The sequence below is a fragment of the Bifidobacterium sp. M0353 genome, assembly GCF_016100645.1.
GTDB lineage: Bacteria > Actinomycetota > Actinomycetes > Actinomycetales > Bifidobacteriaceae > Bombiscardovia > Bombiscardovia choladohabitans.
Window position 1 is genome coordinate 460,437 of the sequence record NZ_JACFSB010000002.1, and the last position, 115,343, is coordinate 575,779.

The 115,343-nt window shown below is 60.5% G+C and carries 85 protein-coding genes, 2 tRNA genes, 1 other RNA gene and 2 pseudogenes (2 of these 90 cut by a window edge); 68 read left to right on the forward strand and 22 right to left on the reverse strand.

The genetic code is table 11. The features are described 5' to 3' along the window. The 3 genes in view from H3V04_RS07430 to H3V04_RS07440 are tightly spaced (at most 14 nt apart) and all read left to right on the forward strand, a layout consistent with a single transcriptional unit that may run on beyond the window. Positions 1-350: the final stretch of an aspartate kinase gene (locus tag H3V04_RS07430; RefSeq protein WP_198177181.1), read on the forward strand. The gene continues 484 nt to the left of window position 1, outside the view; only the last 350 of its 834 coding nucleotides appear in the window; its start codon lies off the left edge, out of view; it ends in the stop codon at positions 348-350. After that, positions 347-910: an ACT domain-containing protein gene (locus H3V04_RS07435; protein WP_029678247.1), complete on the forward strand. Its 564-nt coding sequence runs from the start codon at positions 347-349 to the stop codon at positions 908-910. The genes H3V04_RS07430 and H3V04_RS07435 overlap by 4 nt, the downstream gene beginning before the upstream one ends. Before the next feature lie 14 nt (positions 911-924). Further along, positions 925-2,013, forward strand: coding sequence for an aspartate-semialdehyde dehydrogenase (locus tag H3V04_RS07440; protein WP_198183158.1), 1,089 nt, complete (start codon positions 925-927; stop codon positions 2,011-2,013). A 101-nt stretch (positions 2,014-2,114) separates the two neighbouring features. Here H3V04_RS07440 and H3V04_RS07445 read toward each other — a convergent pair whose 3' ends face one another. Continuing rightward, positions 2,115-3,164, reverse strand: a complete 1,050-nt coding sequence (locus tag H3V04_RS07445) for a sugar-binding transcriptional regulator (RefSeq protein WP_232342625.1) — start codon at positions 3,162-3,164, stop codon at positions 2,115-2,117. Positions 3,165-3,408: 244 nt separating this feature from the next. Between H3V04_RS07445 and H3V04_RS07450 the strand changes: the two genes are divergently transcribed. The 8 genes from H3V04_RS07450 (at position 3,409) to leuA (ending at position 12,273) form a co-directional block, all read left to right on the forward strand. Continuing rightward, entirely contained in the window at positions 3,409-4,398 is a 990-nt protein-coding gene (locus tag H3V04_RS07450) for a phosphotriesterase (protein ID WP_045935859.1), read from the forward strand. A gap of 5 nt (positions 4,399-4,403) precedes the next feature. Further along, the gene (locus H3V04_RS07455) at positions 4,404-5,078 is read left to right on the forward strand and encodes a 3-keto-L-gulonate-6-phosphate decarboxylase UlaD (protein WP_198187835.1); all 675 of its coding nucleotides are present in this window, start codon (positions 4,404-4,406) and stop codon (positions 5,076-5,078) included. Continuing rightward, positions 5,075-5,944: an L-ribulose-5-phosphate 3-epimerase gene (locus tag H3V04_RS07460; protein ID WP_198187837.1), complete on the forward strand. Its 870-nt coding sequence runs from the start codon at positions 5,075-5,077 to the stop codon at positions 5,942-5,944. Before H3V04_RS07455 ends, H3V04_RS07460 begins: the two co-directional genes overlap by 4 nt. A gap of 212 nt (positions 5,945-6,156) precedes the next feature. After that, complete coding sequence (locus H3V04_RS07465; protein ID WP_198177185.1) at positions 6,157-7,113, forward strand: sugar kinase; 957 nt, start codon at positions 6,157-6,159, stop codon at positions 7,111-7,113. 132 nt (positions 7,114-7,245) lie between these two features. After that, on the forward strand, positions 7,246-8,607 hold the full coding sequence (locus tag H3V04_RS07470) for an MFS transporter (protein WP_198187839.1): 1,362 nt from the start codon (positions 7,246-7,248) through the stop codon (positions 8,605-8,607). Between the two features lie 94 nt (positions 8,608-8,701). After that, positions 8,702-9,394, forward strand: coding sequence for an L-ribulose-5-phosphate 4-epimerase (locus H3V04_RS07475; RefSeq protein WP_198187840.1), 693 nt, complete (start codon positions 8,702-8,704; stop codon positions 9,392-9,394). A gap of 84 nt (positions 9,395-9,478) precedes the next feature. Continuing rightward, a complete protein-coding gene (locus H3V04_RS07480) occupies positions 9,479-10,099 on the forward strand; it encodes a DUF5701 family protein (RefSeq protein ID WP_198177187.1) in 621 nt (206 codons plus the stop codon). 263 nt (positions 10,100-10,362) lie between these two features. Next, on the forward strand, positions 10,363-12,273 hold the full coding sequence (gene leuA, locus H3V04_RS07485; protein WP_198187841.1) for a 2-isopropylmalate synthase: 1,911 nt from the start codon (positions 10,363-10,365) through the stop codon (positions 12,271-12,273). A 99-nt stretch (positions 12,274-12,372) separates the two neighbouring features. Here the strand turns inward: leuA and H3V04_RS07490 are convergent, their stop codons facing one another. After that, positions 12,373-14,619: a transglycosylase domain-containing protein gene (locus H3V04_RS07490; protein ID WP_198187842.1), complete on the reverse strand. Its 2,247-nt coding sequence runs from the start codon at positions 14,617-14,619 to the stop codon at positions 12,373-12,375. 171 nt (positions 14,620-14,790) lie between these two features. On the opposite strand from H3V04_RS07490, the gene H3V04_RS07495 reads away from it, so the two are divergent. Continuing rightward, positions 14,791-15,933 carry an inositol-3-phosphate synthase gene (locus H3V04_RS07495; protein ID WP_029678243.1) on the forward strand — a complete coding sequence of 381 codons (1,143 nt, stop codon included), beginning with the start codon at positions 14,791-14,793 and terminating at the stop codon, positions 15,931-15,933. 176 nt (positions 15,934-16,109) lie between these two features. On the opposite strand, the gene H3V04_RS07500 is transcribed toward H3V04_RS07495, so the two are convergent. Both H3V04_RS07500 and H3V04_RS07505 read right to left on the reverse strand, forming a co-directional pair. Beyond that, on the reverse strand, positions 16,110-17,633 hold the full coding sequence (locus H3V04_RS07500) for an alpha-L-arabinofuranosidase C-terminal domain-containing protein (protein WP_198187843.1): 1,524 nt from the start codon (positions 17,631-17,633) through the stop codon (positions 16,110-16,112). 12 nt (positions 17,634-17,645) lie between these two features. Then, the gene (locus tag H3V04_RS07505; RefSeq protein WP_198187844.1) at positions 17,646-18,896 is read right to left on the reverse strand and encodes an MFS transporter; all 1,251 of its coding nucleotides are present in this window, start codon (positions 18,894-18,896) and stop codon (positions 17,646-17,648) included. Positions 18,897-19,092: 196 nt separating this feature from the next. Here H3V04_RS07505 and H3V04_RS07510 point away from each other — a divergent pair, with 196 nt between their 5' ends. Next, the gene (locus H3V04_RS07510; RefSeq protein ID WP_155804977.1) at positions 19,093-19,803 is read left to right on the forward strand and encodes a TetR/AcrR family transcriptional regulator; all 711 of its coding nucleotides are present in this window, start codon (positions 19,093-19,095) and stop codon (positions 19,801-19,803) included. A 26-nt stretch (positions 19,804-19,829) separates the two neighbouring features. Here H3V04_RS07510 and glf read toward each other — a convergent pair whose 3' ends face one another. After that, positions 19,830-21,008: a UDP-galactopyranose mutase gene (gene glf, locus H3V04_RS07515; protein ID WP_198187845.1), complete on the reverse strand. Its 1,179-nt coding sequence runs from the start codon at positions 21,006-21,008 to the stop codon at positions 19,830-19,832. 236 nt (positions 21,009-21,244) lie between these two features. Between glf and ffs the strand changes: the two genes are divergently transcribed. From ffs to clpB, 22 genes and pseudogenes are all read left to right on the forward strand, one after another. Beyond that, positions 21,245-21,335, forward strand: an RNA gene (gene ffs, locus H3V04_RS07520) — signal recognition particle sRNA small type. Positions 21,336-21,433: 98 nt separating this feature from the next. Continuing rightward, a complete protein-coding gene (locus tag H3V04_RS07525; RefSeq protein ID WP_198187846.1) occupies positions 21,434-22,453 on the forward strand; it encodes a phosphatase PAP2 family protein in 1,020 nt (339 codons plus the stop codon). A 147-nt stretch (positions 22,454-22,600) separates the two neighbouring features. Next, positions 22,601-25,477, forward strand: a complete 2,877-nt coding sequence (gene topA / locus H3V04_RS07530; protein WP_198187848.1) for a type I DNA topoisomerase — start codon at positions 22,601-22,603, stop codon at positions 25,475-25,477. Then, positions 25,474-26,127 (forward strand): annotated as a pseudogene (gene tmk, locus H3V04_RS07535) (dTMP kinase); the annotation flags it as partial. The gene topA and the pseudogene tmk, both read left to right, overlap by 4 nt. A gap of 302 nt (positions 26,128-26,429) precedes the next feature. Beyond that, the gene (locus H3V04_RS07540) at positions 26,430-27,590 is read left to right on the forward strand and encodes a DNA polymerase III subunit delta' (RefSeq protein WP_198187850.1); all 1,161 of its coding nucleotides are present in this window, start codon (positions 26,430-26,432) and stop codon (positions 27,588-27,590) included. Positions 27,591-27,633: 43 nt separating this feature from the next. Then, the gene (locus H3V04_RS07545; RefSeq protein ID WP_198177195.1) at positions 27,634-28,206 is read left to right on the forward strand and encodes a YbhB/YbcL family Raf kinase inhibitor-like protein; all 573 of its coding nucleotides are present in this window, start codon (positions 27,634-27,636) and stop codon (positions 28,204-28,206) included. Between the two features lie 193 nt (positions 28,207-28,399). Beyond that, positions 28,400-29,926, forward strand: coding sequence for a C69 family dipeptidase (locus tag H3V04_RS07550; RefSeq protein ID WP_198187852.1), 1,527 nt, complete (start codon positions 28,400-28,402; stop codon positions 29,924-29,926). 39 nt (positions 29,927-29,965) lie between these two features. Beyond that, positions 29,966-31,486 carry a formate--tetrahydrofolate ligase gene (locus H3V04_RS07555; protein WP_198187854.1) on the forward strand — a complete coding sequence of 507 codons (1,521 nt, stop codon included), beginning with the start codon at positions 29,966-29,968 and terminating at the stop codon, positions 31,484-31,486. Positions 31,487-31,581: 95 nt separating this feature from the next. Further along, positions 31,582-31,655, forward strand: a tRNA-Lys gene (locus tag H3V04_RS07560). A gap of 233 nt (positions 31,656-31,888) precedes the next feature. Next, positions 31,889-33,022 carry a LacI family DNA-binding transcriptional regulator gene (locus H3V04_RS07565; RefSeq protein ID WP_373564707.1) on the forward strand — a complete coding sequence of 378 codons (1,134 nt, stop codon included), beginning with the start codon at positions 31,889-31,891 and terminating at the stop codon, positions 33,020-33,022. A 327-nt stretch (positions 33,023-33,349) separates the two neighbouring features. After that, positions 33,350-34,294 carry a nucleoside hydrolase gene (locus H3V04_RS07570; RefSeq protein ID WP_198187858.1) on the forward strand — a complete coding sequence of 315 codons (945 nt, stop codon included), beginning with the start codon at positions 33,350-33,352 and terminating at the stop codon, positions 34,292-34,294. 18 nt (positions 34,295-34,312) lie between these two features. Next, entirely contained in the window at positions 34,313-35,719 is a 1,407-nt protein-coding gene (locus H3V04_RS07575; protein ID WP_198187860.1) for an MFS transporter, read from the forward strand. Between the two features lie 120 nt (positions 35,720-35,839). Further along, positions 35,840-36,448 carry an ECF transporter S component gene (locus H3V04_RS07580; protein WP_232342626.1) on the forward strand — a complete coding sequence of 203 codons (609 nt, stop codon included), beginning with the start codon at positions 35,840-35,842 and terminating at the stop codon, positions 36,446-36,448. Then, positions 36,445-37,185 (forward strand): energy-coupling factor transporter transmembrane component T, encoded by a 741-nt coding sequence (locus H3V04_RS07585; protein WP_198178357.1) that lies wholly within the window; start codon positions 36,445-36,447, stop codon positions 37,183-37,185. The genes H3V04_RS07580 and H3V04_RS07585 overlap by 4 nt, the downstream gene beginning before the upstream one ends. Continuing rightward, positions 37,182-38,027: an energy-coupling factor ABC transporter ATP-binding protein gene (locus H3V04_RS07590; protein WP_198187864.1), complete on the forward strand. Its 846-nt coding sequence runs from the start codon at positions 37,182-37,184 to the stop codon at positions 38,025-38,027. Before H3V04_RS07585 ends, H3V04_RS07590 begins: the two co-directional genes overlap by 4 nt. Before the next feature lie 2 nt (positions 38,028-38,029). Continuing rightward, entirely contained in the window at positions 38,030-38,848 is an 819-nt protein-coding gene (locus H3V04_RS07595) for an energy-coupling factor ABC transporter ATP-binding protein (protein WP_198187865.1), read from the forward strand. A gap of 197 nt (positions 38,849-39,045) precedes the next feature. Then, positions 39,046-39,749, forward strand: a pseudogene (locus H3V04_RS07600) (MIP/aquaporin family protein). 178 nt (positions 39,750-39,927) lie between these two features. Continuing rightward, the gene (locus H3V04_RS07605; protein ID WP_198187866.1) at positions 39,928-41,274 is read left to right on the forward strand and encodes an amidohydrolase family protein; all 1,347 of its coding nucleotides are present in this window, start codon (positions 39,928-39,930) and stop codon (positions 41,272-41,274) included. An 87-nt stretch (positions 41,275-41,361) separates the two neighbouring features. Beyond that, on the forward strand, positions 41,362-42,405 hold the full coding sequence (gene gluQRS / locus H3V04_RS07610) for a tRNA glutamyl-Q(34) synthetase GluQRS (protein ID WP_198187867.1): 1,044 nt from the start codon (positions 41,362-41,364) through the stop codon (positions 42,403-42,405). 130 nt (positions 42,406-42,535) lie between these two features. Beyond that, entirely contained in the window at positions 42,536-43,354 is an 819-nt protein-coding gene (locus H3V04_RS07615; protein WP_198187868.1) for a YggS family pyridoxal phosphate-dependent enzyme, read from the forward strand. Between the two features lie 66 nt (positions 43,355-43,420). Further along, entirely contained in the window at positions 43,421-44,236 is an 816-nt protein-coding gene (locus tag H3V04_RS07620; RefSeq protein ID WP_198187869.1) for a fumarylacetoacetate hydrolase family protein, read from the forward strand. A 156-nt stretch (positions 44,237-44,392) separates the two neighbouring features. Continuing rightward, on the forward strand, positions 44,393-47,164 hold the full coding sequence (gene clpB, locus H3V04_RS07625; RefSeq protein ID WP_198187870.1) for an ATP-dependent chaperone ClpB: 2,772 nt from the start codon (positions 44,393-44,395) through the stop codon (positions 47,162-47,164). Positions 47,165-47,238: 74 nt separating this feature from the next. On the opposite strand, the gene H3V04_RS07630 is transcribed toward clpB, so the two are convergent. Next, on the reverse strand, positions 47,239-49,314 hold the full coding sequence (locus tag H3V04_RS07630; RefSeq protein ID WP_198187872.1) for a hypothetical protein: 2,076 nt from the start codon (positions 49,312-49,314) through the stop codon (positions 47,239-47,241). 176 nt (positions 49,315-49,490) lie between these two features. Between H3V04_RS07630 and rmuC the strand changes: the two genes are divergently transcribed. The 11 genes from rmuC to H3V04_RS07685 all read left to right on the forward strand — a co-directional run bounded on the left by rmuC (position 49,491) and on the right by H3V04_RS07685 (position 60,950). Next, entirely contained in the window at positions 49,491-50,843 is a 1,353-nt protein-coding gene (gene rmuC / locus H3V04_RS07635) for a DNA recombination protein RmuC (RefSeq protein ID WP_198187874.1), read from the forward strand. A gap of 37 nt (positions 50,844-50,880) precedes the next feature. Further along, positions 50,881-51,558: an orotate phosphoribosyltransferase gene (locus tag H3V04_RS07640; protein ID WP_198177211.1), complete on the forward strand. Its 678-nt coding sequence runs from the start codon at positions 50,881-50,883 to the stop codon at positions 51,556-51,558. Continuing rightward, positions 51,555-52,280: a TrmH family RNA methyltransferase gene (locus tag H3V04_RS07645; RefSeq protein ID WP_198177212.1), complete on the forward strand. Its 726-nt coding sequence runs from the start codon at positions 51,555-51,557 to the stop codon at positions 52,278-52,280. The genes H3V04_RS07640 and H3V04_RS07645 overlap by 4 nt, the downstream gene beginning before the upstream one ends. Beyond that, positions 52,277-53,203 (forward strand): ATP-binding cassette domain-containing protein, encoded by a 927-nt coding sequence (locus H3V04_RS07650; RefSeq protein WP_198177213.1) that lies wholly within the window; start codon positions 52,277-52,279, stop codon positions 53,201-53,203. The genes H3V04_RS07645 and H3V04_RS07650 overlap by 4 nt, the downstream gene beginning before the upstream one ends. Beyond that, entirely contained in the window at positions 53,200-54,189 is a 990-nt protein-coding gene (locus tag H3V04_RS07655; RefSeq protein ID WP_198187876.1) for an ABC transporter permease subunit, read from the forward strand. Before H3V04_RS07650 ends, H3V04_RS07655 begins: the two co-directional genes overlap by 4 nt. Positions 54,190-54,232: 43 nt before the next feature. After that, a complete protein-coding gene (gene gatC, locus H3V04_RS07660) occupies positions 54,233-54,529 on the forward strand; it encodes an Asp-tRNA(Asn)/Glu-tRNA(Gln) amidotransferase subunit GatC (protein ID WP_198178342.1) in 297 nt (98 codons plus the stop codon). A 4-nt stretch (positions 54,530-54,533) separates the two neighbouring features. Continuing rightward, complete coding sequence (gene gatA, locus H3V04_RS07665; RefSeq protein ID WP_198187879.1) at positions 54,534-56,087, forward strand: Asp-tRNA(Asn)/Glu-tRNA(Gln) amidotransferase subunit GatA; 1,554 nt, start codon at positions 54,534-54,536, stop codon at positions 56,085-56,087. 24 nt (positions 56,088-56,111) lie between these two features. Continuing rightward, the gene (gene gatB, locus H3V04_RS07670; protein WP_154312871.1) at positions 56,112-57,614 is read left to right on the forward strand and encodes an Asp-tRNA(Asn)/Glu-tRNA(Gln) amidotransferase subunit GatB; all 1,503 of its coding nucleotides are present in this window, start codon (positions 56,112-56,114) and stop codon (positions 57,612-57,614) included. Positions 57,615-57,858: 244 nt separating this feature from the next. Further along, on the forward strand, positions 57,859-58,911 hold the full coding sequence (locus H3V04_RS07675; RefSeq protein ID WP_232342651.1) for a GNAT family N-acetyltransferase: 1,053 nt from the start codon (positions 57,859-57,861) through the stop codon (positions 58,909-58,911). Beyond that, positions 58,908-59,222, forward strand: a complete 315-nt coding sequence (locus tag H3V04_RS07680; protein WP_015022511.1) for a DUF2469 domain-containing protein — start codon at positions 58,908-58,910, stop codon at positions 59,220-59,222. Before H3V04_RS07675 ends, H3V04_RS07680 begins: the two co-directional genes overlap by 4 nt. 138 nt (positions 59,223-59,360) lie before the next feature. Then, positions 59,361-60,950, forward strand: a complete 1,590-nt coding sequence (locus tag H3V04_RS07685; protein ID WP_198187881.1) for an NAD(P)/FAD-dependent oxidoreductase — start codon at positions 59,361-59,363, stop codon at positions 60,948-60,950. A 60-nt stretch (positions 60,951-61,010) separates the two neighbouring features. On the opposite strand, the gene H3V04_RS07690 is transcribed toward H3V04_RS07685, so the two are convergent. Continuing rightward, positions 61,011-61,673, reverse strand: a complete 663-nt coding sequence (locus tag H3V04_RS07690; RefSeq protein ID WP_198178339.1) for a TetR/AcrR family transcriptional regulator — start codon at positions 61,671-61,673, stop codon at positions 61,011-61,013. 222 nt (positions 61,674-61,895) lie between these two features. On the opposite strand from H3V04_RS07690, the gene rho reads away from it, so the two are divergent. After that, positions 61,896-63,770: a transcription termination factor Rho gene (gene rho / locus H3V04_RS07695; protein WP_232342627.1), complete on the forward strand. Its 1,875-nt coding sequence runs from the start codon at positions 61,896-61,898 to the stop codon at positions 63,768-63,770. A gap of 160 nt (positions 63,771-63,930) precedes the next feature. Here the strand turns inward: rho and H3V04_RS07700 are convergent, their stop codons facing one another. Continuing rightward, complete coding sequence (locus H3V04_RS07700) at positions 63,931-67,686, reverse strand: InlB B-repeat-containing protein (protein ID WP_198187885.1); 3,756 nt, start codon at positions 67,684-67,686, stop codon at positions 63,931-63,933. A 163-nt stretch (positions 67,687-67,849) separates the two neighbouring features. Here H3V04_RS07700 and H3V04_RS07705 point away from each other — a divergent pair, with 163 nt between their 5' ends. Further along, positions 67,850-68,206 (forward strand): chorismate mutase, encoded by a 357-nt coding sequence (locus tag H3V04_RS07705; RefSeq protein WP_198187887.1) that lies wholly within the window; start codon positions 67,850-67,852, stop codon positions 68,204-68,206. Between the two features lie 280 nt (positions 68,207-68,486). Here H3V04_RS07705 and H3V04_RS07710 read toward each other — a convergent pair whose 3' ends face one another. The 6 genes from H3V04_RS07710 to H3V04_RS07735 form a co-directional block, all read right to left on the reverse strand. Continuing rightward, the gene (locus H3V04_RS07710; RefSeq protein WP_198187889.1) at positions 68,487-72,515 is read right to left on the reverse strand and encodes an InlB B-repeat-containing protein; all 4,029 of its coding nucleotides are present in this window, start codon (positions 72,513-72,515) and stop codon (positions 68,487-68,489) included. A gap of 284 nt (positions 72,516-72,799) precedes the next feature. Beyond that, positions 72,800-78,283, reverse strand: coding sequence for an InlB B-repeat-containing protein (locus H3V04_RS07715; RefSeq protein ID WP_198187890.1), 5,484 nt, complete (start codon positions 78,281-78,283; stop codon positions 72,800-72,802). Between the two features lie 341 nt (positions 78,284-78,624). Further along, complete coding sequence (valS, locus tag H3V04_RS07720; protein ID WP_198177223.1) at positions 78,625-81,366, reverse strand: valine--tRNA ligase; 2,742 nt, start codon at positions 81,364-81,366, stop codon at positions 78,625-78,627. 44 nt (positions 81,367-81,410) lie between these two features. Beyond that, complete coding sequence (locus H3V04_RS07725; RefSeq protein ID WP_198177224.1) at positions 81,411-82,943, reverse strand: ABC transporter substrate-binding protein; 1,533 nt, start codon at positions 82,941-82,943, stop codon at positions 81,411-81,413. 10 nt (positions 82,944-82,953) lie between these two features. After that, positions 82,954-83,601, reverse strand: a complete 648-nt coding sequence (gene nth / locus H3V04_RS07730; protein ID WP_198177225.1) for an endonuclease III — start codon at positions 83,599-83,601, stop codon at positions 82,954-82,956. 61 nt (positions 83,602-83,662) lie between these two features. Continuing rightward, the gene (locus tag H3V04_RS07735; protein WP_198187891.1) at positions 83,663-84,493 is read right to left on the reverse strand and encodes a response regulator transcription factor; all 831 of its coding nucleotides are present in this window, start codon (positions 84,491-84,493) and stop codon (positions 83,663-83,665) included. 163 nt (positions 84,494-84,656) lie between these two features. Here H3V04_RS07735 and H3V04_RS07740 point away from each other — a divergent pair, with 163 nt between their 5' ends. Continuing rightward, positions 84,657-85,319 (forward strand): hypothetical protein, encoded by a 663-nt coding sequence (locus H3V04_RS07740; RefSeq protein WP_198187892.1) that lies wholly within the window; start codon positions 84,657-84,659, stop codon positions 85,317-85,319. A gap of 1 nt (position 85,320) precedes the next feature. On the opposite strand, the gene H3V04_RS07745 is transcribed toward H3V04_RS07740, so the two are convergent. The 4 genes from H3V04_RS07745 to H3V04_RS07760 form a co-directional block, all read right to left on the reverse strand. After that, complete coding sequence (locus H3V04_RS07745; protein ID WP_045924898.1) at positions 85,321-85,884, reverse strand: manganese efflux pump MntP family protein; 564 nt, start codon at positions 85,882-85,884, stop codon at positions 85,321-85,323. A gap of 267 nt (positions 85,885-86,151) precedes the next feature. Then, complete coding sequence (locus tag H3V04_RS07750; protein ID WP_198187893.1) at positions 86,152-86,796, reverse strand: DUF421 domain-containing protein; 645 nt, start codon at positions 86,794-86,796, stop codon at positions 86,152-86,154. 3 nt (positions 86,797-86,799) lie between these two features. Continuing rightward, on the reverse strand, positions 86,800-87,246 hold the full coding sequence (locus H3V04_RS07755) for a DUF3290 family protein (RefSeq protein ID WP_198183078.1): 447 nt from the start codon (positions 87,244-87,246) through the stop codon (positions 86,800-86,802). A gap of 150 nt (positions 87,247-87,396) precedes the next feature. Continuing rightward, positions 87,397-87,888, reverse strand: a complete 492-nt coding sequence (locus H3V04_RS07760; protein WP_015022497.1) for an inorganic diphosphatase — start codon at positions 87,886-87,888, stop codon at positions 87,397-87,399. Positions 87,889-88,044: 156 nt separating this feature from the next. On the opposite strand from H3V04_RS07760, the gene H3V04_RS07765 reads away from it, so the two are divergent. Further along, positions 88,045-91,950, forward strand: coding sequence for an LPXTG cell wall anchor domain-containing protein (locus H3V04_RS07765; protein WP_198187894.1), 3,906 nt, complete (start codon positions 88,045-88,047; stop codon positions 91,948-91,950). 51 nt (positions 91,951-92,001) lie between these two features. Here the strand turns inward: H3V04_RS07765 and H3V04_RS07770 are convergent, their stop codons facing one another. After that, a complete protein-coding gene (locus H3V04_RS07770; protein ID WP_198187896.1) occupies positions 92,002-95,727 on the reverse strand; it encodes a glycosyl hydrolase 115 family protein in 3,726 nt (1,241 codons plus the stop codon). Between the two features lie 187 nt (positions 95,728-95,914). Between H3V04_RS07770 and H3V04_RS07775 the strand changes: the two genes are divergently transcribed. Further along, positions 95,915-96,919 (forward strand): LacI family DNA-binding transcriptional regulator, encoded by a 1,005-nt coding sequence (locus H3V04_RS07775; RefSeq protein WP_198187898.1) that lies wholly within the window; start codon positions 95,915-95,917, stop codon positions 96,917-96,919. 444 nt (positions 96,920-97,363) lie between these two features. Here H3V04_RS07775 and H3V04_RS07780 read toward each other — a convergent pair whose 3' ends face one another. Further along, on the reverse strand, positions 97,364-98,371 hold the full coding sequence (locus H3V04_RS07780; protein WP_198187900.1) for an aldo/keto reductase: 1,008 nt from the start codon (positions 98,369-98,371) through the stop codon (positions 97,364-97,366). Positions 98,372-98,691: 320 nt separating this feature from the next. Beyond that, positions 98,692-99,219 (reverse strand): hypothetical protein, encoded by a 528-nt coding sequence (locus tag H3V04_RS07785; protein ID WP_198187902.1) that lies wholly within the window; start codon positions 99,217-99,219, stop codon positions 98,692-98,694. Between the two features lie 749 nt (positions 99,220-99,968). Between H3V04_RS07785 and H3V04_RS07790 the strand changes: the two genes are divergently transcribed. Together H3V04_RS07790 and H3V04_RS07795 are read left to right on the forward strand one after the other, a co-directional pair. After that, the gene (locus H3V04_RS07790; RefSeq protein WP_198187904.1) at positions 99,969-100,382 is read left to right on the forward strand and encodes a hypothetical protein; all 414 of its coding nucleotides are present in this window, start codon (positions 99,969-99,971) and stop codon (positions 100,380-100,382) included. Between the two features lie 125 nt (positions 100,383-100,507). Beyond that, on the forward strand, positions 100,508-102,034 hold the full coding sequence (locus H3V04_RS07795) for a DUF2130 domain-containing protein (protein ID WP_198187906.1): 1,527 nt from the start codon (positions 100,508-100,510) through the stop codon (positions 102,032-102,034). Positions 102,035-102,207: 173 nt separating this feature from the next. On the opposite strand, the gene H3V04_RS07800 is transcribed toward H3V04_RS07795, so the two are convergent. Continuing rightward, positions 102,208-102,284 (reverse strand) — tRNA-Met (locus H3V04_RS07800). Between the two features lie 95 nt (positions 102,285-102,379). On the opposite strand from H3V04_RS07800, the gene metA reads away from it, so the two are divergent. The 15 genes from metA to H3V04_RS07875 all read left to right on the forward strand — a co-directional run. Further along, positions 102,380-103,429, forward strand: a complete 1,050-nt coding sequence (metA, locus tag H3V04_RS07805) for a homoserine O-succinyltransferase (protein WP_198187908.1) — start codon at positions 102,380-102,382, stop codon at positions 103,427-103,429. 188 nt (positions 103,430-103,617) lie between these two features. After that, positions 103,618-104,433 carry a F0F1 ATP synthase subunit A gene (gene atpB / locus H3V04_RS07810; protein WP_154312856.1) on the forward strand — a complete coding sequence of 272 codons (816 nt, stop codon included), beginning with the start codon at positions 103,618-103,620 and terminating at the stop codon, positions 104,431-104,433. Positions 104,434-104,564: 131 nt separating this feature from the next. Then, entirely contained in the window at positions 104,565-104,792 is a 228-nt protein-coding gene (gene atpE, locus H3V04_RS07815) for an ATP synthase F0 subunit C (protein WP_015022486.1), read from the forward strand. 50 nt (positions 104,793-104,842) lie between these two features. Further along, a complete protein-coding gene (locus H3V04_RS07820; RefSeq protein ID WP_045935802.1) occupies positions 104,843-105,379 on the forward strand; it encodes a F0F1 ATP synthase subunit B in 537 nt (178 codons plus the stop codon). A gap of 48 nt (positions 105,380-105,427) precedes the next feature. After that, positions 105,428-106,255, forward strand: coding sequence for a F0F1 ATP synthase subunit delta (locus H3V04_RS07825; protein ID WP_198187910.1), 828 nt, complete (start codon positions 105,428-105,430; stop codon positions 106,253-106,255). A gap of 46 nt (positions 106,256-106,301) precedes the next feature. Beyond that, positions 106,302-107,960, forward strand: coding sequence for a F0F1 ATP synthase subunit alpha (atpA, locus tag H3V04_RS07830; protein ID WP_198183064.1), 1,659 nt, complete (start codon positions 106,302-106,304; stop codon positions 107,958-107,960). Positions 107,961-107,963: 3 nt separating this feature from the next. Then, the gene (locus tag H3V04_RS07835) at positions 107,964-108,914 is read left to right on the forward strand and encodes a F0F1 ATP synthase subunit gamma (RefSeq protein WP_198187912.1); all 951 of its coding nucleotides are present in this window, start codon (positions 107,964-107,966) and stop codon (positions 108,912-108,914) included. A gap of 8 nt (positions 108,915-108,922) precedes the next feature. Beyond that, positions 108,923-110,407, forward strand: coding sequence for a F0F1 ATP synthase subunit beta (gene atpD, locus H3V04_RS07840; protein WP_198187914.1), 1,485 nt, complete (start codon positions 108,923-108,925; stop codon positions 110,405-110,407). 2 nt (positions 110,408-110,409) lie between these two features. Then, the gene (locus H3V04_RS07845; protein ID WP_198187916.1) at positions 110,410-110,706 is read left to right on the forward strand and encodes a F0F1 ATP synthase subunit epsilon; all 297 of its coding nucleotides are present in this window, start codon (positions 110,410-110,412) and stop codon (positions 110,704-110,706) included. Between the two features lie 89 nt (positions 110,707-110,795). Beyond that, positions 110,796-111,599, forward strand: a complete 804-nt coding sequence (nucS, locus tag H3V04_RS07850; protein ID WP_198187918.1) for an endonuclease NucS — start codon at positions 110,796-110,798, stop codon at positions 111,597-111,599. Between the two features lie 235 nt (positions 111,600-111,834). Then, positions 111,835-112,077, forward strand: coding sequence for a glutaredoxin-like protein NrdH (gene nrdH, locus H3V04_RS07855; RefSeq protein WP_198183060.1), 243 nt, complete (start codon positions 111,835-111,837; stop codon positions 112,075-112,077). A 407-nt stretch (positions 112,078-112,484) separates the two neighbouring features. Then, complete coding sequence (locus H3V04_RS07860; RefSeq protein ID WP_198177242.1) at positions 112,485-113,138, forward strand: amino acid ABC transporter permease; 654 nt, start codon at positions 112,485-112,487, stop codon at positions 113,136-113,138. Next, positions 113,125-113,799, forward strand: a complete 675-nt coding sequence (locus H3V04_RS07865; protein ID WP_198183056.1) for an amino acid ABC transporter permease — start codon at positions 113,125-113,127, stop codon at positions 113,797-113,799. The genes H3V04_RS07860 and H3V04_RS07865 overlap by 14 nt, the downstream gene beginning before the upstream one ends. 10 nt (positions 113,800-113,809) lie before the next feature. Continuing rightward, positions 113,810-114,667, forward strand: a complete 858-nt coding sequence (locus H3V04_RS07870) for an amino acid ABC transporter ATP-binding protein (RefSeq protein ID WP_232342630.1) — start codon at positions 113,810-113,812, stop codon at positions 114,665-114,667. 83 nt (positions 114,668-114,750) lie between these two features. Further along, positions 114,751-115,343, forward strand: the 5' portion of a protein-coding gene (locus H3V04_RS07875; protein WP_198187927.1) for a cysteine ABC transporter substrate-binding protein. 319 nt of this gene lie beyond the right edge of the window; 593 of the gene's 912 nt are visible here — the first part of the coding sequence; the start codon lies at positions 114,751-114,753; the stop codon falls past the right edge of the window.

Sequence of the window (115,343 nt, forward strand, 5' to 3'; positions counted from 1 at the left end):
TGGCACTCAAGGCGGATGTCTGCGAGATCTATACTGATGTGGACGGCGTCTTTACCGCCGATCCGCGTATTGTGCCCACCGCCCGCAGAATCGCTCGTATCTCATACGAGGAGATGCTTGAGATGGCGGCCGGCGGATCCAAGGTGCTGGCCCTGCGCTGCGTGGAGTATGCCCAGCGCTTCCGTATGCCCATCCATGTGCGCAGTTCCTTTTCCCATCGTCCGGGTACGCTGATCATGCCCGACGATGTCGATGTCGACAAGATTCCCAATCTGGAGACCGGCCAGTTGCCGGATCGCCCCGCTGCACACACCGACAGGCAACGGGATATGACGGAAGGAAGGTCATGACCAACGGCGAATCCATGGGTGACTTGTTCCCGGACCTGAACGGCCCCGAGTCACCTATCATCTCAGGGGTTGCCCACGACCGCAGCGAGACCCAGGTCAGCCTGCGGGCTGTGCCCGACCGACCCGGCGTGGCCGCGAGGCTCTTCACCATCCTTGCCGAGGGCGGCATCAACATTGACATGATCGTCCAGGCCGGGGCGGCCACCGGAACCGTGGACATCTCCTTCACCCTGCCGTCCGCTCAGGCTGATCAGGTGGTCCCCATGCTGGACGACTCCCGTGAGCAACTGGGGTTCCGCTCGGTCGACATCAATCCTGAAGTGGGCAAGGTGACCCTGGTAGGGGTGGGCATGAAGACCCACTCAGGCATCACCGCCACCTTCTTCCGGGCCTTGAGCGACCGGCATATCAACGTGCTCATGATCTCGACCTCCGAGATCCGCATCTCCGCCCTGGTGCCCATCCAGGACCTGGACGAGGCGGTACGGGCCATCCATACGGCCTTCCACTTGGATGCCGATCAGGTAGAGGCGGTCGTTTATGGCGGCACGGGTCGCTGAGAGGAGAGAGAGCAATGACGGATAAGGCTGATTTGGCGAACAACGGTCGCCGTGGCATCAATGTTGCCGTTCTGGGCGCCACCGGCCAGGTAGGCATGGTCATGCGCCGCATGCTTGACGAACGGGACTTCCCCGTGGCCGACCTGCGATTCATGGCCTCCTCCCGGTCTGCCGGCGAACAGTTGCGCTGGCGTGACAGGACCATCACGGTCGAGGACGTGGAGCAGGCCGACCTGAGTGGTATCGATCTGGCCATCTTCTCCGCCGGCGGTTCGACCTCGGGAACCTGGGCTCCTCGTTTCGCTGAGGCCGGAGCCTACGTGGTCGACAACTCCTCCCATTGGCGGATGGATCCCGAGGTCCCCCTGGTGGTGTCTGAGGTCAACCCCGAGGACCTGGACCTTATCCCCAGGCGGATCGTGGCCAATCCCAACTGCACCACCATGGCCTGCATGCCGGTGCTGAGCCCCCTGGCCAAGGCATACGGTCTGCGCCGCCTGATCGTCTCCTCCTACCAGGCTGTGTCGGGGGCTGGTCGTGCCGGCGTCCTCCAGCTGCGCGACGAAGCCAAAACGGCTGTGGAGCAAGGTGCTGACCGGCTGGTCTTTGACGGATCGGCCATCGAGTTCCCCCCGCCCACCAAGGTGGTGCGCACCATCGCCTTCAACGCTGTTCCTTTTATAGGCGACTTGGTCGATGACGGCAGCGGGGAGACCGACGAGGAGCAGAAGCTGCGCAATGAGAGCCGCAAGATCCTGCACCTGCCCGATCTGGCCGCCTCCTGCACCTGTGTGCGGGTAGGGGTCTTCACAGCCCACGGCATGAGCATCAATGCCGAGTTCGAGCACGACGTCACCCCTGACCAGGCCCGCGACCTGCTGTCCAAGGCCCCCGGAGTGAACCTGGCGGAAATACCCACTCCTCTGGACGCAGCCGGCAAGGACCCCAGCTTCGTGGGCCGCATCCGCCAGGACCAGGCCGTGGAAGGCAAGAGGGGATTGTCCATGTTCGTGGCCAACGACAACCTGCGCAAGGGGGCGGCCCTCAACGCAGTGCAGATCGCCGAGCTGATCGTCCGTAAGCACTTCGCCGACAGGATCTGATTGTGCCTCTGGGCTGATTGTGTGGCATGACCCAAACATCCTGTGTTGCCCCTGGAGCATGCACCGATCGGCTCTGTCAGGCTTCGTCTGCCCGATGGCTTTCATGTAGGGTCAGCCCTGCCTGGCTTCTGCTCGGCTCGAGGCTTGTGCAGCTTTTTAGCTGCGTTTCTCTGCCGTTGATCCAGCTCAAGTATCCCTTCGGCCGTGTCGCGGTCGGTGGCCAGTGCAGAGATAAGCCCGGCCCGCAGACAGGCGAGGATGCTGGCAACCTTTTGCGGCCCCCAGGCCACGCCTATCACCAGAGGGATTCGCTTCAGGCGTTCGAATTCAATCGATATAGTGCGTTCGCACAGGCTGGTTCGGATGTGGCGACCCTGGGCATCGATGTGGTGCCCGCAGATATGTCCCACGGCCTTGAGCTCGGTCACCTCCTTGATGAAAGCTGCATTCTCGTAATCTTTGAAAATGTGCCCTGACCTTCCCTCCTTGACCGACCCCACTCCCACCACCGCAGCATCGGCATGTCCGCCCAGAGTCAGGGTGTCGGCAATCTGGCGTTCTTTGCGCATGGCTTCAGCCACGGGTGTCGAAGAAAGGATCATGGGCACCGGCAGCGTCGAGTAGCTGCCGCCCAGTCGCTGGGCCAGCATGCGGCATATCTCCGGTGAATCCGTCATAGGATTGGTTGGCGACAGGGAGCCGATCATCTGCACGACCTTGGACTTTGCCCAGTTTCGCAGGGGAACTTCTCGTACCGTGTAGGCGACTGCGTTGCCATTGGAGACGGTTATCAAAGAGTCGGGCCTGGTCTGCTCAACCAGGAGAGATGCTGCGCTTCGGGGCACAACGTCATATCCGGTGCATCCCTGCGGCGGCTCCGAGACCCGGGCGCAACGGAGGTTGAATTGTCGGATCAGCCTGGACTCCAGGTCCTCAAGCCGCTCTAACGGATTTTCAATGGAGATCCTCACCAGTCCCCGCTCTTGGGCCTCTTTCAGCATTCGGGAGACGGAGGGACGGGAATAGCCTGTCGCCGTGGCGATCTGGGACTGCAGCATGTGATCCTGGTAATACATGCGGGCTACGCGAAGAAGCAGCTGGACCCGCTTGCGGGCATCGGAAGTGGTCATCATCTGTAAGTCGCTGAACATATGTACATATTATCAAAATCTATAAAACCAGCCCAGCTGTTCCAAGTGGTCTAAAGAAAGCTTTCACAATGCTGAAAATGAAATATGTGAAGATCTAAAGCTGTAGTCCAAGTACACATGTTCATCAATATCCTTGTTGTCCTCTGATGGCTCACATAGTCTGTGTCCTGTCAAAGGCACCGGAAGGAAAAGCCTGAAGACCGGTGCCGCGAAGTCGCAGAGCACAAACAACAAAGGAGTTCATATGGCATTCGCACGAACCATTCTGGGTGATGTCGATCCGAGCACGCTTGGCGTAGTCAACAGCCACGACCATCTGATCCGGGTGGGGGCCGGTGAGGTCTACTTGGACAAGGACCATCAACTGGATTCAGTCGAGAAGGCGGAGACCGAGGCCGGCTATTTCGCCAAGGCCTCGCTGAACTGGAGCAAGCAGGGCGGCACCGTGGTGGATATGTGCCCCATCAACTGTGGTCGTGACATCGAGAAGCTGGCCGAGGTGGCCCGCTCGGTGGAGAACCTGCAGATCATCGGAGCCACCGGCTTCCACCGTGAGCATGTCTACCTGGAGACCCAGTCCCACTGGATCAACCGCTACAGCGTGGATCAGATCGCCGACCTGGTCATCGCCGATATCCGCGAGGGCATTGACCGCAACGATTACACCGGTCCTCTGGTAGATCGCAGCCCTTATAAGGCAGGCGTCATCAAGATCGGCACTGCTTACGGAGAGATCACACCCTTCGAACACAAGTGCATGGAGGCTGCTGCCAAGGCGGCCATCGAAACCGGCGCTCCCATCAACACGCACACCACATATGGAACCTGTGGTCTGGAACAAGCCCAGACCCTGATCGGACTGGGGGTCCCGGCCGACCAGATCGCCATCGGCCACATCCAGCGCAACGCTGATGTCTACTACCTGGAGGAGATCCTGGACCTGGGTGTCTATCTGGAGATCGACGGCACGAACAGGATCAAGTATCAGCCCGATTCCAACAGGATGATGGAGCTCAAGGCTTTCAAGAAAGACGGCTATGAAGACCGTATCCTCCTGGGTACGGACTCCGGCAAGCGCTCCTACCAGAAGGTCTACGGCTCTGTGAGCGGCGTGGATTACAACCCGGCAGTGGACGGCCCCCGCATGATTGCCGAAGGCTTTGATCCCGATTATGTGGACAAGCTGCTCATTCGCAATGCCCACAACTTCTTCTCCTTCCGTAAGGAGGCCTGAGCGCAATGGCAGCAGACAAGACCCTGGAACGTCCCCAGCTCCAGATCGCTCTGGACACCTTTGATATGCCATCGGCCCTGAGACCTCTGAACGCGGCCATCAGCCAGGTCGATGTCATCGAGTGCGGAACCGTCCTGATCATCGCCGAAGGACTCAGGGCCGTGCGCGAGATTCGTGCCCTCTATCCCAATAAGACCATCCTGGCGGATGTCAGGATCGCCGAGGCTGGAGCGGTCATCTCCCGCGCCTGCTTCGAGGCTGGCGCCAGCTGGGTCTCAGTGGTTGCCGGAGCCAGCATGACCACGGTCGAGCAGGTGGTGAAGGTGGCCCAGGAGTTTGGCGGCGAGGTCCAGATTGAGCTTGGGGAGACCTACGATCCCGAACAGGCGCGCGAATGGCGGCGACTTGGAGCCACCCAGGTCATCGTCCACCGTTCTCGCGACGCCGAAGCGGCCGGAAAGCTGACCTGGGGGGAGGACGACAAGGAACGCATCCGTCAGCTGCATCAGATGGGCTTCAAGGTCACTGTGACCGGCGGGGTCACGGCCAAGGATCTGCCTTTCTTCCAAGGAGTTCCCGTCGGAGTGGTAATCTCGGGCCGCGGCATCGTCAAGGCTGATGACCCCCTTGCCGCCGCCACTGAACTCCGTGAGACCATCGGCAGGGTGTGGCCGCAATGAGTGGCAGCGTCACCCTGGGCATCTATGAGAAGGCCCTGAAGTCCCCCGCCGAGCCGGATGACTGGGATGCATTCATGTCCCATGTCGCGGCCGATGGGTTCACCTTCATGGATCTGTCCATTGACGAAAGCGACAAGCGGATGGCTCGTCTGGACTGGACGGCTGCCCAGGCTTCCGCATTCCGCCAGGCCGCTGACCGCCATGGCGTCCAGGTCGGAGGAATCTGCCTGAGTTGCCACCGCAAGGTCGGCCCCGGCTCGGCCGATCCGGCTATCCGCCGTCAGGCCTATGACATCTTCCACAAGGCGGTTGATCTGGCTCATGAGGCGGGCATTCCCCTGATCCAGGTAGCCGGTTACTACGCTTACTACGAAGACCCTGATCCCGACCAACGTGCCAGGTATGTGGAGGTTCTGGCCAGGGCTGCTGAGTATGCTGCTCAGGCGGGTGTCATGCTGGGCATAGAGAATGTGGACGGCAATGACATCACCTCCATCACCAAGGGTCTGTCCATCTGCGATCAGATCGGGTCCTCATGGCTGAGCATGTACCCGGATATCGGCAACCTTTACGAGCAGGAGCTGGATGCCGTGGCTGAGCTCAGGGCTGGAGCTGGCAGAATGCTGGCCATCCACGTCAAGGATGTGCTCCCGGGGCAGCCGCGTCGCATCATCATGGGCGAGGGCTGTGCCGACTTTCCCACGGCTTTCGCCGAGCTGACCCGGCAGTCCTGGTCGGGGCGGATCATGCTGGAGATGTGGAACGACGATTCGGACCAGGCCGATCAGATCGTCATGAATGCAAGGAAGAAAGTGGAAACCTGGTTGCGTGGGGCCGGCATGGAAGTGCTCGACCCCAGAGAGTGAGGCAAAGGTCGGCAGCCGCCACGGTTGCCGACTCGGGGGTGGTTGTGCCGGTCCTCCACCCCTTGGCATCAGCAGGGAGGCTATGATGCCAGCGGTCGCCCCTGGAGGGTCGACCCGATCGGTGGGAGTTTGAATGTGACAGGTCGTAATACGGACAGAAAGGACGTCGTGGTCCATGCTGGAAAGACGACCGTGTAGACAAGGAGCAAGTGATGGCAGAACATGCATATGACCTTTCGACCATTGGGGAGGGGCAGATCAGGCTCACGGTCAGGAGGGGTGAGCGGCTGATGAACGCCCGGTCGGTCCTGATGAACCCAGCCTGTTCCGAGGCCAATGTGGCTGGAGTTCTGGCTCAGCTTCAGCGCAAGACCCTATGGACCTCTTCGCTGCCGGAGGGGGTTTTGGGCGAATACGTCCTCAGCGAGTACAGATCCGTGGGCGTTGATCTGAGCACCATGGTCCGCAAGCCGGCCAGCCGAATCGCCCTCTACTTCATGGAGCCCGGCGAGCCCCCCATGCCGGCCAACGTCATCTACGACCGCGAGTACACCCCCTTCAGATCGACGGGGATCGAGGATTACGACTGGGACCGGATGCTGGACACCCGCCTGCTCTTTCTGACCGGCATTACGGCGGCTCTTACCGATACCACGGCCCAGGTGGTGACCTACGCAGCCGAACAGGCAGAAAAGCGGGGGATCGACATCGCCCTTGACGTGAACTTCCGCAGCAAGCTCTGGACCGGAGACCAGGCCAGAAGGGTTCTGGAGCCCATTGCTCACAAGGCCCGCATTCTCTTCTGCTCCATCAAGGATGCCAAAAGCGTCTTCGGAATCGAGGGGACCGGCGAGGAGGTCTGTGAGCAGCTCTACCAGCGCTTCGGCAATGAGTACATTGTCTCCACCAATCACCTGGATGGTCCTTACCTGAGGACCTCCAAAGGAATCAAGAAATACGTCACCACCACGGTTCCGGTGGTGGATCGTCCCGGCGCCGGGGATTCCTTCGTAGCCGCCACCCTCCATGGCTTTCTCTCCGATGATGTGGAGTGCGGTGTCAGATGGGGGCAGCGGGCCGCCGAGTATGCCCTGACACATATGGGCGATCTGACCCGTATCCGCGCCCAGGAACTGGATATTCCGCTGGGTGGGGATATCAATCGCTGACATCTCTTTCATGATCCAGGCCCGCCGCAGCATTCTCCATGGGCGGAGAAGGCGACCTGGACCCTTCGGTCAGACCCATACCGGGGTCGGGCCGCCGCCATCATGATCATCCGAGAAAGAAAAGCACCCATTATGAGTGATACACATGTCACGCAGGCCGGGCAGACGCTGACCGCATACGAGCAGATAGACTCTCGTCCCCTGACCGGTCATCAGAAAAGCATCATCGGCCTGGCCATAGCCGGCAACATATCCGAATTCTTCGATATGTTCCTGATTGGTTTTGTGGTCTCCCTCCTGACTTCGGCCTGGCATCTGACCGGGGTCTCCGCTGGCATCATCCTGGCCTGTTCTGGGCTGGGCACGGTCATCGGTTCCATCCTCTGGGGGCGTCTGGCCGATCGTTTCGGCCGTAAGCATGCCTTCCAGTGGTGTGTTCTCTGCTTCGTGGTCTTCACGGCCCTGTCGGTCTTCCTGCCTGACGGTGCCTGGATCCTGCTGGCCATCCTGCGCATCGGTGTGGGCATCGGCGTAGGCGGCCTTAACATCGTCTCCATCCCCTACGTCCAGGAGTTCGTGCCGGCCAGGCAGCGCGGCATGCTCTCCGGCCTGGCTTCGGTCTTCATCCCCATGGGTCTGCTCCTGGGATCCGTCTCGCAGAGCCTGATTGGCGACAATTGGCGTGTGCTGGTGGCACTGGGCGTTATTCCCGTCCTTCTGCTGTTCTGGTTGGCGACGGTGCCCGAGTCCCCCCGTTTCTACCAGAGTGTGGGTCGTGACGACGATGCCCGCAAGGCCTTGGCTTGGGCCCTGGAGCTTCCCGCGGACCAGGTCGGTGCCTTGCCCAAGGTCCAGCAGGAGCAGAAGGCCAGCTATCACCTGCTCTTGTCCAAGCATCTCAAGCCGCTGGTCATCATTTCGGTCGGATCCTTCTGCTTCATTCTGGGTTCCTTCGCCATCCAATCCTGGGGACAGACGCTGATGAAGGATGCCTTCGGCTTTTCAACGCAAATGGTGGCCTACCTGTTCATGGGCGTCTCCGTGGCCGACTGCATAGGCAGATTCGGCTCTGCCTGGCTGGCTGACATCATCGGCCGGCGCTGGACCATGTTCTCCTTCGGCATCATCGGGGCCTTGGGATGCTTCTATGCAGCCTTCTTCCATAATTCCGGCTGGCAGTTCTACATCGCCGTCCTGGTCATAATGACTTTCGCTGACGGTGTTTTCGGCATTCTCAACGCCTTCGGCGGAGAGCAGTTCCCCAACGATGTCCGCTCCACCGGGCTGGGGCTGGGATACGGCATCGGCGCTACGGCCAAGATTGTAGGTCCTATATTCATGGGGCTCCTGGTGGGCGGCGACTATGTCTCCCAGCACATCAACATCGGCGTTGTCACCACGGCATTCACCTTCTTCGGTGTCTGCCTGGTCATCGGCGCCGTCGTATACCTCTTTGCCCAGGAGACCAAGGGCAGGGATCTGGAAAGCCTGTGAGGATGCACAGCAAGGTCTGCACGCGCAGGTAAGCGAACCGGGCCGGATTTTCGCAGGAAGATTCGGCCTCTTATTGGAAATGGTGGTGGTTCTAATGACGTCCTTGGCTGATTTCCCTGACGAGGTACGTGTCGAAGTAGGTCTGGTCCGTGAGCATGTTGCTGCCCTGCATGAGCAGTTGATCAAGTGGGGGCTGGTGATGTGGACGGCGGGGAATGTCTCACAGCGTCTGCATTCAGCCGACTTGCTGGTGATCAAGCCATCCGGGGTGCGCTATGAGCAGTTGACTCCGGAATCAATGGTGGTCACGGATCTGGAGGGGCATGTGGTGGATGGATCTGCCGCCCCCTCCTCGGATGTGTTTTCGCACGCTTACATTTACCGACACATGCCTGAAGTGTTTGGCGTGGTGCACACGCATTCGACCTTTGCGACGGCCTTCGCTGCAGTGGGCCGGTCAATTCCATGTGTATTGACAATGATGGGTGATGAGTTCGGCGGTCCGGTGCCGGTGGGTCCATTCGCACTGATCGGTTCGGACCAGATAGGTCGTGGGGTGGTCGAGACCCTGGCGGAGCATCCGGGCTGCCCTGCAGTGCTCATGCGCAATCACGGCCCCTTCACGGTCGGGGCGGATGCCGAAGCAGCGGTGAAGGCGGCGGCGATGACGGAGGAGGTGGCGCGTACGGTATGGGCCGCTGAGCAGATTGGTACGCCCGTGCCCCTGTCCGACGAGGACGTGGCCAGTCTGAACGACCGCTACCAGCACGTGTACGGCCAGCATTGAATCTAAATGCGATGTCTCGCCCCGGCATGCGGGTGACGCCAGCGCAGATGCTTGTCACGGCGGATTCGAATTAGACTGGAGACCATGACCAGATCTTCCCAAGAAGTGCAGCGGCAACTGGATCGGATCGTGGCCCTGGGCTATCCGGATGTGGCGGACATCAGCGCCGCCGCGTTCAGAGCCTTGGCCCAGCCCCTGATCTCCGCGCTGGAGTCCACTGAGCTGGGCGAGCAGATCCTGCTCATCCCTACCAGGGAGCTGGTCTCGCCCGAGTCGCTGATCGCCCGGACCAGCATCAATCGTATGGCCGGTTTTACCACTATGCCGCCGCGCGACATCGCCAGCTTCCTGCCCCAGAACGGGTTCGAGCCGCCGGAGGGGCCCTTCTACCTCGTCCTGGAGCCACATACCGGTACCTGCTACACCAACCGCGAGCCTGATGTGGCCCGCAAGCTGATCGACTCCGATGATCGTCTTCCCCTGACCTTGGAGGAGGGACTGGCCATCGCCACCCAGCATCCCGACTGGCTGGCGGTCAAGAACGGCTTCAACCTGCTGGGGTCCCACAGCGCCGATGGGCGCGTGCCCAGCATCTGGATGAGCCAGAACGCCCCCCGTCTGGGTTCGGTCTGGCCCAACTCGCGTCACACTTGGCTGGGCAACGCCTATTGCGAGGGCCGTCGCGGCGTCTCCCTCTTCCAGTGAATCTCTTCCACCGAATCTTATGAATCCTATGCAGTGAGCACTCTGTCAGTGCTTGCATCGTGCGGTGTTTGCATCCTTGGCAACCCTGCGGATTATGCCAAACCTTGCGCGCTCCCCGTCCCCTGCGTCGGAATGCGGACCCGGACTGCATGTCCCGGCTCTCCTCCGGTAAAATAATGGCACCCCCGGTACGGTTTTGGTCTGCCCGAACACCCATGGCCGGGTGACATTGTGGTTTCCGACGAACGAAAGAAGGAGGAGAGATGGATCAGGATCGTGCATCCGTGTTTGATCTTGCGGCCCAGGCCGCGGCGTCCAATGGAGGGAACAACGACCTGCTGCTGCCTCCCCCCAGGTTCGTGGGTTCGCCGCAGAAGCCCAGTGCCATGCCCTACAACAAATATGTGGCCTACAACAAGCAGGTCCCCTTTGACTACCCGCAGCGCACCTGGCCGGGCAAGACCCTGAAGCGGGCGCCCCGTTGGTGTTCGGTCGATCTTCGCGACGGCAACCAGGCCCTGGTCGACCCCATGGATTCCGAGCGTAAGCTGCGATTCTGGAATCTGCTGATCTCCATGGGCTTCAAGGAGATCGAAGTGGGCTTCCCCTCGGCCTCCGAGACCGATTATGACTTCATCCGCTTGCTGATAGAGCGCGAGCTGATTCCCGACGACGTGACCATCGTGGTCCTGACCCAGGCCCGCGAGCACCTGATTCGCCGCACCTATGAAGCCCTGCGTGGGGTCAAGCGGGCCGTGGTCCACTTCTACAACTCGGTCTCGGTCCTGCAGCGGGAGGTCGTCTTCCACAAGGACAAGGCCGGGATCAAGAAGCTGGCCACCGACGCCGCCGAACTCTGCCGCTCCCTGGAGGCTGATGCCGGGGGCACTGATCTTTCCTATGAGTATTCGCCCGAGTCCTTCTCCGGCGCAGAGCCCGAGTATTCCCTGGAGGTCTGCAACGCGGTCATCGACGTGATCCGGCCCACGCCGGAGCACCCCATGATCATCAATCTGCCCAACACCGTGGAGATGACCACCCCCAATGTCTTCGCCGACGAGGTGGAGTACATATCCACCAACCTCAGGGACCGGGATGCGGTGGTGCTCTCCCTGCACCCCCACAACGACGAGGGCATGGCTGTGGCCGCCACCGAGCTCAGCCTGCTGGCCGGGGCCGACCGGGTGGAGGGCTGTCTGCTGGGCAATGGCGAGCGCACCGGCAACGTCGACATTTGCACAGTGGGGCTGAACCTGCTGGTCCAGGGGATCGACCCCCAGCTGGACTTCTCCGACATGCCCGGCATCCGTCGGACGGTGGAGTACTGCAATCAGATCGCCGTCTCCGAGCGGCACCCCTACGTCGGCAACTTCGTCTTCACAGCCTTCTCCGGCTCCCACCAGGATGCCATTAAGAAGGGCCTGGATGCCCGGCAGCAGGCGGCACTGCGCGCCAACGCCAACCCCGACGACTTCCTCTGGCTGGTGCCCTACCTGCCCATCGATCCCAAGGATGTGGGCGGCAACTACGAGGCCATCATCCGGGTCAACTCCCAGTCGGGCAAGGGCGGCATGGCCTACCTGCTCAAGGCCAACCATCATCTGGATCTGCCCAAGCGCCTCCAGGTGGAGTTCGAGCGGCTGGTCCAAAGCTATGCTGACAGGACCAAGCGCGAGGTCAAGGATGCCGACATCTGGCGGCTCTTCAAGGACGAGTACCTGCCCGTGGAGGCCGGCGGGAGCGTGGTCGGCGGCGAGTCCATGGCCGACCAGCGCGACGAGACCCTGCAGCAGTGGGGCCGCTTCAAGCTGCTGAATGTGGCAGTCACCTCCGGCGAGGACGGTTCCGACACAGTCCTGGATGCCACCCTGCTGGACCGTGGGCTTGCCCCGGGCGATCCCGAGGAGCGTCGTCGTGTTCAGGGACATGGGAACGGTCCTATTGCGGCCTTCCTGGATGCACTCAAGTCCCTGGACCAGACCGTCTCGGTCCTGGATTACGCCGAGCACGCCATGACCGCCGGCACGGATGCTCTGGCGGCTTCCTACGTGGAATGCCAGGTGGGCGAACCGGCCAGGTCCCGGGTGATCTGGGGTGTGGGCATCGACTCGTCCATCTCCACCAGCTCCCTCAAGGCCATCATCTCGGCGCTCAACCGCTTCCAGCGCGGCTGAGGGCCAGAAAATCCAATACCCGTCATTCAGGTCCGATCCGGACGCACAGCTACGCCCGGGTCGGACCACATTGTCTGAACTGGTATACCGCTGGCTGGTTTACTCCTGGGTTGACTCGGTCCCTGAGTTGCCCTGAGTGCTGCCTTCGTTGCCGCCCTCATTGCTGCCGCTGTTGTCTTCGTTCTCCGTTCCACCTCCAGCGCCAGCGCCTGAACCACTGCCGGATCCGGACTGCCCCTGCTCGGAGTTCTGGCGCTGGGAGCGCTGCTGGGGGGCGTATGAGTATTCACGGTTGCGCGTGGACGAGCTGCTCTGCCTGGATCCGGTGCCCCAATTGCCTTCCGGGCCACCGACCTTGCCGTGGTCCTCTGCATCCGGGAAACGCTCCACCGGACTGTTGCCCAGGGCCGACTTCATGTATTGGGTGAAGAGCTGGACCGCATAGAAGTCGTCGTGATAGCGATCCGGCACCTTCAGGGCCCCGCCGTCCTGCCCCTGGTTCCAGACGGCGAAGGTGGTCAGGAGCGAGGGGGTGAATCCGATGAAGGAGATGGCGGTCTGGTCATTGGCCGTGCCGGTCTTGCCGGCGATGGGCCTCCCCAGGGAACGGGCATAGGACGCAGTGCCACGCTGGACCGTGGTGGTCATGGCCTTCTGCAGCAGAGCCACCTGATCGGCGTTGAAGACCTGATCAGACTGGATTGCGGCCGTGTAGAGCTCCTGATCCTTGGCGTCCTTGACCTGAGCGACCAGGTGCAGTTTGGGTCGTTGCCCCCCGTTGGCCAGAGTGGCGTAACCCTGGGTCACGTCATAGACCGAGAGAGCGTCCACACCCAGGGTGTCGAAGGTGGTCGTATCGTCGATTTTCCCGGTGATGCCGGCTGTGTGGGCCACTTGGGCAACCTTTTGCGAGGTCATGTGCTCGCCCAAGTCCATGAAGACCGTGTTGACCGAATTGGCGAATGCCGAGTAGAGGTTGATGTACCCGTAGCTGACATTACCGGCGTTGGCGACGGACTTGCCCACGCTGGAGAAGGTACGCGGTGAATTGCCGTTGAAGACCGTGTTCAGGCTAACCCCGTCCTGGATGGCGCCCAGGAGTGTGTAGGCCTTCATGGTCGAACCCACCTGGAAGGTCGCCTGGTCCACGTTGTTGAGCTGGTGTGTCAGGTAGTCGTCACCGGCGTACAGGGAGACGATGGCCCCGGTCTTGGGGTCGACCGAGAGCCCCCCGATTTGCAGAGTGGGCGGCAGATGCTTGTTTCCTGTGGACGGACTGGCCACTTGGAACATCAGATCCTGTTTGTCCTTTTGGATGGTGGTGATGATCCGGTAGCCGCCTGTATCCAGGTCATCCGCTGTGAAGGGGGCCTTTTTTCCGGAGGACAGCTCATTGCGGACCATGCGTAGCAGGTAGCCGTTGGGTCCCTGGTAGACGTTCTGCGGCATGTATTTGATGGTCTGCGGCATTTGGGCGTTGGCCCTGTCCTGGTGACTGATGTAGTGGTCCTCCTCCATGATGGCCAGCACGCGGTGGAAGCGCGACTCGGCCTGCTTGGGGTTGACTGCCGGATCCCAGGAGGCAGGGGCGGGGATGATGCCAGCCAGCATGGCCGACTCAGGCATGGTCAGGTCCTTGGCGTCCTTACCGAAGTAGTTCTGCGCGGCGGCCTGGATCCCGTAAGCGCCACGGCCGAAGTAGATGGTGTTCAGGTAGTTGCACAGGACGGTGTCCTTATCTTCCGTCCTGGAAATCTTCAAGGAGAGAATGGCCTCGCGCAGCTTGCCCCTGTAGGTGGTGGTCTCGCCCAGATAGTAGCGCTCGGCATACTGCTGGGTGATGGTGGATCCGCCCTGACGGGTGCCCTTGGTCACGTTGTTGAAGAGCGCTCGGCTGATGCCTTTGAGGTCGATGCCGTTGTCCTTGTAGAAGGTGCGGTTTTCCGAGGCAACGACCGCATTGCCCGCATACTTGGGCAGGACCGAGCAGTTGATGATCTCCCGGTTCTGATTGGCGTAGGTTCCGATGGGGGTGGTGCCGTCCGCATAGTAGACCGTGGTCTTTTGTGCCAGGGCCTGCTTCTCAGGCGGGATGATTTCAGTGGTCAGATACAGGTATGCGAAGGCCGCCGCCCCGGCGACCAGCACCAGTCCCAGCAGGGCCAGGGTCCACTTAAGTACGCGATGCGATTTGTGGGGCCGTCCGCGACGGGGTCCGCCGCCCCGGGGTTTGCGGTCGGCATGCCGCGAGGTGAGCCTGTCAGCGCGATTCCTGCTGCCGCGCGTTCCGGACTGGGTCCTGCGTGTGGGCGAGGTCGAACTGACTGAACGAGTCTGATTGGCCATGCCAACCACGCTATCCGGCGGGGCTGAAAACTGTTCGACCTAAGGCTGAACGTTCATCATTTTCGTACGTTTGCGCCATCCTTGGAGTTCTGTACTGCTCATTCCTCCATGCTATTCATCGGGAGAAGGTATGCTTAGGTTGGAATAACTCAGTAAATCAGAGGAGTTTGTATGAGCATCCGTGTAGCTATAGCGGGCGTGGGCAACTGCGCTTCCTCGCTGGTACAGGGAGTCGAGTATTACAAGGACGCCAAGGATGATGACAAAATCCCCGGCATCATGCACGCCAATTTCGGTGGCTACCGCATTCGTGACGTGGAGTTCGTGACCGCCTTCGATGTGGATTCACTCAAGGTCGGCAAGGACCTGAGCGAGGCTATCTTCGCCTCGCAAAACAACACCTACAAGTTCTGCGACGTCCCCAACAAGGGCGTGGAGGTCCTGCGCGGGCCGACCGGCGACGGACTGGGCGAGTACTACAAGAAGATGATCACCGAGTCGGATGCCGAGCCCGTGGATGTGGCCCAGGTCCTGCGCGACAAGAAGGTCGATGTGCTGGTCTCCTACCTGCCCGTCGGCTCTGAGCAGGCCGACAAGGCCTATGCCACCGCCGCCATCGAGGCCGGGTGCGCCTTCGTCAACTGCCTGCCTGTCTTCATCGCCTCCGACCCCGAATGGGCTCAGAAGTTCCGCGATGCCGGCCTGCCCATCGTGGGTGATGACATCAAGAGCCAGGTGGGCGCCACCATTACCCACAGGGTCATGGCCCGCCTCTTCGAGGATCGCGGCGTGCGTCTGGACCGCACCTACCAGCTGAACGTCGGCGGCAACATGGACTTCATGAACATGCTGCAGCGTACTCGTCTGGAGTCCAAGAAGGTTTCCAAGACCCGTGCAGTCACCTCCATCGTTCCCCACGACATGGATCCCCACAACGTCCACATCGGCCCTTCCGACTATGTGGCCTGGCTGGATGACCGCAAGTTCGCCTTTGTGCGTCTGGAGGGCACCACCTTTGGTGACGTCCCGCTGAATCTGGAGTACAAGCTGGAGGTCTGGGATTCGCCCAACTCGGCTGGCATCGTCATCGATGCCCTGCGCGCCGCCAAGATCGCCCTGGACCGCCACCTGGCCGGCCCGGTGCTGGCACCCAGCTCCTACTTCATGAAGTCGCCCGCTGTCCAGCATGAGGACAACGAGGCCCGTCAGCTGGTCGAGGATTACATCGCCGGCAAGGTGGAGGGTGACGAGAGCGCCCTGGATGCCGATGTCAAGGCCGCAAAGGAGAACGGCAAGGACGTCTGGCACGCCTGAGTAGAACACCCCAGTCGGGTGCTGTCGTGCGCCTGATATAAGCATGTGGCCGACCTCTTTCGGGGGATCGGCCACATGCTGTTTATATGTTTGGTTTGTTTATATAGCTGGATCGTAGATTTGAGTCGGCGGACCTCAGACAAAGTGCCCAGCCCGCCGATCGCTGCTGCTGATTCTCAGACCATGGCCAGGTCAAGCACATTCACTGAGGCCGGGTCCAGACGGACTGTAATTTCACGTCCTTCGGGGATGTCCGAGACATCGACCTGGCGAGCCCTGACCTGGTCCGGGTCGGATCGGGTATTGCAGACATGTGGATCCTGTGCAGAAAGGCTTTGCATGCCCGCAGGACGCACAGGCTCGGGCAGGGTCAGCGTCGCTTCGGTGGCTGAGGCCATGTCGGCGTTGACCAGATCCACCATGATGTGTCCGTCCTTGACCGAGGCAAAGACGTGCAGGGACGGGTTGTCGGCCTCCGGCAGGCTCTGGACCGCCCGGGCTCCCTGGTGGCACCGGTACATCATGAAGACGTCGTAGTTGGGGGTCAGGATGGTGGCATCGTCCTCGGTCAGGATCAACGAGTTGAGGACGTTCAGGGTCTGGGCATTGCAGGCCATGGACACCTTGTCGCATCTGGATTGAAGGATATCCAGCGTCAGAGCCGAGGTGACCGCGTCGCGCATGGTCACCTGCTGCCGGAGCGCCGGACGGGCCGTGAAGGCATCGCCATGCCAGTTGCCCCATTCGCCCATGACCAGGTCGACCCTTGTCAGCCTGGAATCCATGCTGCTCTCAGGGTGGGGCATGGTGGCCAGGCAGGCCTGCATCAGATCCCACTGCTGGTCGATGACCTCACCGAGTTCAAGGGCGCCTTGAATCACCCGATCCCAGCCGTCCTGATCAAACTGAGTGGAAGTGTCGTCGGGGTGGTCGATGTTCCAGTTGTAGAAGTGTAGGTCGTAGGCGGCGATGGGCGGTTGGCGGTACTGGGCCAAAGCCTGGAAGAAGTCCCTGGTCCAGCGCACCCGTTCCATAGGCTTGTTTCCGTCTGGGCCGCAGGCGATGGGCCGGATCATCGGGGGCTGGTCCCCGTTCTCGGCGAAGGTGGGCATGGCCGAGGCGAACATCCGATAGCGGTCCGCGTACATGGACGGGGTCATCGTCCCCCCGCCGGCCCAGGGCTCGTTCCCCAGACCCCAGAATTTCACGCCATAGGGGGAGGGGTGGCCGTTGGAGGCCCGCATGGCCGACATGGCCGTGCCCGATGGACGGTTGCAGTACTCCATCCAGTCGCGCATCTCAGCCACGGATCCGCTCAGCATGTTCACGTTGATCCAGGGTTCGGCGCCAATGGCCTGGCACAGGCGGAGGAACTCGTCGGTGCCGAAACCATGCCCGTCAGGTTGGTAGGTACCGAAGTTCTCGTTGTATCCCACCGGACGCTGATTGCGGGGCCCGACCCCCTGACGCCAGTGGTAGGTGTCGGCATAGCAGCCGCCGGGCCAGCGTAGCAGGGGAGGCTTCAGAGCTTTCAGGGCCTTGAGGGCGTCCGTGCGGATGCCGTCGGTGTTGGGGATGGTGGAATCCGTGCCCACCCATAGTCCCTGATCGATGCACTCGCCGAGGAATTCGATGAACTGGCCGTGCAGGTAGGGGCTGATGGTGCCGGTGGTCAGGCGCGGGTCGATATGGATGCTCACTGTTCGGACTCCTTACTTGATGGTGCGGATGCGGCTGATGAAGATGCAGGCCAGCAGCACCAGGACGATGGCGGTGGGGAAGACCAGCTGGTAGGACTTGGTCACCGAGACGATCAGCGAGGTCACCATGGGCCCCACCATCTGGCCCAGGGTGGTGGCGATGTTGAGGATGCCCAGATCCTTGCCGGCCTCCTCGGCATTGGGCAGAACGTCAACGTTGAGTGCCTGGTCGACCGACCCGTACATTCCGTAGCCGAAGCCGCCGATGGCGGTGAACAGAATCATGCCCAGGGGGCTGTGGATGATCCAAGGCATGGCATAGCCCAGGGCCAGAAGCAGGCTGGCGATGACCACGGGCATCTTCCTGCGGCCGATCCTGTCGGAGATCGGGCCTGCTCCCAGGGCCGCGATCATGGAGACCACGATCAGCACCAGGGACATGGTCGACATGGTGGCCGCCGAGTCCTTGACGGACTGGCCCATATAGTCCTGAAGGATGAAGAGCTGGTAGTTGAGGATCATATAGTAGCTGAACAGGAGCAGGGAACGTCCTACAAAGGCCATCCAGAAGTCGGGCGCGTGGCGGGGCGGGCGGAAGGATTCCAGGATGGAGCGCAGGCTGCTGCTCAAAGCGGGCATGTCCTTTGAGGAGGGCTCCTTGGGCCAGATGACCACTGTGACCAGTCCGGCCACGCCCATGACTATGCCGGACATGATCCAGCCTGGGATTTGCATGGTGATAAAGCGGGCGCCGACCAGGGTGCCCAGGGAGTTGCCCACCAGGTTGCCTGCCGATATGAATGCCGACATGGTGGCCCGCTGTGATTCGGGAACGCGGTCGGACAGGGAGGCGACCACTGGCGAGATCATCATGTTCAGGCCGACCATGGCCAGGCAGTAGAAGATGCCGATGGCCCAGACATTGGCGATGACTCCCATGAGGAAGAGCGAGATACCGGCCAGTACACCGCCGGAAACAACCCAGGGGGTTCTGCGGCCGAAGACGGAACGGGTCCTGTCGGACAGGTTGCCCACGATCAGGTTGGATACCAGGGATGTCAGAGCCGTGGTGGCGTTGAAGACCCCGGATATGGCCACCTTGGACCCCGGAGCGATGTCGGTCAGGCGTTGGGGTAGCAGGACCGAGGCGACGATGGACAGGGCCATCATCCAGAACAGATTGAAAATGAAGAAGGCCATGCAGTATCGGCTTTTAGCTGCGGTACCGAGCTCCTGCCCGCCTGCTGAATCGGCTTGTGTCATTATCCGACTCCCTCTCTTTCGGTGCGTCTGTGCACAGTGGGGAAGCGCCGTGCTTCCCATATTGTTTTATATCTTATAAATATAAAATAAGCAAGAGGGCAAGTCTTTGCGGGCGGTTCCCATCATGGGAACGGGGCAGAGAAAGGGGCTATGCACGGCCTAGGACGGTCTGTCGGCCAACGGTATGATGATTCTGATGAGTGATGCGAACAGGAAGACCGGTAGCAAGGTGGGCGGAGATCAGGTTGGACGCCTTCCGGGCCGCCCGATTGGCGCCCGCCAGCGGATGGCCCCCGATGAACGCCGCAGACAGATAGCCCAGGTCGCCGCCCAGATGATCGCCTACTACGGCACCTATGGTGTCTCCATGCAGGCCATTGCGGATGCCGTCGGTCTGACCTTGCCGGGACTGCGTCATTACGTCCGCACGCGCGAGGAGCTGCTCTCCCTGGTCATCCAGGTCTACTACGACCAGGGTTCCTTCACCTTTGGATCCAAGCCTGGTGAGCGCGATGAGCTTGCCATTGGTCGAGATCGGGAGGGGCATCCCCTCTATTCGCTGCCGGGTTATCTGCGTCGTCTGATCAAGGAGAACGCCGAGCGTATGGTCCTGGTCATGCTCTTCATGCATTTGGCTGTGGAGGCTCATGATCCGGCTCATCCCGCACACGAATACTACCGTGATCGTCATGCCCGGATGATCGACTTTATGGACGGAATCCGTTGGAAGCTGCCTGAGCCCTATCGGGATCGGTCGGCCTTCCATCGGTTGATTAGAACCGTTTATTGCACCATGGATGGGGTGCAGATCCAGGCGCTGACCAATCCCGACGACGACATGATCGCCCTGTGGACAAAGGCGGAACCCATTCTCTTCCCGTCACCCCAGTGGGATGATTGCCGCTAGAGGGTCGACAGGAATCGGGTTCTGTTTCAGTCCTTGGCGGGGCCTACCAGGGGAGCGATCCTCTTGTCCCAGGCATCCAGGGCCGAGTTGATGACCTGGTGCATGTCGTAGTAAGCGTAGGTGCCCAGGCGGCCGCCGAAGATCACCTTTGGCTGCTGGGCTGCCAGTTGCTTGTACTGGGTGTAGAGGGCCCGGTCGTCGCTGGTGTTGATGGGGTAGTAGGGCTCATCGCCCTTGCCGGCGAAGCGGCTGTACTCCTCCCAGACCACGGTGCGCTCATGGTTCTGCCGGTCGTAGCGTTCGGGGTTGAAGTTCTTGAACTCGATGGCGCGGGTGTAGGGCACGTCAGGATCGGAGAAGTTCATGACCGGGCAGCCGAAGTGGTCGTCCTCGTCGTAGCGGCGCTCCTTGAAGTCCACGGTCCGCCACTTGAGCTCGCCCAGACGGTAGTCGAAGTAGCGGTCGACCGGGCCGGTGTAGACCACGGGGACCTGTCCCACCAGAGCATCCCGGTTCCAGGGCTGGGAGTTGTCGAAGAAGTCGGTCTTCAGGCTCACCTGGATGCGCGGGTCGTCGATCATCCGCTCGAACCAGGCGGTGTAGCCGTCCTTGGGCAGGCCCTCCCAGGTGTCCTTGAAGTAGTGGTTGTCGTAGTTGAACCGCACCGGGAGCCGCTTGATGATTGAGGCGGGTAGCTGGGAGGGGTCGGTCTGCCACTGCTTGGCCGTGTAGTTCTTGATGAAGGCCTCGTACAGGGGGCGGCCAATCAGGCTGATCCCCTGGTCGTTCAGGTTACCCGGGTCGGTCCCGGCCAGCTCGCCGGCTTGCTCCCGGATCAGTTCCCGGGCCTGCTGGGGGGTGTAGTGGGCGTGGAAGAACTGATTGATGGTGCCCAGGTTGATGGGTAGGGGGTAGACCTCGCCCTTGTGGGTGGTGTAAACCCGGTGGGTGTAGTCGGTGAATTCGGTGAAGCGATTGACGTACTCCCAGACCTTGCGGTTGGAGGTGTGGAAGAGGTGGGCTCCATACTTATGGATTTCGGCCCCAGTCTCCTCGTCCATGTAGGAGTAGGCATTGCCGCCGATGTGGTCGCGCACGTCGATGATCCGTACCCGGGCCCCGCTGTGCTCGACCGCCTGCTGGGCCACGGTCAGACCGAACAGGCCAGCGCCCACAATCACCAAATCAGCATCCATGTCAGCCATTCGTCTTAAGCCATCCATCCCTCGTCGCTGTGATGCCGGGCTAGCTATTATCTATTGCCAGGTTCCGGCATGATCCGTGATCAGCCGCTGGAGTACGGCGATCCTGTTGCCTACATGCTAGCGGACAGATCTGGTCAGGGAAGCTGCGGGCGGCAATGTCGACCGAATACGCACCTGGCATGGATGGGTTGGCGCTTTTCAGTGGACAAGTGGAGCCTGTCTGCTATCATAGTGACTTGCTCTCACGTGGCGTTATGTCACCCAATCCCCCCAGGGCAGGAATGCAGCAAGGGTAAGTGGCCTCTGGCGGGTGCGTGGGAGTTTTCCATGTGTGTCCTGCCCGAGCTGGCTGGAGTCGTGAAAACAACGCGTTAGTCGGACGGGGTGTCGGCTGTCGACCCAGGGGTTGGATAGAGTCTTGAGGTATGACCAACAAGCACAAGCAGGGCGAAGCACAGCAGACCTGGTACCGGAGCCCGAATGAGCAGACCGAAGAGGATGGCAGTCATGTTGACCGGGATCCCCTGACTTCTCGCCCACGGATTTCAGCCCTGGTCCTGTGCCTGGTCGCCGGCCTGGCCTGCCTGGGTCTGTCGGCTTTGGTTTGGTGGGCGGCCGTCTGGACTGTGCCCGGGCAGACCTATGACGACATGGCCCTGACCAACTTCCGAGGTTTCCTTGACCAGGCGCCCCTGGTCAAAGCCTACCTGGGACTGTTCACCATCCCTTATGTGACTGTGGTGATCTGCGTGGTGCTGGGTCTTGTAGCCCTGGCGGTAGTTTTGGCCCGCCGCCGGTGGTGGCTGCTTGGCCAGGTCGCGGTTTATGCTCTGGTGGTTTACGGGGCTGCGCGCATTCTCAAACGCTTCCTGCCTCGCCCTGTGCTGATCCATGCCCAGGCCTCCGCAGCCAACTCGGCTCCATCCGGACACACCATCCTGGCTCTGGCGGTGGTCCTGGCCCTGCTCTGTGTGGTGCCGCGTGTTTGGAGGGCTCCGGTCGCCTTGGTGGGGTTCGCCTTTGACCTGTCCGTGGGCTGCTCCCTGGTCCAGGGCGGCTGGCACCGCCCCTCAGACGTAATCATGGGCATTCTTATTCCGGTTGGTCTCTGTCTTATTGCTCTGGCCGCCACTCGAGGCACCGGGATGGATGTTCCTGGGACCAGAATGTCCTCGGCTTCGATCCAGATTGTCTCCACACTGATGTTGGTTGCGGGGTTCCTGGGGGTTCTCTACGCCTGCTATGTTATCTGGCAGGTCAGTCCTGGTCTGGAGATTGGAGCCCGGTGGACGGCCTATGGGGTGCACTGCTCGGCTGTCATAATGATGGCCTCGGTTCTGTCACTGACCTTGGGACTGGTTCTGGCGATGAGGCAGATTACGGCCTCGCCTTTGACCAGGATGGGCCTTGTCGGTCGGCCTCCGGCTCCGCCCCAAAATGACTGAGGTTGATTTTTGGCGTACTGAACGCGTCTGATTTATTCACCATCAAACTCGGGGATCCACACCCGCGCACATAGCCCCTTGATTTGCATGGTGACGGAACCTCGTGAGTAAGATGGCGTGCGAAAGAACACAATATAAGGAGAGGCCATGGCATCCGGCAATAAGCTCGTCATTGTTGAGTCGCCAACCAAGGCAAAGAAGATCGGCGGGTACCTGGGCAAGGGCTACACGGTCATGGCTTCAGTGGGCCATATCCGCGACCTGGCTCAGCCGTCGCAGATCCCGGCCTCCCAGAAGAAGGCCTACGGCAAGTTCGGCGTAGACGTGAACGATGGCTTCAAGCCCTACTACATTGTGGACGATAAAAAGAAGCACACGGTATCCGAACTCAAGAAGGCGCTGAAGAATGCCGACGAGCTCTACCTGGCCACTGATGAGGATCGTGAGGGGGAGGCCATCGCCTGGCATCTGGTCCAGACCCTTAAACCCAAGGTGCCGGTAAAGCGCATGGTCTTTCATGAGATCACTCCAGAGGCCATCAAGAATTCACTCAAGCACACCAGGGACGTGGATGCCCACATGGTCGACGCCCAGGAGACCCGCAGGGTGCTGGATCGGCTCTATGGCTACGAGCTTTCGCCGGTGCTCTGGCGCAAGGTGGGTCCGGGGCTGAGTGCCGGGCGTGTCCAGTCTGTGGCGACTCGGCTGATTGTGGAGCGCGAGCGTGAGCGCATGGCCTTTGTCAAGGCCTCCTACTGGGATCTGCTGGCGCATTTGGTGCAGAAGGATGCCAAGGAATCGGCGTCGTCGAGTGGTTTTCAGGCGCGCATGATCAGCCTGGGGGAGCAGCGGCTGGCGGTCTCCAAGGACTTCACATCCAAGGGTCAGCTGACGCAGGCTGCTGCCAAGGAGCAGGTCCTGCAGCTGGATGAACAGCATGCCCGGAGCCTGGCAGAGGCTTTGAAAGATCAGGACTTCACGGTGACGGGTATGGAGACCAAGCCCTATCGGCGGCGTCCCCAGCCCCCATTCACCACGTCTACCCTGCAGCAGACGGCTGGCAACCGGCTGGGCATGAGTTCCAGGGCTACCATGCGCGCTGCCCAGGGGCTCTATGAGAACGGGTTCATCACCTACATGCGTACCGATTCGGTCACCCTCTCCCAGGAAGCCATCGCAGCTGCCCGCAAGGGGGTCGAGCGTGAGTACGGTGCCGAATATCTTTCGGCCAAGTCCAAGCAGTATGTGACCAAGACCGCCGGCGCCCAGGAGGCCCACGAGTGCATCCGGCCCGCCGGTTCCACCTTCCACAGGCCCCAGGAGCTGGCCGACCGCCTGGCCCCTGATCAGCTTAAGCTCTACACCCTGATTTGGCGGCGAACCCTGGCTTCACAGATGGCCGACGCCACCGGGTCCACAGCCACTATCCGCCTGTCGGCGCAGGCGGGCAGGGAGGGTACGGCCCTCTTCCAGGCTTCAGGCACTGTCATCAAGTTCCCCGGTTTCCTCAAGGCTGTGGGTTCTGGCTCTGAGCAGAGCGATGAGGATTCATCCCTGCCTCCAGTCCAGAAGGGGGATGTGCTTCGCGCCGCCTCCGTAGAGCCTGAGGGACATGAAACCCAGCCGCCTGCACGCTACACCGAGGCCTCCCTGGTCAAGACCCTGGAGGCCAAGGAGATCGGCAGACCTTCCACTTATGCCAGCATTATTTCGACCATCATCGATCGTGGATACGTTTACGAGCGCGGTCGTGCCCTGATCCCATCCTGGCTGGCCTTTTCGGTGGTCAGATTGTTGGAGACCAACTTCCCCAAATACGTGGACTACCAATTCACGGCGCAGATGGAGAACGGCCTGGATATGATCGCCCATGGTAAGGAGCGAGGCAAGGACTGGCTGACTAGGTTCTACTTCGGCTCGGGCCCTGGTGCCGCTCAGAACGCTGACCAGGCTCATCAGGGCTTGCAGGAGCAGGTGGCCCAGCTGGGAGACATCGACGCCCGCAAGATCAACACCATCGAGATAGGGGATGGTCTGCAGGTGAGGGTCGGCCGCTATGGTCCCTATCTTGAAGATACGGCTAACCTGGATGCCGACGGAAACCCTAAGCGTGCTTCGTTGCCGCCCACTATGGCCCCGGACGAGCTGACTGTGGCGGCGGGCCATGAGCTGATTGCAGCCAACGCCGGCGGTCCCCGTCAGCTGGGCAAGGATCCACAGACCGGCGGTCGCGTCGAGGTGCGCAAGGGCAGATTCGGGCCCTATGTGGCTCTGATCAGCCCTGAGGAGGAAACGGCCGAGCAGAAAAAGCCGTCCGGCAAGACTGCACGCACGGCCAAACAGACTGCTCCTAAGCCCAAGATGGCATCGCTCTTCAAGACCATGGATCCGGATACGGTCACCCTGGAGGATGCTCTGAAACTGCTCAGCCTACCTAGGACGGTTGGGAGCATCGAACTGACTGATGCCAAGACGGGAGAAACCAGCCAGGCCACTGTCACGGCCAGCAACGGCCGTTATGGCCCCTATCTGACGGCCACCAAGGCCGATGGCGGCACCGAGACGCGTTCGTTGACCGACGAGGGGCAGATTTTCTCTATCGACCAGGCCGGGGCTAAGGCCCTCTTTGACCAGCCCAAGTACGGGCGGCGTTCCCGGAGCGCGGCCAAGCCTCCTCTTCGTGAGCTGGGTACGGACCCTGACAGCGGCAAACCCGTCACCATCAAAGACGGGTTCTATGGTGTCTATATCACCGACGGACAGACCAACAGGACCCTGCCCAAGCAGTACACGGCCCAGTCCATCGAGCCGGAGGTGGCCTTCCGCCTGCTGGCGGAGAAGCGCGCGGCCGGACCTGCTAAGCGGCGCGGCCGGACCACCAGCAAGTCGACCGCGCGAAAGTCGACTGCCCGCAAGTCGGGGTCCAGCAAATCCACGGCTGGCAAGTCGACCACTCGCGCCCGCAAAACCACAAAGAAGACTAAAACTACCAAGACTTCCAAAACTAGGGAGCATCAGGCATGAGCGATGGTTTGTTCATTTCCTTCGAGGGCGTGGATGGTGCAGGCAAAACCACCCAGGTCCAACAAGCACACAACTATCTGCAGGAGCGTGGCCTGCGATCCCTGGTTACCCGCGAGCCAGGGGGCACCCCTGTCGGATTGACCATCCGGGAACTCGTCCTTCACGGTTTGGCCGCCTTTCCCTCGGTCGCCGTGACCGGGGGTACCGACGTGGTTGACTCTTCCGACGATTTGGCCCCCAGGACCGAGGCCCTGCTCTATGCGGCGGATCGGGCCGAGCATGTGGCCCAGGTGGTGCGCCCGGCTCTGGAGCGAGGAGACATTGTGCTTTGTGACCGCTACCTGGACTCCTCAGTGGCCTATCAGGCCGGAGGCCGTGATCTGTCGGCGGATGTGATTCGTCGGCTGAGCCTGTGGGCCAGTCAGGGCCTTATGCCCAAGCGCACCTACCTGCTGGACGCGGATCCGTCTCAGTCCGAGTCGCGTCTGGATCATGAACCCGATCGGCTGGAGTCGGCTGGCGACGACTTTCAGCAGCATGTGCGTCAGGCATTCCTGCAGTTGGCTCAGAATGAGCCCGACCGGTTCCTGGTTATCGATGCCACCCAATCCATCGACCAGGTCTGGCAGATCATCCAGGACGATTTGGACAAGTTGGTCGAAGGGCGTGAGCTGGATTTGCCTCAGGTCGATGATGACAATGACGAGGCTGACGCCCATGACGATGCCGACGAGGATGAATCGACGGCAGGCTATGAGGACGATGAGCAGGATGCCGAGTCGGATTGGACCGAGGCTATGGATACGCCCGATCAGGCACCGGAGGCTGATGCCGACCAGGACGACCAGGACATGGAGGCAGCGACAGTCGGTGGGGATGCTGACGACGATTCGGTTCCTGTAGGTTCCCGCGCTCGGCGGCTGCTCCGGTCCCGACTCCTGCGGAAGACCCGATGAGCGTCTGGGATGCCATTGTGGGCCAGCAGCCCACGGTCGAGCTACTCAAGCGGACGGTGGCCGCTCAGGCGCAGGGTCATGACGAGGTGGCGCAGTCCTGGCTGATCTGCGGCCCGCCTGGATCAGGGCGTTCCAATCTGGCCCGGGCTTTCGCGGCAGCCCTGATCAGCCCGGATCAGGGATTGAGCGACCAGCCCACCCGCGTCACTCAGCAGGTTCTGGCCGGAACCCATCCGGATGTGACCATACTGTCCACCAACAAGGTCACCATCGGCATCAACGAGGTCAGGGAGCTGATCATGACCTCGGAGCAGATGCCTTCAACCTCGCCTTGGCGGGTCATCATCATCGAAGACGTGGACCGGATGCTGGAGCGGACCACCAATGTGCTGCTCAAGGAGATCGAGGAGCCTGCCGAGCATACAATCTGGCTTCTGTGCGCACCAAGCGCCCAGGACGTGCTGCCCACCATCCGCTCACGGACCAGAGTGCTCAACCTGGCGGTGCCATCCAACACCGCAGTGGCTGATTTCCTGACTGGCCAGGTGGGAGTGGACCGGCCCCTGGCCGCAAAGGCCGCCCGTCTGGCCCAGGGGCACATCGGCATCGCCCGTCTCTACGCCACCAGGGATCAGGTCCTGGCAGACCGTGATGAGCTGGTGGTGGGTCTGCTGGGCCTGCGGCGCGCTTCGGATGCCGTGATCCTGGCTGGCCGGGTGGTGGATGCGGCCCGGGACCAGGCCACCGCCACCGTGGACGATGAGGTGGCCAGGGACGAGCGGGAGTTTCGGCAGATCAACGGGCTTAGGGACAAAGAACGTATTCCCCGGCAGCTGCGTGGGGCCTATCATGCCCTGGGCGGCAAGGATCAGGTTCGCCGTCGGGTCACCAGACTGACTCGGGATGTGCTGGACCGTAACCTAAGCACCCTGGCCAGCGTCTATCGAGATGTGGGCGTCCTGCAGAACGGCGCTGAGGAGAAGGCTGGCCTGGTCAATTTGGAGAACCGGGCGGCAATTGCTGATCTGTCCGTCAGGCTCTCCAGGCAGGGGGCCATTGAACGCATCCAGCTGATTGCCCGGGCTCGCAGGAGGCTGGCTGCCAACGGTTCGCCGCTCCTGGTCTTTGAGGCCCTCTTCTGCACTCTGCTGGTCTGAGTATGAACTTGACCTCGTCGGCCGGGCGGGCGAGAATCGAACCATGAGGATTATCACTGATTTCGGCACTATTCCCGATCGGTACGCCAAGCGCGCCCCTCAGTCCCTTACCCGAAAGGGACGTCCTGTAGTCTCCTTCCCCTTCCGACTCGAGGATGTGCCCCGGGAGGCCCACTACCTGCACTGGATGCTGGTGGATCCTGACTCCGTGCCCGTGTGTGGCTTCCCCTGGATTCACTGGTCCCTGGCAAACCTGCCCATCGAGGCTTTGCTCGCCTTGCAGCCTGAGGGGACCGGAAGCTCTGTTCTGGCGATTCCCGAAGACTTCTCCAGGAATCTGTCTAATCTGATTCCCGGCGTGCCCCAAGGGCGCACCTCGGCAGCCTCACCCCTGGTCATGGAGGAGGAGATCGCTGACGACCCCGCCGTGCTTATGCGTTACAATGGTCCTACGCCTCCGGACCGGGTTCATGACTATGTGCTGTCGGTCTGGGCCACACAAGAGGCTCTGCCGGGTCTGGAGGAGGGGTTCTGGCTGAATGCCCTGGCCCATGCCATCCATTCCGCCCAGCCTGTGGCTGCAGCGGCTCGTGCCTGGCTGCCTGCCGATGCATGAGAATTTGATTTAGCGCACATCCTCTGATAATGGGACTGATATTGGGGTTGTCTGGCACTAGAGTGAGGCCATGCCCCAAGTGCGCAGACGGCCGTCATCCCTGTCTACACACGCAGTCGGGTGGACAGGGGTCCCCCGACCTCTGGGCTGGTGATGACAGTTGACCGCGACCAGATAAAAGGAAGACGTTTACATGCCCTGCACCACGCTTCTGATAGGCAAGCACGCCAGTTACGACGGGTCCACCATCATCGCTCGGAATGAGGATTCAGCCAACGGGGAGTTCCGTCCCAAGCGTTTCGTCCTGGTCACTCCCGACCAGCAGCCCCGACACTACCGCAGCGTGATCAGCCACCTGGAGATTGATCTGCCCAAGGATCCCATGCGTTACACCTCGGTGCCCAACGCCGTGCTCGATCAGGGGCTCTGGGCCGAGGCGGGCGTCAACAGCGACAATGTGGCCATGTCGGCCACCGAGACCATCACTACCAACGAGCGCGTTCTGGGTGCCGATCCGCTGGTTGAGCTCACTCCTGCACAGGGCCGTCCCGGCGATGAGGGCTACCTGGCCGAGGTGCCCGGAGGCATCGGCGAGGAGGATCTGGTCACCATCGTCCTGCCCTATATCCACTCGGCACGGGAGGGTGTCCAGCGGTTGGGCTCCCTGCTGGAGCGCTACGGCACCTATGAGATGAACGGCATCGCCTTCAGCGACGTGGATGAGATTTGGTGGATGGAGACCGTGGGCGGCCACCATTGGATAGCCAAGCGGGTGCCCGATGACTCCTATGTGACCATGCCCAACCAGCTGGGCATCGACGAGTTCGATCTGGACGACGCTTTCGGGGATCAAACCGACCACCTCTGCTCGGCCGACCTGCGGGAGTTCATTGCCGACAACCACCTGAACCTGGCTGTGGAGACAGCTTCGCCCTTCAATCCCCGCGATGCCTTTGGCTCCCATAGCGATTCAGACCATGTATACAACACGCCTCGCGCCTGGTACATGCAGCGTTTCCTCAATCCCTATGACGAGATCTGGGATGGGCCGGATGCCGATCATGCTCCCACCAGCGACAACATCCCCTGGTGCCGCCAGCCCGAGCGTCTGATTACCGTGGAGGATGTCAAATACTTGCTCAGCTCCCACTATCAGGGCACTCCCTACGATCCTTATGGGCGGACCGGCGACGAGCACACCAAGGGGCTCTACCGCCCTATCGGCATCAACCGCAACGACCAGCTGGCCCTGATCCAGCTGCGCCCCTACCGGCCTGAATCCTGCCGGGCCATCCAGTGGATGTCCTACGGGTCCAACGCTTTCAATGCCCTGGTTCCCTTCTATGCCAATGTGGAACGGACGCCTGATTATCTCGCTAACGCTACGGATCGTGTCTCCACCGACAGTCTCTACTGGTCCGATCGGTTGATTGCTGCACTGTGCGACTCGGCTTTCGCTGGCACTTCAGCTGCAGTCGAACGCTACCAGCAGAGCGTTGGAGGCGAGGGCCATCGTCTGATCGCCGCTGCGGATGAACAGGTGGCCAGGCTGGAGGGCGCCGACAAGGGCACGGATAACCCCGAGGTCCGCCAGGTGCTGGAGGCTGCCAATCAGGACATGGCCGACCGTCTGCGCAAGGAGACCGACGACCTGCTGAGCCAGGTGCTCTATACGGTCAGCATGGGCATGCGCAACGGTTATCACCTGTCCGACAACTGAGCCATCCGATCGACAAGGATCATAAAGGAGGAGAGCCTCATGACGGGCTTCGACGATTACGTCAGGCCGTACGGCCTGTTTGACAAGATCGACGCCTTCGGCTACCTGAAGGATCTGCAGGATCATCCGGATATGCCGCGCAAGCATGGCCGGGTGCTGCTGGTTACCGCAGACACCCCGCTCAAGGCATCGCGTGGCGAGGGCAAGACCACCACCACCATCGCTCTGATTGACGCCCTGCGCGCCCGGGGAGTGGACGCCGCCGCCGTCCTGCGTCAGCCCAGCATGGGCATTACCGCTGCCGGGTCCAAGGGTGGCGCCTCCGGTGGCGGCAAGTCCTCCCTGACCCATCCTGAGCTGGTGGACTGGGGACTGTGCGGGGAGATGGCGGCCATCGAATCCGCCCAGAACCTGCTGGTTTCCTTTGCGGAGAAGGCTGTGGACGAGGGCCGGTTGGACACCGTCCTGGTGCCCCGCGTCAGCGAGGTGCCCTCACGGTCCTTGCGGCAGATCACCGTGGACCGAGGCAAGGGCGACCTGCCTGAGCGGACCGTGCTCACTCCCACCTGTGAGCTCATGCAGATTGTGGTGCTCTCCCGGAGCATGGAGGAGATCGAACGGCGTGTGGCCGCCATGATCGCAGGGACCTTGGATGGCCGTCCGGTCACCTTCGGTGAATTTGTGGACCTTTGGCGTATCACCGGCATTCTGACAGACGCGGTCAAGCCAGCCTTCACTCAGACCTTGGAGGGCTCTCCGGTCTATGTGCATGGCGGGCCATTCGCCAACGTTTCCATCGGTATCCCCAGCCTGGTGTCCGTGGAGATGGCCTGCGCCAGGCACGATGTGGTCGTCGTCGAGGCAGGCTACGGAGCCGATGCCGGCGCCCAGAAGTGGCTGGACATCGCCGCACGCGAGTATGGGGCCCAGTGGCCGGCCGCAGCCGTGGTCGTCACCCGTGCCACCACCTGGCGGGACGATCCCAAGCTGAGTTGGCGCTACCCCTTCCATGTGCACCGTCTGGAGGGACTGGGCATCCCCACCTTCCCGCTGATCAACCTCTGGGAGGGCGAGGACGACCAGGTGGATTCCCTGCGTCAGACCGCCGACGGCCTGGGCTTCCGCAGGCCCATCGCAGGCAACCTCTTCCGTGACGGGGGCAAGGCCCTCGAGCCTCAGCTGGACGATCTGATCAAGGCCCTGCAGGAGCCCGTGAACGCCCAGGAGGATACAGCCAGCCTGCATGATATGTCCGTGCCGGATCGGATTCGCTGGATCGCCCAGAGCGCCTATGGTGTGCCGGCTGATCGGGTGGTTGAGCGTGAGGGCTTCCAGGACAGCCTCCAAGCGGCCTCCGACCTCTGCAACAAGGCAGGCATCTCCCTCGACGATTTGGTGGTGGTGGCGGTCAAATCACCGGCTACCATGACCGACGACGACCGGGCCGACCAGGACAAGCGCACGGTCACTCTGAAGAAAGTCGAGGCCCATACTGGCGCCGGCCTCCTGCAGGTGAACCTGACCACTTCCCTGACCACGCCCATGCCCAAGATCGTCTGAGCAACCTATGCATGGATTCGACAGGTCTGTGACGCGCCGTGTTGCGGGCCTGCCGAAACCGTGTATAGTATCTACTTGGCTCTTGAAAGTGCCCTGCCCCTATAGCTCAGTTGGCTAGAGCAGCTGACTCTTAATCAGCGTGTCCGGGGTTCGAGCCCCCGTGGGGGCACAGAGTCAAAGCCCAGCAGTCGCAATGGTTGCTGGGCTTCTTCATACCCTGGCAATATTCGAAGAATCCAAAATGTATGCTAAATGTATACCAAATAGCATCAGGGGAATTCTGGCACTCCCGGCCTAGGATGAGACCTTGTCGAAGCGGGACACTTTGGGGTCTGCCGATTAAACGATTGCTGAGTTCCCCGCCTTGTTTGTCTGCCGCCCTTCACCTACACGGCGGTGGTCGTGAGGTATCTTGATGATGGCAGAAGAGTAGGGAGCCTGCTCTCTGGCGCAGGCATAAGGGGGCTGGCGTTGACGTATGTGACCATTCGTGATGTGGCTGAGCGGGCCGGGGTATCACCTACCACGGTCTCGCAGATCCTGCACGGCAAAGGCCGCTTTTCGCGCAAGACCAGAGACTTTGTGCTGAGCATGGTCAAGTCCATGGGCTACGTGCCTGATTCACGGGCCCGAGCCATGCGCTCTGATCCGGTCAAGACCGTGGGGCTGTTGGTGCCGGACTTGCGCAACGCCTATTTCGCAGACATGGTTGCCTCCATGGAGGAGGAGCTCTATGCTCGCGGAATTTCGACGCTGATTGGTTCTTTCGGCGAGGATTCGGCTCGACAGGATTCCTTTTTGCGCAACATCATGGGCCAGCGGATCGACGGGGCCATCGTCGTGCCCAAAGGGGTGCCCACCCATGGCATAGAAGATGTAGTCAGGTGGGGGTTGCCCCTGGTCTTTGTGGATCGGCGGGTGCCTGGTCTGACTTCGGTGCCCTACATCGTTTCGGACCCTAGCCAGGGTATACGTCAGGCACTGCAGGCTCTTTTCCGGAAAGGCCATCGCCGGGTCGGCTTCGTCTCGCATTCCTCATTGGCTTCGACCACCCTCTATGAGCGGGAGAGCGCCTTCCGCGAGCTGACTGCCGAGATGATGCCGGACTGTGATTGCCCGGTCGTGGATTGCCAGGGGGAGTATGACTCGCGTGTGGCGGGTCTGGATGTGCTGATGGCTCACCATGTCACGGCTGTCATCTTTGGCTACTCGCCGGATGCCATCACCATGATCGGTCTGATGCAGAGGCGTCGGCTCGTCATAGGTGCGGACATCTCGGTGGTTTCCTTCGATGACATTGAGGTCTTTCGGCTGATGACCCCGCAGGTGTCGGTCATATCCCAACAGGCCCAGGAGATGGGTCGTCGAGGTGTGCGGGAAGTGCTGGAGCTGATCGGGGCCCGTGAGGATGCCGATGATGGTGGCGGGAAGTCTGCTTCGCCACCAGAGGCCGATGTCGGCGGGGATCGGCACATGGTTGCTATTCCCACCATCTTCATTGCCAGGGATTCGGTCGGCCCACTGCACCGCGACTGATGGCGAACCACATACCATACCTGACATTGGACATCCGGTATTGACACGCTGCTGTTGACAGCGATGATTTAACGTTTTATCGTAATCATACGACAGCGATAAAACGTTAAACCAATGGCGTGAACGCTGTACACCGGATGATGATGAAGCGTCGACTTCCCGTGAAATTGCGGGGGAGAGTAATACCGGTCATCAAACCTCACGGTCACGGCGACCGGGCGGTGGGTGACCGCTGATACGGGAATCGATGCTGGCGAGAATGTCGCGCGGCGGCTCGTCTGATTCCGGTTGACGGAAGTTCCGAGAGGAACGGAAACGAGGAAATCAATGGAGAGCCGGAAGAAATCAATTCTATGCGTTGACACGGGTGTGGACGATGCCCTCGCACTTTGCTACGCCCTGTCTCACGAGGATCTTGACCTGATCGGGATCTGTGCCTCCTACGGCATGGCTACTGTCCCCAAGACCTACTCCAACACCAAGCACATTGTGAACAGTCTTGGCAAAGGCGACCAGATTCCGGTTTACATGGGATCTGAAAAGCCATTGCAGCGTGATCGCGAATATTCGGGCACTTTTCATGGCATGGATGGACTGGGCAATCAAAACCTTCCTGATATCAGTAGCGATGCCACTCCAGAAGAGTCAGTCGACTTTATCGTCGACAGCATCAAACGTTACGGGGAAGACCTGCAGATCATCACCACTGGTCCCATGACCGACATGGCCAAGGTGTTGCTGCGATTCCCCGACGGTCCACTTCCTGGTTTCAGCATGGTCAGCATGGCCGGTGCAGCTATAACTCCAGGGAACTGCAATCTTTATTCCGAGGCGAATGTGATGGTTGATCCAGAAGCGGCCAAGATCTGCTTCGAATCGGGAGTACCCATCACCATGGTTGGCTTGGATGTCACCAGGAAGACTCTGCTTACTGGGAAGGAATTGAAGGTCTGGCAGAGTTATGACAGTGAAAGCGCCAAGATTCTCAGTAAGGCCGTGGGGTTTTATCTTGAGGCCTACCGGGTTCACCACCCCTATCTGGCGGGCTGTGCTTTGCATGATCCTCTGGCTGTTGGTGTAGCCATGCATCCTGATCTGGTCACTACCATCCCGATGAACATCACCGTCGTGACTTCTGGGGAAGCCGATGGCGATACCGTGGAGAACCTGGACAAGGTGGCCGAAGAGCCTACCACCAAGGTGGCCCTGAGCGTGGACGGCGAGCGGTTCATGAAAGACTTCTACGCCCACATGGACGCGGTACTTCGCTAGGAAAGGCAATTGAGAGCAATGAACGAGAAATCTACCGACGAGCTTGAGGAGTCGTTGATCCTCAAGGCCATGCCTTTCATGATCTTCATCTGCTTCATGCAGGTCTTCAGCGATAAGATGTTTGGCATCGTTTCGCCTGACATTGCCGGGACTTTCGCTCTTTCCCCGGCTCAGGTGGGTTGGCTGACGACCATAGCATCCCTGGTATTCGGCGTGGGCGGCGCCATCTATTCCACGCTGTCAGACGATGTATCGCCGCGAAAGCTATTCACTGTCGGAACGGCCATGTTCGGCATCGGCTCCATCCTGATGGTAGCCTTCCAGTTCTCTTTCTGGCTGATCATCGCCGCCAGATCGGTGCAGGTAGCAGGCGCTGCAGTTATTCCTGGATGTTTCGTGGTCTTCGTGCGCAAGTATCTGTCTGCCGATAAGCAGGCCAAGTACCTTGGTTTCAATACAGCCATGTATCAGCTGTCAGCTGCCTTGGGTGCGGTGTTCGGCGGATTCGTCAGCAAGTACCTGTCATGGCAGATGACCATGATTGTGCCTGTTATAGTGCTCATCGCCCTGCCGGCCGTTCGCAAATATCTTCCTGACAAGGCCAAGGAGACCGGCAAGCAGCCTGCCGAACGTATGAATGTGGTTTCCATTGTGATCTTTTCGATTGCTTTTGCGTTGATCCTTATGGCCATCAACAAGAACACGATTATGTGGTGGGGCTTGGCGCTTGTATCCGTCGCGGTCTATGTGATCTGCTCCAAGATGGTCAAGAACCCCATCATTGATATCACCCTGTTCAAGGTACCCAAGTTGGTGTCGGGGTCGCTTGTCGGCGCCATTGTCTACGGGGTGCAGATGTCGTTCTTCTTCGTCTTCCCCTTCCTTATCAAGGCCAATTATGATGTGAGCAGCGCGACCGTCGGCATGATGTACCTGCCTGCTAACATCTGTGCATTTCTCTCTGGCATGTCATCAGGATTCATCACCAATAAGATTGGCTCGAAGAAAGGCTTCCAGGTGGGATGCCTGATCATCCTGCTCTCACAGTTGATGTTCGGATTCTGCCTAGGCGGGAACATCATCTTCATGTGGATAGCCCTCGCTCTCTTCGGCGTTGGCTATACGGTTATCTACCCGGCATATAATTCGATTCTGCCGAATTCTCTGCCCAATGATGTTGTTGGTCGGTGCATGGCTGTCAACAATCTGCTCAACCGACTGATCAACACGGCCATGATAGCCGTGGCAGGCGTGCTCATGTCCGGCTCTGGCCTGGCCAAGAAAATCATTCCTGCCATGGGCCACACAGATAAGTCATTCATCTATTCCAATGTCTGCTTCATCTTTGCGGTGGTCATTGTCATTGGCATGGTGTCCTACTACTTCGTCTTCAGGAACGTGAAAGAGGACAAGCAGCAGGCCTGACGAGAATATTGCGAATTCATCGGCATTTCATGACCGGTTCCCTGCTGTCGTTTGGACTGGTGGGGAACCTGGCATGGACCCGTAGCGCCAGGAGAGTATCTCTTGGCGCGGGAAGGAACCATGATGAAACGTGGTTTGCGATATGACTTCTCGCTGCTGGCCCTTCTGCTCATACCAGTAGGCGTCTCGGTCAACGTGGTGGGCTACCAGCTGTCCTCGATTCTGAAATTCCCCATTTTCATAGATCAGATAGGCACCCTCTTTGTATCAATGCTCGGCGGCCCTTGGGTGGGCTTGGTGACGGGACTCATGGGCAATGTGATCAACGGCATGCTCAATCCTGTGGCCTTCCCATACGCATTGGTTGCCATGACTACAGGGTTTGTGGCCGGGCTGCTCTCCCGCTGGCGGTGGTATACGAACATCGTCGGCGCAGTGGCCGCCTGCTTCGTAATCAGCATTGCGGCGGCCGTGGTCAAGGCGCCGGTCACCATAGCTGTCTTCGGCGGGGTCACTGGCGCCGGCAGCGATTTGCTCACGGCAGCCTTGCTGGTGACGGGGACCAGCCTGATCAAGTCGGTTTTTTCGACCAGCATCTTCACTGCTGTGGCCTCCACAGCCATCGACGTCTCGGTCAGCTGGGTGATTCTGCGCAAATTGCCAGACAGGTTTCTGATCAAGTTCAATTACGGATCCCCCTATGTCAGGAAGGTTGCCGCGGCATCATGACTGGTTTCATAGACCGACTGTATCCGTCCTCCAAGGCGGCCATGGTACTACTTGCCATTATTGTCGGCATCTTCACCCCTGGGTACCTTCTGCAATATGCCATGTTCCCGGTTTTCCTGCTGTTGGCGATCATGGCCGGTAACGGCATGAGGTTCTTCAAGGCCTTCCTCTCCTCCGTAGGCACGGTCGTTCTGGTGATCTTCCTGGTCCAGGTCTTCATCGTCCGCTATCCAGACAGCGCGCATATCTGGGCATTTATCGCCTTGTCTCCCACAGGACTGGACAAGAGCCTGGGAATCACTTCCAGGATCGTATCCAGCGCTTCGGCCATCATGTGGTACTTCCAGGTGACCACGCCAAAGGACATGGTCTACGCCATGGAACAGGCGCATCTGCCCAAGAAGGTCACGTTCGTGATCATGTCGACCATTGGCATGGTCCCTCAGGTGATCAACCGTTCCAGGACCATTATGGATGCGCAGAAATCCCGTGGCATCGAGACCGAGGGCAACGCCTGGGCACGGGTGAAGTTCTTCGTGCCCATGTTGGGACCATTGATTTTCTCCCTGATTCAGCAGACCGAGGAACATGCTCTGGCCTTGCAATCCCGTGCTTTCCTGGCGCCTGTTCCCAAGACCTCCCTCTATCGCCTGGACAAACACACGATCGACCGGGTGATTCAGGTGATCTGCCTGCTGCTGTTGATCCTGTTCATCGTATGGAGGGTCTGGAAATGAGTGTCATCAGTCTGGAACATGTGGGATACCGTTATCCTCTGGGCCGTGAGGATGCCGTGCGTGATGTCTCCTTCCAGGTGGAGCAGGGGCAGGTCTGTGCGCTTCTAGGTGCCAACGGGTCGGGGAAGACCACTATCTGCAATCTGATCCGCGGCTTCATACCACGCTTTTATCGGGGAGAGCCGACGGGTCTGGTTCAGCTGGCAGGACGGCCTGTGGAGCAATACGACGACGCGGAACTGACTGAAACCGTCGGCTACTCCTTTCAGAATCCTTTCACGCAGATGTCCGGCGTCAAGGACAATGTGCGGGAGGAGATCGCCTATGCACTGGAGAACCTGGGCATAGAGAGGGATGCGATGGCCGCGCGCGTGGACGACATGATAGAGCTGCTTCATCTGGGCGACATCGCCGATGCCAATCCGCTGGAGCTGTCCGGAGGGCAGCGGCAGCGAGTGGCCATTGCCGCAGTACTGGTGACGGACCCACCCATCGTCGTTTTGGATGAACCCACCTCCCAGCTGGATCCGCAAAGCACCGAGGATGTATTCAACATCATCGCTCTGCTCAAGCGACAGGGCAAGACCGTCATCCTGGTTGAGCACAAGATCGATCTGGTGGCCCGTTACAGTGACCTGGTCATCCTCATGGAAGACGGCCGGGTGGCCATGAGTGGGCCAGCGCGTCGTGTGCTGACCGATCCACAGGTCTTGGATCACGGTGGTCAGTTGCCGGAGGTCACCCGCTTCTTCCTGGAACGCAACCAGAAGCTGGGGTTGAATGATCCCGTGCCGCTTTCGGTCGAGGATGCCATAGAACGCTACGGACGGAAAGGGGGCTGAAGATGGCCTATCTTGAGTTGGACAAGGTCGGATATACCTATCCAAACGGGTATCAGGCTCTGCGGGAGGTCAGCCTGTCATGCGAGCTTGGGGAAGCTGTTGCCATCATCGGCCGCAACGGGGCCGGCAAGACCACCATGGTCAAGCTTATGAACGGACTGCTCAAGCCCACGCATGGTCGCGTCATGGTGGACGGGACCGCCACGGATCAAGAGGATGCCGCCCATGTGGCAGCCAAGGTCGGCTATGTCTTTCAGAATCCGGACGACCAGATCTTCCAGGACAGCATCCGCCGAGAAATAGCCTATGGGCTGGTGAAAAAGCATGTTGCCCGGGACCGTATCGGGGGGCGGGTCGCTTGGGCTGCTGAAGTCTGCGGTTTGGAAGACAGCTTGGATTCCCATCCCTATGATCTTCCCTTCTCGCAGCGCAAGTTTGTCACCATAGCATCGGCTTTGGTCATGGATCCCCGGGTGCTGATTCTGGACGAGCCTACCGCCGGTCAGGACAGGGCAGCTACGGACCTGCTGGCAGGGATAATCCAGCAGGTGACGGCAATGGGCAAGACAGTTATCACCATCAGCCATGACATGGAGTTCGTTACCCGTCATTTCCAGCGTGGCATCGTCATGGCCGACAGACGGATCCACATGGATGGGCCCATCGATCGAATCTTCAGGGACGATGATCTGCTTGAACAGGCCCATCTGGTCCGTCCCTACCTGGCGCAGCTAGCTCAGGCCTGGGGCTTCCATGACGTGCTCACCTCCGAGGATTTCATGGCGGCCCTGCCGCAGACATCATTACTGACGAATCGGTGATATTGCCCCCCCCCCCCTCCCCCCTGGGACAATGTTCCGGCAGTCTACGCAGTCCAAGTGACTGGTTGATCGGAATTCAACGAATTATTCGGATCAATGGAGATCGTGAGCGCTTCTCGGACTGGTGTCACCACATGTTTTTATTGAATGATGCCCATGCCTTGGCCCATGTATGACCGGTTGGTGTGAAGGATCGAGTGGAATATTCGCTCATGACCAGGTTGGCCGCTGAATGTGTCGGGAACGGCGCGGTCGCCGACGTGGATCTGGAGGGCACCAAGGGCCACCATTCCCGCTGGCTCACTATTGTCATGGCATGGGATATGGCTTCGGAGTCATGTTTCCCGTGCTCATGCCCGGTGGGATATCCGGAGCCCACATCAATCCGGCCATGACTTTGGGGCAAGCCATCATCGGCATCTCCTCATGGAGCCAGGTTCTGCCTTATATTCTGGCGTAGCTGGTCGTCTACGTCTGCTACTTCCCGCACTACCGCGTAACTAAGGAGCCTGTGCCGATTCCGGGCACCTTCTGCACCACTGATGCCTCGGGATCACCTGTCGATTATTTTGTCAATGAGTTCTTTGGCTTGGCACCCCGGTGCTGGTCCTGGGAGTCCTCTGCTGTCTGCAGGGGCCATGGGGATCTAAGGGGTTGGCTGCCGCCTCCATCATCGTCGGCTTGATCGTCTGGGGGGGGGGTGGGGGTCACCTCTCTGGGCGGTCCCACCGTCCCCGGTCTGAACCCCACAGGCGATTTGGTGCCGCGCTTCCTGCACTGGATTCTGCCCGTGCCCAATTAGGGGGACTCACGCTGAGGCGAGGCTTGGATTCCGGTGGTGGCGCCCATCATTGGTGCCATCGTAGGAGCCGTGATTTTCAAGAGTCTTTTCGCTGCCTGATCAGCGGCTTGGTGACAAGGTCACATGCTTTGTTTTGGAGGTTCAGGACCTTATTCATTGCATAGTCAAGCCTGTGCGTAGTCAGGCTTGAATGGTTCGACCTGCCATGGATATGATTGACCATATATGCCCGATTCCTCGCAATGAGCGCATCGGAGATGGGAAGGCAGGTACGACCATGGGGCGTCTTCAAGGCAGGAAAGAGCGCGAGCCGTTTGTGCTCGAGCATGCCAGTATCGCGACCGGTGACGAAAAAGGCACGGTCCAGAAGGACATGTCCGTTCTGGTATCCGCGGACGGCCGGATAGAGCAGGTCTGCCCGACCCCACTGGCCTACGTGCCTTCCGGATATCATCGGATCAACGCTACGGGCAAGTTTGTGGCTCCCGGACTCATAAACGCCCATACCCATCTCTTTGCCGACGGCAAGCCCCTGTCTGGCGGTACGGACCTGTCGCCGCGTGTGGTCGACGCTGCTTTGAAAGTGGTGCACAGTCCTGCCGGCAGAGTCTTTATGGACGCCAGGATCAAGGGCAACGTCTCCACGCTGCTCAATTCGGGAGTGACGACCATTCGTACCCTGGGTGATGTGGGCTATGAGGCGGTTCGTCTGCGCGACAGGATTGATGCTGACGAGCTGACCGGCCCCCGCATGTTGGCTGCCGGCCCCCTCCTGGCGATTCCCGGAGGGCATGGCGATCCCTTCATCGCCCTGTCCTGCTCCTCTCCTGAAGAGGCCAGGCGTCGGACCAGGGAGAACCTGGATCACGGGGTCAATGCCATCAAGGTGGCTGCGACCGGCGGCGTCACCGATGCCACCAAGCTTGGCGAGGCCGGCAGCCCGCAGATGACCGAGGAGGAAATGGCCGCCGTCTGCGATGAGGCCCATGAGTTTGGCGTGCTCGTCGCAGCACACGCTCAGAGCCCCGAGGGGGTCAAAGCCGCTCTCAAGGCTGGCGTGGACACCATCGAGCATGGCAGTGCCCTTGACGACGAGATGATCGGGCTCTTCCTTGACAATCCGCGCTCGCTTCGTGGCTTCTCGGCCTTGGACCCCACCTTGTCCGCCGGGCTGCCGCTGGTCAAGATCAGTCAGCAGGAGCTGGGAATCAGCGACATAGTTCGTGGCAATTCCGAGCTTGTCGTCGACGGCATGGTCAAGAGCGCCAAGCAGGCTCATGAGAACGGCATTGCCGTCGGCGTCGGCACCGACACCGGCATGACCTTCGTGCCCCAGTACGGCACTTGGCGAGAACTCGACTATCTGGTGCGGTACGCTGACTTCACTCCGGCGCAGGCCTTCCACGCCGCCACCCAGGTCAATGCCCGAAACCTGGGCTTTGACAATGTCACCGGCTCTGTCGACACGGGCAAGGATGCGGATCTGATCGTCCTTGACGAGGACCCTGCCAAGAATGTGCGGACACTGGCTGATCCCAAGCTGGTCATCGTTCGTGGCAAGCCGGTCTGGCGTCCTGAGGTCAAGCACTTCGAGGAAATCGACCGCCTACTCGACAGCTTCTGACCATTTGTCTTGAGGCCTTCAGAGGTGTGTACTCATCTGGCTCACTGATGATTCATCGATGACCGGATGGTATGCAAGCATGTCGGTATGCACAAGGGAGAACCGAGAGTGGACCAGGCCGGTCAGGCCAAGGTCGTAGGAAGGTTGGCGCCTTCGCCGACCGGGCGAATGCATCTGGGCAATATCTATGCATGTCTGGCGGCCTGGCTTGGTGTCAGGTCACAAGGGCCTGGCGGGGTTCTGCGGCTTCGTATAGAAGATATAGATACACCACGGGTGGTCAAGGACGCTGATCGCTGGATCATGGACGACCTGGCATGGCTGGGATTGGATTGGGATGGCGAGGTGGTCTACCAGTCCCAGCGCGCCGATGCCTACACTCAGGCATTGAATCAGCTGGAATCGCAGCAATTGGTAGGCGGGCAGCCGCTGATTTACCCCTGCTTCTGCTCCCGTGCCGACATCCGTGCGGCATCGGCGCCGAATGAAGGCGACGGATTCATCGTCTATCCGGGCACTTGCCGAGGACTTTCCCCTGAGGTGGTCAGTGAAAGGCTGGCCCGGGCGCAGAGGCACAGCCTGCGAATCGCAGTCCCTGATCAGCCCGACGAATCGGATGCCATCTGTCGCTTCGACGATTTGGTTTTTGGCCCCCAGTCCTTCGATTTGTCCAGGCAGGTCGGTGATGTGGTCGTCAGACGTTCGGATGGTTTGGTTTCCTACCAGCTGGCGGTGACGGTGGATGACCTGGCCATGGGCGTCAATCAGATCGTGCGGGGAAGGGACCTGCTGAGGTCCACGGCCATTCAGATGTGGATCCGGAATCATCTTCAGCCGCAGGCTCCTCGCGTTCAGTATGCCCATTTGCCGCTGATCGATGGCGTGGACGGCAGGAGGATGTCCAAGCGTTTCGGCTCACCGGACCTGGGATCACTGAGAAGAGACGGCTGGTCGTCCAGGCAGGTGTTGGGGGTCTGTGGCTGGCTTCTGGGACTCCTGGACCGTCCCAGACCTGCCAGTGCGCAGGAACTGTTGGATGGTTTCACGTGGAACACTCTGGCTGCTGACCGCAGGGACCGACAGCTGGATCTGAGCGGGCTGAACGTTTCTGACACAAAGCCGAGTCTGTAGTTTCTTCGACCCGAATTAGGTCGCTCGTTTCCGACATCCGCTTTCTCCCGGGCTTGTGGGTTTGTCGGTATGAGCCACTGGCTACCATGGCCTCAGTCAAGGCTTCCGGATTTTAAGGAGGTAGCGGGTCATGGTCGCCTATATGGACCACAAGGATCTGGGCAATCGGCAGATCGGCAGGGAACGGGCCGGGCAGATTGCGGATGGGGTCAAGCGTGTGGCCGACAGGATCGCCAAAGCGGAAGACTCCGCTGGTCGAAAAGAAGGCTCGGTAACCCTGCTGGCGGCCACCAAGACCCGCGATGTGGGCGAGATTATGGCAGCCATCGATGCAGGGGTGCGTCGGATCGGCGAGAACCGTCCCCAGGAGGTCACCGCCAAGGCCCAGGGATTGCTGGAGCTCTGTCGGGACAGGGGACTGGCTCTTGGCACCGACCTTGTAGACAGTGATTCATCAAGCACCAGTCTGGGCTTCCACCTTATTGGGCAGCTCCAATCCAACAAGATCAATAAGATCCTGCCATATGTCGACACGGTCGAGTCGGTCGACGGGTCCTCGCTGGCTCGGAAGCTGGCCACGCGGGCACTGGCTGCAGGAAGAACTATGGGCATACTCCTGGAGGTCAACGAGTCCGGCGAGCAGGCCAAGTCGGGATGTGCTCCGGACCAGGCCCTGGATCTGGCCTATGAGCTGGCTGCTATGGAGGGGATTCAGCTTAAGGGGCTGATGACCGTAGGTGCGCATGTGGATGATGAGGCCATCATCAGGAGCGGATTCGCCCATTTGCGCGGTCTGCGCGACCACATCAGGGATTCGGGGGAGCCGGGCACCGACACCTGCACCATGCTGTCCATGGGAATGACCGGAGACATGGAGTATGCGGTGGCTGAGGGGTCTACCGAGGTCCGTGTAGGCACAGCCATCTTCGGCCCACGGGCGTTTATCTGACCAGCCACCATTCGTTTGGGAACCCGATCCCGTCAAGAGGCCCGGCCTGGGGCTAGACTGTGCCCTATGAGAATCGCGCGTTTTTCCTACAAGGACACCCCACGATACGCCTTCGTGCAAACCGACAAGCAGGACGGCAAGGATTACCTGGTCGAGCTGAGCGGCTACCCCCTGACCGGCCAGCAGGTCGAACCCACCGGCAAGCGTTACCCATTGGACGACGAGGATGTGCGGCTGCTGGCCCCGGTCATCCCCTCCAAGATCTACGGAGCAGCCAAGAACTACCGCGCCCACGCCGCCTACATGGCTGAGCATGGCCAATCCTCGAACCCGGAGCCACCGGAGAAGCTCATGCTCTTCATGAAGCCCTCCACTTCGGTCATCGGTCCTGACGACCCCATCGTCAAGCCCTCTTACAGCAAGGACATGAATTACGAGCCCGAAGTAGCCGTTGTCATAGGCAGGATGGCCCGGAAGGTGAGCGTCAACGAGGCCATGGACCACGTGCTGGGCTACACCTGCGTCAATGACGTGACCCTGCGTGACCTGCAGAAGAACGACCCAATGTGGACCCGCTGCAAGGGCTTTGACACCGCCTGCCCCCTCGGGCCCTGGATCGAGACCGACCTGGACTATCGGGATGCGAAGATCTCCTTCAGGCTCAACGGGGAAGATGTGCCTGAGGCCAGCGGCACCACCGCCAACCTGATCCATTCCATCCCTGAACAGATCGCCTTCATCTCCAGCTTCGCCACCCTGCTGCCCGGCGATGTCATCATGACCGGTACCCCTAACGCCACAGGTTCGTTGAAGAACCGTGATGAGGCCACGGTCCAGGTGGAGGGAATCGGATACCTGCGCAACGTGGTCATCGATGAGTAGCAAATAACAGGAACAAAGCAAGGTAAAACTTGAGTCGTTTAGGCTCAAGTTTGGGAATAGGTATCCTCCTTTCGCTGTTGTAGAAGACAGATGAACCCGTGACGAGGCCGGGTGAATGATTCGGCTGGCCCCGCCAAGAATGTTGGAGGATGCTCTATGAACGAAAACTTCACCACCATGGCTCAGCAGGCCATCGGCGATGCCATCCAGTCGGCCTCGGCGGCCGGCAACCCCCAGGTGGATGTGCTCCACCTGCTGGACTCCCTGCTGCGTCAGCAGTCCGGCGTAGTTCCCGGACTGATTCAGGCAGCCGGTGGTGACAGTCAGCGGGTCGGAGCCGAGGTCCGTCAGGCCCTGGTGGCTCTGCCGTCAGCCAGCGGATCCACGGCTTCGCAGCCCGATGCCAGCCGTCAGCTCAGCATGGCCCTGGCTCAGGCCGAGAAGGAAATGCAGGCCATGGGGGACGAATACGTTTCCACCGAGCACCTGCTCATCGCCATCGCCCAGGGTCCCTCGCAGGCCGCCGATATCCTGAACCGGAACGGCCTGCAGGCCGACACCCTGCGCAAGGCCGTGCCCCAGGTGCGCGGCGGTGCCAAGGTGACCAGCCCTGACGCCGAGGGCACCTACAAGGCCCTGGAGAAGTATTCCACCGATCTGACCGCCCAGGCCAAGGAGGGCAAGCTGGACCCGGTCATCGGCAGGGACCAGGAGATTCGTCGTGTCATGCAGATCCTGTCCCGGCGGACCAAGAACAACCCCGTCCTTATCGGCGAGCCCGGTGTGGGCAAGACAGCCGTGGTCGAGGGTCTGGCCGAACGCATCGTGGCTGGTGATGTGCCCACAACTTTGCAAGGCAAGAGGCTGATCTCCCTGGACCTGAGCTCCATGGTGGCTGGCAGCAAGTACCGTGGCGAATTCGAGGAACGACTCAAGGCCGTCCTCAATGAGATCAAGAGCGCCAACGGTCAGGTCATCACCTTCATCGACGAGATCCACACCATCGTCGGTGCTGGTGCCGCCGAGGGTTCCATGGATGCTGGCAACATGCTCAAGCCCATGCTGGCCAGGGGTGAACTGCGCCTGATCGGCGCCACCACCTTGGACGAATACCGTGAGAATATCGAGAAGGATCCGGCTCTGGAGCGCCGCTTCCAACAGGTCTTCGTGGGCGAGCCCTCCGTGGAGGACACCGTGGCCATCCTGCGTGGTCTCAAGCAGCGTTACGAGGCCCACCACAAGGTGACCATCGGGGATGATGCCCTGGTGGCTGCGGCCACCCTGTCCAACCGGTACATCTCGGGTCGTCAGCTGCCCGACAAGGCCATCGACCTGGTTGATGAGGCCGCTGCCCACCTGCGGATGGAGCTGGACTCTCAGCCTGAGGAGATCGACGAGCTTCAACGTCGTGTCACCCGTCTGGAGATGGAGGAGATGCAGCTGAAGAAGGCCGATGACCCGGCCTCCAAGGACCGTCTGAGCAAGCTGCAGGCCGAGCTGGCGGACTCCCGCGAGAAGCTGGGCGGTCTCAAGGCCCGTTGGGAGAACGAGAAGGCCGGTCACAACAAGGTCGGTGACCTGCGTGCCCAGCTGGACGCCAAGCGGGTCGAGGCCGACAAGGCCACCCGCGAGGGTGATCTGGAGAAGGCCTCCCGCATCCTCTACGGGGAGATCCCTGGCATCCGCAAGCAGCTGGCCCAGGCGGAGAACGCCGCCGAGCAGGCCAAGAATACCGCCAATGATGCGGGTCCCGATGGGGCTGACATTGCCGGCGGTCCGGCCCAGGAGCCCATGGTTCCTGACCATGTGGATGCGGATTCCGTGGCGGAAATCGTCTCTGACTGGACCGGCATCCCTGTGGGACGGCTCATGGAGGGCGAGAACGAGAAGCTCCTGCATATGGAGGACTACCTGGGCAAGCGGGTGGTCGGCCAGCAGGAGGCCATCCATGCAGTATCCGACGCAGTTCGGCGCTCGCGTGCCGGCATCGCCGACCCTGACAGGCCTACCGGATCCTTCATGTTCCTGGGCCCCACCGGCGTGGGCAAGACGGAGCTGGCCAAGGCCCTGGCCGACTTTCTCTTCGACGACGAGAAGGCCATGGTCCGCATCGACATGTCAGAGTATATGGAGAAGGCCTCGGTCTCCCGCCTGATCGGCGCTGCCCCCGGCTACGTGGGCTACGAGGAGGGTGGCCAGCTGACCGAGGCCGTACGTCGGCGGCCCTACTCGGTGGTCCTCTTCGATGAGGTGGAGAAGGCCAACCCTGAGGTCTTCGACCTGCTTCTGCAGGTTCTGGACGACGGCAGGCTGACCGATGGCCAGGGCAGGACGGTGGACTTCAAGAACACCATTCTGATCATGACCTCCAACCTGGGCTCACAGTTCCTGGTCCGGGACGACCTGGATGAGGAGGCCAAGCGCAAGGCCGTCATGGACGCGGTGCACGCCAACTTCAAGCCCGAGTTCATCAACCGGCTGGACGATCTGGTCATCTTCCATCCGCTGACCCGCGACGAGCTGGGTTCCATTGTGGACATCCAGGTCAAGCAGGTGGCCCAGCGGCTGACCGACCGGCGCATCACCCTGGATGTCACCGATTCCGCTCGGGAGTGGCTGGCCAACATGGGCTACGATCCGGCCTTCGGCGCTCGTCCTCTGCGTAGGTTGGTCCAGACCGAGGTGGGCGATCAGCTGGCCAGGATGCTGCTGGCTGGCAAGGTCCACGACGGCGACACGGTCCTGGTGGACCAGACCGGTGGCGATCACCTGGAGTTGACCGCCTGGCCCACTGAGAATCTGGTCGATGACTCGGTCACGGTCGACGATGTGACAGCTGATGGCGATGCCGACGATGGCGGACGCGATGGTGGCCGTGGTCGTCATGCCGCGCGTGGCGACGATCAGGGTCAGGCCCGGACTCGCTGAGATAAATTAGGGTCGGCACCAAGGGATTATCCCGGTACCGACCCCGATTTGCATCCTATGGTATTTTTGCCGATTCAATCCATAGCTGCAGCCGGGTCCTTGCCCTCTTGCATGGACTCCCACTGGCTGTCGACGATGATCTGAGGGCGCCGTGCAGCGACTGTCGGAAGCTGGTCCGTGTCGATCAGGGCGAGGTGCAGCCAGCGGCGGCGCAGGTGCCGCAGCCGGTGCAGACGACGAACGTTGAGCATGGCCAGGATGGTGGATAGGGCCCCTGTTACTGCTGCGATCATGGGGTTGAGCATCCAGCCCAGGAAAGGTTGGCAGATTCCGGTGGCAATCACCAGGGCGATGATGTTGTAGATGGTGGACCAGGTCAGGTTCTGCCTGATGACCCGGGTGGTGGCTCGGCTCAGTTCTATGGCCCTGCTGGTCCCGTCCAGGTCGCCCTGGTGCAGGATCAGGTCCGGCTGCGGCAGGGCGATGTCGTCTGCGGCATCATCCGTGTCAGCCTGGAGTTTTGGACCCAACGTGATGCCCACCTGTGCTCTGTCCGTCAGCCCGGGATCCGCTGTGGTCCCAGCCGCCAGAGCCACCAGGCTGGTTCGCCCCTGCTTTGCGGCGGAGGCGGTGTCTTGGCCGGTCCGATCCGCTGGGATGCCTCTGCTGGTCCGGGTCAGGTCGTGATTGAGCCGATCCATGCACTCGCGCTTGCGCTCGGGGGTCAGCCGGGTGATCAGCATATCCACACCCGCCTGACGGGCTGCCCGCTCAATCCTGTCGTCCGGCTGTCGGCTCCCATCCAGGATCAGGCTGCGTACCCGCAGGGAACGTAGATGGGTGGCGGTCCGGGTCAGGGATTCCGCGTTGACTCCCTGGCCCTCCGAGTCGGCGGTATCCAGCAGAGAGGAGTCGTCCAGGATCAGGCTGCGTACCCGGCCCAGGTGGTTCATGGCCCGTGGCGAGGTGAAGAGCAGACCATGGGCCAGGCCCGTCTCCAGGCTGGTTCGGAAGGCCATAGGGATGGTCATGGCTGCGACGGCGGGGCAGGCGATGGTCAGTACACAGACTGCATTGCCTACGGCGTGGGCCAGGTGGGGTTGCGGTCCCAGCATGAGCCAGAGCATGAAGGTCCAGGCAGCCAGAATCATGATCAATGCAATGGCTGTATGGACGATACGATCCATCCTGCGCATGGCGGGGGATCGCTCGACCAGGGCCTGGGGAATGATTTTCACGAGCCTGGCTGCATAGGTGTTGTCGCCGGCGGCATCCACGCGGATGGACAGTCGGCCCTCCAGGACCTTGCTGGAGGCCAGGATTCGGTCGCCGGGTCCGCATGGCCGGGGTCTGTCACCGCCTGTCAACTCGCTGTCGTCCACCAGGGCCGACCCTGACTCCACAACCCCATCGGCGGCTGGGCGCTCTCCTGTGCGTACCAGGAGCAGATCGCCTGGGTGGATCCGGTCGCGTGCAAGGATTTGGGCGGGAACCGTCTGCGGATGTTCGGAATCGGCCACCAGACCTGAGGCTGGCCGGATCTCTGTCAGGTGGTTCAAGGAGGCCACCAGGGAGGCTTCCATTCTGGTGCCGATGACCCGGGCCAGCAAGAGGAGGGTGATGACCACGCCGACCAGATCGAAGTAGGGGGATCGGGAGCCCTCAGGCAGCAGGGACCCGGCCAGGCAGGTGGCAAGGCTGTACAGGTAGGCCAGGCTTGTGGCCAGCATGGCCAGAAGATCGGGGCTGCAGCGGTGCTCGGTCATGGCCGTCCACCCGTCCATGAGTATTCCGCGGCCGCAGTAGAAGATGACCGGGGTTATCAGAATGGCCTGGACCCAGGGACTGGTCAGCCAGGAGGGAATCAGATCGGGGCCGAAGCGATCGAACAGATCCAGAACCAGGACGGGCGCGGTCAGCAGGGCGCTTACAATGGTCGGCCTGAGCAGACGGTGGCTGCGGGAGTCCAGATCGGCCCCCCATTTGCCCCAATCCTCGGGATCGCGCCAGGGGCGTTTGGTCGGGGAGTCCGCGCCTGCATTCTGGTCGTTGGCGTGGGCCGACGGCATAAGGAAGTACCAGATGATCAGCCAGGTGACCGCACAGGCCACGACCAGATCGGCTATCGCCAGGAAGATATCGATACCCACGGATCTCCTTCGGTCTTGCTCCAACCCCTTGATATTTCCCATTCTGCCCTTCATCGCGGCCCGGCACCGGTCTTAAGGCCGATTCCTTGCGGAAAAAACGAATTCTCGAATTATCGCCGACAGCCTGCCGTGCCGATCTGGTTTTCGGGTCCAGTGCTGGAGGTTTACTAGAACATATGTTCGATTCTACGTCATCGGTGGTCATGGTGGTGCTTCTCCTGCTGATCGGTATAGTCCTGGGAGGACTGGCCGGATATGTGCTGGGTCGCGCCCAGGGTCGGAGGGCCGTCGGCATGGGGTCCGACGGCCAGGTGGATGAGCTGCGCTCGCAGCTGGATCAGGCCCAGGAACGGCTCCATGGATCCGATGCGGCTCTGGTGGAGGCACGGACCAAGGTGGACGGCCTGAACCGCGAGCTCTCCTTTGTCAAGTCCCAGCTGGCCCAGGCCCAGCAGGCCGAGCAGATCAGAATCGAGCAGGAGCGCCGCCGTGCACAGGCTCAGGAGGAGGAGAAGCGGCGCAGGCAGGCTCAGAATCTCGAGGAGGAGAGCAAGGTGCTCTCGGCCTTGGCTCCGGTGCAGAAGAATCTGGACGCCCTCCAGCACAAGGTGGCCCAGATCGAGGAGGGCCGCAAGCAGGAGATGGGCTCCCTGGGGCAGCAGCTGAAGAGTCTGGGCGAGCAGCAGGGGCGACTGGACAAGGAGACCAGCTCTTTGGCTTCGGCCCTGCGCAACAACAAGGTACGCGGCGCCTGGGGCGAGGCTCAGCTCAGGAATATTGTCGAGTCTGCTGGGCTCTTGGAGCATGTCGACTTCGACACCCAGGTTGTGGTCACCGCCTCGGATGGCCGCGTTCTGCGCCCCGACATGGTGGTTCATCTACCCGGCGGCAAGACCATTCCTATCGATGCTAAGGCCCCCTATTCCGACTATCAGCGGGCCTGCGAGATCCCCGACACCGCTTCCGATGACGAACTGCACCGCCGGGACGAGCTGCTCAAGGCGCATGCCCGGGCCCTGCGAGAGCACGTCAAGGCCTTGGCCGACAAGGAGTATTGGAACGCCTTCGAGACGGCCCCGGACTTCGTGGTGGCCTTCATTCCCAACGACTCACTTCTGCAGGCCGCCCTGGAGGTGGACCCCACCCTGATGGACGATGCTTTCGCACAGAAAGTGGCCCTGACCTCGCCGGTGACCCTCTGGGCTGTGCTCAAGTCGGTGGCCTACGCCTGGCAGCAGCAGAACCTGTCCGAGGACGCCCGCACCCTCTTTACGCTCACCCACGAGCTCTATGACCGTTTTGTGGTTCTGGGCGATCGGGCCAACAAACTGGGCCGTTCCATCACCGCCACGGTGACCGCCTACAACAAGTTCACCTCCTCTTTGGAGTCGCGCGTTCTGGTCACCGCCCGCAAGCTGCAGCAGATGGATCCCTCCAAGGTCATCGATTCGGTCGACATGATCGATTCAGACAAGGGCAATATCAGGGAGCTGACCGCTCCGGAAGTTTTGCCTGACCAAGGGCAGTGAGTGCCGCTTAGGGGCCTCCGGCGCTAGTCTGATAAGCATGAACGAGGCAACGAAGAGACAAGAGGGTTCATCCTTCAGGCCCACCGGGTCGCCTGATCTGGTCGGGCGCAAATCCGACGTGGACCTGCCTGAGCCGGTCGATCAGCTGCGTGAACTCCTGACCCAGGAGATTGGCGGGCGTCCCTTCACCGAGCTGAGCGGGGTTACCTTCCACCACCGCGGGGCCGAACTTGCCGGTCATGTGCTTCTGGACACCCTGGAGGATGCGGGCTATTCAGTCGACGATTTCGATGCGGTCGGGGCCCTGACCGCCGCTGCCGTGCCACTGGCTGATGCCATGCTCCATGCGGCGGCTTCACGCGGTCAGGATCTGGACGCTTTCGTTATGGACTTCGTCTACCCCTCCATCAAAGGCCCCTCCATCGAGGGCAGGCGGGTCATCCTGCTGGATGCCTGGCTGGGCCGGAAATCCTATGTGCAGACCTCGTCCCTGGTTACCTTGGGCAAGAATAACGAACTCAATCTTGACTGCGGGATTATCCAGCGTCAGGGTGCCAAGACGCTGGCCATCGCCTCGCTGGTGGGTGGCCGGACCGATGGCAGCATCCAGGTGGTCGATCCGGTGGACGAATCCCGGCAAAGGCTGCCTTTCATCTGTGCCTACCAGGAGGATCAATTCGTCGGTGCCGCCGATGACTCTCCGGAGCGGTCATGAGGGAGCCTGACCCGGTGACCCGAGCAGCCATGGCCTCAGATGAGCCTGTTTTCCGGGAGGTGGGGGTCGGCCCTTGGCGGGAGGAGCATCCCGAGCGGCCCCTGCCGACGGAGCCGTGCTATGACCCTGAACTGCTGGAGCAGGGGGATCGGCGCAACGTCCTGGACCGGTACCGCTATTGGAGGGTCGAGGCCATTCGGGACGACCTGGATCGCCGGGGTCGCCATGATTTCGAGGTGGCTGTGGAGAACTGGACCCACGATTTCAATATCGGCTCCATGGTCCGAACCGCCAACGCCTTCGCAGCTCGCCGCGTCCATATAGTCGGTCCTCACAAATGGAATCGCAAGGGGTCGTTGATGACCGAGCTCTATCAGCATGTGGTCCACGACCCCGACATAGCAACCATGACGGCCACCCTGCAAGAAGAGGCGGCCGGACAGGGGGAGCCCGCCCCCCGCATAATCGCCATCGACAACGTCCCCGGGGCTATCCCCATGGAGACCTACCGCTTTCCTCGTCGCTGCCTGCTCATGTTCGGCGCCGAGGGGCCGGGGCTGTCCAAGAAGGCCTTGGAGCTGGCCGACGATGTGGTTTACATCTCCCAGTTCGGATCGGTGCGCTCCATCAACGCGGGGGCTGCGGCTGCCGTGGCTATGCACTCCTGGATCTGCCAGCATGCCGGAGTTGCGGGTCAGTCGGACCGGGGGACTCTGCCATGATTGTCGTCGACTCGCTGACCAAGCGCTTTGGCTCCCGCAAGGCGCTGAACCGCGTCTCCTTTACGGCCAGGGACGGTCGGGTGACCGGGTTTGTGGGGCCCAAAGGGGCCGGCAAGTCGACAGCACTGCGCATTGCTCTGGGGCTGGTTCGCCCTGACACAGGCAAGGCCCTGTTCGATGGCCAGCCTTTCGTCCGGCTTTCATCGCCCATGCGGACAGCGGGAGCGGTACTGAATCCACGCAACGCCCATCCTGCCTGCAAGGCCAGAGATCACCTGCTGGCCTTGGCTGTGGTCAATGGCATTGATCATCGTCGGGTGGACCAGGTGCTTGAGATGGTCGGTCTGCAATCGGTCGCCGACAGGCCGACGGGATCCCTTTCTCTGGGGATGAGTCAGCGGCTGGCCCTGGCCGCTGCCCTGCTGGGTGAACCGCACAACCTGGTTCTGGATGATCCCCTTGACGGTCTGGATCCGGAGGGAGCCGACCGGGTGAGGGACATCTGGCGCGGCCTTGCCTCGCAGGGCAGGGCGGTCCTCCTAAGCTCCCGTAAGATAAACGAGGTGGCTCAAATCGCCGACGATCTGGTCATCATCGCCAAGGGAAGGGTCCTGGAGAGAACGACAGTGGCCCGATTCATCGGCGAGCACTCCCGGGACTCCATCTATGCGGTAACGCCGCAGCCCGACCAGTTAAGGGCCGCCCTGGCCACGGCTGCCGGAATCAGCATCACCCGTCTGCCGCCAGACGAGAGCTGTCCGCCGGATGCCGCCCGTTTCCGCATCCAGGGCGCGCCCCTGGCTTCGACAGCCTCGATTCTGGCCCAGGAGGGCGTGGTGCTCTACGACTTCCAGCCGGAGAAAGCCTCCTTGGAGCAGGCCTACAAGGACATGATTCACGGCAGAAGGGATGCGCGGCCATGAGTGCCGACAGCGGCCGCCGAGTCCGCCGGAGTCGGCGAGAGGTACCCGCAGGGCCTGATAATGCAACCCCACGGCATGGCTCCGCCTTCACGCGGCTGCGTCGGACTTCGGTGCTGTCCTTCCTGGATTCGCGTCGTCCGTCAGGTCAGCTGACCCTTTTCGGGGCGGTCCGAGGGGAGCTGCGCAAGATGCTCTCCCTACGATCTACCTGGGTCCTCCTCCTGATCGTCATGCTGTTACAGCCATTGAGCGCCGGCCTGATGGCCTGTGCGACCCGGGTCCTGGCTGGCCCGGGTCGGCAGACCAATCACCTTCCGGATCACCTGCTGCCTGCCTCCGGTGACGTTTTCCGGTCGGCCGTCGTTTCGGGCCTGTTCCCGGCCATGATTGTGGCGGGCATTCTGGGTGTTCTGGTCCTTACTCGCGAGTTTTCCGGAGCCAACATTGAGAGCACGCTGACGGCCAATCCTCGTCGGGGCATGGTCCTGATGGCCAAGGGTCTTGCCTTGGCCTTATTGACTTGGTTGGCGGCACAGATAGGCCTGCTGCTCAGCTGGATTTTGGCGACACTGCTTCTGTCGGGCGGATCGGGGGCCTTGCCTGCCTACAAGCCCGGGCTGGTCCTGATTGATTTGCTGGGTGGCCCGCTCATGGTGGTCCTCTTTGCTTTGATGGCCCTGGGTCTGGGGGCCGTGAGCCGCTCCAAGGCTGGTGGGATCGGCCTGTTCCTGGGGCTGACCGTGATTCTGCCATTGATTCTGGGACTCCTGGCGGGTTTGGTCCCTCATGCCGACTGGCTGCAGATTCCCTTCAGCCTGACCCCAACCAGCCTGCTGAGCACCTTCCTTTCAGGTCTGGGCCAGGCAGCAGGGGCAGGCAGCGGATGGTGGCCCACCTGGTGGCAGTCGGGCCTGATCATGATGGTCTGGACGGCCCTATGCTGTGCTCCGGGAACCCTGGTCTTTCGGCGCGCAGACATCGGTTGACCCTGTCTTCTGCGTGTCATAGAGCACCCATATGATAAGTGGTATGCCAACTTTTACACGTGAAGAGATCAAGCACTTGGGCGATCTGGCCCGGATTGCCTTGACCGATCAGGAGGCTGACCGCCTCAAGGGCGAACTCAACGTGATCGCCGATTCCATTACCAAGGTCCAGCAGGTGGCCGGCGACGACGTGCCCCCCACTGCCAATCCCATTCCTCTGGAGGCCTACCTGCGCCCCGACGAGGCTGAGGAACCGCTGACCCAGGAGGCTGCCCTCTCGGGGGCGCCGGTCACTGAATCGGGCATGTTCGTGGCCCCGCGCATTCTGGGTGAGGAGTGAGACGATGAGCGCACAGGAAGAATTGGTCAAGCAATCCGCCTCCGACATGGCAGCACAGCTGCGGTCGGGGCAGGTCTCCAGCCGCGAGCTGGTTCAGGCTCATCTGGATGTGATCGAAGCCGCCGAGCCCAGCATTGATGCGTTTCTGCAGGTCAGCGCCGATCAGGCCCTGGAACAGGCTGACGCCTTCGACCAGCGCCTGGCCAATGAAGGCGCCGAGGGGCTGCCGGAACTGGCCGGCGTCCCCATTGCCATCAAGGACATGATCGTCACCAAGGGCATTCCCACCACAGCAGCCTCCAAGATCCTCGAGGGATGGGTGCCGCCTTACGACGCTACCGTCATCAAGAAGCTCAAGGCCGCAGGCATGCCCATTCTGGGCAAGACCAACCTGGATGAGTTCGCCCAGGGATCCTCCACTGAGCACTCGGCCTTCAAGCCCACACACAATCCCTGGGATACCGAGCGGGTTCCGGGCGGCTCGGGCGGTGGTTCGGCCTCGGCCGTCGGCGCCTTTGAGGCCCCGCTGGCTCTGGGTACCGACACCGGCGGGTCCATTCGCCAGCCCGGATCACTGACCGGCACCGTGGGCGTCAAACCTACCTATGGTGGTGTCTCCAGGTTCGGGGCCATCGCCATGGCCTCCTCCCTGGATCAGATTGGTCCGGTCTCCAGGACCGTGCTGGATGCGGCCCTGCTGCAGGAGGTCATCGGTGGCTATGACCGCCGAGACTCCACCTCCATTCCCAAGCCGGTTCCCCCTCTGGCCCAGGCCGCTCGTCAGGGCCAGAAGCGCGATTTGAAGGGCCTCAAGGTGGGGCTGGTCAAGGAGTTGGGCGGCGAGGGCTACCAGCCCGGCGTCGAGGCCCGCTTCAACGAGGCCGTCTCGTTGCTGGAGTCCATGGGCGCCGAGGTGGTCCAGGTCTCCTGCCCGCACTTCCCCTATGCGCTGGCCGCCTACTACATCATCATGCCTTCCGAGGTCTCCTCCAATCTGGCCCGTTACGACGGCATGCGCTACGGACTGCGGGTCATGCCCCCAGAAGGCGTTCCCCAGACGGCTGCCAACATGATGGCCGCCACCCGTGAGGCCGGGTTCGGCGACGAGGTCAAGCGCAGGATCATCCTGGGCATCTACGCCCTGTCCGCCGGGTACTACGACGCCTGGTACGGCTCGGCCCAGAAGGTTCGCACCCTGGTCATCCGCGACTTCGAGAAGGCCTTTGAACAGGCCGACGTCCTGGTCTCGCCGACTTCGCCGACCACGGCCTTCCGCTTTGGCGAGAAGATGGACGACCCGCTGGCCATGTATCTGAATGATGTGGCCACCATTCCGGCTAATCTGGCCGGCACTCCGGCCATGTCGATCCCCGCCGGGCTCAGCGACGACGGGCTGCCTGTCGGCTTCCAGTTCTTCGCCCCCCAGATGCGCGACGAGGTCATGTACCGGCCTGCCGCAGCTCTTGAGGCGGCACTGGAGGAGCAGTGGGGTGGGCCCATCTCCAAGAAGCTGTCCACCCCCTGGCTGGATGGCCTGGCTCAGGATTCGACCAAGTAGGCATCGGAAGGAAACGGAATCACAATGGCTGAAAAACTTATGAAGTACGCCGATGCCGTGGCCAAGTACGACCCGGTGTTCGGCCTGGAGGTCCATGTCGAGCTCTGCACCAACACCAAGCTCTTCTGCCCGGCCCATATCGAGTTCGGCGGCGAACCCAACACCCAGCTGACCCCGGTCTCCCTGGGCCTGCCCGGCAGCCTGCCCGTGGTCAACAAGACCGCCATCGACTATGCGGTCAAACTGGGCCTGGCCCTGCACTGCAAGGTCAACGAGTGGAGCCAATTCGCCAGGAAGAACTACTTCTACCCGGACATGCCGCGCGACTACCAGATCTCCCAGTATGACAAGCCCCTGAATGGCGAGGGCTACCTGGATGTGGAGCTGGACGACGGCAGCATCTTCCGTGTGCCCATCGAGCGGGCCCATGTGGAGGACGACGCCGGCAAGAACACGCACGTGGGCGGGGCCGATGGCCGTATCGAAGGCGCCGACCACTCTCTGGTGGACTACAACCGTGCCGGTGTCCCCCTGGTCGAGATCGTGACCAAGCCCATCGAGGGTGCCGGGGCGCGTACCCCCGAGGTGGCCGGGGCCTACGTCCGGGCCATCAGAGACATCGTCCGGGCCCTGGGCATCTCCCACGCCCGGATGGAGCAGGGCAACATGCGTGCCGACGTCAACGTCTCCCTGCACGCCGGGCCGGATGCCCCTCTGGGGACCCGGTCGGAGACCAAGAATGTCAACACCTTCAAGGGCATCGAGAAGACCCTGACCTACGAGATCCGCCGTCAGGCCGCCCTGCTGGAGTCCGGTGGGGAGGTGCTGCAGGAGACCCGCCACTGGGACGAGTCCACACAGACCACTGCCGGCGGCCGGGTCAAGACCGATGCCAACGATTACCGCTACTTCCCCGATCCTGACCTGGTCATGGTCCATGTGACCAAGGATCATATCGAAGAGCTCAGGGCCCAGATGCCTGAAATGCCGCGCGAACGTCGCGCCCGTCTCAAGAAGGAGTGGGACTTCACCGACCGGCAGATGCAGGACGCGGTCAACGCCGATGCCGTGGATCTGATCGAGGATACGGTCAAGGCTGGCGCCACGGCTGCCGGAGCCCGTAAGTGGTGGCTGGGCGAGATCTCCCGCGAAGCCAACGCCCGTGGGGTCAGTCTGCAGGAGCTGCCCATTTCGGCTCAGGATGTCGCTGATGTGGAGCAGCTGATCGCTGATGGCAAGCTCAATGACAAGCTGGCCAAGCAGACCGTCTCCGGCGTGTTGGCAGGCGAGGGCAAGCCGGCCGAGGTCGTCAAGAAGCACGGCTACCAGGTGGTTTCGGATGACGGGGCCCTGGACGCAGCCGTCGATCAGGCCCTCAAGGACAACCCGGACATCGTGGCCAAGCTCAAGGGCGGCAATATGAAGCCCATGGGCGCTATTATCGGAGCGGTCATGCGGGCCACCAAGGGTCAGGCCGATGCCAAGGCAGTCAGCAAGATCGTCATGGAGCGCATCGCCAAGTCCTGACCGCGCCCGGTCCGCCGGCCCGGTCCCATCGGGTTCGGACCGGCGGACTGCCTGGCTTCTCATGGTTTTCCCAGGGGCCAGGGATTACAATTGATTGCCATCGCAAGGTGGCGATCATGGAGGTGACGTGATGTCTATGAGCGGCAGGGGCAATGACCGACCGCAAACGCAATCCGAGGGATCCGAAGACGCAGCGAACAGACAGCTGCCCGACCGGATCGAGATTCCCTACATCCGCGGCGAAATGTTGCACCTGCGGCCGGCCGTCATCGCCGATCTGACGGCAATGGACCAGTTGGAGGCCTTCTACAATTCCACCGGCATCACCGGTAAGGGGCCCAGTGCCGAACGAGCCGTGGTCAATGCCTGGGTGCGTCGGTCGGTGGCCTGGTCCAAGGGCCTGGCCGCCCGTGATTCGGGTGTGGGCGATCCCGAGTCCCGCCGCACCCTGGCCTGGGCCATGGTCACTGACGCGGACACCGACCAGGACGGCTCTCCCGATGCTGATGCCACCAAGGGGGTTATCGGCATGATCTTCCTGATCGACGTGGACGGCTGGTCCCGTTCGGCCAGGATCCAGGTGGTCCTGGGCAGGCACTTCCGCGGACGCGGCTACTCCCGGGATGCCATGCCCAGAATCATGACCTACGGGTACGCGGCTGCTCCTACAGGGCTGGGCCTGCACCGGATCTGGGTGGCTGTGCCAGAGAAAAACACCCGCTCGATCTCCGTCTATCAGTCCCTGGGATTCATGATCTCGGGCACCTCCCGTGATGCGCTCTGGGACGCCGAGAACGGCAAGTATCAGGATCAGATCGTCATGGATGCCCTGGTCGACGAGTACGATCCCATCCGTTCTTTGAATGCTTTCGGCATGCATGTCATCCGTGAAAATCCCGGTGTGGCCGAAGCCCTTGTTGCACACGGGTACACCGCGGATGAGGATGGCGACATAAGCGGGTCCGAGTCAGGGGAGTCCACTCCGGCATCCCAGAATTCACAGACATCAGGCGACCAGGCCAATCCGTCCCCGAAGAGTAGTTCACATTCAGGGAAACCTGCTGAGGACCATGCAAGCTCCAACAGCAGGACTGATGAGACAGCGGGCCATGGTCAGACGGACGCTAGGGGTGCGGAGGAAAAGTCCGGTTCCGGAGAACCCGTTGCCGAGCAGTCTGGCGAGGAGCATACAGCGTCGGATTGGGCCTACGGGTCGGCTGAGGCCAAACGATCCAAGCGCGCCTGGTGGCGTACGCTTGGCCATGGCCGTGATCGCGCGAATGGAGGTAGTCGATGAGTGCTGAGGATCTCGACAACTACGAGACCAATGCCGAATTGGCCTTGTATCGCGAGTACCGGGACGTGATCAAGCTGTTCACCTACGTGGTCGAGACCGAACGGCGGTTCTACCTGGCCAACAAGGTGGACTTCAACGTCCGATCCGCTGGGCAGGACGTCTACTTTGACGTTCGACTGACCGATGCCTGGGTCTGGGACGTCTACCGGTCCAGCCGGTTCGTCAAGAACGTCCGCATCGTCACTTTTAAGGACGTCAATGTGGAGGAAGTGCAGAAGACGGACATCGATATCCCTGACTCGCTGGGCTAGACAGCGTGTGAGGGCGAGCATCATCACGTTTGTTCCACGCAATGGCGGGAATTCGTGTGGGAAGTCGCTCGGCAGCATCTGACTGGGGACGAGCCGGGTACAGTGGTGATGATTTCATACGGTTTTCAGGAGGTTGGCATGGAGCGCAAACAGTCCGTGGTTGTCATCGGCGGAGGGCCCGCCGGCTTGACAGCGGCATGGGAACTGGTCAAGGACGGCGGCGACGAGCGCTATGACGTCACTGTGCTGGAGGCCACCAACGCTTTTGGCGGCATCTCCCGTACGGTCCGACACAACGGCAACCGCATGGACATCGGCGGCCATCGGTTCTTCTCCAAGGATGACCGGATCATGGACTGGTGGAAGGAGGTCCTGCCCCTGCAGGGTGCGCCCTCCTATGACGATAAAAAACTCGGCCGTCACCACGACCTGGAGCCCGGCGGCCCCGACCCGGAGAAGACCGACCGGGTCATGCTCAAGCGTCACCGCGTCTCCAGGATCTACTGGAACCACCACTTCTTCGACTATCCCATCTCCTTGACGCTCAATACACTCAGAGCCATGGGCTTCAAGCTGACCACGCAGGCCGGATTCAGCTACCTGAAGTCCGTCGTCCACAAGCTGCCCGAAGACAATCTGGAAAACTTCTATATCAACCGCTTCGGTCGCAAGCTCTACTCCATGTTCTTCGAGGGCTACACCGAAAAGCTTTGGGGCCGTCACCCCCGCGAGATCAGCGCCGACTGGGGCGCCCAGCGGGTCAAGGGGCTCAGCATCATGGGCGTGCTCAAGAACGCCTTCCAGAAGCTGCTGCCCAAGAAGCGCGACGCCCATCAGGTCGAGACCAGCCTGATCGAGGAGTTCTGGTACCCCAAGCTGGGTCCGGGGCAGCTCTGGGAGACCGTGGAGCGACGCAATGTGGAGCACGGAGTCCACGTGATCACCGATGCCCGTGTGATCGGACTGACCCAGCAAGACGGCCACATGACCGGTGTGGTCTATCGCAACGCCGATGGCAAGGAGGTGACCCTGAAGGCTGACCAGATCATCTCCTCCATGCCCATCAAGGACCTGGTGGAGGCCATCGCCCACGAGGAGCCCTCCACCGACAAGGAGATGGTCAGGGTGGCTCAGGGCCTGCCCTACCGTGACTTCGTAACCGTTGGCCTGCTGGTCCGGCACCTGCGCATCCGCAACACCACCTCCATCAAGACCCTGGGCGACCCGCCCATCGTTCCCGACTGCTGGATCTATGTGCAGGACCCAGGCTACAAGATGGGCCGCATCCAGATTTTCAACAACTGGAGCCCCTACATGGTCAAGAATGTGGACGGCACTGTCTGGATTGGCCTGGAGTATTTCTGCAAGGAGGGTGATGACTTCTGGAGCATGAGCGATCAGGAGACCACTGACTTCGCCATCAAGGAGCTGACCCGGATGGGCATCATCAACGGACCTGCCGACGTGCTGGATTCGCACCGGGAGCGGGTGGTCAAGGCCTACCCGGCCTACTTCGACACCTACGCCCAGATGCCCGAGCTGGTCAATTGGCTGGACTCCTTCGGCAACCTCTACTGCGTGGGCCGCAACGGGCAGCACCACTACAACAACCAGGATCACTCCATGGCCACATCCATGGAAGCCGTGGCCAACATCAAATCGGGGCGTACCGACAAGTCCAACGTCTGGAACGTCAACACCGAGAAGTCCTACCACGAACAGAAGTAGGCAGGCCACGGCCTTCGTTTCCCTTCAAGCCTCCGACCGCAGGGCCGGAGGCTTTGTCATTCACGACAGGGCTATAGCTGGCGCCTTCAGGGGCAGGCCCAGCAGCTGCGAGAAGAAGGCCACGCTTTCGCGGACACGCTGGCGGACCAACTCTCTGATCTGCGGATGACCTGCCGCCCCTCTGCCATTGCTGACGATGGATGAGAGCCCGTCGGCCATCAGCCACGCCACAGTACGGGTGCCGGCTATTTGGATCAGCTGGGTCTGCGGCAGGTCGCCCCGATCCAGCCAGCGGTCCAGGGCCTTGGTCAAGGGGTCGATGATCTGCCTGACGAAGCCCTCCATCACATTGCTGTTGGTGCTCAGGTAGTTGTACCAGTTGGCCTTATCTGCGAAGATGACATCCATCTTCCAGATGGCCCTTATCAGGTGCGGGCAGATGTCGTCCAAAGCCTCTTGAACGCTCAGGTCAGGATTCTGCAGAATGTCGACCACATTGTCCACGTAGGAGGCCAGGTAGGTGCGCACGCAGGCATCTATCAGGTCGTCCTTGGATTTGAAGTAGTAATAGAAGACGCTCATGCCCACGCCCTTGCCGTGGTTCATGGCGTGGATTACATCGCGCAGGGAGGTGTTCGCAGCGCCTTTGCGGTCGAAGACCCGCATGGCGGTGGTTACGAATTCGCTCCGCCGTTGCTCACGCAGAGATGATCGATCATTCATACGCCCAGTCTAGAGGCTTACCCATGAATTTCTGGACACGCAGGCCGATTCTTGCACCCGTCGGCCGCACGTTGTAGGCTTATGGAAGTTCGATAAGCCGAGTCGGCATCGAATTTTCATGAGCGGTACCCCCGCACTATTCTCAAGCTATTTGCCTAGCCTAATTAGGCATAGCGAAGGAAAGGCATTACAACAGTGGCAACAAGCCAAGATATTCATTCCATGAAGCTGCCCGAACTCAAGGAATTGGCCAGGCAGCTGGGGTTGCGCGGTATTTCCGGCATGCGCAAGCCTGTCCTGATCGAGACGATCGAGGCGGCACGCTCGGGCGGCAAGGCCCCTGAGGGAGTAACCGTTGGTAAGCCCAAGGCTGCGGCCGCCGTGGCCAAGGGGGGCCAGGCCGCCGATCAGCAGCAGCCGACAAAGCAGGAGGCGAAGTCCTCCGCGGAAGGCGGACCGGAGACCACGGATACCAAGGAATCCGAGGAATCCAAGGACGATCGTCCTGTCGGAGACCTCTTCGATGTTTTGGGCATTGACGATCATAAGAGCGGCCATAGCGAGCGCCGGACCCGCTTCCCCCATACGGTGGCCGACGAGGAGAACGTGGTCATATCCCGTCGCCGTCACCGCAACACGGATTCATCCCGAGGCTCCCACACCAACCGTGGTCGGAGCGAGCGGGAGCATGATGATGAGCGCGCAGGCTCCGGTTCCGGTTCTGTGCGCAATCTGGACGACATTCTGGCGGCACTGCCCTCACGGAATGACCGGCCCCGTCGACGCAGCTACGAGGATCGCGGCGAGGAAGGCCGTGACTACCGTCATAACGGCTATGATCGCCGGAACCGGGGCGATCGCAATGACCGCAACGATCGCAATGACCGGCGCAACCGCAACAACCATCGCAGCAACGGCCGGGATCGTGACTATGAGCCCAGGGAGAACTTCAAGCCCGAGGATCTGGTCCCCGTGGCAGGCATTGTGGATGTGCTGGACTCCTATGCCTTCGTTCGCACCTCCGGTTACCTGCCCGGCCCCAACGACGTCTACATCTCCATGGGCCAGGTCAAGAAGTACGGCCTGCGCAAGGGCGATGCCGTGCACGGCTCCATCCGTCCCCCCCGCGAGGGCGAGCACCGCAATCAGCGGCAGAAGTTCGTTCCTCTGCAGGCCATCGACACCATCAACGGTATGAGCGTGGAGGAGGCTGCAGGACGGCCCCACTTCAACAAGCTGACCCCCCTCTATCCGCAGGAGCGCATGCGGATGGAGACCCAGCCCAAGAACATCACCGGTCGTCTGATCGACATCGTCGCCCCCATCGGCAAGGGCCAGCGCGGTCTGATCGTTTCGCCGCCCAAGGCCGGCAAGACCTTGACCCTGCAGTCCATCGCCAACTCCATCACCGCCAACAATCCCGAGGTGCACCTGATGGTGGTACTGGTGGACGAGCGGCCCGAGGAGGTCACCGACATGGAGCGCACGGTCCAGGGCGAGGTCATCTCCTCCACCTTCGACCGCCCTGCCAGCGATCACACCACCGTGGCCGAGCTGGCCATTGAACGGGCCAAGCGCCTGGTGGAGCTGGGGCAGGATGTGGTGGTCCTTCTGGATTCCATGACCCGCCTGGCCCGCGCCTACAACATCTCGGCCCCCGCCTCCGGCCGTATCCTCTCCGGCGGCGTGGACGCGCAGGCCCTCTATCCGCCCAAGCGCTTCTTCGGCGCCGCCCGCAACATCGAGAACGGCGGCTCTCTGACCATCATCTCCTCGGCCCTGGTGGAGACCGGATCCAAGATGGACGAGGTCATCTTCGAGGAGTTCAAGGGCACCGGCAACATGGAGCTGAGACTGACCAGGGATCTGGCCGATAAGCGCATGTTCCCCGCCATTGACATCAATGCCTCCGGCACCCGGCGTGAGGAGCTGATTACTGCCCCCGAGGAGCTGGCCGTGGTCTACCGGCTGCGTCGCCTCCTGGGTGGCATGGAGACCGAGCAGGCCTATCAGACCCTGGTGCCCAGGCTGAAGAAGACCGCCACCAACCGGGACTTCCTGGCTGCCATCAACCAGTCCATGCTGGCGCAGAAGTGACTTGGGTCTGACGCCTGACATGTTTATTGGGCCCCATCCGCGATTCAGTTCGCGGGTGGGGCCCAATGCATAAGCAGCGCCGAAACAAGACAGTCGTTTAGGACCATGATCTATTCGAAGCCTGTCAGCCCTGGTTCTTCATAGATTCGTCTTCGCTCTGTCATGCTGTCATCTCGTTTTCCCGCCGCTGGAATCTGGCAGCCATAGCGGCTCCCACGGTCAGCAAGCCAGCCATGACCAGCAGGATTATGCCGGTGCTGCCGGTCAGGGGCAGGACGGCCAACTGATCGTAGGTGTAGGGCAGGGTCTGATCCTGCTGGTCCACGCCGACCAGGCTCCAGTGAATGACCGTATCCACCTGTCCGGGCCTGTAGCGTGGAGTGAGTGCCAGCCAGGCGCCATTCTGGTACTGCGGTGTTCCTTCTGCAGACAGTCCCGCGAAAGTTACCGCTTTGACCAGGCTTCTGATCACAACGGCCTGTGGCGTCTTGCTGTTCAGGTTCGCCCCGGACTGGTCGTCGCCTAGCTGGCCCGCATCGTCGGCGCCCCATCCGTAGGCCAGGCCGTCGGAGCCCAGGGCCAGTGAGCTCGGGTCGCCCGTGCTGACGGCAGTGAAGCTGAAATCTGCAGGCGCATCCTTGGGTTCGGCCAAGAATGCAGGATCCGCGCCTTCTGCAACATTGCTCCAGGTCAGAATCCGCCCGTCGGAACTCAGCGCGGAGGATTCTCCGGTGCCGGCACTGATCTGTGTAATGGCAAATCCGGTCGGCAGTCCGTCGGGAAGGGTCAATAGGGCAGGGGTTTTCTTGTTCTCGCCCTTGACCTGTCCCCAAGCCCAAATGCGTCCTTGGGAATCCAGGGCCAGAGCCTGGTGGTCTCCGGCGCTGATGGCGCTCATCTCGCCCGTCAGTCCTTGAACGGCAGACGGTGTGGGGTTGGCGCCGTCGGCATTGACCGGCAGGCTGGGATCGCCCAGCTGGCCGGAATCATTGGTGCCCCAGGCGTAGACTTGTCCATCCACGGTCATGGCCAGTGAATACCGGCTTCCGGCGCTGATTGCCGTTATGGTCGTCGGGATTCCGGTCACCATGGCAGGGCTGGTTCGCCCGTCTGGCGAGACGGTATCGCCACCGGCGTTATCCAGGCCCAGCTGCCCGTACTGGTTGGCACCCCAGGACCAGACTCGTCCCTGGGAATCCAGAGCCAAGGCATGTCCGCCGCCTGCACTGATGGACCGGATCTTGGCCGGCAGGCCGGGTACAAGGTGGGGCCTGCTTTGGGCGTCCAAGGTGGAGTCGCCCAGCTGGCCGACATCGTTGTTGCCCCAGGCATAGACCTTCCCATCGGAGCCTAGGGCCAGGCCATAGTCACCGCCTGCGCTGACCTGGGTGAAGACGAAGTCTGCCTCCGCCTTCTCGGGCTTGTCCACTCGGACCGGCATGGTGCTGGCGTTGCCCTTGGCGATGTTCGCGTTGCCCAGTTGGCCGTTGTTGTTCTTGCCCCAGGCGTAAGCCATCCCATCGGAGCCTAGGGCCAGGGACCAGTGGGAACCGGCACTGACCTGGCTGAAGCGAATGCCCCGCAGGGCCGGCGGCGTCAGGGTGATCTTCGTTCCGCCCATCTCGGTTCCATGGTCTGGTGTCATGGTCCAGTTCTGACTCTCAGGGCTCCAGTGGGCCTTGAGCGTCATGGAACTGGTGACTGGCTTGGAGAAGTCGTAGGCGGTCTTGCCTAGGAACCAGCCATCGAAGCGATAGCCGGCCTTGGTCGGATCAGTGCCGGGACGAACTGCCCGCTCTCCCGCTTCCAGACTCTGGCTGGGTGGCGCCGGTGAATCGCTTTGCGACTGGAAGGTTACGGTCACCCCGCTCGACAGGTAGCGGAAGGGCAGGTGGACCTGGGTCTGTTCTTGGTCGTTCAAAGTCCACGCCAGGGCCACATCCACCAGCCCTGGGGCGTGCGGCGGGGTGGTAGCCGTCCAGGTCCCGTTCTTTTGCGCCTTCATTCCGGTGGTGATATCCGTTGTGTCGAATTTGAGTCCGGTCAGTTTTGCCGGCCAGGGGAAGGCGACCGCGGAGGGCCGGTTATGGCCGGCATCGCCGCTGGTGCCCTGACCCAGCTGGCCCTCGTCGTCACGTCCCCAGCTGTAGGTCAGGCCGTCGTCGCAGATAGCCAGGTTATACTCCTCGCCAGCGTCGATGCTGATCCAGTGTCGGCCGGCAAGTTTCGGATCCTCCAAGCGTTCCGGAGTGGTCTGGGGGCTGTCTGCTGCAGAGGTCCTGCCGTCGCCCATTTGTCCGTAGCTGTTGTCGCCCCAGGCCCAGATATTGCCGTCGGAATCCAGAGCCATGGCGTGGCTAAGATAGAAATTGCCGCCGCTAGTGATGGCAGTGATTCTGGTCCCCTGCGGGAAGCTGACCTGGACCGGGTCTTTGAATATATCGGTCTTGCTGGGGCTTGACCCGTTGCCGATTTGGCCGGCTTTATTCATACCCCAGGTCCAAACCCTTCCCTGGTCATCCAGGGCCAGGGTGTTTGCGAAGCCGTTTGCAATGGCCACCACATGGACCTTGTCAAGGCCGTAAATCTTGATCGGCTTATCGTTACCAACGACCGCGCCGGCGGATGGGTCCAACTGGTGGTCAAGGTTGCTTCCCCATGACCATACCGTGCCAGCGTCGTCCAGAGCCGTGGAGTAGTTCAGTCCGGTCTGTAGGGCGACGATTTTGTGTTTCTTGTCGAATCCCTGGATGAGGCTGGGCTTGTAGTCGCATGTGTCGTCGCAATCGTGGTGGCCGGTCTCTCCTTCGCTGCAGGAGCCCCAGCCATAGACGTTGCCATCTGATCCTAAGGCCAGGGTGTGGTTGTAATTACCGTTGACGGCCTTGTAGGTGAATCCGGCCGGCGCCCCTTCAGGCAGCATCACCTTGACCAGATATTCTGAGTAGTCATGCATACCGCTGTCAGCCACATTGGGGTTGCCCAAGGTCTTCAGATAGTTGTACCCCCAGGACCAGAGGGTGCCATGGTTGTCCAGGGCCATGCTGAAGAACTGACCAGCGTTGACGCTGACGAACCGAAAATCCTTGTCATTGCGGGCCTCTTCGGGCCTAGGCACCCTTATGGGTGTCGACCTGTTGACAATAGTGCCATCGCCCAGCTGACCAGCACGGTTAAAGCCCCAGGCGTAGACGTTGCCATCCGACCCTAAGGCCAGTGAAAGCCGGATGCCTGCACTGACCTGGCTGAAACGGACACCGGAGGGTGGAGGCGGGGTAAGGGTCACTCCGGTGCCTCCTGATTCTGGTCCCTCCTGCGGCTGCATGGTCCAGGTCTGGTCGGCGCGGGCCCACTTGGCTTTCAGGGTCAGGTCCGCGTGCACAGGAGCGGAGAAGTCGTAAGCGACCTTGCCCGCGAACCATCCTTCGAGGACGAACCCTCGGCGGGTGGGTTCAGGACTGGGGCGCGTAACCTGGGCGCCATCGACCACAGTCGAAGTTGTCGGAGCCACGGACTGCATGTTGTAGTCGAAAGTGACCGTGTGGCTGGTGGCATTCGATGGGGAAGAGGCGGTTGAGGTCGGCTCCGGGGAACCTGCGGTGCCGGGCGAAGGCGAGGACGGCGAGGTGGGCGATGTGCTGGCAGCAGGCGCTGATTGTCCTGTTGCCGTCGCACGAGAGCCATTGGCCAGGGTGGGAATGCCGGATGGCGATGATGACGGACCGGGGGAAACCGAGGGAATCTGTCCGGGAGTATTGGCTCCAGTACCAATTGCTCCAGTTCCCTGAGTTGCGACTGCGGTCCCGTTGGATTCCGGCGCTGCCTGGCCAAACTGCAGGCCGAGCATGCTGCAGGCGACCAGGACGCAGCATAGACTGACGAGCACTGTGACGCGACGACTACGTACCATCTTCATGTGAGGCATCCTCCCCCATGCGTCCGGCACTTGCCTAGGCAGGTGTAGGCGAACGAGACTCTCCCCAAGAGTCAATAATCCCATCCATTACAATAACACCAGTGTCACAGTGGTGGCAGGGCATGGCGCAGTCGCCTGGAGTGCTTGATTAGACTGGTGTCTTATGAGCGATGCGAAAATGGAAACAGTGATCGATGATCAGGCGCAGGGCGGGGGTCCACGGGCCCAGGCCGCCCGCCAGGTGGAGGAACTGCGTGCCGATGTGGACACCATCGATGCCGCCATTGTCGCCATGCTGGCCGAGCGGTTCAGGGTGACCCACCGCATTGGGTTGCTCAAGGCCCAGGCAGGATTCGCCTCGGCAGATATGCACCGGGAGAGCACACAAGTAGCTGCCTTGCGAGACAAGGCTGATGATTACGGGCTGGATCCTGATCTGGCCGAGGCCTATTTGCATCTGGTGGCCGACGCTGCCAAGCGCGACCACGAGCGGTTGGCCAGCCAGGCCAATTCACGCTGATGTGGCTTAAATGCACAATCTTGCCGGCGCTGCGAACTGGTCGGCGCCTGAGCTTCTTGGCCGATATGGCGATCAAGGCGTCAGTCTTGCCTTTGCTGCCTGTGAAATTATGGAGCTCAAGAGGGATTTGACCTTATTCATAGAGGGTAGATTCATAGTGGGGTAGTGGGGTGGTCCCGTTGTACTTGGGGGTTGGCGGGACCACCCTGTGTCGGGATTGTTGAGTGTGCTCCCGACTTTCCTTACTCGCGTCAAGAATGGTAGTGGGACGCCTTCAGGTTCACATGATACCGTGGACTTTTTGGCTCATGCGATGTCGTTTGGCGGCCAGTCCGCTGCTAGCAAGCATGAGTCCGACTAGAAGAGCGGTCATGATGCCTTGCTGCCCAGTCAGGGGAAGAACCCCTAACTGTATGTATTTGTAAGTGTTAGTGGTGTCGTCCGGTTCCGCGGAACCATTCAGGGTCCATGCAATGGTGACAGTGACTTCTTCAGGTGCGTGCCAGGGAGTGGTGACCAGCCAGGTGCCATTGTGAAGATCAGTAGGAGTGCCTGGGCTGGGGGTCTGTCCGAAAGTGACGCTTTCAGCTTTGGGCTCGCCAGGGAAGATAGCCTTTACGGGGGTATTCATATAGGTGGAAGGGTCGTCCCATATAGATGGGTCGCCATGCTTTTTGTTGCCGAGTTGACCGGAGCTGTTCTGTCCCCAAGCGTACAGCTCGCCATCTTCGCCGATCCCCACGGTGTGGTATCCGCCTGCTTCCAGTCTGTTAAATGCGTGTCCGGCGAGAGTCTGAGGAGATGACGGGCTGGTAGTAATGACATCGTTAGCCCGCCACGAGGTGCTGTTTCTCCCATCGCCTAATTGGCCTGACGCGTCCAGTCCCCAGGTGTACCACTTCCCGTCGGTGCCTTCGAGAGTGGAATGATAGTAGCCAGATGCAATGCGGGTTGCGGTGACATCGGAAGGCAGCTTGACCGCTGTGGGTTTGCTCAAGCTTGCCTTGGTATAGTCCCATATGGAGGAAGCGCCCGTGCCCATACCCAGCTGACCTGAGCTATTGAGCCCCCAGGCCCAGACCTGTCCTGTGTTGTCCAAGGCCAGCGAGTGGTAGGCTCCTGCGGCGAGCTGGGTGATTCGGGTGTTCCCATCCATTGAAACGCGCGTCGGCACGCTCTTGCTTTTTGAGTTAAGACCAACAGCCCCGGCATTCTCGCCATTGCCCAACTGTCCCGTTCCGTTCAGTCCCCAGGTCCAGACCTTGCCTGTGTCATCCAATGCCAGTGAGTGGTATGCTCCAGCGGTGTTTTGCGTGAATTTGACTCCGGTGGGTGACTTCACTTTAGTTGGGACCTTGGCAATGACCGTATTGTCATCTCGGTCCGATCCCAGATGTCCGTCGCCTAGCTGACCTGCACCATCCAGTCCCCAGGCCCAAACCCCGCCCTGTTCATCCAAGGCCAGGGAGTGATAGTAGCCGGCGGCAATCCGTGTAAATCGGACACCCATTGGCATTTGGACTTTTACAGGAGTGGTACTGTTGACTGAATCGTCTGTGGTACCCGAACCGCTTCGGCCGTCTCCTAGCTGTCCCGAACCGCTTCGGCCGTCTCCTAGCTGTCCCGAACCGTTCATCCCCCAAGCCCAGGCTTGTCCAGAACTGTCCAAGGCCAGAGAATGCAAACCTCCCGCGCTGACGGCGATGAAACGTACCACCTGGGGTGCTGCGACTCTGGTAGGCGTGTCTCTTAATGCGGAATTGTCTTTTGAACCAGCACTGCCGATTCCAAGCTGGCCCTTAGCATTCGATCCCCACGAGTACAAGGCTCCATCGCTGCCAAGGGCCAAGGAGAAGGCATCACCGCCGCTGACCTGGCTGAACTTGATGCCTCGGGCAGCCGGAGGTGTCAAGATCACATTGTCACCGCCAGTTGTTGCCCCTTGCTTGCGATCTGTGCTCCATGATCCATCCCCCTTAGTCCAATGCGCGGCCAAGGTCATATCACTGACCACAGGATCAGCGAAATCGTATGCGACCTCATTTAAAAACCATCCGTCAAATAGCCAGCCTGCTCGGACGGGATCGGAAACAGGGCGAACTGCCTGCCCGCCATCGTCAACCCACTGGGATGGAGGCGCGGATGAATCTTCGCTGGTCATGAAGGTGACCTTGTGCTTGGTGGCAGAGAGGTAGCGGTAATCGAATTGCTCGGTTGGGCGGGTTCCCTCCATACTCCAGTCAACATCCAGCTTCACCAGTCCCTCGGGGTGGGCAGGTGATGTTATCCTCCACGTCCCATCGGCTTGTCTGGATGGGATGGTCGTACTGGGTATCCCATCAAATTTGGCACCGGTGATACGTGCTGGTTCCGGGAAGAGCACTGGGTTTGGATGGGAAGTGTCCTCTTCCTCGCTGGTATCATCCCAGATCCCGCCTTGAATCGTATTTCCATTGCCTAATTGGCCAGAGGCATTGTACCCCCATGAGTATGTCTGCCCATCGCTGCCAAGAGCAATAGAGTGTGAGTATCCAGCACATATCTGGACGGCATGGATGTTGTTGGGCATCTCCACCTTGTTCGGCTTGGCGACGCTGACTGAATTGTCGATATAGTTGCTCCCGCTTTGTCCGTTGCCTAGTTGGCCAGAGCCATTGAGTCCCCAGGCCCAGGCTTGACCTGCCTCGTCAATGGCTGTGGTGTGGTAGGCGGTGGCGTTGATTTGCACGAACCTGGTGCCGATTGGTGACTGAACTTGAACTGGTTTGTTTGTATCCGCACTTGTGCTTTCCGCATCCCAGATTCCTTTGCTGCCCTTAGCGCCGTTGCCTAGTGCGCCTGAACTATTCAGTCCCCAGGCCCAAGCCTGTCCTGTGTTGTCGATTGCTAGGGAGTAGTAGGCTCCGGCACTAATCTGCTTTATGACGACTGTATTCGGTAACTGCGAAAGGGTAGGAGTGGGGGCGTTGACGCTCCCATCCATATAGCTGGTGCCATTCTTTCCGTTGCCGATTTGGCCTGATCCATTCAGTCCCCAGGCCCAGACCCTGCCCTGTTCATCCAAGGCCAGGGAATGGAACCAACCGGTGCTGATGGCAGTTATTCGGGAGTCGTCGGGAATCCGTATCTGAACAGGTTTGTTCTGTACCGGATTGTTCTTGTCTCCCGCCCCTGTTCCCAGTTGACCGGCATTGTTGAGTCCCCAGGCCCAGACCCTGCCCTGATCGTCCAGGGCCAGCGATTCTACCCCTCCGGCGCTGATATGGGTGAAGTGAACTCCAGTTGGCATGACTACCTTGGTGGGCTGATCCTTGTCTGCGGTATTGTTGAAATTGCTAGTGGCGCTTGTTCCGGGATCAACGCCGATACCCAGCTGTCCTGTTCCGTTCAGTCCCCAGGCCCAGGCGTTACCGTCGTTGTCCAAGGCCAGGGAGTGGTAGAAGCCGGCGGAGACTTTCGTAAAACGTATATTGGCTGGTGACTGGATCTTGACAGGCGTTGCCTTACTGGCGCTATTGTCCGTATAGCTTATGTTCTTATTCCCAGTAGCGTGTTGACCGTTGCCTAGTTGCCCGGAGCCGTTGAGTCCCCAGGCCCAGGTGCTTCCGTCGGATGCCAAGGCCAGGTTGTGGTATGCTCCTGCACTGATCTGGCTGAAGCGTATGCCTCGAGGCTGAGGAGGCGTCAGGGTCACCTCGGTGCCTCCTTGGGTGCTTCCGTGGTCTGGATTCATGCTCCAGATGCCCTTGACTGGTGTCCAATGAGCTGTCAGAGTCAGATTTGATGTGACGGGCTGGCTGAAGTCATAGGCAACATCATTGTTGAACCAGCCATCGAAGGCGAAGCCCTGACGGGTGGGGTCAGCCGGGCGTTTGGCATTTTGCCCGCTTTGTGGGTTTTGCGTTTCAGGCCCAGGCGAACCGCCTGCCGTATTGAACGATACTTGGTAGCTGGATTCGATTTGCGGGACTGGAGCAGATCGCATACTCAAAGGAGAAGGGGACGATAGAGTCGGGGATGATGGAAATGGCGAGTATGAGTTCAGTTGCGAGGAGGATGGTGAGGGGATAGGAGATGATGTCGGAAACGAATGGGTGGTTTTATCTTCGGTTCCAGCTTCAACATTATTAGGATAATAAGGTATACTTAACTTCGACCCCCCCCCCCCCTGATTCTCATATGAACTTTGTTCTTGGGAAGCGGGAGCAAAATCCTGAGCCGCGTTAGCGCAGGTCAAACCAGCAACAGCGCATAGGCCGAGCGTGGTCAATACCGTGAAAACGCCGCGAATAAGCTGTTGCTTCCCCATGAGTTCCTCCTCCAAGGCACAGACCAGCCCAAAATCCCCGATTGAAGCTGAAAATGTGCCGCCTGCGAAACAAGCATTACATTAAATAGTTTAGCAGAGCACCTGCGCTTATATCAATAAGGCATTAGCTGGCCGTCTGTCACCTCAAAGGAGTAGATAGCGGTCAGAAAGGATCCTGTTTAGCGGATCATCATTATAAAGAGTTTTCAAGTACGAAGTTACAAGAAAACCTGCTCTTATGGCCGATGGCTCGGGTCAACTCCTATGCCATCGGCCATAAGGTATCAGTGAGTGCTGGCTAGGGTCTGATGGGCTGTTTCCAGGTAATGTTGCCTCGCTGCCAGGACTGTCACCGTCACGAAAAGTCCTACAAGCAGTATGACGAGCAGACCCTGGCTGCCGGTCAGGGGCAGAATATCCCTGTAGGTAAAGGGCAGGCTCTCAGTCTGAGAGCTGCCTTGGCCCACATCCCAGGTGATATTGACTGTTGTTTGGCCTGCCTTGAAGGCTGGGGTATAGAAGGTCCAGGTATTCCATGATCCCCATGTGTCGGCTGTGCTGCTCCGGGTCAGTTCAAGAACCGATGCAGTATGCGGATCCGTGCCGACTGTGGCCGAGCTGATGGTCAATTGCGGCGGGCAGACCAAGGTGGCCGCCTTGACTGAGTCGCTGTCCAAATTGGTGCCGAGCTGCTTGCCGCCATTGTCACCCCAACCGTAGGCCATGCCGTCGGAGTCGATGGCCAGGACTTGGCGCTCGCCTGCACTGATCTGTATGGTGCTACCGTCCTTGCTCACCAAAACGGGGGATGTGCTGATGGATCCTGAGATGGAGACATTGCCCAGGGCGTTTTGACCGTTGTTGCCCCAGGTGTAGATTCGCCCTTTGTCGTCAATTCCTGCGCAGAACCATCCTCCGGCGCTGATCTCGGTGGGTTTGAATCCATCGCTGCCTCCGTCGGGATCGGCCACCGCGGTTGGTATTGCGGCATCATTGGTGTCTCCGGTACCCAGTCGCCCATCGGTATTCGCACCCCAGGCGTAGGCTTTGCCGTCTCTGCCAATGGCCAGGGAGTGCGAGCCTCCTGCGCTGACCTGAGTGGCGAAGAATCCCGTTGACCCGTCCTCGTATTGCACGGGTGACGATACCGACACAGGAGTGGCCTGTGAGGATTTGGCATTGTTGCCCAGTCTACCGCTGTCGCCGTATCCCCAGGCGTAGGTTTGCCCGCTTATGCCGATAATCAGAGAGTGCTGATATCCCGCACTGACCTGTCTGGCCTGGAATCCAGGACTGGTGGCGCTTGCGTTGACGGCTACTGGAGCAGGGGCATTTCCGGTCGTGTTGCCGTCGCCCACCTGTCCGCCGTTGCTCCTGTCTCCCCAGGCGTAGACCTGATGATCCTTGCCGATGGCCAGGGAATGATAGCCTCCTGCACTTACCTGGGTGTATGCGAAGTCGGTACCTGCGTCGGATGGCTTCTTCACTTGGACGGGCGTCTTGCTGCTGTCCTTGCTGCCGTTACCGAGCTGTCCCCTGCTGTTGTCTCCCCAGGCGTAGGCGTTGCCGTCACTGCCGAGTGCCAGCGAGAATCCATATCCAGCGCTTACCTGAATGTAGGCGAAGTCGGTACCTGCGTCGGATGGCTTCTTCACTTGGACGGGTGTCTTGCTGCTGTCCTTGCTGCCGTTACCGAGCTGTCCCCTGCTGTTGTCTCCCCAGGCGTAGGCATTCCCGTCGCTGCCGACAGCCAAGGAATGGTTTTTGCCTGTACTGACCTGGGCGAAACGGATGCTGCGCTGTGAGGGTGGAGTGATGGTGACCTGGTATCCGCCAGTGGACGGACTGACGGTTGGGTCGACGGTCATTGGGGTCGAAGGCGTCCAGTGTGCGACCAGGGTCAACGGGTCTGTGACCGGCTTGCCGAAGTCGTAGGCCACATTGGAACTGCCGTCAGCCGCTTTGACGAACCACCCGTCGAACAGGAAGTCCGTTTTGGCCACGGTCTGTCGGGGTACCAATTCGCCTTCCTCGATGTCCTTGCTCGTCCATGCAGCTCCAGTGCCTCCCTCAGGGTCAAGCGTTATGCGTTTCTTGGTCCGATCGAAGGTGTAGTCGAACTGCTGTGCCTGCCTTGAGTCTCCGGTATCGTCGGCAATAGTCCATGTGATGGTGAAGCTGGAGGGGCCGTAGGGGTACGCGGGCGTGACAAAGGTCCAATCCTGGTTTGTATCCCAGGTGTCTTTGCCTGTCTGGGTCAGATTCGTGGCCGGCTTGGTGCTGCTGGCCATGGTGCCGAAGATGACCTTAATCAGGGTGATCTGCGGTGACTGTGTGGTGCCGGGCACTGAGGTCGCTCCGGTTCGTCCAAGCTGGTTGTAGTAGCTGTATCCCCAGGTGTAGAGCAATCCGTCAGACCCGATGGCCGTCTGGTGATGGCTGGAGGTGGACACTGCGGAAGCCTTTATTGACTGAGCCAGTGTGATGGCTTTCGGATTGGTTTGCCATGCCGTATTATCGTTCACACCGTTGCCCAGCTGGCCGTAACCCTCCTTGCCCCAGGTAAAGATCCTTCCGCTGTCATCTATGGCTTCCGATCCATCGTCGCCTGCGCTGAAGGCGGTGATGTTGACAGCATCGGCTCCGAAACTGATCGCGGTGGATCCTCTCGTACTGACATTGGTATCTGTGGTGGAGCCGATGGCGGTGCCGGAACCCCATCCATAGAGGTCATGATCCGTATCCAGCGCCAGCACGTGCTGGTAGCCTGCGCTGATGGCGATATAGAACCGGGTATCAGGCTGTCCGGTGTCCAGGTCTTGGACACGTGTCGGTGTCGGACTGTCATTAGGGGCGCCGTTGCCAAGCTGCCCCTTGTCGTTCTGGCCCCAAGTCCAAGCGTGGCCTTGACTGTCCAGGGCCGTGCCCGAGGTAAATCCTGCGCTGATGGCGGTGATGTTAGACAGCGCCGTGACCTTGGTAGGGGTGGAATGGCTGTCATAGTTGCCGATGCCGAGCTGGCCGTAAGTGTTGTCGCCCCAGGTGTAGACCGTGCCGTCCGAGGCCAGGGCCATGGCATATGCCCGTCCTGCGCTGATGGCGGTGATTTTGGCATTGTCTGTCTGTGCTTTTACTGGTTCGTTGGAATTATCGGTAGTGCCGTTGCCGAGCTGTCCCTTGCCGTTGCTGCCCCAGGTGTAGACCGTGCCGTCCGAGGCCAGGGCCATGGAATAAGCATCCCCGGCGCTGACGGCTATGAAGATCTTTCCTTTTATGGCATCATTTTCGGTGATCCGCACCGGCGTTGTTGCCGTGCCTGAGTCTTTGCCGTTTCCCAGTCCGCCGCTGGCCTGATTCCCCCAGGCGTAGACGTGTCCGTCAGAACCCACAGCCAGGGTGTGGTAGCGCCCGGCGCTGGCCTGGGCAAATCTCACTGCTCTGGGCTTGGGGGGAGTCAGGGTGATTTTGGAGCCCCCGGTGTCGTCGCCATGGAGGGCATCCGAGGTCTTCCATTTCATGTCTGACGAAGACCAATGCGCTTTCAGATTCAGTGGCCCGGTGACCGGACTGCTGAAGTCATAGGCCACATTGGAACTGCCGTCTGCCTCTTTGACGAACCAGCCGTCGAACAGGAAGCCTGCCTTGGTGACGGTGGGAGGCGAGGCCTGCTTGCCTGCGGTGACGAACTGGTCCGAGGCCGATGAACCCCCGTCCGAATCAAAGGTGACCTTCTGGGCAGTGGGTGTGAATGTATAGTTGCCAATGCTTTGCCCCTGTTGTGCAGCACCGCCAATGGACCATTGACCGTCGTTGATCCTGATCTTGGTGGTTCCGTAAGTGTGGTGCGGGGTAGTGACCGTCCATGGGGTATTTGAACTCCAGGTGTCGTCGCCTGCTGAAGTTCGGCTAATCGGGCTGTTGGTGTCGGTCTTTGCTACATCTGTCCTGCCAAAGGTCACCTTGGCCAGATCTATCTGGGGTGGGCCGACCGCTGCAGGCTTGGTCTGCGAACCGCTTTGAGGTCCCTTGCTGCCCTGTCCCAGCTTGCCGCTTTTCGCTTCCCCCCAGCTGTAGGGGAGCCCGTCCGAGCCGATGGCCAGGCTGTGCCGGCAGACATCGAATGCGGCGACTGTGACGCCTGTCAGGCTCACCTCGGTCATAGTTGATTTAGGCTTTGTGGTTCCGTCGCCCAGCTGACCGCTGGAATTGCTTCCGAACATATACAGGCTGCCCTCGGAGTCGACCACCGCAGAGGAGTAGTCCCCGGCGCTGACCGAGACAGGCACCGCCGCTCCTGTGGGCAGACTTACCTGGCTTGGATAGAAGGAGTGAACGCTGTCGGCATTGGCGTCATTGCCCTTGGTCAGCGGATAGCCCCAGTAGTTCACGTTGCCTGTATTGCTCAGTGCCAGGACGTGCAGGTACCCCGCATCGATGTCGGTGTAGACAGTGCTGTCTGCGGCACCGGTCGAGTCGCCGAGAATGCGCTCAGGAGTGTAGACATTGGAACCGCTGCTGGTACCGTCCATCGTGCCGATGCTGAGCTGGCCGCCCTGGTTGCGTCCCCAGGCGTAGGCATGACCTTGGCTGTCCAACGCCGTTTGGAAATCATATCCGGCACTGATGGTGGTGAAGGTGACGCCGGATGGAGAGGCCACCGCCGCGGGTGAAGGGTTGACGTTGACACCCGTGTGCCCGTTGCCAAGCTGGCCGTATTGATTGTCTCCCCATGTGTAGATCGTCCCGTCCGAGGACAGGGCCATGGCATGCCAGTATCCGGCACTGATGGCGGTGATGGTGGCGTTGAGATTCGCCTTTACCGGCACTGAGGAATCCGTGGTGGAGCCGTTGCCGAGTTCACCACGGTCGTTGTTGCCCCAGGTGTAGACGGTGCCGTCCGAGGCCAGTGCCATGGAGAACGTGGTTCCCGCGCTGACGGATACGAAGATCTTTCCCTTGATAGCGTCATTCTCGGTGATCCGAACCGGCGTGTTTCTGTTGATTGTGGTGTCGTCGCCGAGCTCACCCCTGCTGTTGTCTCCCCAGGCGTAGACGTGGCCGTCCGAGCCTACGGCCAGGGTGTGATCGTGGCCGGTGCTGACCTGTGCGAATCTGACCCCTCTGGGCTTGGGGGAAACCAGGGTGATTGCCGAGCTCCCGGTGTCGTCGCCGCTGACGTCGGCTGTCGTCCACTGGGCGTCGTTGACCGACGACCAATGGGCCGTCAGCGACTGCGCGCTGGTGACCGGCTTGCCGAAGTCATAGGCCACATCGGAGCCCTTCAGGAACCATCCGTCAAACAGGTAACCTGATTTGGCGACGGTGGGAGGGGATGCCAGATGGCCTGAGGTTACTGTCTGGCTCAAGGCCGGCGAGCCGGACGTCAGCGAGCCCCCGTCAGGCTCGAAGGTAAGGGTATATGAGGATGAATCCCTGGTCTGTGGCGACTTGGCTCTCGGTGAGCTGTTCCTGATGGGTTTGTCTGTCTTTTTCTCACTGAACGGTTGGATGGACTCGAAAGGCGAGGGATTGTTGCTGGCCAGCGGCGATGGTGTGGCGGTCGGAGCAGCGGCCCCGGCCTGTGCTTCGCCGCCCGTCCTGAGCAATGGACTCACGCTGCTGTACGGGCTGGGAGAGGGCGTTTCCGTGGTAGGCGAAGGTGCCGTATCGCCTGTGGTTGCGTATGCGCCTGTTGATGCTCCGATCAGCGCCAGCCCTATCATGGCTGTCAGCGTCATCAGTCTGCGGATGCCATGAGCATTCCCCATTCGATTCTTCCTCCCCAAACGTGCCGATTCCCCAGGTCGTAGCCCCAAAATCTGCGTCGGTGCACACTAAAATAAAGTCCCTCTATAACTTCTACTGTAGCATTGCAATCTTCGAGCAGTTCATAGTGTCGTGATCAGGCCCTTGCAGGACAAATTCGTTGCAAGAGGCATGCCGTTGATTGTGGAAGCCGCACTTTTTGTATGAGCGCCGAAGGTTCGATTGGCATTGCGGATTGCCACGATGGTTGCACTGATAACGGCCTTGTCGCCAGTGACGCCGACAAAAAACCGGGGCGGTGCCTATGGCTGAACCGCCCCGGTTGCATTGGGAATTGTGTAGCCTACTTGCGAGGCTTCTTGGCGGGGGGCTCGCCCAGCTGGCTGGTGGTCACACGGATGCCCGCCTCATCCTCGCCGGCTCCCGTCGCCTCGGACTGAGCGGTCTCCTCGACCAGATCCAGATCTCCGGTGACCCTGCCCGCTTCGGCTATGTCGTCCAGGGCGGCCTTGACGGCTTCCAGGCCCTCCGGCGCCACGCTCAAGGAGGCTGAGAGGATGGGGGTCTTCATGGAGACCTTGGCCTCGGACTTGATCCGCCGCAGGGAGGCCAAGGCCGTGCCTGCCCAGGCCAAAAGAGCCGGATCCTGGCCCTGGGCAGCTGCCCGATAGGATTCCGGACGTGGCCAGGAGGCGCGGTGGACCGATCCGTCCCCCTGGTGCATCCACTGCCAGGCCTCTTCGGTGGCGAAGGGCAGGAAGGGTGCCAGGAGACGATCCAGAGCATCCAGGACCAGCCCCAGGGTTGTGCGGGCGCTCAGCACCTGGGCCTCGTCAGGGGTCCTGCCGGTGGCATCCGCGGTCCCATAGGCCCGGTTCTTGGCCAGCTCGATGTAGTTGTCGCAGAAGTCCCAGAAGAAGGATTCGGTCACCTCCAGGGCCTTGGAGTGCTCGTAGGATTCCAAGGCCCTGGTGGCCTGGTCGATCACCTGGGCAAGGCCGGCCAGAACCGCGCGATCCAACGGGACCGTGACGTCAGCGGGGTTCCAGGTGGCCTCCGCTGACCGGGTGACCTTATGGTTCTCATCCTCCCGACCGATGGCCAGGGCGAACTTGACGGCGTTGAGGAGCTTGACGGCCAGGCGGCGGCCGATTTTCATCTGCCCCTCATCGTAGGTGGCATCCAGGCCCAACCGGGCGCAGGATGCCCAGTAGCGCACAGCGTCGGCTCCATACTTCTTGATGGGTTCGTCGGGCACCACCACATTGCCCTTGGACTTGCTCATCTTCTTATGGTCCGGGTCCAGGATCCACCCCGACAGAGTGGTGTCGCTCCAGGGCAGGCAGCCGTTCTCCAGGTGGGCGCGGTCCATGGAGCTGAAGAGCCAGGTGCGGATGATGTCCTGGCCTTGGGGGCGCAGGTCCATGGGGAAGGTGGCCTTGAAGAGGGCCTGGTCCTGTTCGCCCGGCTCGGCCCAGTGGGTCACGATCTGGGGGGTCAGGGAGCTGGTGGCCCAGGTGTCCATGATGTCCTTCTCGGCCGTGAAGCCGCCAGGCTGGTCTCGCTGGGATTCCTCGAAGCCCTCGGGCACATCAGTGCTGGGATCGATGGGGAGCCTGTCCTCGGCCGGGGTGATGGGATGGGCGTAGTCGGTCTCGCCGTTCTCCTTGACCGGATACCAGAGGGGGAAGGGGACTCCGAAGAAGCGCTGCCGGGAGATCAGCCAGTCGCCGTTCAGGCCCTCGACCCAGTTGTTGTAGCGCACCCGCATGAAGTCCGGGTGGAAGTTGAGCTCCTTGCCGCGCTCCAGCAGCTCCTGGTTCAGTTTCTGGTCGGTGCCGCCGTTGCGTAGGTACCACTGGCGGGAGGTGACGATCTCCAGAGGCTTGTCGCCCTTCTCGTAGAAGTTGGTCATGCGCTTGGTGGGCTTGGGCTCGCCGTCCAGGTCGCCGGACTCGCGCAGGGCGTCCACGATGATCTTGCGGGCTGAGAAGGTGGTCTTGCCCTCGGTCTGCTCGAAAATGCGCCGCCCGCCCTCATCGGTGATCCAGTCCGGCACGTCCATGACGATTCGTCCGTTGCGCTGGATGATGGACCTGGTGGGCAGATTCAGATCCCGCCACCACTGCACGTCGGTCACGTCGCCGAAGGTGCAGCACATGGCGATGCCGGCGCCCTTGTCCATCTCGGCGGCGGGATGGGCCAGGATGGGCACCTCCACCTTGAACAGGGGGGAGTAGACCTTCTGCCCGAAATACTTCTGGTAGCGCTTGTCATCCGGGTGGGCGATCAGGGCGCCACAGGCCGCCAGCAGCTCAGGCCTGGTGGTCTCGATGTATATCGGCGTGCCGTCCGCAAACCGGAAGGCCACCCTGTGGTAGAAGCCGTCGTACTCGCGCGACTCCAGCTCGGCCTGGGCCACGGCGGTCTGGAAGGTCACGTCCCAGAGCCCGGGGGCCTCCTTCTGGTAGGCCTCGCCCCTGGCCAGGTTCCGCAGGAAAGCCTTCTGTGCCACACGGCGGGGATGCTCGCCGATGGTGTGGTAGGTCTGCGACCAGTCCACCGACAGGCCCAACGACCGCCAGAGCTGCTCGAAGAGCTTCTCGTCCTCGGCGGTCAGTTCCTCGCACAGTTCGATGAAATTCTGACGGGAGACGGGCACCTGGTCCTTGGCGCTGATCTTCTTGCCTTTGGTCCCATGGAAGGGGGGTTTGAAGTCCGGATCGTACTTGAGCGAGGTGTCCACGCGGACACCGTAATAGTTCTGGACCCGCCGCTCGGTGGGCAGGCCGTTGTCGTCCCAGCCCATGGGGTAGAAGACGTCGTAGCCCTGCATCCGCTTGAACCGGGCGATTACGTCGGTATGGGTGTACGAGAAGACGTGTCCGACGTGCAAATGCCCCGAAACCGTGGGCGGCGGGGTGTCGATGGAGTAGACGCCGGAGCGCTCGCGGGTGTTGCGGAAGCGGTAGACGCCGGACTCGTCCCAGTCGCGGCACCACTTTTCCTCCAGGCCATCCACGCCCACCCTCTCGGGCAGGGGGGTCAGATGGGCATTGACGATTCCTTGGTGTTCAGCAGACATACCAGCATTTTATGGACGAACAGTGACAAGGGGCACCGGCCTTTTCACCCCTGGATGCGCAGGTTCCACAGGGGCAGGTAGCGGTCCAACAGAGAGCTGGGCATGCCCTTCAGGCGCGGGGCGGTGAGGACCAGGGGCGTACGCTGATACAGCCAGTCGCTGGGGGAGAGGTCGCTGACCTGTCGGGCAAAGGCCTTCAGCCGCTCGGCATAGGTGTTCTGGTCGGTGCAGTCCGTCACCTGCTTCCAGGAGTTCTGAACATCGACGTTGTCGAAGAGCATGGTGGAGTCGGGGTCGGCGAAGCGGTCGATTTCATCATTGTCCATGACCATCAGGGCCATGTCGTAGTCGCGGCGGTTGAGTACTTGGTCACGGAAGGTGGGCTGATCCACCATGGATACCTGGGTGGGGATGCCTGCTGCTTTGAGTTGTGTGCGCATCAGGTCGCCCACTTGGCTGCCGAATTCGCGTGGATAGACCAGACGTAGACCGTTCTTAAAGAAGGAAGGGCGGTAGTAGGAGGACCGATGAATCGCCTGGGCACGGTCGAAGGGGAAGGCCTGCAGGTCGGGATCGTAGCCGGGGCTCAGCTGGTTGAGCGGTCCGCCCAGCGCCTTGGCCCCGCCTCCCCCCAGTTTGGCGATGGATTCTCGATCCAGGGCGTAGCGGACGGCCTCGCGCATGTGCTGGTCGGACAGCGGGCTGGTTGCTATGTTGTTGAAGGCCAGGACCACATTGTCTGTGCTGGGCGTAGCGGTCGGCGTCCTGTGGGCCTGCGCGGCGGTGGCGGAATCCATGTCCACTACAGCGTCCAGGCGTCCCTGGTCCAGATCCTTGATGGTCTCTTGTGGGCTGCCGGTGTAGCTGAAGATTACCTTGCCGATGGCGGCCTTGTCCGGGCCTTTGTAGGATTTGCTGGCGGTCAGGGTAAGGCTGGTGCCCGGCTGCCAGTCATCCACCTGGTAGGGGCCTGAACCAGCTGATCGAGTGGAATAGTTGACCCTGGCCTGGCGGTCGTAGACTATGCCTGCCCGACCGCTCAGGGCGGTCAGCAGTCTGGCGTTCGGGCTCTTCAGACCGATCACCAGTGTGGCATCATCGGGGTTGGTGACCCTGGCCAGTCCGTCCAGATCCCGATGGCCCTGGTACTGATGGTCGATGATCTGGTGCAGGGACCAGAGGGCATCCTCCGAGGTCAGGCGGCGGCCGTCGGCGAAGCGGGCGTCATTGCGCAGATGAAAGGTATAGAGCAGGCCGTTTGCGGAGATCTCCCAGTTCTGGGCCAGGCCGGGCGTCGGCCGACCTTTGGCGTCGGGCCTGGTCAGGGTCTGGTAGACGTTGCCCATCAGGGCCTGGTCGGTGGCGCGTCCTGGTTCGGTGCGGATGTCCAGGGAGACGGGGGCCTGGCGGGCCCGGATGCGTACGATTCGGCCTGAACCCTCCTGGGCCCAGGGCAGCCGCCAGCCTCCTTGGCCTGTCACCAGCGGCCAGGCCATATAGGTGCCCGCGGTCAGGACCGCCAGTACCAGGAAAAAGATGATTCCGGATCTGATTTGCTTGTGTCTGCCGCGTGCCATGGTCTCGATTCTACCGAGAGGCTGGTCCGGCCAGGAGCTCGGCGCTGGGGCATGTTTCGGCCAGGGGGCAGTGGAGGCAGTCGGGCTTGCGGGCGTGGCAGGTGGCCCGGCCATGCAGAATCAGCCTGTGCGACAGATTGGTCCAGTCCTCGGGCGGGAAGCAGTCGCAGATCTCATGCTCGATCTTCACCGGATCGGGGTGGGTGCTGCGCCAGTCGGTCCGCCAGCGCAGACGGCCGGTGACCCGGGTGACGTGGGTGTCCACCGGGAATCCGGGGATGTTGAAGGCATTTCCCAGGACCACGTTGGCGGTCTTGCGCCCCACGCCGGGCAGGCTGGTCAGCTCCTCCATGGTCTGGGGGACCTTGCCGCCGTAGTCTTCGGTCAGCATCAGGGAGAGCCCCAAGAGGTGGCGGGCCTTGGTATGGTAGAAGCCCACCGGGTGGATGATGGCCTCCAGTTCGGCAGGCTGGGCCTGGGCCATGGTCGCGGGGTCGGGGTAGCGCTCGAAGAGTTCGGGGGTCACCGAGTTGACCCGCTTGTCGGTCGTCTGGGCGCTCAGGACCGTGGCAACCAGCAGTTCAAAGGGGTTGCGGAAGTGCAGGGCGCAGACCGCCTCGGGAAAGACCTGGCAGAGGATGCGGTACTCCTCGTGCATGCGGGCCAGGCGTCGGGCCTTGCTTTCCCTGCCCTGAGGGCGCTTTCGATTTGATGATGCATCAGTCACTATGATTGGTTTTCTTCTTCTGGGAATCCTGGGATTGTTCCGACTGGCTGTCCTTTTGCTCGGCTGGGTCTGGGCCGGTCTCGGCATCCGGCTCGGGCTTGGGGACTGAGGCCGTCCGTGCCGACGAGGGCGGATCGAACCGGTAGCCCACGTTGCGGACCGTGCCGATCAGGTGCTCGTACTCACTGCCCAGCTTGGCCCTGAGCCGCCGCACGTGCACATCCACCGTTCTGGTGCCGCCGTAGTAGTCATAGCCCCAGACCTCCTGGAGGAGCTGGGCTCTGGTGAAGACCCTGCCTGGATGCTGAACCAGGTATTTGAGCAGCTCGAACTCCTTGTAGGCCAGGTTGATGGGACGGCCGTGGATTCGGGCCGTGTAGCTCTCGGTGTCCACGACCAGATCACCCGAGCGGACCTGACCGGTAGGTACCTGATCTTCCACCTCTTCCGGCTGGGTATCAGGCTTGAGCGTCGGTGTTACGCGCTGGCAGACCAGACGCAGTCGGGCCTCGACCTCGGCCGGGGACGCGGACTGAATGATGACGTCGGCCACGCCCCAGCTGGCATTGACCACAGTGAAGCCGCCCTCGCTCAGAATAAGGATGATGGGCGTGGACAGGCCCGAGGCCCGGGTCAGGTTGCAGAGGGTCTTGGCCTCGGCCAGGTCGTCGCTGGCGTCAATCAGCAGCACGGTGTCCTCGGGCATTCTTACCAGGGAGGCGGCATCCAGGGGCAGGACGCGCACCCGATGGGAGAGCAGGGCCAAGGCTGGCAGAACCGATGCCGGGTCCTCGGCGCAGGTCATCAAGGTCAGATCCGTCACGGGGGTACCTTCTTCCCTGTCCGTTCGTCCATAGCGGGGGTGGATTCGTTGAACAGTCGTCATCATTGTACAATCGGCCCGTCACAGGGGCTCTGAGTTCACAGGATGGCCTTGCCCTAGGATGTGACGTATGGCTCCCCGACGGGGACAGGCAGGAGGACCCATGGCGCAGACCGTAAAAGAAACCCGGGATGGGCACGCGCCCGCCCTGACGCAGTTGCTGGCCCTGGCGGCCCTGATTCTGCCGGGAGTGGCGACGGGCTTGCTGGCCGAGCCCCGGGTCGCTCGAGGGGTGCAGGCCGTTCTGGTTCTGGCGCTGGCATTGGCCATGCTGGCCTCTTGGCCACTGGTCGGCCAGGGCATACGACCCGGTCCAGACCGGGCTGTGTTCGGTCTGCTTGCCTTGGCAGCTCTGGTGCCGACCCTGGCCGTGCAGGGGCCTGGTGCCCTATGGGCCTGGCTGTCGACTGCGGCATTCCTGCTGGCCCTCCTGGCCGTATTCATGTTCGTTCGGCAGATGCTGCGTCGGGACCGGCGGATGGTCATCCGTGGCATTTCTGCAACCGCCATGGGCGGGGTGACCGCTGTCGCCGCCTCGGGGTGGGTCTTTCTGCCGGAGCTGGTCAGAGGCCTCCATCCCGACCTGATGCCGATTCTGGTGGTGCTAGTGGCCTTGCTGCTGCTGGTCGGGCTCATGACCTCGGGTTACCGGTGGGCCCAGGAGGCAGCTGATCGGCGTGGGGCCGTAGGTCTGGCGCTGATGTCGGTTCTTCTGGCCGGATCCATCGTGGTTCTGGCCGCTATGGTCTTGCAGACGACGTTCTGAGTCAGGCATTCATCAGGTGGTCCAGAAGGATCTGGATGCCCATGACGATCAGAATGATGCCGCCGGCGATTCTGGCAGGCTTGCGCCAGCGGGACCCGACCGCGTATCCGATGCGCAGCCCCAGAATGGAGGCCGCAGCCGTCACCAGCCCGATGACCAGTGCGGATAGCCAGATGTTGATGCCCAGCAAGGCCAGGCCTGCGCCCACGCCGAATGAGTCGATGCTGGTGGCGATGGCTGCGGGGAGCATCTGCCGCCAGGAGAAGCTCTCCTCGCCGTTCGCTCCCTCCTCCTCGCCATAGACGCCCTCGCGGATCATGTTGACCCCGATGGCTGAAAGGATACCGAAGATAATCCAGTGATCCACGGCGGCCAGGGAGTCCTGCAGCATGGAAGCGGCGAAGTAGCCCAGCAGGGGCAGCAGCGTCTGGAATCCGCCGAACCAAAGTCCGACCAGCCAATGATGGCGGGCCCGCAGTCGGTCCACGGACAGTCCCTTGCTGATGGAGACGGCAAAAGCGTCAGAAGATACACCTAAAGCGATAAACAACAATCTCAAGAACACGGCATTCCTTGAAAGGGTTCATCCCCGGTGGGATGGGCCTCGACCAGGTCTCCTCAAACCCGCCTACGCCTCGGGAGCGTCGAGCGCGGAACTGCCGATTGGAGTCGGCTTTGAATTCGTTGAATGCCGTTCACATGCTACGCCATAACAATATGGACATAGATTTTACCTGTCAGCGCTGGAACAATCAAGCATGGGATGAGGCCGGACGGCCCTGCTCAATGAGCCTTGGTCACCGTCAGGCTGTCTCCCGATGCGTGGATGGCGCTATTGGTCCTGGTAGGTGACGGCGTAGAACTCGCCGTTCTGGTATCGGGCCATGTACACATCGCTGACCTTGTGGATGCCCTGCTTGGCCAGTTGTTCGTCAAGCCAGTCCTCGTCCCGTCCCATGGTGTCAAGAACGTCGGGATTGACCCGCCCGTCCATGACCACCGGGTAGCGCACGTCCTTGTCGCCCTCGGAGATGATGGTCAGGCCGCCGTTCTGCTCGACGATGCCCCGCTTGACGTCGCGGATGTCGTTGATGCCCTTGGTGCGCAGCTTGAAGTCCACCTCCTTGGCCGTCAGATTGACCTTGAGGCAGTTCTGGACCAAGAGTCTGCCGTTCTTGATGATGGTGACCGGTTCGCCGTCGATGTACTTGCCCACCGCGTGGATGTGGGTTTTGGCATACCGGGTGATGAGGATCAGTGCCGCCCATATCAGCAGGATGACAATGTACTGGGCCATGGAAATGCTGTCGCTGTAGATGACCCCGCCGATGATGCCGCCCAGGACGTAGTTTTGCAGCTGGTCCATGGGCGAGGTGGGCGCCAGGTTCCCCTTACCGGTCACGTTGATGAGCAGGGTGATGAAGAGCAGCCCGACAATCAGCTTCAGGGCCACGTTGACGTAGAAATTGATATCCATGGGTCACTCTCCGATCACGGTGATGTCTGGGTGGTACAGGTCGGCGCGCTGCAGCAGGAACTCGGAGCCGGAGCTGTTGAATACCAGGGTGTAGTAGCCCTTGGGGGTCTTGATGATCATGTCGTTGTTGCGCGAGGTGTCGTTGATGCAGATCCTCTCAGGATCGACCTTGAGCTTGGCGGCGGACTTGTCGATGACCGTGGTCAGCTGTCCGCTCTGCAGGCTGGCCGTGCGCAGATTGGTGTAGTCGCTGTACTGGATGGCCGCCGCCAGCAGGAGCAGGGTGGCCAGGATGATGGACAGATCCTTGTACTTATGGTTCCAGCGATGGCGGGAGTACATGAATAGGAAGAAGAGGAAGGCCAGGGCCAGAAGGACGACCACGATGATCCTGATCATGGTCCAGTTGGTCTGCCCGCCCTTGAGGTATTGGTACGTATAGAAAGTCATAGCCGCTCCTACCCTTGCGCGCGCACCCGCAATTCGCAATCGTAGACGGCTGGAGGCGTTTTGGGAGGATTTGGGCATGCAAAACCCCGGTTCGGGCGCTCGATTGGGCCCTTGCCGGGGTGGTTGAGACCGCTGGGCGGCCTTGAGAGGTCAGTGCTGGGCGGCCAGGCGCTCGCGTGCAGCCTTGATCTGGGTCTCGGCGGCCTCGGCGTTGGTCCAGTAGTCGCCGGGCATGACCTCCTTGCCCGGCTCCAGGGCCTTGTACTGCTCGAAGAAGTGCTTGATCTCCTGCTTGTGGAAGTCGGAGACGTCGTCGATGTCCTTGATGGCGTCGAAGCGGACGTCGGCGGGCACGCAGAGGACCTTGTCATCCCCGCCGGCCTCGTCGACCATGTGGTAGAGACCAACGGCGCGGCATTCAACGATGCAACCCGGGAAGACCGAGTCGGGAATCATGACCAGGGCATCCAAGGGATCCCCGTCCTCGCCCAGGGTGCCATCGATGTACCCGTAGTCATCGGGGTAGCCCATGGAGGTGAAGAGGGTGCGGTCCAGCCTGATATGGCCGCTGTCGTGGTCCATCTCGTACTTGTTGCGGGAGCCCCGGGGGATCTCGACCAACACGTCGAATGTCTCTGCCATTGTCCTGTCTCCTTTTCGGTCTGGACGGCATAGGTATGTCTCATACACAGCATAACCGTCCCGCGGCACATTCGACCACAGTCTCCCGCTCACGCACCTATATGCCCGTCGGTCGCTCATACTCAAGGCATGGGCGGGTGAAGAGTGAGGACGAGTATGAACAAGCATAGATGGATCGGCCTCTTGGCGGCTCTGGCTGCCCTGGCGACCCTTGCCGGTCCGGCGGCCCCGGCCATGGCTGGCGGAGGATCAGGTCATGCCGGTGGCAGACCAGTGCCCCCCGGCGGCCAAAAGGTCCGGCTCTGGCAGGGTTGGGCCTACAAAGATGATGACCAGGGGGCTTTTGGTGGCTATGAGATAGGCAGCGTAGACAGGGCGTTCTCCCAGATGGGTGTGGTGGACGGAGGCAATGCCACCACGGCCCGGGTCAAGCGACAGGCTCTGGATGAGGCCAACGGCAATTGCCAGGCGCGTTTTAACGAGGCCCATGCCGACCAGTCCGGACAGGGCCACTGCCGGGTGACCGGCGTGGGCGTGGTTGCCGGCTACCGTGGATCCCAACGTATCTTTGACGGGATCTCCGTGGCTATTCACAAGCTTTGGATGGATAACTGGCGTAGCCAGGTGGCCAACAGCACCTTCAGCAACCGTGGGGTGACCTATCGGACCAGCGACTCCTTCTGGGATCAGTCCAAGGACAATCTGGACAAGTTCGCTGACGAGTATGCAGGCAACGAAAAGGGCATCTCCCTGGTGGTGATCATGCTCAACGACTACGAGCCCAAGCCGGCCGATCTGCCGCCGAATCCACCCGATAAGCAAGTGGATCGGGACACCAGCGCGGATGGGATGACCAATCGCACCCATATCGTCACTGGAACCGGTCGGGGCGGTCGCGAACTGACCTTTACCGATGTCTTCAACCCTCAGGGTAAGCAGTACCGTATCAGCGGTCAGCATGTCAGAGACCAGACCAGCGGCGAAGACCTGACCGACCAATTCGTTTTCAACACCGCCGAAGGGACCAGGCCGCCTGGTGACCGGGCCACAGCGACCTGGAAGGGCGGGACCCTGCCAGAAGAACACCGCTGGGCATGGCAATTGGATGTGACTGTCGACCGGCCGGAGACCGGGGTGATCCTGGACCAGGGGGAAGTCCATTGGAAAGGCAGCGCCCGTGAGGTTGACCAGTCGACCCCTGAGCGCCGTACACCCACCTGGAAACCGAGGCCGGACAAATCCTGGATTCTGCGAGACACCCCCACGGGGGCTTGGAAGAGTGTCATAGACCCCCAATGGACTAACGGGACCGGTGCTGACAGACACGTCTTTCTGGACGGCGACCGGGTGGGGTCGGTGGTCAACGCCACTGTCGAAGCCCATCTGATTGAGGCCCCTAAGGTTTTCGCCCTGACTGACGACTGGAGCGCTGCCGACTATCTGGTTGATCAGGATGGGGCTCGGGCCATTCGTGTCTTCATGGCCAGGGCCAAGGCGGATGCAGACGGGCACTATCGCCGCAGCAGCGTCGGAGACATCGTGACCAAGGGCAGGGATGTGACCGACCGTTTCGAGATCAGCGTGACAGGCACTCGGGCGCGGGCCCAGGCCAAGAGCGGGTGGCTGAACGGCCTCAAGGGGATGGAGGACCCTGTGCAGGTCACCATGCTGGTTCCCTTCACGGTCCGATTTGCCAACGGCGGTGGTGCGGCCAAGGTTCGCAAGGATCTGGGCGGAACACCCGACCAGGAGCTGACCTTCTGCAAAGCGCCTGACGGCCATGGCAACCAGGGCGAGGCCCTGACCAATTCGGGCTCCCAAACGGTCAACACGCAGAGTGTACGGACCAACAAGCCAGGCATCTGCGGATACCTGCCTCCGGTGCGCAAGGATGTCATCTCGGAGGCCGGCCAGGGCGGTCAGCAGGCCAGTGTTGATGGCAAGGTGGTCTTCCCTGGTCAACGGTTGGAGTATCAGCTGGATACCCAGCCCAGCCTGCCCGACAAGCTGGCCTATCCTGTCGAATCAATCATCCTGACGGATGTCTATGACCGCTGGTTTTTGCCCGACAAACAGACCCTTGAGGTGACTGACCTGCAGAGCGGAGATGTCATCGCCAAGACCGGATACGTCACAAATTGGAAGGACAAGGACCATAGCCTGCGGGTGACCATTACCGACCCCGCCCGTATCGGCCGGTGGCGGGCCGGGGGCAACCCCAGAATCCGTCTGCGCTTCGAGGGCAGGGTTGACCCCAAGGCCCCGACGGATCATCGTGTGGGCAATCAGTGGGTGCTGACGCTGAACAACTCGCTGACTCCCTCCAACCAGGTGAGCAATCCGCCGGCTGACTTCCATCCTTCAAAGAGCGATGTCAGCACGCATGATCCAGGCATCAGCATCGATGGCAAGGTGCTTTTTGTGGGCGACCGTGGTGTCTATCGGATCAGTCTGGACGCCCGCCGAAAAGACACCGCCTATCCGGTCTGGCGGTTGGGCATGACGGATGCCTACGACGTTCGTCACCTGGATATCGATCCCAAGGGCATCGAGGTTCTGGGTTCCGATGGCCGTGATTACACCAAGACCTTCAACATTCAGGTAAAAAACGGTACAGTCCTGGTCTTCGCCAAAACCGTTGATACCTATGTTCCGGCCACAGGTGTGACCCTTAAAGGGGATCCCCAGCCTGCCGACCTGGCTGCCTATGCTGCTGCCCGAGGTCATAATCCCCTTAGAGAGCCTGCTATTGACCAAGGGCTGCTGGGGCGCACCTACAATCTGGTTCTGCCCTACACGGTCATCCGTGCGGAAACCGGTCACGTGGTTCGCAATCAGGCGACTCAGATCGTCAACGACCTGCATAAAGCGACCAACGTGGTCGCCAATCCGGTCAAGCCGCTCAATCCCGCCAAGGATGTGGTAGTCGCAGTAGGTGGAGGAAGCGCTCATGGTGGCAGTATCTACCGTGACCGACTCTTCCTCTACCGTCTGGACTCCAGTCTGCTGCCGGCCGGACGTGCCTATCCGCAGGTGAAAACCTGGCGGATTGAGGATCGGCTGAACCCAGCGGTGGATCGGTTCACCGGCCATTGGGCCGTCTACGCAACCCAGGACCTCTACGGGAATGGGCGCATCCTGATTCATCATGGACAGATCATGGCTGGTTCAGACATGTCCGCAGATATCCATGGCGGTCCTTTGTTTACGATGACCGCAGACCCTGCAGGTCTGATCAAAGTGGAGGCTACATCGCGGTATCTGGCCCTGGTCAGCGCTTCAGGCGACCGCCCGGTCGGTTGGAGGGTCTACCTGCAATGCAGGCGGCTGAAGAAGGTGGAGCGTCATGAGAACCGATTCACTGAGTTCTATCAGGACAAGACCCTGGTCTCCAACACGGTCTGGACCAGAACGCCCGATATGACACCGGCCCTGCATATTGAGAAGTTTGATCAGGCAGGCGGTATGCCCAAAGGGGATCGGGATCAGCCTGAGCAGGCTCTCCGGACTCACGACGATGTCCCCATCGTCTTCCGGATTACCAATGATTCTCCTCGCGATCCCAGCGATGGGACTGGAGCAATCTTTCCTGCCCGCCAGCTGCATTTGGAGGATCAGACAGTCGTGGGTCGGGGACGGGTGACCGGGATCCGCTATCCCGATAATTGGTCAACCCTTATGCTCCGTCCTGGCCAGTCAGTGGACGTGCATGCTACGGTGACGGGCATATCAGGTCGGCACACCGACAGGGCCAGGGTGATCGGCAGTCCTCTTGTGCCTTGTCCTGTAGAAGCTGAGGCGTCCCTTCCTGAAAGGGAAGATGCCGACAAGGCTTCTCTACAGCCTGATTCCCGGGGCGTGATGGTCGATGGCCGTCTGCTGTGCTCGGATCGGGCCGTCCGTTCCAATAGCGACGATTGGAACGCCCTTGGGGAAGCACTGCCCAAAACCGGGGCAGCAGTGGCTCTTCCGCTGGCCATCGTTGCAGCGGCGGTCGGGACCGGCTCGCTTCTCTCTGGCTTGGTCAGGCGGGTGTCTAGGGTTCATGGGAGGCGGCAGTGACCGCCGATCTCAGGCACCCAGCCCATGCGTGTCCCCCGGTCTGTGGTCTTTCTAACGGGGCCACTGCTCATCCAAGGGCGGCCGCGATCCATCGCAGGCCAGGTAGACACGGGCGATGCGCATGCCGGCCCGTTCCGGCTCCAAGGTCAGGACGTGCCGACCGTCGGTCAGTTGGACGGTGGTCATTTCCGACCATCCCCAGACATGCTCGGTGGCAAAGGTCATCAGTCTTCCCCCTCGGGGGAAGAGGTCGGTCCGGTCCAGCGGGTCGCCGTCCAGAATCAAATGGCAGGAGTCCTCCAGGTCGGAGGGGAACTGGGCCAGGAGCCAGATCCGGTAATTGCCTGGCTTGCTAATTTGGAAAGCCATGTTCATGCCGGGAGCCTGACCGGGGTCGGGCCAGAGCCGTTGCCTTGGCTCGGCCCGCATGGCCAGGCCCCGGCCCCTGTGAGTGGGGGCATCGGTGGGGACCCAACAGCCCTTCCGAGGTTTGCCATTGTGTGGTCCATCCTGTGACAGCCAGGCGTTTCCGTCCTGTCTCAGGCAGTCGGCGGCCTCAAGGTAGATGCGTTCTGGCGTCTTGTTGATGTCACTGTTCTGGCTGGGTTTCTGCTCGTGCTGATGTTCGTCTGGCCAGACCAGCTTCGGCCGCGTATACAAACCGCCGTGCAGCCAGTAGTCCTGGTCGAAGTAGGGTACAGGTTCGTCCGAAGTGCAGTCCGGGTCGATTCCGTAATCCTTGATGGCCAGGTTCCGCAGGGGGCGGTCCAAAGTCTCGGCCGTGGGCGTTGGCTGAAGGTCTGCAATCTGATTGCCGGTCTGAGCCCTGTCTATGTGAGTTGCGTGAGAACTACTGTTATCAGTCTGTTCGGAGGGCCGGCCATCTGTCACCCAGGTACTGAAGGCCGGTCCCAACCGGCTGGTCCGTTCGCGACCGGTGTTGATCACGATTTTGTCGATGCCGAAGGAGTCGTCCACGGCTATCAGCTGCAGCCGGTGGGGTCCTGCCTCCAAATAGGGAAGGATCATGGTCAGTTGCTCGGCGTTGTATACGATGGTTTCCTGCCAGTTGCCACGGAATTCGTCAGTGGTGGGCGATTCCAGGATTTCGCCCCAGTTGCCATCAAGGCTGACATGCAGGCGAATTCGGCCACGTGAGTTCAGGGTGGGCAGCCGGTGAACTACCAGACGGTAGCGGCCGGGGGTCTTCAGCCAGAAGTCCAGGCTCAGACAGGCCCCGCTTCCTGATTCCGGGTCGCTCCAGCCCTTGGTCTGCATCAGGTCCGGACCGAAACGGCCCAGGTCTTGGGTCGCCAGCCAAGCGGTGGTCTCCGTGAGGTCGGGGCTGACGCGTCCGCGTGAGGGGTCCATACTGATGTGGCCATCCGCCTCAACGTAGCCGGTGAATCCTCGTTCGAGGTGCGGATCCTGACCTACCAGAACATCGACTCTGATTGGGGCCGACCAGGCTTTTTCGGTTGCCTCCGGGTTACAGGGACGAGTGATGATGGTCAGCGTGCCTTGACGACCCGCATGGGTTGAAGCGTTCTCGACCTGTACATGGATTCGCCACTCGTCCCTGACGATCCGCCGCCTCTCTGGCAGACGGATCCAGTCCTGATCGGCACTGACGCACACTTCCTGTGCGGAGCATCCCATAAGGTCCAGGTCAATCCAACGGTCGGTGATGCCATAGGGGTCGAAGACCAGCTTGACGTGATCGTTATTGCCAGGGACCATGACGCTCTCCTGTGCTTCTTGTGGCGTCAGGATCAGTCTTTGGTTCGATTGGACCTTGACCGGTCTGCAAGCCGGGTACTGAGGCAGCGTAGGGGGAGGGAACCTGTTGGGTGTGAGGATGCCGTCCCAGCAGCCTTGGGCAAGTTCCTTGTTGTACCAATGGAGCAAGGCCCGGATCATCCCCTGGAAGAGATGGGAGATCCTCATCTGCCTGTCGGCGGCCGGCAAGGCGCCCCGGGAGGCCTCAAGACGGCTGCGGTCCGCATGGTAGAACTGGGCGTTTACATAGTAGACCATGGCGATCTTCAGATCCACCAACGATCGGTAGGCTTCGCGAAACTCCGGCTTCATGCTCTTGCCAAGACTGTGCGAGCGCTCAGCCAGTTCCCGTAATGCTGCCAGGCGGCCGCCGGCTTCGTCGTCGTAGCCTGTCTGGGTGAAGGAGTCCTCGTGCAGGTGTTCGATTTTGGTCTGATTGTTGATTCGGTAGTAGCTCATGCACAGGTCGGCAGCCTCAGAGCCGCGATTGTCATCGAAGGTCTGGTCGAACCAGGCGGCCACGAAGTCCCGTGCCGACAGACTGTGGTGATCCTCGTCAGCATTCCAGGCCAGATGGAGGAAGTAGGATCCCTCCAACTCCAGGCGCTTGATGGCTCCCAGATTATCCACCCATACCCGGCGGATGCCCCGATCCCAGCACTTGCCCAGCTGGTCGTTCATCAGAGCCAGGGGAGTGGATGAAGTGCAGCGGTAGCTGGTCCTCGGCGGCGCCCAGTAGGAGCTGTGGTAGTAAACCCCATTGCCTCCGCTACGTGCCCGTTCGGCCTGATTGGGGAAGCGGCGCATATACCCGTAGTTGTCGTTGACCCACATGATGGTCACGTCTTCGGGCAGGTTCAGGCCCGCATCGTAGAGGGGCAGCACCTCCTTGTATGGAATGAAGAGCTGTGGGATCTCCTGTGGCGGTCGGTCCAGGTGCTGACGCAGGATGTCCCTCTGGTCGTGAATGATCCGACCGAGCAGATCGACTCGCGCTCGCAGACGACCCTCCTGATCCAGATTCGGATTCTCGTCGATGGCGCGCGTGGTCAGGCCCGTGTCGTGGATGCCTCGCATGCCCAGGGTCCAGGTGACCTCGTAGTTCCGGTTCATGTCCACGCTCTGCGACCAGTAGCGCCGAATCATATCCCGGTTGCGTCCGGGCAGCGAATAGTCATAGTCCACATGTGCGCCCTGCGAGGCTACCCAGGGATCCCACTCATGTTGGTTGCTCCGCAGGAGCATGTCGCAGTGGCTGCTCCCGATGACCACCCCCATGCTCTGTGCAAGCCTACCGTTGCGCGGGTCGGAGTTGAAGGCGTTGACGTGCATGGCCGGCCACAGATAGTTACCACCCAGTCGCAGGATCAGATCGAAGACTTTTTCGTAGGTCGCCGGTCCGATGGTTCCGTCCGGGGTGTGCAGGCGGGCCCAGTCATCCAGCTCCTCCTCATCGTTGATGAAGAAGCCCCGGTATTTGACTGAGGGCCAGTCGAAGACGCGCAGGTCGTCGGGCAGACATATCCGTTCATGGCGGCGGGCTGGCACGTTTCCCCACCAGTGCAGGGGTGAGATGCCGATGGCCCGGCTAAGGGCGTAGATTCCGTAGATGGTTCCGCGCCGGTCGGCCCCGACGACATTGAGGGCGCCGTCGACGACCTGCAAGGTGAAGCCTTCCCAGCGGTACCCTCCTTGGGGGTCCTTGAGTGGAGTCAAATCAAGCTCGTCGGAGCAGACAGCTGAATCGATCCAGCTGGAATGACCCAGAGTGCCCAAGCGGATGTTCGGGCTGCTTTCGTCAATCTGATTGGCCGATCTCTGGGCCCGGCCTGTCACGGTCGCAAAATCACGCATCAGGTTGCCGGCCGCAATTTGCACGGCCGAATCCTCACCATGATTCAGCAGCCAGTTAGGCCGGACCCCTGAATCGGCCAGAACTGCGCCCGACACGGCGGTCACTGGGATGGTTCCGGGCTGGGGATGAAACAAGGTGACCATGGTGGCGCTCCCACTGTCCACTGATCAGGCGGATGCTCTGCCGCCCGTGTTCGGACACCCATAGGCTAACACCGGATTAGGAAAATTTTCAATGAGAGAAAATGCGACTGTGAGGGCCTGATGACCGCTTCATTCCATTACCATGGTTGGAGACGCTTAGAGTCCAGCAGAGCCGGGAGGCGATCCGATGAGCAAGAAAGTGACGCTGGCCGACGTTGCCGCCAAGGCGGGGGTTGCGGTGTCCACGGCCTCCAAGGCGCTGCGCAACAGTGCACAGGTCAGCGGTCCGACAAGGGCCAAGGTGTTCAAGGCCGCCGCGGAGCTCTCCTTCTCGCTCAATGAGCGTCAGAGACAGTCCCAGCCTCCCAGCCTGCCCAAGTCGGTGGGCCTGGTCACTTCGGACCTGGACGGTCAATTCTCCATGCCCATCCTGATCGGCGCGGAAAGCTACTTCGGGGTCGAGTCCATTCCTGTTTTTCTCTGCAACGCCGGCAGGGATCCGGCTCTTGAACAGCACCATATTGACAATCTGCTGGCCTATGGCGTCAAAGGTCTGCTGATGGTCGGATGGCGTACCGATCCACGGCCGGCACTGACCAGCTGTCCGGTGCCGGTTGTCTATGCCAACCAGGCGTCCCTGGATCCCCATGACTGCTCGGTCGTCACCGACAACGAGGATGTCGGGCGGTTGATGGTCCGGCATCTGGTCGAGGGTGGGGCCAAAAGAATCGTGTTGATCGCCGGCGATCCGGCCTTCCAGTCCTCGGTCAGACGGCTCAAGGGGGAGATGGTTGAACTGGATAGTCGGGGGTTGGTTGCCGTGCGCACGGTTCGGTATGGAGGCTGGAACGAGGAGACCGGACGTCGTACCATGGTTGGCTTGCTGGATGAGGGCATCGACTTCGATGGGGTGGCTTGCGGCAACGACGAGATAGCCCGGGGGTGCCTGGATATTCTGCATGACCGGCATGTTTCCGTGCCGGATAGGGTATCGGTGGTCGGGGTTGATAATCGGCAGGTCATTGTCGGCAACTCGCGTCCCCCGCTGACCAGCGTCGACTTGAATCTGAAGGCCATTGGCACCAGGGCTGCCAGCTGCCTGGCTGATATGCTGGACGGCCGAGGTCACCAAGGTATCGAATGCGTCAAGGGCACACTGGTCCAGCGCGCCTCTACCAGAATGCCGCTGTAAGTCCGTTCGTCGGCAGATTTCAGAAGGTCATACAATCGCGATTTCACTGGCACAAGTGAATCTTGAGCCCTTTAATGCACAGAAACTTTTTACTCAACGAACTTTTATCTTCCGATAATGGCCAATGCTGAAGTTGCCGCAAGAAGTTAAGGTCGCAGGTCGTCTAGTCTGGTTTCCAATGTGATCGAAATTGATTCTTTCGGTGTCTCGTATCCCGCTCGGTGCAGAAAGGACATACCATGACCTCACACCACTCAGAGTCGCATTGGGCTTAGATTCCGGCTGATCGCGTTTCCTGCGAGATCGGACCCTTGATAGGATGTCCACCTCATGCTTGGCCTCACTGCTTTCTGTTCTGCAGTGCGTCTGATCTCCGCGCGACTGGGGAAGTCGACCTCGAAGCGTCTACCGCAGAAGTCCGGACGCGGAGGGAGGTTGGCGGAATCAATTCTCCTCTGCGTCCAGCAATACCACGCCCTGGAGCGGATTGCTGTCTAAGGCTCCCACGGTCTCATGTGGCAGGTAGGGCTCCTCCATGGAGGCGATTTCTTCGGGTGTGAGTTCCAAATCCAGGGCAGCCGCCGCATCGTCAAGATGCCGGGCCTTTGTGGCACCGATGATCGGTGAAGCAACGCCTTTGGCCCACTGCCAGGCGATGGCTGCCTGGGTCATAGGTACGCCATGCTGCTCTGCCACTTTTTGCACGCGGTCAATGATGGCCAGGTCGTTGTCTTCGGCCCTGCCGTACTTGCCGCGCGAAACCTTGTCGGTGGCGCTGCGCAATGTGTCAGCGGTCCAAGTGGGCCGTGTCAGATGGCCGGCGGCCAGAGGGCTGTAGGGCATGAGCGAGACGTTCGTCTTTCTGCAGAAGGGTATCAGGTCCTTCTCGTCCTCCCGGTAGAGCAGGTTGTAGTGGTTCTCCATGGCGCTGAAAGGGGTCCAGCCATTGTCTTGGGCGACTTTCTGCATATCCTGAAACTGGCTGGCGTACATGGCTGAGGCACCCAGCGCTCGCACCTTGCCAGCCTGGATCAGATCGTTCAGCGCCTCCATGGTCTCCTCGATGGGCGTTTCATAGTCGAACCGGTGGATGATGTAGAGGTCCAGGTAGTCGGTGCCCAGTCGCTTTAGCGTCCCATCGATCTCCCTATGGATCGCCTTGGATGAAAGTCGCCCCTCATTGAAATAGACCTTGGAGGCGATGACCACACGGTCGCGGCTTGTATGCTTTCTAAGCGCCTTTCCCAGATATTCCTCACTGGTCCCGTCCGAGTAGCCGTTTGCTGTATCAAAGAAGGTGATGCCCAGATCCAGTGCGTGCGCAACGACCGCGTCGGTCCCTTCCACATCCAATGTCCAGTCGTGCATGGTGCCTGTTTTACCGAAGCTCATGCATCCCACGCAGATCTTCGATATGTTGATGCCTGTTTTGCCCAGTTGTGTGTACTGCATTTGAGTTCTCTTGGCCTTCCTAGCCGCAGATGCAATCATGCTAGCAAGTTCAAGTCGGTGGAAGTCTATTTATGAGATAGATGCAGTGTTTAGTTCACTGAGCGGAAGATGATCTATGCTTGATGAACGCTGAAGCCTACTTTGTTGTGCTCCGAGCCAGTTCAATTTGAAAATTACAATGTTTGTGCGTTATCGATAGCGACCGTGCAAGTATGCTAATGTACTTCCATTAAAGTCAAAGCGAGCTTTTCAAAATGCACGTTAAGTAGAGTAATGGAAGTACATCGTTTAACTTTTATAGTGTTTCAGTAATTGCTGCATCATTCAATCGCGCTTGACCATAAAGACAGATATACGGGAATGTTCCCGCTTATGGATAGCTTAGTCCCATTAAGTGAGGAAGTACTCTGGTCAATGGGCAAAGCGGATTTGAATTCCTTCGCTAGGGTATAAATTCCACGGTATAACCAATAGATATGATGATTTTTAGGACAGACGTAATAAGAGAATAAGTGCACTCTGCTTTCTGCGATTGTATTCAATTGGGGAAGAGATTGACTGATGAAATAGCTGGTTTTAGAAGTATCGGGATTATTAGGAATAGAGGAACGAATTGTATTGTCCTTTCCCGGAAACAGTACAAAGCATGTCTCGTTTTTAGCCGGACCATGTATTCGCCAAGCTACATCACACATACCAGAATCATAAAGTGGTGATTCGTTCGTAATTAGCTTTTCGGCCTCTTTGTTTTCAGTCATGAAATCGATAGCAAGAGACGGCTTTGTATAAGGCTGATTGATGGGTGGCACATTTATTTCTACGTGTGCATCGACGGAGAATAGTTGCATTGCTTTGCCCCTTTTTACCATTATGATTTGCTGAATTCATTCGAGTGCTTTTGTAACATCACTATGAATCGTTGTGATGGTGCAACTCTGCAAATTCAATTATATCGTATCTATATCGCTCGGAAACGCATAATAACTGTGTCTGAATACTTATATTATTAAGCTGAAATGAACTACTGTTGTTTTCGTCTATGGTTAATTATCCATGAACCATGGGTTCGAAACCTATTCCTCACGCTCAGGCGATCTTAATAGCGCTTTAAGTAAAGATGTGCATCTATTAAGAAGGAGTTTAATAAGAAAGCCGCTTCGAAATTAAAGATCAGCTCAACAGCCATGCAATCAGTCAATATCAAAAGAGGCTAGAGCGAAGAAAATTTTTATAGCTCTATCTATGTAAATGGTCCAGCATGCCAGATTGGCGACTGCGTATACCGTTTTACAGAATGCGCTTGTAGGTGCGATGCAGTGTGTAAGCCAAAGGAGCCTGTATCGATCAGATGCCTACAAGAGTCGTGGCAAGCGGGGTCCAGAGTACCCCCCCCCCCTGCCCCTGCCTAGTTGTTTGAGGGTGACACTGATGAAAATGCTGGCGATTCCAGCGCACTCGGCCAGAAATCGGTAGTCAGCACAAACGCATTTGCCGGTCTCATAGATGTGACCTGAGCAATGCCATCAGACTATTGCCAACGGCACCTGCCATTATTTCCCGCTGATACAATCAAGATAAAAGTTGAATCTAACCTTTAATGAAGAAGGCTCACGTGGCAAGTGGAAACGATATGAGCTGTGCTGCTTTTTCGCATTTGTTGCGTTTCAAGCGCTCACATTATCCGTATTCCGATAGGTACCTTAGCGAGGTGTACAATTCGCCGGATACGCATGCAAGAACAGAAAAACAACATATGGTGCAGTGGTTTGAAGATAATGCAACCCATGGATTAGGCGCCTATTCCCGGCAAAGGCCGAATAAAAGTGCAAAAAATTGTTATAACAAATTGGAGAACGCTGCCTCGCTGCTGTGGATTGCTGAGGCGGCTGGCCTTGAAGAGTCCATCGTAGCAGCAGCTTTTGAGGCTGCGAGGCAGGCGGGAGACCATCGCCGAGCTTGCGGCGCAATCCGCAGGATCATCACCTGGTCCATGATTATTGAATTCTTGTAATGGCATTAACGTAAATCAAATATAGTTTTAATAAGTGTCTAAGTATCGTAGGTACTCGGCTTTCAGCGGAGACTGCTTAGAGCAAGGGTGGTTTTTTACACAGGTTCGTAAAGAAAAGGTTGCATATGCCCGAGATTATTTGTCCCAAATGCGGAACCGCATTCACCATTGACGAGGCCGGATATGCCGATATCCTGAAGCAGGTTCGTGATAAGGACTTTGACAGGCAGCTTCATGAACGGCTTGAGCAGGCTGAACGTGAGAATAGCAAGATCCGCGAACTGGACCAGGCGCAGGCCGAGCAGACGCTGCAGAAGACCAAAAGCGCCAAGGATGCCCAGATACAGGAGCTGCAGGCAAAGCTGGAATCCGAGCAGGCTGCAAAGGAATTGGCTGTTTCAGAAGCCTTGCGGAAGGTCGAGAAGGAGAAAGACGATCTGAGCGCCAAACTGGATAAGGCCGAGTCGGAGAAGCAACAAGCGCTAGATCTGGCAGAGGCCAATTCCAAAAGCGAGCTGCAAAAGGCGGCTGCGGACAAAGAGGCCGAGATCGTCAAATTGCAGAATCAGCTTGATGCTTTTGAGTTGCAGAAGAAGCAGGAGCTTGCCCAGGCTTTGATTCCGGTGGAGAAGGAGAGGGATGATTTCAAGGGTAGGCTTGAGAGGTTGCGGCTTGAAAAGGAGTCGGAGGAGAAGCTCTCCAAGGAGCAGCTGAAATCGCAGCTGCAGGCGGTCGCCGCGGACAAGGATTCCGAGATAGCAGAGTTGAAGAGCAACCTGGACAAGGCTGAGCTGCAGAGCAAGGTCGAGGCCAAGTCCCTCAAGGAGCGTTACGAGGTCCAGATCCAGGATCGTGACGAGCAGATTGAGCGGCTGCGTGATCTGAAGGCGAAGCTGTCCACCAAGATGGTGGGGGAGACACTTGAGCAGCATTGCCAGATCGAGTTCAACAAGCTGCGGTCCACGGCCTTCCCCAATGCCTACTTCGAGAAGGACAACGATGCGCGTACGGGCAGTAAGGGCGACTTCATCTTCCGTGACAAGGATGATTCCGGCACGGAGATCGTGTCCATCATGTTCGAGATGAAGAATGAGACGGACACCACCTCCACCAAGCATAAGAACGAGGACTTTTTCAAGGAGCTCGACAAGGACAGGCGGGAGAAGGACTGCGAGTACGCCATCATGGTCTCCCTGCTGGAGCCTGACAGTGACCTGTACAACACGGGTATCGTGGATGTCTCCTATCGCTACCCGAAAATGTATGTCGTCCGTCCGCAGTTCTTCATACCGATAATCACCCTGCTTCGTGATGCCGCCAAGAACTCTTTGCAATACAAGAACGAACTTGAAGAGGTGAAGGCACAGAACATCGATATAACGCATTTTGAGGACGAGTTGGAGTCTTTCAAGAGCGCTTTTGGCCGCAATTATGATATCGCTTCGAAGAAGTTCAAGACCGCAGTGGAGGAGATCGACAAATCCATCAGTCACCTGAACAAGATCAAGGATGCCCTGCTGGGCTCCGAGAACCAGCTTCGTTTGGCCAACAACAAGGCGCAGGACGTGACCATACGAAGACTGACCAGAAACAATGATACCATGAAATCCAAATTCGACGAAGTAAAGAAATCCAAAGCCATAGGAAGCTGAGAATTTGAATGGTGCAACCATGTGAAGGGTTAGGCGTAGACGGCTTCTCTAATTTTGCAGTCGGGATGTCCAACCATAACTGGTTGCACCATGTCAGCAACTGTTCTGATCTTCCGCAAATACGCTGAGATAGAAAAACAAAGGCTCGGAATTCAAACGATTCCGAGCCTTACTGGTAGCGGGGTCAGGATTTGAACCTGAGACCTCTGGGTTATGAGCCCAGCGAGCTACCGAACTGCTCCACCCCGCGTCGGCTGTTCAACACAGCAGTTATCTATGTTACGGATTCCAGCGCACTTGTCAAGTCCGTGTGTGGGAACGCCCGCGCTGGGCCATAATAGAGTCATGCCTATCACCATCCCCACCGGATTGCCGGCCAGATCCATCCTGGATTCGGAGCGCATCTTCGCCCTGGAAAGCCACGAGGCGGAGCGTCAGGAGATGCGTCCGCTCAGGCTGGTCATCCTCAACCTGATGCCTACCAAGGTGGAGACCGAGACCCAGCTGCTGCGCCTGATCTCCAAGTCACCGCTTCAGGTGGAGATCGACTTCATGAAGACTTCCACCCATCAGGCCGTGCACACCAGCATGGATCACCTGGTCAAGTTCTACGAGAATCTGGACTCTTTCAAGGACAACTGTTATGACGGTCTTGTCGTGACGGGCGCCCCGGTGGAGCAGATGGACTTCGAGCAGGTCGACTACTGGGATGAACTGACCCGCATTCTGGACTGGGCCTCTACCCACGTCTTCTCCACTATGTATCTGTGCTGGGGGGCCATGGCTGGGCTCTACTACCGCCACGGCATCGCCAAGCGCAACCTGGATCGCAAGGTCTTCGGGGTCTTTCCCCAGTATCTGCAGGACGAGTACTGCTTCATCACCAATGGCTTCGACGAGGTAGCCTTGCAGCCCCACTCCCGATGGGCCGGAGTGGACGAGGACCAGGTGCGGGCCTGTCCGGATCTGCAGGTGCTGACCTGGGGTCCCCAGTCCGGCCCAGGGCTTATCAGCACCCAGGATTTCTCCGAGATTTTCGTGCTTGGCCACTGGGAGTACGACCGTGACACCCTGGCCCACGAGTACCAGCGCGACATGGCCAAGGGCCTGGACCAGGTGTCTTTCCCGGTTAACTACTATCCTCACGACGATCCGACATTGGAGCCGGTCTTCTCCTGGCGGGCCCATGCCAACCTGCTCTGGCGCAACTGGCTGAACTGGGTCTACGAGACCACCCCCTACGACCTGGACCAGGTGCCGACTCTGCGGGCGGCGGGCCGACTGGGTACCGACCGATCCATCAGACACGCCCCTGGCTGCCCACGCGCCGACGGATACCGCCCACTGGCAGCCGATGGGTATGGGCTTATTCCAGGCGCTGTCGAGAGTCAATGACGATTGGATTAGGTCCATCATCGGTCTGTCCATGTCGCGGTGCGGATTGGACCTGCGGCCACTATTTGTGACACACTGGATGAATCTATGGTTACCGAGGCTCCTGGTCTGGGCTACACTACCCATACGGTGCAGCCATGAGTCGCGTGCGCGCTATAGTGTTCACTGTGTCGTTCAGGAGGCGATAGATGCTAGAGGCAATGGGAAGTGAAGCTTTCAGTCTGGCCATGGCCAAGCCGAGTGAGCTGCCTTCCATCGATGATTTCCTGCCTCCTGAGATTCTTTTCCAGGGAACGCCCTTTGCCATGAACCGGATCATCCTGATCAGATTCGTGGCCATGGTCATCATTCTTCTGGTGCTGGGGATCACTGCCGCAAGGGCCAAGCTGATTCCATCCCGCTGGCAGGGGGCAATTGAGTGGGTCATCGAGTTCATCCGTGACTCGGTCGTCTATGACACCTTGGGCGAGATTCGTGGCAAGCGCTACGTGCCCATGATCACGACCATCTTCTTGACCATCCTGGTCTTCAACCTCTGTGGCATCGTGCCAGGCATGAACATAGCTGCTACGGCCACTATCACCATGCCTCTGGTCTTCGCCATCTGGACTTTCTGCCAGTACATGGTAACGGGATTCCGGGAGCAGGGTGTCTGGGGCTACTTCAAGTCGGAGCTCTTTCCAGCTGGTGTGCCCTGGCCTCTCTATATTATTCTGACGCCCATCCAGCTTCTGGAGATGGTCATCGTCAAGCCGGCCTCTCTGACCATCCGACTCTTCGCCAACATGATCGCCGGCCATCTGCTGGTGGCGGTTACCCTGGCCTTTACCCAGTTCTACATTGTTGAGGTCAGCAATAAGGCTTTGGCATTGGCTGGCGTCGGCTGGTTCGTTCTGGGCTTCGCCCTGACGGCCTTTGAAATCTTTGTGGCGGCCCTTCAGGCCTACATCTTCGCCATCCTGACCACGGTTTACATCTCCATGAGTTACCCTGAAGAAGGTTGAGCGAAAAGAACAAGCCGCGGTCGGCGTTTTAAGCGGTCGCAGCCCACATATTCGTTGGTTCCGACCAGTAGACGGGGGTCGGGGCCGAACCACAATCCAAGAACCGGCAACGGTGGAGGAAAGGAAAATAAATGGACATCATCACACTTGCTGAGGTCTCCGGCAATCTGAGCATCCTGGGATACGGCATTGCAGCTCTCGGCCCCGCGCTGGGTCTGGGCATCGCCGTCGGCAAGACCGTCGAGAGCATGGCTCGCCAGCCTGAGATCAGCGGACAGCTGCGCACCACCATGTTCATCGGCCTGGCTCTGATCGAGGTGCTGGCCCTGCTGGGCTTCGTGGCGCTCTTCATCGCCTGAGCCGTGTGATTCCTGCATGATCCGGCTTCGATAAAGGAAAGGAGGAGCCAATGTACGCTCTAGCGGTAGGCAAAGGGATCAAGCTGTTTATTCCTCCGATTTACGACATCTTCTGGTCGCTGGTCATCCTGGTCATCCTGGCCGTCTTCTTCTACAAGTTCTTCATGCCCAAGTTCCAGGCCATCTTCGATGAGCGCTCGTCCAAGATTGAGGGCAACATCCAGAAGGCCGCCAAGGCTCGTGAAGAGGCGGATCAGGCCCGTAAGCAGTATCAGGATCAGCTGGGCAAGGCTCGTGTCGAGGCTTCCCAAATTCGTGATGACGCCCGCGCCGAGGCCTCCAGGATCGTGGCGGATGCTAGGACCCGGGCCGAGACCGAGGCCAACCAGATCACCGAGAACGCCCAGCGATCCCTCAAGACCCAGCAGCAGCAGGCGCTGGTCTCGCTCAAGGGCGAGGTGGGCACGCTGGCTACGGCTCTTGCCGGCAAAATCCTGGGCTCGCAGCTTCAGGATGATGCCGTGCAGTCCTCCATGATCGACTCGATCATCGCGGACCAGGGCTCGGACAAGCGGCAGGCAGGATGACTGATTGGCGGACGATGGGAACGTTGATTCCGCGAAAGGGGAGGTGACATGCGAGGAGAGACTTCGCTGAGCTCCGACAAGGAGACCAGGGCCAAGTATGCCCCTTTGCTCAAGAGCAAGGGGAAGGATGCCCTCCGTGTGGCCATGGAGCTCTATACCTTCGTGACCCTGCTCGATGCCAACAGGCCCCTGGAGCGTGCGCTGACCGACCCCTCCCGTCCTGCTGAGGACAAGTGGCGGGTGATCGACACCATCCTGGCCGATAAGGCCGATCCGCTGACCGTGGATATCCTCCATGATCTGACCGATCATCAGTGGAGCCGTGTGGTGCACATCGCCAACGCGGCCGAGGACATGTCAGTGGATGCCACCGCCTATTACGCCGATGCTCTGGGCATCACCAACCAGGTGGCCGGCGAGCTGGCTGAGATCCATTCGGCCCTGCTCGGGATGCCTCTGGTGCTCTTCCGGCTCTCGGACGAGTACAGTGATTCCAAAGCCCGGGCCGACCTGCTCAGGGCGCTCCTTGACGGGCAGCATATGCATCCGGTCACCGAGCAGATGGCCCTGAACGCCACCATCGACCTGCGCGGACGGCGCTTCCCAGACACTATCGTTTGGTTGGTGGACCGCTTCTCCGAGCACATGGACCAGGTCATGGTCACCGTCACCACGGCGGTCTCCATGAAGGACGAACAGGTCAGCCGTCTGCAGGAGGTCTACGGGCACAAGCTGGGCAAGCCGGTCCACATCAACTCGGTGGTCGATCCTTCGGTCCTAGGCGGCATGAAGGTCCAGTACGGCTCGGTCTCCACCGACGGCACGGTGGCCACCCAGCTGAAGCACCTGAAGCGGCGGATGGCCGTGGCAGGATGAGCATGGGACCAACAGACTTGAACAAGAACAGAAATAAGGAGTGATCATGGCAGAAATGACCATTGATCCCGCCGTGGTGCGCAAGGCGCTCGACCAGTTCGTCGAGTCCTACAAGCCGACGGACACCCCCACCCAGGAGGTGGGCTACGTCCGTACGGCTGGTGACGGCATTGCGCATGTGGAGGGACTGCCTGGTTGCATGGCCAACGAGCTGCTGACCTTCGAGGACGGCACGCTGGGTCTGGCTTTCAACCTGGACGCCCGAGAGATCGGCGTGGTCATCCTGGGCGACTTCGCAGGTGTCGAAGAGGGCCAGGAAGTCCACAGGACCGGTGAGGTGCTCTCAGTGCCCGTCGGCGACGGCTATCTGGGGCGTACGGTCAACCCTCTGGGCGAGCCCATCGACGGCCTGGGCGAAATCAAGAGCGAGGGCCGCAGAATCCTGGAGGCTCAGGCCCCCGACGTCATGCACCGGCATCCCGTCGACGAGCCCCTGGCCACCGGCATCAAGGCCATCGACGCCATGACACCCATCGGCCGCGGTCAGCGCCAGCTGATCATCGGCGACCGGCAGACCGGCAAGACGGCCATCGCCATCGACACCATCATCAACCAGAAGCGCAACTGGGAGTCCGGAGACCCCAAGAAGCAGGTGCGGTGCATCTACGTGGCCATCGGTCAGAAGGGCACCACCATCGCCTCGGTCCGTTCATCTCTGGAAGAGGCCGGCGCCATGGAGTACACCACCATCGTGGCCTCCCCGGCTTCCGACTCCGCAGGCTTCAAATACATAGCCCCCTACACCGGTTCGGCCATCGGACAGCACTGGATGTACGGCGGCAAGCACGTCCTGATCGTCTTCGACGACCTGAGCAAGCAGGCCGAGGCCTATAGGTCCATCTCCCTGCTGTTGCGTCGTCCGCCGGGGCGTGAGGCTTACCCTGGCGACGTCTTCTACCTGCATTCGCGTTTGCTGGAGCGCTGCGCGAAGCTCTCCGATGATCTGGGCGGCGGATCCATGACCGGTCTGCCCATCATCGAGACCAAGGCCAACGACGTTTCGGCCTACATTCCGACCAACGTGATCTCCATCACCGACGGCCAGATCTTCCTGCAGTCTGATTTGTTCAATTCCAACCAGCGTCCCGCCGTGGACGTGGGCATTTCAGTCTCCCGTGTGGGCGGCGCCGCACAGACCAAGGCCCTGAAGAAGGTCTCCTCGACCCTGAAGATCTCCCTGGCCCAGTACCGCTCCCTGCAGTCCTTCGCCATGTTCGCCTCGGATCTGGATGCGGCCTCCAAGGCCCAGCTGACCCGCGGCGCCAGGCTGACCGAGCTGCTCAAGCAGCCCCAGTTCACGCCTTACTCCATGGAGAAGCAGGTCGTCTCGGTCTGGGTAGGCACCCATGGCAAGCTGGATGATCTGGACCTGGAGGACGTGCTGCCCTTCGAGTCAGGGCTCCTGGACTACCTGGACCACAACACCGACATCCTCAAGACCATCCGCGACACTGAGGACTTTACCGACGACACCGAGAAGGCCCTGGATAAGGCCGTGGACGAGTTCGCCAAGACCTTCGTGACCCACAAGGGCCAGACCCTGGATGGCCACAAGGCCGATCAGGACCAGGGGCAGCCTGTCGCCGTCCAGCAGGAGAAGCTGGTGGCCGACGGCAAGAGCGGCAGCAAGGCCGGGAAGCGGTAGACCATGGCCTCACAACTCGCATTCAAGTCAAGGATCGCCTCCACTTCGGCATTGGAGAAGATCTTCAATGCCCAGGAGATGATAGCCTCCTCGCATATCGCCAAGGCCAGGACCGTGGCCCTGGAAGCGAAGCCTTACTCCGATGCGATCTTCGATGCAGTCCAGGCCCTGGTGGCCCATACGGACGATATCCGCCATCCCATTGTCAGGAAGGACGAGAAGAACCCGCGCGTGGCTGTGCTGGCGCTTACAGCCGACCGCGGCATGGCAGGGGCCTATACCTCCTCGGTCATCCGCGAGACGGAGTCCCTGCTGGCCCGACTGGACCAGCAGGGCCGACAGCCCCAGCTCTTCGTCTACGGTCGTCGCGGTGTCTCTTACTACCGCTACCGCAACCGCAGCATCGTCAAGACCTGGGAGGGCGACAGCGATCGGCCCGGCGTGGATGTGGCCAGGGAGATCTCCCAGGCACTGCTGGAAACCTATATGACTCCAGCGGCCAAGGGGGGCGTCTCCGAGCTCTACATCGTCTACACCGAATTCATCAACATGGTGGTGCAGAAGGTTCGGGTGCTGCGCATGCTGCCCCTGGAGCTGATCAGGCCGGACCAGGAGCAGCCTGAGGAGGCTATTGATGCCCCCGTGCCGGACGACGAACATGGGCGCCAGGGTGATCGCTATGCGGCCCTCTACGACTTTGAGCCCAGCTCCCAGGAGGTGCTGGATGCCGTCCTGCCCAAGTACATTCAGTCGCGTATCCATGAATGCCTGCTCACTTCGGCCGCCTCGGAGACAGCCAGCAGGCAGAACGCCATGCACACCGCCACTGATAACGCCAAGGGGCTGATCGACGACCTGACCCGCAGGCTCAATGCCAGCCGCCAGGCGGCCATCACGCAGGAACTTACCGAGATCGTCGGCAGCGCCGATGCGCTCAACAAAGAGGAAGAGTAGGAACGCCAATGGTTGCACAGCAAGAACAGCCGACCACAGCGAGCCGCAAGCCGGATTCGGCCTCCAAGGGGCGCGTCACCCGAGTCCAGGGTTCGGTCATCGATGTGGAGTTCCCGGCAGGTCACCTGCCGGACATCTACAATGCCCTGACCGTGAATCTGAGCCAGTCCTCGAACACCGAGGGCGAGTCGCTGACCACCATCATGCTGGAGGTGGAGCAGCACCTGGGCGATTCCACGGTCCGCACCGTGGCCCTGAAGCCCACCGACGGCCTGGTCCGCGGCGCCACAGTCACCGATACGGGCGGGCCCATCATGGTGCCCGTGGGCGACGTGACCAAGGGACACGTCTTCGACGTGGCCGGCAACATCCTCAACAAGAAGGAGGGTGAGCAGATCAAGGTCACCGAGCGGTGGCCCATCCATCGCAACCCGCCTGCATTCGATCAGCTGGAGTCCAAGACCCAGATGTTCGAAACCGGCATCAAGGTCATCGACCTGCTGACCCCCTACGTGGAGGGTGGCAAGATCGGCCTGTTCGGCGGCGCAGGTGTGGGCAAGACCGTGCTCATCCAGGAGATGATCCAGCGTGTGGCGCAGAACCACGGCGGTGTCTCCGTCTTCGCAGGCGTGGGCGAGCGTACACGTGAGGGCAACGACCTGATCGGCGAGATGGACGAGGCCGGCGTGCTGGAGAAGACCGCACTGGTCTTCGGCCAGATGGACGAGCCCCCGGGGACCCGTCTGCGCGTGCCCCTGACCGCCCTGACCATGTCGGAGTACTTCCGCGACGTGGAGAACCAGGATGTGTTGCTCTTCATCGACAACATCTTCCGGTTCACCCAGGCCGGCTCCGAGGTCTCCACCCTGCTGGGCCGTATGCCCTCGGCCGTGGGCTACCAGCCCAACCTGGCCGACGAGATGGGTGCCCTGCAGGAGAGAATCACCTCAACCCGTGGCCATTCGATCACCTCCCTGCAGGCCATCTATGTGCCGGCCGATGATTACACCGACCCGGCCCCTGCGACCACCTTCGCCCACTTGGACGCAACGACCGAGCTCAGCCGTGACATCGCCTCCCAGGGCATCTATCCGGCTGTGGATCCGCTGGCATCCACCTCCAGGATTCTGGACCCGCGCTACGTGGGGCAGGCCCACTACGACTGCGCCAACCGGGTCAAGGCCATTCTGCAGAGGAACAAGGAGCTCCAGGACATCATCGCTCTGATCGGCATCGACGAGCTGGGCGAGGAAGACAAGACCACCGTCAACCGCGCCCGCAAGATTGAGCAGTTCCTTGGCCAGAACTTCTACGTGGCTGAAAAGTTCACCGGTCGCAAGGGCTCCTATGTGCCTGCGGACGAGACCATCGAGGCCTTCACCCGCATCTGCGACGGTGCCTATGACGACGTGCCCGAGCAGGCCTTCTCCGGCATCGGCGGCATCGACGACCTGGAGCACAAGTGGCACGATATGCAGAAGGAATACCGGTAGTCATGGCGGACACAGGCAAGGCCTCCATGCGGGTCAACATCGTCTCGGCGGACAGGCCCATCTGGTCGGGTCAGGCGCGGTCGGTCACCGTGCCTGGCACCCAGGGGTCCATGGGCATCATGCCCGACCACGAGCCGGTGCTGGCCCTGCTGCAGGAGGGCAACATCCGGGTTCAGGCCACCGATGGCGGTCGTCAGTCCTTCCATGTGGACAGCGGATTCGCCTCCTTCGACAGCAACAAGCTGACTGTGGCCGTGGACCACTACCTGGAGGATGCCGATCAGGGGCAGCAGTCCTGACTTCCTTTCCTCTTCCGCCCGGCTGGTGCACTCGCATCGGCCGGACCTTTTCTTTCTCGGCCGGAACAGCGACTGATATATTGGCACCTGTGCGAATCATTGTTGCCGACTGCTCCGCCGAATACTCCGGGCGTCTCAATGCCAGCCTGCCGACGGCCAGGCGCGTTCTGCTGATCAAGGCCGACATGAGCTGTCTGATCTTTTCGGAACTGGGTTCATACAAACCCCTGAACTGGATGTGTGCCCCCTGTACCATCAGGGAGATCGAACCCGAGGAGACCAGCAAGGACGTCCCGGGTGTCAAGGCTGATTCAGTGGCCGGAACCGGGCCGGACGAGGTGGTGGAAGCCGCCGCGCCCGATGCGCTGATCGCCCAGGAGCAGGATCAGGACCAGACTCGGCCCGTCCGTAAGGTTCTGCGTGTTTCGGCCGTCAAATCCAGCGATGTGCTCACCATCAGGCTCTACAAGGTCTATGCCGACGACAGTTACGACCTGGGGGTGGACCCGGGATTGGTCAAGGACGGTGTGGAAGCGCATCTGCAGCGCTATCTGGCCGAACAGATCGACCGGATCGGCCCGGGGGCAACCCTGGTGCGCAGGGAGTATCCCACCCCCATCGGCCCGGTGGACATCATGGCCGTGGACGGCCAGGGACGGCATGTGGCCATCGAGATCAAGCGGCATGGGGGTATCGACGGGGTGGAACAGCTGACCCGCTATTGCCGCCTGCTCAACCGCGACCCCCTGCTGGCTCCTGTCCGCGGGATTTTCGCGGCCCAGACCATCACCCCCCAAGCCAGGGTCCTTGCCGAGGACAGGGGATTCGAGTGCCTGATTCTGGACTACGAGGCCATGAAGGGCGCCGACAGCGACGAACTGACCCTCTTCTGAGGCAGTTTTCAGTCTTGCATGGACTTGCATAGGCAATATGTCGGGCAGCTCACATAGATTCTCGGTTGGTTCGAAAAGACCCGAAAAGTTACTAGATATTGGGGTTTATGGCCTGACACGCCACTACAGGTGGTATTGTGCTCACGCCTGGGAGTGTGTAGAGTGCAATCAACAGGTTCCAAGCAGAGGGCTATAGAGCTTGGAAGACACGGCTACATTTACGGGAGAGGCGATTATGTCCATCACGGTCTACACCAAGGCGCACTGTCCCCAGTGTGACGCCACCAAGCGTCAGTTGACCAAGCAGGGGCTGGAGTTCGAGCAGGTGGATTTGACCGAGAATCAGACCTTGATCGACCAGTTCATCGCCCAGGGATTCAAGCAGACCCCTATCGTAGTCACTGACCAGGAGACGTGGAGCGGGTATCGCCCCGATCTGATCAGGAAGGTAGCGCAGAGCGCCAAGGTCTTTGCCTGATCAAAGTACTCGGAGCCCGGTTCACGAATATGTGGACCGGGCTTTTTTCATAGCTTGGTGAGCAGTGGGGTTAATCAAAAACGTGGAATCTACTGCCAGTTTTCGGCAGCCACGATCTGAAGGCGTCGGTCAGCCTTTGCCGACTGAAGCCATCCCATCCGTACTGTCCAGTTGCTGTATGAATTGTCTGCCAACGCGGGCGGTCTCGGCGTGATTGTGGATTGTCGTTCAGGTTGCTGTGAGCGCGGATGATAACGCGGTATCCGGTATTCGTATATCCAAAAGCAGAGGAAAGCGGCTCGCCTTCCCTAGGATTGTCGACTATATGCCGCGGTCGACGGGAAGCAGGCGGGAAACGGTGAAGAGAAGACGATGAACAAGATGCGAGCAAGTAGGGAGGTGAGGGCATGAATTGGACCTTTATGGCGCAGAACCTGCATTTCTTCGTCAATGCGGCCTATGTAACGGTCTTCATCTCCTTCTTCGGCGTGGTGCTTTCCATGCTGATCGGGCTGGTTTGCGCCGGGCTGGAGGTCTTCAGGATTCCCCTGCTCACGCAAGTGGCCAGAGTATACATTGAGCTGTCAAGAAACACCCCGCTCCTGGTTCAGCTCTACTTCCTCTATTTCGGGTTGCCCAAGCTTGGGGTCAACTGGAGCGCCCAGACCTGCGCCATCGTCGGGCTGGCCTTCCTGGGCGGCTCCTACATGGCCGAGGCCATGCGTGGCGGACTGGAAGCGGTACCTCGGGTTCAGATTGAGTCCGCCCGCGTCCTGGGATTCACGCGAGCCCAGACCCTGTCCAGAATTGTGCTGCCCCAGGCCCTGAGCAGCGCCATACCGGGCGTGGTGGCCAACATCATCTTCCTGATCAAGGAGTCCTCGGTGGTCTCGGCCATCGCTCTGGCCGACGTCATGTATGTCACCAAGGATCTGATGGGCACCTCCTACGACACCTATGAGTCCCTGACCCTGCTCATCGTCACCTATCTGGTCATCCTGCTGCCCATCTCCGTCATTGGAACCGTTCTCGAGCGGAGGTTCGACTATGCAAGGCGTTGAGGTGCTCTTCCAGCCGGGGGTCATGCCCAGGCTCTTCCAGGGGCTCTGGGTGACCGTCTGGATAGCCGGCGTCTCGGTCCTGCTCTCCCTGCCCCTGGGGTTGGTGGTCGGATGGCTGATGACCCTGCGCAACAGCCTGGTTCGATTCCTGATGAGGATCTATCTGGACTTCATCCGCATCATGCCCCAGCTGGCCCTGCTCTTCATCGCCTTCTATGGGCTGTCCAGGGCGTGGAACCTGAATCTTGACGCCACCGGCGCCTGCCTGCTGGTCTTTGTGCTTTGGGGCGGGGCCGAGCTGGGCGACCTGGTCCGCGGGGCCCTGGAATCCATTCCCCGCACCCAGGTGGAGTCGGCCTACGTGCTGGGACTGAGCTCCTGGCAGACCTTCTCCAAAATCATCCTTCCGCAGGCCTTGCGCCGACTGCTGCCGGCCAGTGTCAACCTGGCCACCAGGATCGTCAAGACCACCTCCCTGGCCGCCCTGCTGGGCGTCATCGAGGTCATCAAGGTCGGTCAGCAGATCATCGATGCCAACCGTTTCGCCTATCCCCAGGCGACCCTGTGGATCTACGGTGTGATCTTCTTCATGTATTTCTTCATCTGCTGGCCCCTGTCCCTGGTGGCCCGGCATCTGGAAAAGAGGTGGGCCCATGACTGAGGGGCAAGCGATGGCGAACCGGCCACAGGACGAACAGGCGGAGCGGGCGGTGCTGACCGTCGAGCATCTGGTCAAGCAATATCCGCAGGCGCAGAACCCTGTGCTCAATGACATCACCTTCCAGGTGCCCAAGGGCAAGGTCTTTGTGGTCCTGGGTCCCTCGGGCTCAGGCAAGTCCACCCTGCTGCGGACCATAGCCGGACTGGAACCCATACAGGGTGGCCGGATTCTTCTGGACGGTCAGGTGGTGGAGACCGGTCATCCCCTGGGCAAGCGCAGCGGAGGTCCTGGCGGCCTGATGTCGGGCAGCCGCAGCTCCGATCTACGCACCAGGATCGGCATGGTCTTCCAGAGCTACGACCTCTTTCCCAACAGGACCGTGCTGGACAACGTGACACTGGCGCCCGTCCTGGTTCAGAAGCGCAAGCGGGACCAGGCGCGTCAGGAGGCTCTGGAGCTGCTGGACCGGGTGGGTCTGGCCGGCCGCCGGGATGCCTGGCCCAGTCAGCTCTCGGGCGGCCAGCGGCAAAGGGTGGCCATCTGCCGGGCGCTCATCCTCCATCCCGAGATCATGCTCTTCGACGAGGTGACCGCGGCTCTGGATCCTGAAATGGTCCGCGAGGTTCTCCAGGTCATTCTGGAGCTGGCCGACCAGGGGTTGACCATGATGATCGTCACCCACGAGATGGCCTTCGCCAGGGGCATCGCCGACCATATCGTCCTTTTGGATGGAGGCACCCTGGTCGAACAGTCCGACGATCCGGAGGCCTTCTTCACCCACCCGACCACTGACCGGGCGCAACGCTTCCTGTCCACCTTCACCTATGAGCGCAGGCGGAATCAGGACCAGGATCAGGAGTCCCGATGAGGACTCCACATATTCGTCCGGCGGTCTTCGCCGGAACCGTCCCCAGGGGCGGCCATAGGAAAGAGAACAGGAAAAGAGGGATCATGACCGCAAGGGTAATGAACCGAGTGATACGGGCGGCGCTGGCCACGGGGGCGACGATCGCGATGATGGCTTCCATGGCGGCCTGCGGCCCTTCGGCGGCCACCCCCGGTGACGCTGGAAGCGGTTCGGGGGGCAGCTCGGGCTCCTCGGCGGCATCCGGGTCTGCACGCACCCCGGAGCAGATCACCAAGTCCGGGAAGCTCAAGGTGGCGGTCTTCACCGACAAGGCCCCCTTCGGCTACGTGGACAAGGACGGCAAGAACCAGGGCTACGACGTGGTCCTGGCCGAGCGCCTGGCCAAGGATCTGGGCGTCAAGCCCGAATACACCTCGGTGGATCCGGCCGCCCGGGTGGACGTGCTGTCCAGCAACAAGGTGGACGTGGTCCTGGCCAACTTCACCGTCACCGATGACCGCGCTCGCAAGGTGGACTTCGCCAAGCCCTACATGAAGGTCTTCCTGGGCGTGGTCTCACCGGATTCAGCGCCGATCAAAGATGTCAAGGAGCTGAACGGCAAGACCCTGATCATCGCCAAGGGGACTACGGCCGAGCCCTACTTCGAACAGCACTACCCGGAAGTCAAGCTGCAGAA

Bases quoted from the DNA above. Each gene is read 5' to 3' on its own strand.
- H3V04_RS07435 (WP_029678247.1), top strand. From the start codon at position 347: ATGACCAACGGCGAATCCATGGGTGACTTGTTCCCGGACCTGAACGGC.
- H3V04_RS07440 (WP_198183158.1), top strand. From the start codon at position 925: ATGACGGATAAGGCTGATTTGGCGAACAACGGTCGCCGTGGCATCAAT.
- H3V04_RS07445 (WP_232342625.1), bottom strand. From the start codon at position 3,164: ATGTTCAGCGACTTACAGATGATGACCACTTCCGATGCCCGCAAGCGG.
- H3V04_RS07450 (WP_045935859.1), top strand. From the start codon at position 3,409: ATGGCATTCGCACGAACCATTCTGGGTGATGTCGATCCGAGCACGCTT.
- H3V04_RS07455 (WP_198187835.1), top strand. From the start codon at position 4,404: ATGGCAGCAGACAAGACCCTGGAACGTCCCCAGCTCCAGATCGCTCTG.
- H3V04_RS07460 (WP_198187837.1), top strand. From the start codon at position 5,075: ATGAGTGGCAGCGTCACCCTGGGCATCTATGAGAAGGCCCTGAAGTCC.
- H3V04_RS07465 (WP_198177185.1), top strand. From the start codon at position 6,157: ATGGCAGAACATGCATATGACCTTTCGACCATTGGGGAGGGGCAGATC.
- H3V04_RS07470 (WP_198187839.1), top strand. From the start codon at position 7,246: ATGAGTGATACACATGTCACGCAGGCCGGGCAGACGCTGACCGCATAC.
- H3V04_RS07475 (WP_198187840.1), top strand. From the start codon at position 8,702: ATGACGTCCTTGGCTGATTTCCCTGACGAGGTACGTGTCGAAGTAGGT.
- H3V04_RS07480 (WP_198177187.1), top strand. From the start codon at position 9,479: ATGACCAGATCTTCCCAAGAAGTGCAGCGGCAACTGGATCGGATCGTG.
- leuA (WP_198187841.1), top strand. From the start codon at position 10,363: ATGGATCAGGATCGTGCATCCGTGTTTGATCTTGCGGCCCAGGCCGCG.
- H3V04_RS07490 (WP_198187842.1), bottom strand. From the start codon at position 14,619: ATGGCCAATCAGACTCGTTCAGTCAGTTCGACCTCGCCCACACGCAGG.
- H3V04_RS07495 (WP_029678243.1), top strand. From the start codon at position 14,791: ATGAGCATCCGTGTAGCTATAGCGGGCGTGGGCAACTGCGCTTCCTCG.
- H3V04_RS07505 (WP_198187844.1), bottom strand. From the start codon at position 18,896: ATGACACAAGCCGATTCAGCAGGCGGGCAGGAGCTCGGTACCGCAGCT.
- H3V04_RS07510 (WP_155804977.1), top strand. From the start codon at position 19,093: ATGAGTGATGCGAACAGGAAGACCGGTAGCAAGGTGGGCGGAGATCAG.
- glf (WP_198187845.1), bottom strand. From the start codon at position 21,008: ATGGCTGACATGGATGCTGATTTGGTGATTGTGGGCGCTGGCCTGTTC.
- H3V04_RS07525 (WP_198187846.1), top strand. From the start codon at position 21,434: ATGACCAACAAGCACAAGCAGGGCGAAGCACAGCAGACCTGGTACCGG.
- topA (WP_198187848.1), top strand. From the start codon at position 22,601: ATGGCATCCGGCAATAAGCTCGTCATTGTTGAGTCGCCAACCAAGGCA.
- H3V04_RS07540 (WP_198187850.1), top strand. From the start codon at position 26,430: ATGAGCGTCTGGGATGCCATTGTGGGCCAGCAGCCCACGGTCGAGCTA.
- H3V04_RS07545 (WP_198177195.1), top strand. From the start codon at position 27,634: ATGAGGATTATCACTGATTTCGGCACTATTCCCGATCGGTACGCCAAG.
- H3V04_RS07550 (WP_198187852.1), top strand. From the start codon at position 28,400: ATGCCCTGCACCACGCTTCTGATAGGCAAGCACGCCAGTTACGACGGG.
- H3V04_RS07555 (WP_198187854.1), top strand. From the start codon at position 29,966: ATGACGGGCTTCGACGATTACGTCAGGCCGTACGGCCTGTTTGACAAG.
- H3V04_RS07570 (WP_198187858.1), top strand. From the start codon at position 33,350: ATGGAGAGCCGGAAGAAATCAATTCTATGCGTTGACACGGGTGTGGAC.
- H3V04_RS07575 (WP_198187860.1), top strand. From the start codon at position 34,313: ATGAACGAGAAATCTACCGACGAGCTTGAGGAGTCGTTGATCCTCAAG.
- H3V04_RS07580 (WP_232342626.1), top strand. From the start codon at position 35,840: ATGATGAAACGTGGTTTGCGATATGACTTCTCGCTGCTGGCCCTTCTG.
- H3V04_RS07585 (WP_198178357.1), top strand. From the start codon at position 36,445: ATGACTGGTTTCATAGACCGACTGTATCCGTCCTCCAAGGCGGCCATG.
- H3V04_RS07590 (WP_198187864.1), top strand. From the start codon at position 37,182: ATGAGTGTCATCAGTCTGGAACATGTGGGATACCGTTATCCTCTGGGC.
- H3V04_RS07595 (WP_198187865.1), top strand. From the start codon at position 38,030: ATGGCCTATCTTGAGTTGGACAAGGTCGGATATACCTATCCAAACGGG.
- H3V04_RS07605 (WP_198187866.1), top strand. From the start codon at position 39,928: ATGGGGCGTCTTCAAGGCAGGAAAGAGCGCGAGCCGTTTGTGCTCGAG.
- gluQRS (WP_198187867.1), top strand. From the start codon at position 41,362: ATGCACAAGGGAGAACCGAGAGTGGACCAGGCCGGTCAGGCCAAGGTC.
- H3V04_RS07615 (WP_198187868.1), top strand. From the start codon at position 42,536: ATGGTCGCCTATATGGACCACAAGGATCTGGGCAATCGGCAGATCGGC.
- H3V04_RS07620 (WP_198187869.1), top strand. From the start codon at position 43,421: ATGAGAATCGCGCGTTTTTCCTACAAGGACACCCCACGATACGCCTTC.
- clpB (WP_198187870.1), top strand. From the start codon at position 44,393: ATGAACGAAAACTTCACCACCATGGCTCAGCAGGCCATCGGCGATGCC.
- rmuC (WP_198187874.1), top strand. From the start codon at position 49,491: ATGTTCGATTCTACGTCATCGGTGGTCATGGTGGTGCTTCTCCTGCTG.
- H3V04_RS07640 (WP_198177211.1), top strand. From the start codon at position 50,881: ATGAACGAGGCAACGAAGAGACAAGAGGGTTCATCCTTCAGGCCCACC.
- H3V04_RS07645 (WP_198177212.1), top strand. From the start codon at position 51,555: ATGAGGGAGCCTGACCCGGTGACCCGAGCAGCCATGGCCTCAGATGAG.
- H3V04_RS07650 (WP_198177213.1), top strand. From the start codon at position 52,277: ATGATTGTCGTCGACTCGCTGACCAAGCGCTTTGGCTCCCGCAAGGCG.
- H3V04_RS07655 (WP_198187876.1), top strand. From the start codon at position 53,200: ATGAGTGCCGACAGCGGCCGCCGAGTCCGCCGGAGTCGGCGAGAGGTA.
- gatC (WP_198178342.1), top strand. From the start codon at position 54,233: ATGCCAACTTTTACACGTGAAGAGATCAAGCACTTGGGCGATCTGGCC.
- gatA (WP_198187879.1), top strand. From the start codon at position 54,534: ATGAGCGCACAGGAAGAATTGGTCAAGCAATCCGCCTCCGACATGGCA.
- gatB (WP_154312871.1), top strand. From the start codon at position 56,112: ATGGCTGAAAAACTTATGAAGTACGCCGATGCCGTGGCCAAGTACGAC.
- H3V04_RS07675 (WP_232342651.1), top strand. From the start codon at position 57,859: ATGTTGCACCTGCGGCCGGCCGTCATCGCCGATCTGACGGCAATGGAC.
- H3V04_RS07680 (WP_015022511.1), top strand. From the start codon at position 58,908: ATGAGTGCTGAGGATCTCGACAACTACGAGACCAATGCCGAATTGGCC.
- H3V04_RS07685 (WP_198187881.1), top strand. From the start codon at position 59,361: ATGGAGCGCAAACAGTCCGTGGTTGTCATCGGCGGAGGGCCCGCCGGC.
- H3V04_RS07690 (WP_198178339.1), bottom strand. From the start codon at position 61,673: ATGAATGATCGATCATCTCTGCGTGAGCAACGGCGGAGCGAATTCGTA.
- rho (WP_232342627.1), top strand. From the start codon at position 61,896: ATGAAGCTGCCCGAACTCAAGGAATTGGCCAGGCAGCTGGGGTTGCGC.
- H3V04_RS07700 (WP_198187885.1), bottom strand. From the start codon at position 67,686: ATGAAGATGGTACGTAGTCGTCGCGTCACAGTGCTCGTCAGTCTATGC.
- H3V04_RS07705 (WP_198187887.1), top strand. From the start codon at position 67,850: ATGAGCGATGCGAAAATGGAAACAGTGATCGATGATCAGGCGCAGGGC.
- H3V04_RS07710 (WP_198187889.1), bottom strand. From the start codon at position 72,515: ATGGGGAAGCAACAGCTTATTCGCGGCGTTTTCACGGTATTGACCACG.
- H3V04_RS07715 (WP_198187890.1), bottom strand. From the start codon at position 78,283: ATGGGGAATGCTCATGGCATCCGCAGACTGATGACGCTGACAGCCATG.
- valS (WP_198177223.1), bottom strand. From the start codon at position 81,366: ATGTCTGCTGAACACCAAGGAATCGTCAATGCCCATCTGACCCCCCTG.
- H3V04_RS07725 (WP_198177224.1), bottom strand. From the start codon at position 82,943: ATGGCACGCGGCAGACACAAGCAAATCAGATCCGGAATCATCTTTTTC.
- nth (WP_198177225.1), bottom strand. From the start codon at position 83,601: ATGCACGAGGAGTACCGCATCCTCTGCCAGGTCTTTCCCGAGGCGGTC.
- H3V04_RS07740 (WP_198187892.1), top strand. From the start codon at position 84,657: ATGGCGCAGACCGTAAAAGAAACCCGGGATGGGCACGCGCCCGCCCTG.
- H3V04_RS07750 (WP_198187893.1), bottom strand. From the start codon at position 86,796: ATGGATATCAATTTCTACGTCAACGTGGCCCTGAAGCTGATTGTCGGG.
- H3V04_RS07755 (WP_198183078.1), bottom strand. From the start codon at position 87,246: ATGACTTTCTATACGTACCAATACCTCAAGGGCGGGCAGACCAACTGG.
- H3V04_RS07760 (WP_015022497.1), bottom strand. From the start codon at position 87,888: ATGGCAGAGACATTCGACGTGTTGGTCGAGATCCCCCGGGGCTCCCGC.
- H3V04_RS07765 (WP_198187894.1), top strand. From the start codon at position 88,045: ATGAACAAGCATAGATGGATCGGCCTCTTGGCGGCTCTGGCTGCCCTG.
- H3V04_RS07770 (WP_198187896.1), bottom strand. From the start codon at position 95,727: ATGGTCACCTTGTTTCATCCCCAGCCCGGAACCATCCCAGTGACCGCC.
- H3V04_RS07775 (WP_198187898.1), top strand. From the start codon at position 95,915: ATGAGCAAGAAAGTGACGCTGGCCGACGTTGCCGCCAAGGCGGGGGTT.
- H3V04_RS07780 (WP_198187900.1), bottom strand. From the start codon at position 98,371: ATGCAGTACACACAACTGGGCAAAACAGGCATCAACATATCGAAGATC.
- H3V04_RS07785 (WP_198187902.1), bottom strand. From the start codon at position 99,219: ATGCAACTATTCTCCGTCGATGCACACGTAGAAATAAATGTGCCACCC.
- H3V04_RS07790 (WP_198187904.1), top strand. From the start codon at position 99,969: ATGAAGAAGGCTCACGTGGCAAGTGGAAACGATATGAGCTGTGCTGCT.
- H3V04_RS07795 (WP_198187906.1), top strand. From the start codon at position 100,508: ATGCCCGAGATTATTTGTCCCAAATGCGGAACCGCATTCACCATTGAC.
- metA (WP_198187908.1), top strand. From the start codon at position 102,380: ATGCCTATCACCATCCCCACCGGATTGCCGGCCAGATCCATCCTGGAT.
- atpB (WP_154312856.1), top strand. From the start codon at position 103,618: ATGCTAGAGGCAATGGGAAGTGAAGCTTTCAGTCTGGCCATGGCCAAG.
- atpE (WP_015022486.1), top strand. From the start codon at position 104,565: ATGGACATCATCACACTTGCTGAGGTCTCCGGCAATCTGAGCATCCTG.
- H3V04_RS07820 (WP_045935802.1), top strand. From the start codon at position 104,843: ATGTACGCTCTAGCGGTAGGCAAAGGGATCAAGCTGTTTATTCCTCCG.
- H3V04_RS07825 (WP_198187910.1), top strand. From the start codon at position 105,428: ATGCGAGGAGAGACTTCGCTGAGCTCCGACAAGGAGACCAGGGCCAAG.
- atpA (WP_198183064.1), top strand. From the start codon at position 106,302: ATGGCAGAAATGACCATTGATCCCGCCGTGGTGCGCAAGGCGCTCGAC.
- H3V04_RS07835 (WP_198187912.1), top strand. From the start codon at position 107,964: ATGGCCTCACAACTCGCATTCAAGTCAAGGATCGCCTCCACTTCGGCA.
- atpD (WP_198187914.1), top strand. From the start codon at position 108,923: ATGGTTGCACAGCAAGAACAGCCGACCACAGCGAGCCGCAAGCCGGAT.
- H3V04_RS07845 (WP_198187916.1), top strand. From the start codon at position 110,410: ATGGCGGACACAGGCAAGGCCTCCATGCGGGTCAACATCGTCTCGGCG.
- nrdH (WP_198183060.1), top strand. From the start codon at position 111,835: ATGTCCATCACGGTCTACACCAAGGCGCACTGTCCCCAGTGTGACGCC.
- H3V04_RS07860 (WP_198177242.1), top strand. From the start codon at position 112,485: ATGAATTGGACCTTTATGGCGCAGAACCTGCATTTCTTCGTCAATGCG.
- H3V04_RS07865 (WP_198183056.1), top strand. From the start codon at position 113,125: ATGCAAGGCGTTGAGGTGCTCTTCCAGCCGGGGGTCATGCCCAGGCTC.
- H3V04_RS07870 (WP_232342630.1), top strand. From the start codon at position 113,810: ATGGCGAACCGGCCACAGGACGAACAGGCGGAGCGGGCGGTGCTGACC.